The following is a 94,585-nucleotide window of genomic DNA, read 5'->3' on the forward strand; positions in this document are numbered from 1 at the left end:
GGCGCGCCCTGGCTCGACGCGGCGCGGGCGTACGTCGCCGGCACGATGGAGCGGGCGCGCGAGCGCCTGGCCGATGAGCTGCCGGAGGCCGGCTGGACGCCCCCGCAGGCCGGCTACCTGGCCTGGATCGACCTCAGGCCGCTAGGGATCGACGGCGAGCGGGAGGAGAACCGGCTCCAGGAGGAGCTGGTCGAGGTCGAGAAGGTCGCGGTCATGCCGGGCGGGGTGTACGGGACGCCGGGCTGCGTCCGCCTGAACCTGGGCTGCCCGCGGGCGAAGGCCGAGCGGGGTGTGAACGCGCTGATCAGGGCGGCGAACCGGCTGCGCGACAGGCCCCGGGGCCTGTCCGGCGGATCAGGGTCGGACACGCCCTAGGGGTGCGCACGGCCGCCGTCGCGAGGAGCATGGCAGGCATGGACATCCGGCTGAGCTCCGGGACCGGCCGCTGGATCGTGTTCACGACCGTCCTCGGCTCCGGGATGGCGCTGCTCGACTCCACCGTCGTCAACGTCGCCCTGCCGCACATCGGCGAGGACCTGGACGCCGACCTCGGCGCGCTCCAGTGGACCGTCAACGCCTACATGCTGACCCTCGCGGGGCTGATCCTGCTCGGCGGGGCGCTCGGCGACCGGTACGGGCGGCGGCGGGTGTACGTGGTCGGCGTCGTCTGGTTCGCCCTGGCCTCGCTGCTCTGCGGGCTCGCCCCGAACGCCGGGGTCCTCATCGCGGCCCGCGCCCTCCAGGGCGTCGGCGGGGCCCTGCTGACGCCCGGCTCGCTCGCGCTGATCCAGGCGAGCTTCCACCCCGACGACCGGGCCAGGGCGGTCGGCCTGTGGTCCGGCTTCGGCGGGGTGGGGGCCGCGATCGGGCCGTTCGTCGGCGGCTGGCTGGTGGACGGGCCCGGCTGGCGGTGGGTGTTCTTCCTGAACGTGCCGCTCGCCGCGATCTGCGTGCCGGTGGCGCTGCGGCACGTGCCCGAGTCGCGGGACGAGACCGCCCACGGCCGCTTCGACGTCCTCGGCGCGGTCCTGGGCGCGGCGGCGCTCGGCCTCGTGACGTACGCGCTGATCGGCGCGGCCTGGTGGGCCGGGGTCGCGGGGGTGGTCCTCGGGGCCGGGTTCGTGGTGGTGGAGCGGCGGCGCGGGGAGCGCGCGATGGCGCCGCCGTCGCTGTTCCGCTCGCGGACGTTCACGGCCGTCAACCTGGTGACCCTCTGCGTGTACGCGGCGTTCGGCGGGTTCTTCTTCCTGGCCGCGCTCCAGCTCCAGGTGGTCTCCGGCTACTCCGCGCTCGGCGCCGGCACGGCCCTGCTGCCGACGACCGTGCTCATGCTGCTGCTCTCGGCGAAGTCGGGCGAGCTGGGGGAGCGGATCGGCCCCCGGATCCCGCTCACGGTGGGTCCGCTGCTGTGCGCCGCCGGGATGCTCCTCATGATGCGGGTCGGTCCCGGCGCCTCGTACGCACGGGACGTGCTGCCCGCGCTCCTGGTGCTCGGGCTCGGCATGACGGCCCTGGTCGCGCCGCTGACGGCGACCGTCCTGTCCTCCGTGGACGTGACCAGGGCGGGGTTGGCGAGCGGCATCAACAACGCGGCGGCCCGGGCGGCCGGCCTCCTCGCGGTGGCGGCGCTGCCGCTGCTCGCCGGGATGGGCCCGGAGACGTACCGCTCGGCGGCGGAGTTCGACGCGGCCTTCGACCGGGCGATGCCGATGTGCGCGGGCATTCTCGCGGTGGGCGCGGCCCTGGCCTGGACGACGATGCGGGCCCCGGCGGCGGCGGACTGCCACCCGGAGTGCCGGGTGCACTGCGGGGTGACGTCGCCGCCGCTGGACCCGGGGGAGCGGGCGGCGCCGGGTGACGGGGGAGGCCAGGGGGAGCGGGCGGCGCCGGGTGACGGGGGAGGCCAGGGGGAGCGGGGAGGCCCGGGGGCGGCCCCCTGAGGCAGACTGGCCCCATGGCCATCCACGAGAACCTCCTGGGGGGACCGGCCCCCACCCACCTGCCCGACGACCCGGGTCCGCGCGAGCTCCTCGCGAACGGCACGGCCCCCGCGGACGTCGCCGCGAAGTACCCGACCTCCTCGCTCGCCTGGGCGCGTCTCGCCGACGACGCCTTCGAGGGCGGCCGGGTCGTCGAGTCGTACGCGTACGCCCGTACCGGCTACCACCGAGGCCTCGACGCCCTGCGCCGCAGCGGCTGGAAGGGCCACGGTCCGGTGCCGTGGGAGCACGAGCCGAACCGCGGCTTCCTGCGCGCGCTGCACGCCCTCGCCCGGGCCGCCGAGGCGATCGGCGAGAAGGAGGAGTACGAGCGCTGCTCGACCTTCCTGCGCGACTCCTCGGAGACCGCGGCCGAGACGCTGGGCTGAACCGCCCGCCCGCCTCGGAGTGCGCTCCGGACGCCCCTTCCCTCCGCACGGGGGGAAGGGGCGTCCGGCGTCGCCGGTACGATCCCCGGGACCGCAGGACGCGAGGGGGGAGTGCCGTGGGAAGGCGTGCCGCACCCGCAGGACGGCGGGGAAGCCGGAAGAAACGCAGCTCGGGAGCGCGCCTCGTGCTGCCCATGCTGGTCCTGACCGTGCTCTCGCTCGGCGGGGGCGCGGCGCTCGCGCATTTCAACGGGACGGCGGCGACGGAGGCGGGGGCGGCTCCCGCGGCCCCGCGGGTGACGCCCGACGTGACGGAGTCGGAGGCGCCGGCCGCCCCGAAGCCGACCCCGACGCCCAAGCCCACCAAGCCGAAGCCGAAGCCCACGCCGAAGAGGACCACGGCCGCTCCCAAGCCGAGGAAGACGACGGTCCCGCAGTCCGGCGCCGGCACCTTCACCACCGCGCGGGCCGCCGGCGACGTGGTCGGTGAGAGCGGCACCCTGCGCCGCTACCGGGTCGCGGTCGAGGACGGCGTCGACCTGTCGGCGCGCGAGACGGCCGCCGAGATCCAGGCGATCCTGGACCATCCGCGCGGCTGGGCCGCGCACGGCCGGGGCCGTTTCCAGCTGGTGTCGGAGAACGCCGACTTCGTGATCAGGATCGCGACCCCGGACACGGCGGACGCGCTCTGCCTCAAGCAGGGCCTCCGCACGCACGGCGAGCTGAACTGCGAGACCTCCGAGGGGGTCGTGGTGAACCTCAAGCGGTGGATGCTGGGCTCGCCGACCTTCGCGGGGGAGCCGGCGGAGTACCGGCACCTGATCATCAACCACGAGGTCGGGCACGAGATCGGCATCAGGACCCACATGGGCTGCCCGGGTCCGGGCAGGCTCGCCCCCGCGATGATGCAGCAGATCAAGGGCCTGAACGGCTGTCGTTCGAACGCTTTTCCGTATGGCGAAGACGGGAGCTACATCACGGGGCCGATCGTGTCATGATGCGGATGGGACGGCGCGCGACGGAGCACGCCTCCCGAGGGGACCGGAGCTCCCGTGACGCGAGAGAGCGCGTGCGCGGTGGAGCGGACCGCTACCCGGTAACCCGTATCGAGGAGACAGAAATGTCGACCTTCCAAGGTTCCCCCGATGCCTCCGGAACCGGATCGGCCGCCGACGCGCCGAACCTGGACTTCGCGGGCACCACGCCGTACGAGGACTACGTCCAGGCGGACGTCCTGACCCACCTCCAGCACCTCCGCTCGGACGACCCCGGCGAGATGGTCTTCCTGGTCACCACCCAGGTCATGGAGCTGTGGTTCACGGTGATCGTCCACGAGTGGGAGACCGCGGGCCGTGCCCTGCGCGAGGACCGCGTCCCCGTCGCGATGGACGCCCTCAAGCGCTCGGTCCGCGAGCTGGAGGCCCTGAACCACTCCTGGCGTCCGCTGGCCCAGCTCACCCCCGGCCAGTTCAACGCCTACCGCGCCGCGCTCGGCGAGGGCTCCGGCTTCCAGTCGGCCATGTACCGGCGGATGGAGTTCCTCCTCGGCGAGAAGGCCGCCTCCATGCTCGTCCCGCACCGGGGCGCGCCCCGCGTCCACGCGGAGCTGGAGAAGGCGCTCCACGAGCCGAGCCTCTACGACGAGGTCCTCGGCCTCCTCGCCCGGCGCGGCCTGCCCGTGCCGGCGTCCGTCCTCACCCGCGACCTCTCCCAGCGGTACGAGCCGTCGCCGGCCGTCGAGGCGGTCTGGGCCGGGATCTACGCGGACGCCGACCAGAACGGCGAGCTGGTCCGCCTCGGCGAGGCGCTCAGCGACGTCGCCGAACTGGTCTGGCGATGGCGCAACGACCACCTCGTGGCGACCCGGCGCGCGATGGGCTCGAAGACCGGCACCGGCGGCTCGGCGGGCGTGGCCTGGCTGGAGAAGCGGGCGCAGAAGAACGTGTTCCCCGAGCTGTGGACGGCGCGCAGCCATGTCTGACCTCGAACAGCGGGCACGTGACCTCGACGCCGCCGACGGACTCGCCGCGCACCGCGCGAAGTTCGCCCTGGAGGACGGCGCCGTCTACCTCGACGGCAACTCCCTCGGTGCGCTCCCCGCGCACGTCCCGGCCAGGATGGCCGACGTCATCACCCGTGAGTGGGGCGAGCTGCGCATCCGCTCCTGGGGCGAGTCCGGCTGGTGGACCGCGCCGGAGCGGATCGGCGACCGCATAGCCCCGATCGTCGGCGCCGCGCCCGGCCGGATCGTGGTCGGCGACTCGACGAGCGTGAACGTCTTCAAGGCGGTCGTCGCGGCGGCCCGCCTGGCCGGCGGGGGACGGGACGAGATCCTCGTCGACGCGACGACCTTTCCCACGGACGGGTACATCGCGGCGTCCGCCGCGCGCATGACGGGTCACACCCTCGTGCCCCTCGACCCGGCGGACATGGCGGACGCGGTGAGCGACCGCACGGCGCTCGCGCTCGTCAACCACGTCGACTACCGCACGGGTCGTCTCCAGGACCTGCCCGGCATCACCGCCGCGCTCCACGCGGCGGGCGCGCTCGCCGTCTGGGACCTGTGCCACAGCGCGGGCGCGCTGCCGGTCGGCCTGGACGCGCACGGCGTGGACCTCGCGGTCGGCTGCACGTACAAGTACCTGAACGGCGGCCCGGGTTCACCCGCGTACCTCTACGTGGCCGAGCGCCACCAGGGTGCCTTCGACTCGCCGCTGCCGGGCTGGAACTCGCACGCGGACCCGTTCGGCATGACCTCCGGGTACGAGGCGGCGGACGGCGCCCTGCGCGGCCGGGTCGGCACCCCCGACATCCTCTCCATGCTGGCCCTCGAATCGGCGCTCGACGTCTGGGACGGGGTCGCGATCGAGGACGTCCGGGCGAAGTCGCTGGCGCTCACGGACTTCTTCCTGGAGTGCGTGGCGGCGTACGTCCCCGAGGGCGCGGTCGCCTCGGTGACACCGGCGGAGCACGGGGAGCGCGGCAGCCAGGTCGCCCTGTCCTGCGCGAACGCCCCGGCGGTGATGGACGAGCTGATCCGGCGCGGGGTCGTGGGCGACCTCCGCCGCCCGGACATCCTGCGGTTCGGCTTCACACCGCTGTACGTCGGCTTCGCGGACGCGGAGCGGGCGGCCCGGACCCTGGCGGAGGTCCTGGCGGAGACCGCCCGGTAGGTCTGATGATCACCCGACCTGCGGGGGCGGCGGTCCTGGTACCGTCCGTCCCCGCAGGTCAGGTCTGGTCGGACCAATCCGGCCGCGTACCCGAGAGGTTGGAACAGCATGCCGGACCCCGCCGCGCGCGATGCCGCCGAAGAGGCGTCCGCCTTCTCGCACCCGGCCGTCGCCCCGGACGCCACCGCCGCGTACGGCGACCACCCGGACCAGGTGATCGACTTCTACGCGCCGCGTGACGACGGCGCGGCCAGGGTCCCGCTCGTCGTCGTCCTGCACGGGGGCGCCTGGCGGGCGCCGTACGACCGGCAGCACATCACCCCCTTCGCGGACTTCCTGGCCCGGCGCGGCTTCGCCGTGGCCAACGTCGAGTACCGGCGCGGCGGCGACATCCCCCATCAGGGCGGCACGGCCCCGGTGGCCGGCCGCTGGCCGGAGACCTTCGACGACGTGGCGGCGGCCCTCGACGCCGTACCGGAGCTCGCGGCCCGGCACCTGCCCCGGGCCGACACCGGCCGCATGGTCCTGACGGGCCACTCGGCCGGCGGCCACCTGGCCCTCTGGGCCGCCGCCCGGCACGTCCTCCCGGCCGGCTCCCCCTGGCGCCTGGACTCCCCGCCCCCGCTGCGCGGTGTCGTCGCCCTCGCCCCCATCGCCCACTTCGAACGGGCGGTGGAACTGGGCGTCTGCGGCGGCGCGGTCACCCAGCTCCTGGGCGCGGAGTACGAGGCCCGTGCCCCGCACGCCGACCCGGCCCTCCTCCTCCCCACCGGCATCGCGACGACGATCGTCCAGGGCCGCGAGGACGTCGTCGTCCCCCACGCGGTGGCGGAGGCGTACGCGGAGGCGTCGGCGAAGGCGGGCGAGGAGGCCGGCCTGACGCTCCTGGAGGAGGTCGGCCACTTCCCGCTGATCGACCCGTCGGCGGACGCGTGCGCGGTGGCGGCGGAGGAGCTCACCCAGCTCGCCTGGTAGCCCGCCCCGGGGCCCGTCCGTAGTCCTCAAGGAGGACGCCGCAGGATCCGCACGGAGCCGGACGACCCCCGGACCCCCCACCCGTACGGTGGGGGGCGTGACTCAGACACAGGCCGCCGCCACCCCCGATCCGAGCCGCAGCCCCGAGTTCCGCCTGGTGCAGGTGGCACTCGGCGGTCTGCGCCAGGAGCTGTTCCACGACGCGTTCGCGTACCGCCCGCTGGCACGGATGGACACGGAGAGCGGACTCGTCGCCCGCCTGCCGCAGCGGATACGGCAGTACGCGGGGCTGCTGCCGCACGCGATCGTGGCGGGCGCGGCGTTCATCGTCTTCTTCATCGGATACGAGCGGGCCCGGCACTACGGGCTCCCCGGGCTCTTCGCCGCCTGTGTGCCGCCCGCGATCGTCCTCATGACCCTGATCCGGCCGGTCCTCGCCTTCTGGGCCTCGCTCGTCTCGGTCCCCTTCATCTCGGCCAGCGGCGACTTCTGGGGCGGCTGGCCCTGGGCCGCGAACTCCTTCGCCACCCACCTCGTCGTCCTCACGGTCGTCGCAGCCCGCACCAACCCCCGTACGGCGGGCTGGATGTGGATCGGCACCGCCGGGTACGCCCTGTTCGCCGAGATGTTCCTCGGGGTGGGGCACGGCTCCGACTCCGCCCCCCTCCTCTTCGTCTCCGCCCTCTCCCTCCTCACCGTCACCCTGATCCAGACCCGCCGCCAGGCCGCCCGCGACGTCACCGCCCAGCAGACCGTCACGGCCCAGGAGATCTCCAAGCGGACCGTCCTGGAGGAGCGGACGACGATCGCGCGGGAGCTGCACGACGTCGTCGCCCACCACATGTCGGTGGTCGCGATCCAGGCCGAGGCCGCCCCGTACCGCGTCGAGAACCCGCCGCCGGAGCTGGAGCAGGCCTTCCTGACCATCCGGGAGAACGCCGTCGCCGCGCTCACCGAGCTCCGCCGCATCCTCGGCGTCGTCCGCGCCGAGGACTACGAGGCCCCCGACGCGCCGCAGCCGACCCTCGGCGACCTCGACACGCTCGTACGGAACGTCTCCGAGGCCGGCCTCGTCGTCGAGAAGACCGTCACCGGCTCGGTCCGCGAGCTGCCGCAGGGCGTCGAGCTCTCCGCGTACCGGATCGTCCAGGAGGCCCTGTCGAACGTCCTCCGGCACGCGCCCGGCGCGGCGGCCAAGGTCGAGGTCAGCTACGTCCTCGGCGGGCTCGGGCTCCGCGTCGCCAACGGCCCGGCCCGAGGCCTGGCGAAGCCGTCCCCCGGCGCCGGTCACGGCATCACCGGCATGCACGAGCGGGTCGCCATGCTCGGCGGCGAGATGACGGCCGAGGAGACCCCCGACGGCGGGTACGAGGTCGCGGTGTTCATCCCGGTGAGCCGTGAGGCGGCCGAGCAGTGATCCGCGTCCTGATCGTCGACGACCAGATGATGGTCCGCGAGGGCTTCTCCGTCCTCCTCGGCGCGATGCCGGACATCGAGGTCGTCGGCGAGGCCGTCAACGGCCGCGAGGCCGTCGCCCAGGTCGGCGCCCTCCACCCCGACGTCGTCCTCATGGACATCCGCATGCCCGAGATGAACGGCATCGACGCCACCCGCGAGATCGTCGCGGCCGACGCCGACGCGAAGGTCCTCGTCCTCACCACCTTCGACCTCGACGAGTACGTCTACCAGGCGCTGCGCGCGGGAGCCTCCGGGTTCCTCCTCAAGGACGCCTCGGCGCGCCAACTCGCCGAAGGCGTGCGGGTCGTCGCCGCCGGGGAGGCGCTCCTCGCGCCGACCGTCACGAAGCGGCTCATCACCGAGTTCGCGAAGGCCCCGGGCACCTCGCTGAAGCCGCCCGCCATGACCCAGCTGGGCGAGCTGACGGAGCGGGAGACGGAGGTCCTCGTCCTCATCGCGCAGGGCCTGTCCAACGTCGAGATCGCGGAGCACCTCGTCGTCGCCGAGTCGACCATCAAGACCCATGTCAGCCGCATCCTGGTGAAGTTGGGGCTCCGCGACCGCACGCAGGCGGCGGTGTTCGCGTACGAGACGGGGCTGGTACGCGTCGGGGGGTGAACGGGCGGGCGCGGCGGTAGCGTCCGGTCATGGAACCTGCCGACGTCTACGACCCCTGGTCCCCCTCCTTCGTCGCCGACCCCTATCCCGCCTACGCGCACCTCCGCGCCGCCGGCCGCGCCCACTGGCACGGGCCCACCCGCCAGTGGCTGGTCCCGCACTACGAGGACGTCTCCGCGCTCCTGCGGGACCGGCGCCTCGGTCGGACGTACACCCACCGGTTCACGCACGAGGAGTTCGGGCGCGAGGCGCCGCCCGCCGCGTACGAGCCGTTCCACACGCTCAACGACCACGGCCTCCTCGACCTGGAGGCGGGCGACCACACCCGCATCCGGCGGCTGGTCTCGAAGGCGTTCACGCCGAGGACGGTGGAGCGTCTCGCGCCGACGGTACGGAGTCTGGCGGCCGGCCTCGTCGGGGAGCTGGTCGCGGCGGGCGGCGGCGACCTCCAGGCGGTCGTCGCCGAGCCCCTGCCCGTCGCCGTCATCGCCGAGATGCTCGGCGTCCCCGCCGACGACGAGGAGCGGGGCCGGCTGCGGCCCTGGTCGGCGGCGATCTGCGGGATGTTCGAGCTGAACCCCTCGGAGGAGACGGCGCGGCTCGCGGTCCGGGCCTCGATCGAGTTCTCCGACTACCTGCGGGAGCTGATCGCCCGCCGGCGGAAGGAGCCGGGGGACGACCTGATCTCGGCGCTCGTCGGGGTGGGGGAGCTCACGGAGCAGGAGATGATCTCCACCTGCGTCCTGCTCCTCAACGCGGGCCACGAGGCCACCGTGAACACGACGGTCAACGGTATGTGGACGCTGCTCCGGCACTCCGTGCGTCCGGACGTCGGTGCCGGTCCCGAAAAGTTGTCCACAGCTGTGGAAGAACTTCTGCGCTACGACACCCCGCTCCAGATGTTCGAACGCTGGGTCCTCGACGACATCGAGGTCGGCGGCGTCAGGATCCCGCGCGGCTCCGAGGTGGCGCTCCTCTTCGGCTCCGCCAACCGCGACCCCGCCCGCTTCGGCCCGACCGCCGACACCCTCGACCTCACCCGCGCCGACAACCCCCACATCACCTTCGGCGCGGGCATCCACTACTGCCTCGGCGCCCCGCTCGCCCGCCTCGAACTGGAGGCGGTGTTCGGGGAGCTGCTGCGCCAAGCCCCCGGCCTGCGGCTCGTGGAGGAGCCGGTGCGCAGGCCGGGGTACGTGATCCGGGGCTTCGAGCGACTGCTCGTCGAGGTCTGAAGCCGACACACTGCCTAGAGCTGTACGTCCCTGCGGCGCACGGCCACCAGCCCGCCCGCGACCAGGGCCGCCGCCAGCGCGGTCAGGGTCAGGGCCGGGCCCCACACCATGTCCTGCCCCGGCAGCTTCGGCAGGTGCCCGAAGGGGGAGAGGTCCAGGACCGCCTGCGGCAGGTCGAGCGCCGGACCGATCCAGCCGAGCGCCAGGCAGACCCCGGCCACGCCCCACGCGGCGGGTGCGGCCTTCGGGACCGCGCCCCACAGCAGGACCGCGAGCCCGGCGAGCGTCCACACGGCCGGGAGCTGCGCGAGCGAGGCGCCGAGCAGCGGGCCGAGGCCGCTCCCGTGGGAGAGGGCGAGGCCGAGCCCGGCGAGGGCCAGGATCAGGGCCGAGCCGCCGAAGGCGACGAGGAGGTGGCCGGTGGCCCAGCGGATCCGGCCGAGGGACCCGGCGAGGAGCGGTTCGGCGCGGCCGGACGTCTCCTCGCCGTGGGCCCGCAGGACGGAACCGACCGCGAAGAGGGCGGCGATCATCCCGAAGAGGGAGACCATCGTGGCGAGGAAGGCGTTCGTCAGGCCGTGCGCGCCGCCCATCCGCTCGAAGATCTCGCGGGCCTGCGCGTTGTCGCCGACGATGTCCGCCGCGCCCGCCGCCATCCCGCCGAAGACGAGCCCGCCGAACAGGAAGCCGAGCGACCAGCCGAGCAGGGCGCCGCGCTGGAGCCGCCAGGCGAGCGCCCCCGCCGAGGCGAGCCGCCCCTCCGCCGGTCCCGGCCGGGTCGCGAGGAAGCTCGCGCCGACGTCGCGGCGCGCGGTCAGCCCGTACGCCACCGCCGTCTGGACCATGACGGCCCCGGCGATCAGGAGCAGCACCCACCAGCGCTCGCCCGCGAAGGCGCGGACGTTCTCGGCCCAGCCGAGGGGCGAGAGCCACGTGAGGACCGAGTCCCCGGAGGCCGTGCCGGCGTCCCCGGCGGCGCGCAGGACGAAGGCGAGGCCGAGGGCGGCGGCCGCGAGGCCACGGGCGAGCCGGGCGCTCTCGGTGAACTGGGCGGTGACGGCGGCGAGGGTCGCGAAGACCATGCCGGTGCCGCCGACGGCGAGGCCGAGGGCGAGCGCCCCGGCCGCGCCCTGGCCGGCGAGGCCCGCCGACACGATGAGGGCGATCGCGGTGTTGAGCGCGAGCGCCGCGAGGAGGGCGGCGGTGAGCGGGGCGCGGCGGCCGACGGCCCCGGCGGAGAGCAGCTCCTGACGGCCCGTCTCCTCCTCGTCCCGGGTGTGGCGGACGACGACGAGCAGGCTCGCGATGGCGGCGAGGACGGCGGCGAAGGTGGAGAAGCGCCAGGCGACGAGCCCGCCGAGGGAGTCGGAGAAGACGGGGCCGTAGAAGGAGCGCATGGAGCTGTTCGCGGTCATGGAGGCCGCGAGCTCGGCGCGCTCGGCGGCCGTTCCGTACAGCCCTTCGAGGGAGCCGGCGCCGCTGGCGACGAGTCCGCCGGTGACGAGCGCCCAGACGGGGATCATGACCCGGTCGCGGCGGAGGGCGAGCCGGGCGAGCGTGCCGGTGCCTGTGGTGGTGTTCATGACGAGGCCGCCTCGTCCGCGTAGTGGCGGAGGAAGAGCTCCTCCAGGGTGGGCGGGGTGGAGGTCAGGCTCCGGACGCCGGACCCGGTCAGGGACCGCAGGACGGCGTCGAGCTTGTCGGTGTCGACCTGGAGCCGTACCCGCCGGCCGGTGACGGCGAGGTCGTGGACGCCGGGGAGGCCGGCGAGCCCGTTCGGCGCGGAGGCGAGTTCGGCGGTGACGCTGGTACGGGTCAGGTGGCGGAGCTCCGCGAGGGAACCGGACTCCACGGTCCGCCCCTTGCGCACGATGCTCACCCGGTCGCAGAGCACCTCGACCTCGCCGAGGATGTGCGAGGACAGGAGCACGGTCGTGCCGCGCTCGCGCGCCTCGGTGACGCAGGACCGGAAGACCTCCTCCATCAGCGGGTCGAGGCCGCTGGTCGGCTCGTCGAGGACGAGCAGGTCGACGTCGGAGGCGAAGGCGGCGACGAGGGCGACCTTCTGGCGGTTGCCCTTGGAGTAGGTGCGGCCCTTCTTGGTGGGGTCGAGCTCGAAGCGCTCGATGAGCTCGGCGCGCCGGGCCCGGTCGAGGGGGCCGTTGCCGCGCAGCCGGCCGAAGAGGTCGATGACCTCGCCGCCGGAGAGGTTCCGCCAGAGGGTGACGTCACCGGGGACGTACGCGATCCGGCGGTGCAGCTCGACGGCGTCCCGCCAGGGGTCGCGGCCGAGGACGGCGGCGGAGCCGGAGTCGGGCCGCAGGAGGCCGAGGAGGACCCGGATGGCGGTGGACTTCCCGGCGCCGTTGGGGCCGAGGAAGCCGTGGACCTCGCCGGTCTCGACGGTGAGGTCGAGGCCGTCGAGCGCGTGGGTGCGGCCGAAGGACTTGTGGAGTCCGGCGACGCTGATTGCCTTCGTCATGATTCTGAACGTACGGTAGTTTCACAAATTTGTGAAGTTAAGGAACCGTATAAAGTCAGGTGTCATGAGCAGCAGCAGCGAGAACGGACACGACCGCTTCGTCGAGCGCTTCGCCGGCGAGATGACCGAAGCCGGCATGCAGCGCATGGCGGCCCGTGTCTTCGCCGCGCTCCTCGCCTCCGAGACGGCCTCGATGACCTCCGCCGAGCTCGCCGAACAGCTCCGCGTCAGCCCGGCGGCCGTCTCCGGCGCGATCCGCTACCTCACCCAGGTCTCGATGGTCAGCCGCGAGCGCGACCCGGGCACCCGCCGCGAGCGGTACGTGCTCCACAACGAGCTCTGGTACGAGACCTTCACCCGCCGCGACCAGATCCTGGTCCGCTGGGAGAAGGTCCTCCGGGACGGCGCGGAGACCCTGGGCCCGGACACGGCGGCGGGCGCGCGGACGGCCGAGACGGCGGACTTCTTCGCGTTCCTCCAGACGGAGATGGCGAGCATCATGGAACGCTGGCGGGCGCACAAGCAGGCCCAGCGCACTCAGGCGGAGGAGTCGTCCCCCACGGGCTGACCCCGGCGGGCGGGAGACCGAAGGCCAGGGCCTGCCCGGCGGATCATGGCCGGGGGTTCTGGAGCGCCCCCTCCTCCCGGGGAAGCGTCAGCCCCCACGCCCCCGCCCGGACCGTCCACGTCCGCCGTCGCACCGGCCCCGTGACGCGGCCGTCCGCGCGGTAGCGGAAGTCCGGGCCCGAGACCGTGAGGGTGTGGGCGGTGCCGTGGCGGGGCGGGGCGGCGGACGGGTGGACCGTGACCTCCGCCGTACCGGCGACCGAGCGGACCGAGACGGCCTCCACCGGGGCGTCGACGTCGGCGAGGAGCACCCCGTCGGCCTCCACCCGGAGCCGGTGGGCGCGGACCGCCAGGGCCGTCGGCGCCGGGCGGACCAGGGTGCGGACCAGGGAGCGGCAGGTCCCCCAGACGGACGAGGTCGGCGCGGCGAGGGAGCGGACCGCAGCCGGGACGACGAGGTCGCCGAGGACGACGCCGTCGCTGTCGTCGACGAGCAGGTCGAGCCGGCGCACGGCCCCGTCGAGGACCGTCCGTGCCGCCGCCGGGACGGCGTGCGGCACGCCGAGCGCGTGGGCGAGTTCCAGCGCGTCCGGCGCGCCGATCGGGACGAGGGCGAGGGCCCGCTCGGAGGGGTCGCGCTCGCGGTGGAGCTGCGCCACCGCGCGGAGCAGCGCGCGGTCGTCGCCGAGCACCACGGGGCGGCGCGCGCCCCGCCGGGCAAGGGCCCGGGAGAATTCCTCGGGGCCGTCCGGCAGGCAGATCTTCGTCTTCGCGCCCGCCGACAGCACATCCTTCGCGATCCGCACGGACTCGCCGTCGTTTCGGCGGGCGACCGGGTCGACGATGACCAGCAGCTGGTCGTGATCCGACACCTCGGTCCTTCCTCGGGTAGCATCTTTGTGCAAGAGCCCCTTGCGCTATTGCGCCAGGGGCTTCGTCTATTCCGGGGCACACCGGTGAGGCGGCGTACGCGCCCTGACCTTGGACATGCCCCACCCGGAAGGGGTGTACGCCTGTGCCCGCACTTGTGCTGCTCGGTGCTCAGTGGGGTGACGAGGGCAAGGGAAAGGCCACCGACCTGCTCGGTGGCTCCGTTGACTATGTAGTGCGTTACCAGGGCGGCAACAACGCCGGCCACACCGTCGTCGTCGGCGACCAGAAGTACGCGCTGCATCTTCTCCCTTCCGGAATCCTCTCACCGGGGTGCACCCCGGTGATCGGAAACGGTGTCGTCGTCGACCCGGCGGTCCTGCTCTCCGAGCTGAGCGGACTGAACGAGCGCGGCGTCGACACGTCGAAGCTCCTGATCAGCGGTAACGCTCACGTGATCACGCCGTACAACGTCACCCTCGACAAGGTGACGGAACGGTTCCTCGGCAAGCGCAAGATCGGCACCACGGGCCGCGGCATCGGCCCGACCTACGCCGACAAGATCAACCGCGTCGGCGTCCGGATCCAGGACCTGTACGACGAGTCGATCCTCACGCAGAAGGTCGAGGCGGCGCTGGAGGGCAAGAACCAGCTGCTCGCCAAGCTCTACAACCGCCGTGCGATCGAGGCGGAGCAGATCGTCGAGGAGCTGCTCCAGTACGCCGACCAGATCAAGCCGTACGTGGCCGACACGACGCTGATCCTCAACAACGCGCTCGACGAGGACAAGGTCGTGCTCTTCGAGGGCGGCCAGGGCACCCTGCTCGACGTCGACCACGGCACGTACCCCTTCGTCACCTCCTCGAACCCGACCGCGGGCGGCGCCTGCACCGGCACCGGCGTGGGCCCGACGAAGATCAGCCGGGTCATCGGCATCCTCAAGGCGTACACGACCCGTGTCGGTGCCGGCCCGTTCCCGACCGAGCTCTTCGACGCCGACGGCGAGGCGCTGCGCCGCATCGGCGGCGAGCGCGGTGTCACCACCGGCCGTGACCGTCGCTGCGGCTGGTTCGACGCGGTCATCGCCCGCTACGCGACCCGCGTGAACGGCCTGACGGACTTCTTCCTCACCAAGCTCGACGTGCTGACGGGCTGGGAGGAGATCCCGGTCTGCGTCGCGTACGAGATCGACGGCAAGCGCGTCGAGGAGCTGCCCTACTCGCAGAGCGACTTCCACCACGCGAAGCCGATCTACGAGACGCTGCCGGGCTGGTCCGAGGACATCACCAAGGCCAAGACCTTCTCCGACCTGCCGAAGAACGCGCAGGCGTACGTGAAGGCCCTGGAGGAGATGTCGGGCGCCCCGATCTCCGCGATCGGCGTCGGCCCCGGCCGCACCGAGACGATCGAGATCAACTCCTTCCTCTAAGAGGTACGGGCCAGGGGCCCGCGCCCGGCGAACGAGCCGGGCGCGGGCCCCTCGCCGTAGCCGCTCCCGTGCCCCCATAGGCTTGAACTCCCCTTGTGGGGCTGGTGGTTCGGGTGGGTAATGGCGGGCATGGCATCCCATGGAGCGACACCGCCCGTACCGCCGAGACCGCCCAAGCCGCCCGCCCAGCCGACCGCCACCCCGGCGCCCCCGCCGAGCGAAGGCCTCGTCATCAGCAAGCGGCTGCTGTGGGTGCACGGCGGCGCGTACCCGCTGGAGAACATCGTCCGGGTCCACACGTTCGTGCTCACCCCCCGGCGCGCCCAGGCGGTCGGCCGGTTCCTCAAGCGGGCCGGGATCACGGCCGCCGTCATCTGGCTCTGCCTGTTCATCGCGGACGGGCCGGCGACCGACTCGGACATGGAGAGCGTCACGGCGCTCGCCCTGCTGGTCGGGGTCGGCCTGCTGGTCTACTACTTCTCCGACATGGCCTCCGTGGCCTTCGCCGCGGATCACCACGTCCTCGCCGTCGAGACGAACGGCCGGTCCACGGCCCTGGTCACCGGCAAGCGCGAGTACCTGGAGGGACTCGTCCGCGAGATCGCCGAGGCGATCGACGAGCCGAACGCCCAGCTCACCGCCTGGGTGGGCGCGCTGAACATCACCAACTACGACAACTACTACTTCGGCGACTCCGTGAACATGTACGGCGGCACCGGAAACACCGGGGTGAGCAAGTGATGGCCGGAGACCACTTCCACGGCGACGTCGTGAACATGCACGGCGGTTCGGGCAACCAGGGCATCGTCCACCACCATCACGCCTCGCCCGACATCGAAGGGCAGCTGGAGCAGATCCGCGCCCTGGTCGAGACCCTGCGGGCCCAGGTGGACCCCGACTCCGCCGACGACCTCGGCAGCGCCTCGGCCGCCCTCGCCGTCCCGGAGGCCCGCCGCGGCGGCCTCGTGGCGCTCCGTACGCTCGCCGCGGACCTCGGCACCATCGGCCAGCCCCTCCTGGACGCGATCCGGATCGCCTTCGAGCTCCTCGGGCGGGCGGTCTGAATCAGTCGCGGACGAAGTCGACCGGTTCGCCGTCCGCCTGCATCCCGTACAGCTGGAGCAGCTCCTTGCCCTTGTACCGGGTGATGCGCAGGTTGCCGGAGCCGTTCGCGACGCACTCCGGGTCCCAGGTGTCGGGGTCGCGGGACTCCGGGCCGAGGACGACGAGGGTGCCCGCGCCCGCCACGATCGCCGTGGTGGCGCAGCGGACGTCCCCGGACAGGTAGTTCCCCTCGTCGTCCGTGCGCGGGTACGACTGCTCGAAGCGCGCGAGCGACGCGCCCGCGGGGCCCTGGGTGATCGTCAGGCGGTAGACGAAGCGGTCGGGGTCGGGCTGGAGGACGGCGTCCGGATTCTGCTTCCACCCGCCGACGAAGGCGGCGGGCACGATGTTCGCCCCCGCCTTCGCCCGCTGGAAGGTGCCCTTGGCGACGCCGGAGACCCACTCGACGACGTCGGTCGACCGCAGCCGGAGGGTCTGGCGCCCGGCCGGGGTGCAGCGCTCTGCGGGCACGCTCTCGGTGATCTCGGCCTCGCCGAGGACGAGCTCGCCGTCGGTGGCGGAGAGCAGCGGCGCCCGGCCGATGCACAGCTGGTCGCCGGTGACGTGGGTGTAGACGGCGGTCCTGGCGCCCGCGGGCCCCTGGGTGATCTCGATCCGCCGGGTCTCGTACGGGACGTCCGCAGTCCCCCTGAGGACGCCCTCCCAGGCGCCGACGAAGGAGGCCGGGACGATCCCGGCGGCCTTGCCGTCGGCCTTCGCGCCGGCGGTCGTCCGGCCGCTGTCGCCGCCGCCGCCCCTCGGCCAGTACACCCACCCGGCCGTGCCCGCCGCCGCGAGGACGAGCGCGGTGGCCGCGGCGACGAGGGCGGTACGGCCCCGGCGACGCGGCCGGGAGGGGGCAGCGGCGGCGGTGGTGCCGTGGGGCGGCGCTGACGGGGGAGGGGTGTCGGACGAGCCGGTCTCGTGCGTCTCCGACGACGCCTCGGCGTACCCCTCCGCCTCCAGCAGCCGTGCCGCGTGCCGGCCGAGCCGGGCGAGGACGTCCGCCGGGAGCCACGGGTCGGCGACCGGGAGGGTCTCCGCGATCTCCGCCGCCGTCGGCCGCGCCGCCGGGTCCTTCGCCAGGCAGGCCCGGATGAGCCCGGTGAGCTCCGGGGCGAGGTCCGTCAGGTCGGGCTCGTCGTGCGCGATGCGGAACATCTGGGCGTGGACGCCGCTGTCCGCCGTACCGAACGGGGAGCGCCCGGTCGCCGCGTACGCGAGAACCGAGCCGAGGCAGAAGACGTCCGACGCGGGCGTCACCCGTTCCCCGCGGACCTGCTCGGGCGACATGAAGCCGGGCGATCCGACGACCGCGCCGGTGGTGGTCAGGCCGCCGCCCTCGGCGACGGTGTCGACGGCGCGGGCGATGCCGAAGTCGATGAGCCGGGGCCCGTCGACGGTCAGCAGGACGTTGCCCGGCTTGAGGTCGCGGTGGACGAGCCCGGCCTCGTGGATGTGGACGAGGGCGCGCGCGAGCCCGGAGGCGAGGGTCTTCACGGTCGCGGGCGGCAGCGGCCCGTACTCGTCCTGGACGACGGACCGCAGCGAGGGCCCGGGGACGTAGCCGATGGCCACCCACGGCGCCTCGGCGGAGGTGTCCGAGCCGAGGACGGGCGCGGTGCCGGTCCCGCCGACGCGTTCCAGCGCGGCGACCTCGCGCGCGAAGCGGAGCCGGAACTCCTCCTGGGCGGCGAGCTCCGCGTGCACCACCTTCACGGCGACGGTCCGGCCCCCGGCCGAACGCGCGAGGAAGACCCGCCCCATCCCGCCCACCCCGAGACGGCCGATGAGTCGGAACGGGCCGATGCCGACCGGGTCTTCCGCGTTCAATGGCTCCACGGGGTGAGAGCATGCCAGACCGTCCGTGAACCGTCTCCGTCAGCCGCCTCCGCGGATCCTCCGTCCCTTCGGGGTGGAGCACGGGAGATGGCCGTGGGTGAGGACGACGTCCTGCCCGCCGCCGCGGAGCAGGTACGTCAGGAAGCTCGACGTGAGGGAGTCGTCCGGCGGCATGCCCCAGGTGTACGCGTACACGATGGCGCCCGGGGCCCTGGCGTGCCCTCGGTGAAGCCGCGCCAGGAGGCGGCCCCGGGCGGCTCATCCGGGGTTGCCCGGCCGTTTCGGGCGTGGGTGTAATGGCCGGGAGGGGGCCTTCATACGAGGAGTACTCCCATGCGCGTCGTCGAAGTGCCCGCTGTCGGCGGACCCGAGGTCCTCCGGATGTCCCGTCGCCCCGACCCGGAGATCGGGGACGTTCCCGGCAGGGTGCGGGTACGGCTCAAGGCGGCCGGCGTGAACCAGGCGGACCTGAGGATCCGCTCCGGCGGTTTCGCCCCCGGCGACGTCTCCCCGCCCTTCGTCCTCGGCATCGACTTCGCCGGTACGCTCCTCGACCCCGCGCCCGGCCTCCCCGAGGGCACCCGGGTGGCCGGGTTCATCCCCTGGGGCCGGGAGGGGACCGGCCAGGGCAGCTACGCCGAGATGATCCTCGCCGAACCCGACTGGCTCGCCCCGGTCCCCGACGACGTCGACTTCACGACGGCGGCCTCGGTGCCGGTCTCCTCGCTCGTCGCCGCGCAGGCCGTCGACCTCCTGGACCTGCCGCCCGGCTCCTCCGTCCTGATCACCGGGGCGGGCGGGGTCGTCGGCTGGTTCGCGGTCCAGCACGCGGTCGCCGCCGGGCACCGGGTCGTGGCCCTCGGCGGCGACGAGTCCGACCTGCGGCACATCGGTGCCGAGGCGGTCATCCCGCGCGGTGCGCCGGAGGACGTGATCACGGCGGTCCTCGGCTTCGCCCCCGAGCGCGTCGACGGCGTCATCGACACCGCCCTGATCGGCGACCCGCTGCTTCCCGCCGTGCGCGACGGCGGCGTCTTCGTCCCGGCGACGGTCGAGCGCATGCCGACGGCGGAGCGCGGCATCAGGGTCGTGGTGGTCGAGGCGGAGCCGGACAGCGCCCGCCTCAAGCGGATGCTGGAACAGGTGGCGGCCCGGGAGCTCGCCACGCGCATGGCTGACGTGCTCCCCCTGGAGGAGGCCGCCGAGGCCCACCGGAGGGCGGAGGCGGGCCACCGCCCCGGCCGGATCGTCCTGATGATCTGACCTTCCCCTGATCCGACCATCCTCCGATCCGATCCTCCCCTGATCCGGCCTTCCCCTGATCCGACCTTCGCGCTGATCTGACCTTTCCGCCGACCGGTACCTCGGATGGGGGGCCTCGTTACCCAGGCATGACCTCACCCCAGCGTGTTCTCACCGCTCTGGCCCTCGCGGCCACCGCCATCGGCCTCGGCGCGGGCGCCGCTGCCGCCGACCCCCTGGCGGGCGCCACCGGACTCCTCGGCCCGGTGACCGGCGCCGCCTCCCAGGCCGACTCGCCGCTGAGCGGCGCCACGGGCGACGCGCTGGGCGGCGTCACCTCGTCGCTCCCGCTGCCCCTGTAGATCCCCCCGCGGGGGGTGCGGCCATCGGTCGGCCGCGACCCCCTTCACCAACGGCGCGTCCTCTTCCGGTTTCACCCCTGTTCCCGGAGAGGGCGCGCTTTCCCGTGCCGTCTCCCTTGGTCTTCGCGCCCTCTTCGCCCTCTGTTTCCCTCGCCGAAACCCGTCGCGATCAGGTCGAACGCGTGTGGCAAGATGCCCGCTACCGGCGGCCCGTGTCGTGTGCCGCCGACGATTCCAGGGGGCCTTCATGAAGCTTTCCCGCGCGCTCAAGGGCGCCTTCGTCGCCACGGCCGTCGCGACCGCGACCGCGACCGTGGCCGGCACCGCCTCGGCCGCGGAGTCGGCGACCCAGCCGACCTTCCCGATGTACGGCGTCCACAAGACGTCGAACGACCTCCGCGTGTGGTTCCCCACCGCCACCGGCTATCTCCAGGGCGAGACGTTCGACTACGACTTCTCCACCGTCGCCGACGTCATCTCCGCCGACAACGACGGCGACGGTTACCCGGAGGCCGACTGGACCCTCTACAAGAGCGGCCGGCTGGAGTTCTACTCGACCAACGGGACCGCCGAGGACCCGACCGTCGTCGGCTCGGGCTGGAACACGTACAAGACGGTCCTGTCGCCCGGCAACATCGGAGGCGCCAAGGAGGCCGACCTCATCGGCTTCGACAAGTACGGCGTGCTGTACAGCTACCTCGGGTACCCGACCGGCAAGCTCACCCCCCGCGTGCGGGTCGGCGGCGGCTGGAACGTGTACGACCAGATCGCGGGCCAGGGCGACCTGACCGGTGACGGCAAGCCGGACATCGTCGCCAAGGAGAAGTCGACCGGCTTCCTCTACCTCTACAAGGGCACGGGCGACTACAAGGCCCCGTTCGCCCCCCGGCAGAAGGTCGGCGGCGGCTGGAACGCGTACGACCGCCTGATCTCCCTCGGTGACATCAACGAGGACGGGAAGCCGGACCTGCTCGCCCGGAAGCCCACGGGCGCCCTGATGCGCTACAACGGCACGGGCGTCGCCGGAGGCGCGTTCAAGCCGCCGGTCCAGATCGGCTCCGGGTACCAGTCGTACAACCTGCTGTAGTACCTCCGCACGGCACGGACGCCCGCTCCCGCGAGGGGGCGGGCGGCAACGTGTCGGGTCCGCCACGGTCTCGGTGGACAAGATGGTCATAGCCCGCCCCACCTGCGGTTCTCTACCCTGCCTCGCATGACCCCTCATGTCGCCGCACCCGATCCCCAGGCCGGCGCGGCCGTCAAGGCCGCCGACCGCGCGCACGTCTTCCACTCCTGGTCCGCCCAGGGTCTGATCGACCCGCTCGCCGTCGCCGGCGCCGAGGGCTCGTACTTCTGGGACTACGACGGAAACCGCTACCTCGACTTCACCAGCGGTCTCGTCTACACGAACATCGGCTACCAGCACCCGAAGGTCGTCGCCGCGATCCAGGAGCAGGCCGCGAAGCTCGCGACCTTCGCGCCCGCCTTCGCCGTGGAGCCCCGCTCCGAGGCCGCGCGGCTCATCGCCGAGCGCACCCCGGGCGACCTGGACAAGATCTTCTTCACCAACGGCGGCGCCGAGGCGAACGAGAACGCGGTCCGCATGGCCCGGCTGCACACCGGCCGCACGAAGGTGCTCTCTGCCTACCGCTCGTACCACGGTGCCACCTCCACCGCGATCAACCTGACCGGTGACCCGCGCCGCTGGCCCTCCGACACGGCCTCCGCCGGCGTCGTGCACTTCTGGGCGCCGTTCCTCTACCGCTCGCCCTTCTACTCCGCCACCGAGGCGGAGGAGAGCCAGCGCGCCCTCCAGCACCTCGAGGACACCATCGCCTTCGAGGGCCCGGCGACGATCGCCGCGATCATCCTGGAGACCGTGCCCGGCACCGCCGGCATCATGATCCCGCCGCCCGGCTACCTCAAGGGCGTCCGCGAGATCTGCGACAAGTACGGCATCGTCCTCATCCTCGACGAGGTCATGTCCGGCTTCGGCCGCACCGGCAAGTGGTTCGCCTCCGAGCACTTCGACGTCGTGCCCGACCTGCTGACCTTCGCGAAGGGCGTCAACTCCGGCTACGTGCCGCTCGGTGGCGTCGCCATCAGCGCCGAGATCGCCGCGACCTTCGACAAGCGCCCCTACCCCGGCGGCCTGACCTACTCCGGTCACCCGCTGGCCTGCGCCGCCGCCGTCGCCACCATCCACGTGATGGAGGACGAGAAGGTCGTCGAGAACGCCGCCCACATCGGCGAGAACGTCCTCGGCCCCGGCCTGCGCGAGCTCGCCGAGCGCCACCCGTCCGTCGGCGACGTCCGCGGCCTGGGCGTCTTCTGGGCGCTGGAGCTCGTGAAGGACCGCGAGACCCGCGAGCCGCTCGTGCCGTACAACGCGGCCGGCGAGGCCGCCGCGCCGATGGGCGCCCTGGGCGCCGCGGCGAAGAAGAACGGCCTGTGGCCCTTCATCAACATGAACCGCACGCACGCGGTCCCCGCCTGCAACGTCTCCGAGGCGGAGGCCAAGGAGGGCCTGGCGGCCCTGGACGCGGCGCTGTCGGTGGCGGACGAGTACACGACCGCGTAACCGCAGCGGTACGGCGCGGTGCTCCGCGGTACCGCGCGGCACTCCGCGTACCACAGGGAACCTCCCCGGTACGGCGATCCGATCGCCGTACCGGGGAGGTTCCCTCCGTTTCGACTAGGGTGTCCGTCACCCGGACGGAGGGGGCCTTTCATGCCCGCGAGCGGAGCTGTCACCCGCAACACCCTGCGGCGGCAGATCGCGGACGCGCTCCGTGACGAGGTGCTCGCGGGCCGTCTCAAGCCCGGCGAGGAGTTCACCGTCAAGCAGATCGCCGAGCAGTACGGCGTGTCCGCCACGCCCGTACGGGAAGCGCTCGTCGACCTCTGCGCGCAGGGGCTCCTCGACTCCGACCAGCACCGCGGCTTCCGCGTGCACGAGTTCTCCATCGACGACTACCGGCGCATGGTCGAGGCCCGGATGCTCGTCGTCGACGCCCTCTTCCGCCGCTGCGAGCCCCGGACCGTGCCGCCCGAGGCCGAGGCGGGGGCCGGGTTCGGCGTCGCCCTGGTCTCCGTACGCCGCAGGGGCGAGGCCGCGGCCCGCGCCGCCCGCGCGGGCGACCTGGACGTCCTCATCGGCTACGACATCCGGTACTGGGGCGAGCTCGGGCGGCTGATGGCCGCCAACGACTACCTCGCCGACTTCCTGCACCGGCTGCGCGTCCAGGCCTGGGTCTTCTCCGTGCCGTACCTGCGCTCCGAGCGGGACGTCCTCGGCTGGCTGTGGAGCGGCCACATCGACCTGCTCGACGCGGTCACCCGCGGCGACGCGGACGCGGCGGTGGACGTCGTACGGGCCTACAACGCGCACTCCCTGGAGTGGGCGGACCGGCTGGAGAGCCGGAAGCCGGGTTGAGAGGGGGACTCCGGGGGCAGTTCCTGAGCGGGTGGGCGTGGTCGGCGCCGCCGACTACCCTGGCCGTCCCTGCAACCGACGGAGAGCGAGCCTCCCTTGGCCTGTGACCTGTGGCTGGTCCCCCTCGTCGACGTGCTGTGCCACAGCCCCGACAACCCCTTCGCGGAGGAGATAGCGGCCTACGACGCCGTGCTCAGCGCGTCCGGCCTGCCCACCGTGCCCGTCTACGCGTACATGCCGGGGCTCTCCGGCGACGTCGCGCCGATCGCGGGCTTCGACTACGAGGCCCTGCACTTCCTGCGGCGCGCGTACCTCCTCCAGATGTGCGGGCTGCCGGTCGAGCCGGTGGGCGAGCTGGGCGGGGACTACGAGCAGCTCCTGGAGATGTTCGAGGCGACCGCCCAGCAGTCGCACCTCGTCTGGCACTACGACCACGCCGGGGCGTACGTGCCGGTCGACTTCCCGGTGCCGCTCTCCAGCGACCAGCTCCTGGAGGGCGGCGGTCCGCTCGGCTCCTCGTACGGGCTGCTGCGGGAGCTGGAGTTCGTGGCGCCCTCGATCGGCATCGACCACATGAACCCGCCCGCGGCCCCTGCGCCGCCGGAGCGCCCGACCTCCCTGGAGGAACCGGCGGCGACGGTGCCGTACGAGGACGGGCCCTTCGCGCGGGAGCGCCACGTGTGGCTGGGACTGCACGCGGCGGCGACCAGGAGCCTGGCGCAGGGCTCGATGATCATCCTGAGCTGAGCTGGTCGGATCTGAGCTGATCCGGTCAGATCTGAGCTGAGCAGAGCTGAGATGAGGGAAGGGGGCCCCACCCGGCGTAGAGGGGGATTGCCGGGTGGGGCCCCCTTTGCTCTCGTCCCGTCTCAGCGGGCCTCTGGCGGCCGCTGCCGCGGCATGTTCGGCCGGGTGCCCGGGGGAAGCGGGAAGCGGCCGGAGACGTGGGGGCTCTCCGTGCGCGTGGGCATCACCCCGACGGACTGGAGGGCCAGCGGCGCCGGCCCCGAGCGGAACTCGACCATCCAGTCCGCGGTCTCCGCCCGGACGAGCTCCGTGACGTCCTCCGAGAAGCGGCGGAGCACGCCGAGACATCGCTCGGCGGCCTCGCTCGCGGTCCCCTCGGTGGGGCCGAGGACCTCCCGGACGCTCTCGGAGGCCCAGTCGAACTGGAGGGCCTGGAGACGGCGCTGCACGGCCTGGGCCGTGGCCACGTCCCTTATCCAGCCCGAGGTGAGGCCGAAGTACCGGTCGCACGCCATGCAGGCGGCGCCGAGGAGCAGCGACAGGTAGCCCCAGCCGGCTGTGCCCTCGGCGGCCCCGGTCAGGTCCAGGAGCGGCAGCGCCGCGCCCGCGATCACGCCGACCGCGGTGCCGATCCGCAGGAGCCGGGCGGTGCGGCGCTTCCACACGCGGTCGGAGAGGTACCACTCGGCCGTGCGCAGGGCGTTGCCCTCGACCCAGCGGTAGAGCTCGTCGAGCCGTTCGGCGGGCTCGCCCCAGTCGCCCAGGGGGAAGGGCGTACCGGTCAGATCGCGTGGGACGGCCTCCCCGGGCTGCCCCGGCGGCTGCATCTCCGGCTGGCTCACCGGGGGACTCCTCTGTTCAGCTCAGCGCTCGTGTCCTTCTGTGACGTGCGGTGCACGTGGTGCCTGCCCTTCCTACCGCCGAATGGTGGGCGGCGGGCCCGGAATCCCGGGATTTCCGCCCGCAAGGGGGTGTTGATCAGGTAGAGGAGTCAGCAGTTTCTCACTCGAAAGAGTGATGGAGGCAGGGCGGGCGGCGAGCACGTAGGCTCGTGCGTACCCGATAAACGGACGTACCGAACCTCAGGAGTGACCGTGATTCCCGGTGGTGGCCAGCCCAACATGCAGCAGCTTCTCCAGCAGGCCCAGAAGATGCAGCAGGACCTCGCCCGCGCCCAGGAGGAGCTTGCCCGTACCGAGGTCGAGGGCCAGGCCGGCGGCGGCCTGGTCAAGGCGACCGTGACCGGCTCGGGCGAGCTGCGCGGCCTCGTCATCGACCCCAAGGCCGTGGACCCCGAGGACACCGAGACCCTCGCCGACCTGGTCGTCGCCGCCGTGCAGGCCGCCAACGAGAACGCGGCGCAGATCCAGCAGACGAAGCTCGGCCCGCTGACGCAGGGCCTCGGCGGCATGCCGGGCCTGGGCTTCTGACCCGTACGCCTTCAAAGGCGTACTTCCAGCCGATACCGTAAGAATCAAGCACTCCCGAGAAGGGCGTTCCGTTGTACGAAGGCGTGGTCCAGGACCTGATCGACGAGCTGGGCAGGCTGCCCGGCGTCGGTCCCAAGAGCGCGCAGCGGATCGCCTTCCACGTCCTCCAGGCCGAGCCCACCGACGTACGACGGCTGGCGCACGCGCTCCTGGAGGTCAAGGAGAAGGTCAGGTTCTGCGCGGTCTGCGGCAACGTGGCGCAGCAGGAGCAGTGCAACATCTGCCGCGACTCCCGGCGCGACCTCACCGTCATCTGCGTGGTCGAGGAGCCCAAGGACGTCGTGGCGATCGAGCGGACCCGCGAGTTCCGGGGCCGGTACCACGTCCTCGGCGGCGCGATCAGCCCGATCGAGGGCGTCGGCCCCGACGACCTGCGCATCCGCGAGCTCCTCGCGCGGCTCGCGGACGGCACGGTCACGGAGCTGATCCTCGCGACCGACCCCAACCTGGAGGGCGAGGCCACCGCGACGTACCTCGCGCGGATGCTCAAGCCCATGGGCCTCAAGGTCACCCGCCTCGCCAGCGGGCTCCCGGTCGGCGGCGACCTGGAGTACGCCGACGAGGTGACCCTCGGCCGTGCCTTCGAAGGCCGGAGGCTGCTAGATGTATGACGACCGTGACGACCGGGTCCGTGCGCACGACGGCGCACTCTCAGGGAGGCTCCTCGATGTCTGACGCCACGCTCCACTCCGTCACGCAGGATCCCGCCGACTTCGCGGTCCAGATCGCCGACTCGGTCGAGAGCTTCATCGTGGCGACCACCGAGGTCGCCAAGGGCGACGAGCCGGACAGCGCCGTGCCCTTCCTGCTCCTGGAGATCTCGCAGCTGCTGCTCGCGGGCGGGCGGCTCGGCGCGCACGAGGACATCGTCCCGGACGAGCGGTACGAGCCCGACACGGGCCCGGAGCCGGACGTCGACGAGCTGCGCGAGCGCTTCGCCGTGATGCTGGAGCCGGTGGACGTCTTCTCCGAGGTCTTCGACCCGTACGAGCCCCGCAAGGCGCCCGTCCCGGCCCGGATCTCCGACAACCTCGCCGACATCGTCGCCGACCTCCGCCACGGCCTCGCCCACTACCGCGCCGGCCGCACCAGCGAGGCGCTCTGGTGGTGGCAGTTCTCGTACTTCTCCAACTGGGGCCCCACGGCCTCGGCCACCCTCCGCGCCCTCCAGTCCCTGGTGGCCCACGTCCGCCTGGACCAGCCCCTCGCGGCCCTCGACGGCCTCGACACGGACGAGGACCTCACGGAGGACGACCTGGCGGAGGAGGCGGGCCGCGTGATGATCGAGGAGATCGCGGGACCGCTGGGGCTGCGAGAGCGGCTGTAGGCCGTAGGTGGGGGAGGGGTTAGCGGCTTCGGGCGACCGGTCGGTCGCGGCCGGCGGGAACATCGGGAGCGTCGTCACCGGCGACTTCTCGACGCTGGTCGAACAGGGTGTGGTGCTCCCGGCCGAGGCCCTGGCCGTCCCCGACGCCGGCCTGGTCCACCTCCCGGACCGCACGGCCCTCTTCGTGGGCCGCGAGAAGGAACTCGCCCTCCTGGACGACGGCCCCTGGCCGGGCGTGCGCGTGCTGTGCGGCCTCGGCGGCATCGGGAAGTCGACCCTGGCGGCCCACTGGGCGTCGGGCCGCCTCGACGGCCACCACCCGGTCTGGTGGATCACGGCGGAGACCCCGGCGGAGCTCGACGCGGGCCTGGCGGCCCTGGCACGTGCGATGCACCCCACGGTGGTGGGCGTGCTCCCGGACGACGCCCTGCGGGAACGGGCGCTCCAGTGGCTGGCGACCCACGACGACTGGCTCCTGATCCTGGACAACGTCTCCGACCCCGCCGATCTCAGGCCCCTGCTGGCAAGGGGCGTACGGGGACGGGTCCTCGTCACGTCCCGCCGCGCCACGGGGTGGCAGGACCTGGGGAGGACGGTGGCCCTTGAGGTCCTGGACCCGGAGGACGCGGCGGGTCTCTTCACCCAGGTCTGCGGGTCAGACGACGGCGTCGGCGAACTGTGCGCGGAGCTTGGCTGCCTGCCGCTGGCGCTGCGGCAGGCGGCGGCGTACTGCGCGGAGGCGGGGATCACGCCGCGCGCGTACGGGGAGCTGCTCGCCGCGTATCCCGCCGAGATGTTCGCTGCGGTGGCGGAGGGCGGGGAGGAGGCGCGGACGGTCGCGCGGGTGTGGCAGGTGACGCTGGGGCGGCTCGGCGACACCCCCCGGGCTGTCTTGGTGCTCCACGCCATCTCCTGGTGGGGACCGGAAGGGATCCCGCGTCGGCTCCTGGAGCCGCTGGGCACGCCGGTCGAGGTCACGGAGGCAGTGCGGCGCCTGGCCGCGCACAGCATGATCACGCTCCGGGGCGGCACGTTGTCGGTGCACCGCCTGGTGCAGGCGGTCGTACGGGAGCACGCTCCGGCCAAGGCGGAGGCACGCGAGCTCGCCGAGGCGCTGCTCCATCTGGGCATGGAGAAGGACCCGGATCTGAAGGTCGCCGCGCACGCCGAGGCGCTGGCGGGGTACACCGATCCGGCGGAGGACGCGGCCGAGGCGGCGTTCCTGTTCCAGAGGGCCGGGACGCTGTTCGGCATGCACGGGTCCTTCAGTCAGGCCCGCACCCTCCTGGAACGCTCGTGGAGCAGTCTGCGCCGGGTGTTCGGCCCGGACCACGAGGTGACGCTGGAGGCGGGAGACAGTCTCGCGGTGGCCTGTGACGTGCTCGGTGACCCGGCACGCTCCGTCGAGCTGCTGGAGCAGAAACTCGCCCACCAGGTCAGGGCCTTGGGGGCCGACGATTCCAGGACCCTGCGGACCCGCGGGCGTCTCACCGAGGTACGGGTGAAATGCGAGCCCGAGCAGGCGGAGACGTTGCTGCGTGAGTACGCGGCGTACTGCGACGGCACGCTGGGCCCCTTTGATCCCCGGACGATCGACGCACGGCGTGTGCTGTTGAGGAGCTGTTCCCCCCAGGATGTGGCGGCGCTGGAAGCACTTTTCTCGGATGCCGCCCGTGCCGTACCGGAGAGTCCTGATCTGCACGACCGGATCACGGACGACCTGGTGGTGGCGCTGCTCAGGACAGGGAGGCCGGAACGAGCCCTCGTCCTCGCCGAGGCAGCCGTGGAAAGCCACGTCGGGCGCTTCGGGGCGGATTCCCCGCGCACTCTGGTGGCGCGGGGGTTGGCCATCGAACTCCTGATGCGCGCGGGGCAGCCGGAGCGGGGACGTGACGCGGCGGCCGTCCTGCTGGAGGACTGCCTGCGGGTGCTCGGCGAGGGAGAGGTGACGCAGCTGGTGCGGAGGCAGCTGCTGCTGGCCTCCGGGCCGCCCCCTCCCCTGCCATCATGAAGGCATGACAACCCATCCCCCCGCGCGCTCAAAGGTGCTCCTGTGGAGCGGAGTTGGCCTCGGAGTCGCCGGGATCGCCGCCCTCGTCGCCGTCGCCCTCACCGACCTCGGCAAGGCCGACCAGATGGCCAGCGTCGCGGGCGCCGTCCTGGCGGCCGTCGGGGTCGGCATCTCGCTGTGGTCGCTGCGGGGCGGGCGCCCGGGCGGCGTCGAGGCCTCCGGCGAGCGGTCCGTCGCCGCCGGCGGGAGCATCGGGGCCGTCGCCACCGGCAACGGGGCGCAGGCCCCGGCCGCCCCGGCCGCCCCGGCCGCCCCGGCGGCCATGCCGGGCTCCGCCCCGGCGAACCCCGGTCCCGTCACCGCCTCCGGTGACCGTTCCGTCGCCGCCGGTGGGGACATCGGGAGCGTGTCGACGGGCGACGCGTGAGCGCGGAGGCCTCCGGTGAGCGTTCCGTCGCCGCCGGGCGGGACATCGGGTGGGTGCACACCGGCGACCGGGTGACCGTGCTGTCGGCGGAGGCCGCGGGGCCCGTGCGGTGCCCGGACGGGATCGTCAACGTGCCCCGCAAGTCCGCCCACTTCGTCGGGCGCGCGGACGAACTCGACGCCCTGGAGGGTGCCGACGAGCCGCTCGTCGTCGCCGGGCTCGGCGGCGTCGGGAAGTCCTCGCTCGTCGCCCGGTGGGCGCTGCGGCAGGCGGGAGCCCGCAACCCGGTGTGGTGGGTCGCCGCCGAGAGCCGTGCCGACGTCGACGCCGGGCTCGCGGCCCTCGCCGCCGCGATGCAGCCGGAGTTGATCGACGTACTCCCCCAAGAGGCCCTGAGGGAAAGGGCCTTGCAGTGGCTGTCCACGCACGACGGCTGGCTGCTCGTCCTCGACAACGTCACCGATCCGGGTGATGTGGAGGGCCTGTTGGCACGGGTCGGGCGGCGCGGGCGGGTCGTCTTCACGAGCCGGTCCACGGACGGCTGGTACGGGATCGGGCGGGTGCTCGCGCTGCCCGTCCTGGCGGCGCCGGAGGCAGTCGACCTGTTCACGCGGGTCGCGACGCACGCCGGGCCCCGGGACACGTACGGCGCCGACGTCCTGTGCACCGCCCTCGGGCAGCTGCCGCTGGCCGTCGAGATCGCCGCCGCGTACTGCGGACGGACTGCCACACCGCCCGTCGCGTACCTGGCGGAGCTGGACGCGGGCGGCTGGCCGGGGAACGCCGAGGACGCCGTCGCCCGGACCCTGCGCGTCTCGCTCGACCGGCTCGCCGCGTCCGACCCGTACGCGGGGGAGCTGCTCCGGCTGCTGGCCTGGTTCGGCCCGGACCGGATCCCGCCGCTGCTGCTCCCGCCGGGGCCGGCCGCGCGCCGGGCGCTCGGGGAGCTCGCCGCGCACAGCATGGTCACGCTCCACGAGGACGGGTCGGTGTCGGTGCACCGGCTGGTGCAGGCGGCGGCGCGGCGGCCGGATCCGCAGGATCCGCACCGGGCGCCGGGGTCGGTCGCGGCGGCGCGGGCGGCGGCGGAGGAGGCGATCGTGGCGGCCGTGCCGGGGGACCCCGAGGTGCCGGCCCGCTGGGAGACGTTCCGTCTGCTGGTGCCGCACGTCGAGGCGTATCTGCGGCATGCCGCCCCGGAGAGCGACGGCGCGGGTCTGCTCGCGAAGCTGGTCAAGGTCCGCACGTACCTGGTGCTCTCCGGGGCGCGGGGCGCGGCGGTCGGCCTGCTTGAGCGGGCGCTCGCCGCCGCCGAGCGGCTGTACGGGACACGGCATCCGGCCACCTTCACGATGCGGGCCGGGTTCCTCAGCGAGTCCGGAAGCCCGGAAGAGGCGGCCGCCCTGGTGCGGGACATGGCCGAGGAGGTCGGGGCCGACGACGAAGGCACGCTCCTGGCGCGCAGGATCCTCGTGCAGGTCCTGAAGCAGGCCGGACGGGGTGGCGAGGCGATTGCGCAGTACGAGGAGCTGGTGGCCGACCTGACGCGGGTCATGGGGCCGGACGACCGGCGCACCCTGGGGGTGCTGGCCGACCTCGCCCGGGCGTACATGGTCGAGGGCCGGGTCCCGGAGGCCGTCGACGCGGGTTCGCGCGCGACGGCCGGACTGTGGTCCGTCCTGGGAGCGGAGCGCCTGGAGACCCTGGAGGCCCGGTTCTTCTTGGCCGGCATCCGGATGGTCGCCGGGGACATGGACGGGGCTGTCGCCGACCTCCGCGAGCTGCTGCCGGTCTTCGTACGTGTGCTCGGTGAGGACCACCCGTACACCGCGGCCGTGGTGACCGGCCTGGCGGAACTCACCCGGTGATCACCCACTGAGCGTCACATCTCAGGATGTGATATCACCCCGGCGTTTTTCGGGCGCTCGTTAGACTGAGCCGATCGCAGCGAGACGGCTGCGGCACACACGGATTGTTGAGCGAGGAGCGCACGTGGGCCTTGTCGTGCAGAAGTACGGCGGCTCCTCCGTTGCCGATGCCGAGGGCATCAAGCGCGTCGCCAAGCGGATCGTCGACACCAAGAAGCACGGCCACCAGGTGGTCGTCGTGGTGTCGGCGATGGGCGACACGACGGACGAGCTGATCGATCTCGCCGAGCAGGTATCCCCGATCCCTGCCGGTCGTGAGTTCGACATGCTGCTGACCGCCGGAGAGCGGATCTCCATGGCCCTGCTGGCCATGGCGATCAAAAACCTGGGCCACGAGGCCCAGTCGTTCACGGGCAGCCAGGCAGGTGTCATCACCGACTCGGTCCACAACAAAGCGCGCATCATCGATGTCACGCCGGGCCGGATCCGTACCGCCCTCGACGAGGGCAACATCGCCATCGTCGCCGGCTTCCAGGGCGTCTCCCAGGACAAGAAGGACATCACCACGCTCGGTCGCGGTGGTTCCGACACGACGGCCGTGGCGCTCGCCGCCGCGCTCGACGCCGAGGTCTGCGAGATCTACACCGACGTCGACGGTGTGTTCACGGCCGACCCCCGTGTCGTGAAGAAGGCGAAGAAGATCGACTGGATCTCCTTCGAGGACATGCTGGAGCTCGCCGCCTCCGGCTCCAAGGTGCTGCTGCACCGGTGCGTCGAGTACGCGCGTCGCTACAACATCCCGATCCACGTCCGTTCCTCGTTCTCGGGGCTTCAGGGGACGTGGGTCAGCAACGAGCCGCAAGGGGACCGCAAGGTGGAGCAGGCCATCATCTCGGGCGTCGCCCACGACACCTCCGAGGCGAAGATCACCGTCGTCGGCGTCCCGGACAAGCCGGGCGAGGCCGCGGCCATCTTCCGCGCCGTCGCGGACGCCGAGATCAACATCGACATGATCGTGCAGAACGTGTCCGCGGCCTCCACGGGCCTCACGGACATCTCCTTCACCCTGCCCAAGGCCGAGGGCCGCAAGGCGATCGAGGAGCTGGAGAAGGCGAAGCCGGCGATCGGCTTCGACTCGCTGCGCTACGACGACCAGATCGGCAAGATCTCGCTGGTCGGCGCCGGCATGAAGACGAACCCCGGCGTCACCGCCGACTTCTTCAAGGCGCTCTCCGACGCCCACGTGAACATCGAGCTGATCTCGACCTCCGAGATCCGCATCTCGGTCGTCACCCGCGCCGACGACGTGAACGAGGCCGTGCGCGCCGTCCACACCGCCTTCGGTCTGGACAGCGACTCGGACGAGGCCGTCGTCTATGGAGGCACCGGCCGATGACGCCGAAGCCGACGCTCGCGGTCGTCGGTGCGACCGGAGCCGTCGGCTCGGTGATGCTCCAGATGCTCACGCACCACGCGGACGTCTGGGGCGAGATACGCCTCCTCGCCTCCCCGCGCTCGGCCGGCCCCAAGGCCTCCGTGCGCGGGGAGGAGTGCGAGATCCTCGCGCTCGGCGAGGAGTACGAGCACCACCTCGACGGCGTCGACGTGGCGCTGTTCCTCGTGCCCGAGGCGGTCGCCGCGCGCTGGGCGCCGGTCGCCGCCGCGAAGGGCGCGGTCGTCGTCGACGCCTCCGGGGCCTTCCGCCACGACGCCGACGTGCCGCTCGTGGTCCCCGAGGTCAACGCCCACGCGGCGCTCGTACGCCCCCGGGGCATCGTCGCGAGCCCCGGCTGCACCACCCTCGCGCTGATCGCGGCGGTGGGCGCGCTGCACGCCGAGTTCGGCGTCGCCGAGCTGGTCGTCACCGCCCAGCAGGCGGCGAGCGGCGCCGGTGCCGGGCAGGCCGGCGTGGACGCCCTTCGCGCGCAGCTCGGTCTGGTGGCCGGCGGCGGGGACCTCGGCACCCACCCCGGTGACGTGCGCCGCGCCGTCGGCGAGAACACCGGCCCCTTCCCCGGACCCCTCGCGCTGAACGTCCTGCCCTGGTCGGGCACGGCCGGCGAGGACGGGGCCGCGGGGGTCCACTCCTCCGAGGAGGAGCGCGTACGGGACGAGACGCGGCGGATCCTCGGGAATCCCGGGCTCCGGATCGCCGCCACCTGCGTACGGGTGCCGGTCGTCACCGGTCACTCCGTCTCCGTGCACGCCCGCTTCGAGCACCCCGTCACCGTCGGGCGCGCCCACGAGGTCCTGGCGACCTCGCCGGGGGTCGTCCTCGTCGACGACCCGGCCGCGGGCGACTTCCCCACCCCGGCCGACGTCGTCGGGACCGATCCCGCGTGGGTCGGACGGGTCCGGCGGTCGATGGACGACGAGCGCGCGCTCGACTTCTTCGTCTGCGCGGACAACCTCCGCAAGGGCGCCGCCCTCAACGCCCTCCAGGTCGCCGAACAGATCGCCGCCTCGTTTGTCGGGGATATGTGAGTTCTGTGAACGAGTTGTGATCAATAATGCGTCAGAACGCTCTTGAACTGCGGTGATGCCGTGGCTGACGATGCACTTCCCCCTCGCTGCAACCAGTAGTTGGGCGGGTCGCGTCTCTGCGTTCACCCACGAATGTGTGGCGCGGACACGCGGTGAAAGCAGGGCATCGGGGGAGAACGGTTACGCATGAGGACAATCGGGTCACCGGCGAATTCGGTGACGTGCGCGTACAACCCCGGCCGGGTCAGACGAGTCCAACAGGCGTGGCAGAGGTACTCGACATCGCGACCATCGCCCCGCTGCGCGGCGGCCGGGCGTTGCTCCCCCCGCGGAGCGGCACTCCCGTGCCCGTGCGGGGTGGCGTCGTCGTTCCCGTACGGAGCGCGCCGGACGCGCAGGCCAGAGGCGCCGTGCTCCTCCCGTTCGGCCGGACACGCGGACTCGGTGGCCTGCCGGTGATCGCGCCCGTCCCCGCAGGACCCCGTACGAGCGCGACGGTGGACGGCATCCCCGCCCCCCGCGCGAGCGCCGAAGGCGCGGACTCGCCCGGCACCACCGTCGACCACCTCACCGAGACGTACCGTGCCCACTACCGGTCGCTGCTCGGTCTCGCGGCGCTCCTCCTCGACGACACGGCCTCCTGCGAGGACGTCGTGCAGGAGGCGTTCATCCGCGTCCACTCCGCCCGCAAGCGCGTCCGCGAGCCCGAGAAGACGCTCGCGTACCTGCGCCAGACCGTCGTGAACCTCTCCCGCTCGGCGCTGCGGCGCCGGATCCTCGGCCTCAAGCTGCTCTCCAAGCCCATGCCGGACATGGCGAGCGCGGAGGAGGGGGCGTACGACCAGCTGGAGCGGGACGACCTGATCAAGGCGATGAAGGGGCTCCAGCGCAGGCAGCGCGAGGTGCTCGTGCTGCGGTACTTCGCGGACATGACGGAGGCCCAGGTCGCCGAGACGCTCGGGATATCGCTGGGTTCGGTGAAGGCGTACGGCTCGCGGGGCATCGCCGCGCTGCGCGTCGCGATGGAGGCGACGACGGCATGAGCCACGACGAGTACGGCGGACGTGACGTCCCCGAAGAACACGACGAGCTGAGCGGACGACGGATGCTGAACATCGGGGCCGGCGGCGAGCACGACGGCGGACCCGGTGACTCCGGTGACGCGGGTGGCACGGGGGACTTCGGTGCCGCCGGGGGTTCCACGGGCTCCGGGGGCACGGGGGGCTTCGGAGCCTCCCGGGGCTCCGGGGGCTCCAGGGGTTCCACGGGCTCCGGTGACCTCGGCGGTCTCGTCGGCGCCATCGCTGGCGGTACCGCCGGTGGCGGTACCGGCGGTACCGGCGGTACCGGCGGTGGTGCCGGTCGCGGTCCCGGCGCCGGTCCCGGTGGTGAGGACGACACCGAGCTCGCGCTCCGGCGGCTGCTGCACGGCGCCGTCGCCGGGCTCGAACCCTCCGGCGGCTCGCTGGAGCACCTGCGCCGGGCCGTGCCCGCGCGGCGCGCCCGCAAGCGGCAGGCCGTCGTCGGCGCCGCCGCCGCGGCCGTCCTCGTCGGTACGGCCGTCCCGGCGTTCGTGCACGTCGCGAACTCCGGCGGCACCGTCACCGCCCACTCCGTCAACGCCGGGCACGGCGAGGAGGCCCAGGGCGGCACCGGCGCCGACACCGGCATCGAGGGCGGCAAGGCCACCACGCCCCCGGCCGCCACGGTCTCCCCGGTCCAGGGCTCCGCGCCCGACGGCGCCGAGGACACGACCGGGCCCCGGCCGACGACCACCGCGCCCTCCACCAGGGTCTCCACCTCGAAGCTCCCGGCCTTCGGCGACGCCGTGCCCTGCACGCCGGCCCAGCTCGCCGTCGCCTCGGCCTCGGCCGGTGGCGCCGACGCCACCGGGACGGTGTACGGAGCGTTCCGCATCGCCAACGTCTCCGAGGAGAGCTGCGTCGTCAACGGCTCCGGGCTCGTCGGCTTCGAGGCCAGGGGCGCCGCCGACCCGGGCCGGATCGGCATCGTCGCCCACACCGCCGGGGACGGCACCGCCCTGCCCGACCCCACGCGCGAGTCGTACGCGACGGTCCTCAAGCCGGGCGGCTCCTACGCGCTGAAGTTCGCCTGGGTGCCGAGCAGCACCTGCCCGACGACCGTCACGGCCTCGCCGACCCCGCCGCCCACGACGGCACCGCCGACGACCCCGCCGACGACTCCGCCGCCCACGACGGCACCGTCCACGACCCCGCCGAGCACCGCGCCGACCACGGAACCCCCGGGCACCACCGAGCCCTCGGCGAGCACCGACGCGGGCACGGGCACGGAGACCTCCACGGGCGAGGGCGGCGGCCTCGCGCCGCAGCTGCTCCCGGGCGCCGACGACCGCGCGCCGTCGGACGGCAGCGTGGTGGTCAGCCACACCGCCGAGCCCGGCGGCCCGGTCGCCTTGGTGACCGTCCCCCACGCCTGCGCCGGAACGATCTTCCGTACGGGGCTCATCGCCGGTTCCTGAGCCGGCGGGGGTGCTGGGCCGGGAAGCCTCTAGAGGCCCAGCGCCTCGTCCCGGGACGCCTCCGCCTCGCGGCGCACGAGGCGGAACCACATGAAGAGCACGAAGCCGGCGAAGACGAACCACTCCGCCGTGTAGCCGAGGTTCTGGAAGGCCTTCGCGTCCAGGCCGGTTCCCTCCGCCGCGGCCGCGGGGACCGGGGTGAGGCCTGCGGGGGAGTCGGCGAGGGTGATCCAGGCGTCGTACACGTCCTCCGGGACCACGTTCACCAGCGAGGCCGCGCTGATCATGCCGAGCTGGCCCTCGGGCAGCCCGCCCGCCGTGCGCACGCCCTTGGTGCCGAGCGTCTCCGAGGCCTGGAGCGCGCCCACCGCCGTGACCTCGCCGGTCGGCGGGGCCGGGGCCTTCGCGCCCTCGGGCAGCCAGCCGCGGACCACCGGGAGCGACCGGCCGCCGTCCGTCCTGAGGAGCGTCAGCACGTAGCTCCCGGTGCGGCCGTCGAGCGCGCGGTCGGGGACGAGGAACTGCTCCCCGTACCGTCCGCGGGCCTCGGCGGGCCGCCCGGAGGTCTCCTTGTCGACCGGCAGCAGCGTGTCCAGCGGCGCCGCCGCCACCGAGCTCGCGGCGGGCCGCTCCTCCGCCTCCCGGTGGGAGTCGACGCGGTCCTCGAACTTGCCCAGCTGCCAGGTGCCCATGAACACGCAGAACGGGATCGCCAGGAGGACGAAGACGTTGATCCCCCACCAGCGGGGCGTTTTCAGGAACCGGTACACACCCCCACGGTACGGGGGCCGGATCAGCCGGCCGTCGGCCGGGTCCCCAGGTGCTTCGCGGCGAAGGCCAGGTCCAGGGCGACCTGCTTGATCCGCTCCTCCACGACGAGCGAGCCGTGGCCAGCGTCGTACCGGTACACCTCGTGGACCGCTCCCCGGGCGGCGAGTCTCTCCACGTAGTTGTCGATCTGCCGGATCGGGCAGCGCGGGTCGTTGACGCCGGCCGAGATGTGCACCGGCGCCTTCACCGCGTCCACGTACGTCAGCGGCGACGAGGCGGCGTACCGCTCGGGGACCTCCTCGGGCGAGCCGCCGAGCAGGGTGCGGTCCAGCGCCTTGAGGGCCTCCATCTCGTCCTCGTACGCCGTGACGTAGTCCGCGACCGGGACGGCGGCGAGGCCGACCGCCCAGGCGTCGGGCTGGGTGCCCAGGCCGAGCAGGGTCAGATAGCCGCCCCAGGACCCGCCGGAGAGGACCAGCCGCGCCGGGTCGGCGAGGCCGCTCCCCACCGCCCACACGCGGACCGCGTCGACGTCCTCCAGCTCGATCAGGCCGACCCGGTGCTTGAGCGCGTCGGTCCACTCCCGGCCGTATCCGGTCGAGCCCCGGTAGTTGACCCGCACCACCGCGTACCCGTGGTCGAGCCAGGCCGCCGGGCCCGAGGCGAAGGCGTCGCTGTCGTGCCAGGCGGGGCCGCCGTGCACCTCGAAGATCGTGGGGAACGGTCCCTCGCCCGCGGCGGGCCGCTGCACGAGCGCGTGGATCCTGCCGCCGGGCCCGTCCACCCACACGTCCTCCACGGGCAGCGACGGCGGTGCCTTCGGGCCGGGCGGGTCGAGGACGATCCCGCCGTCCGTGGACCGCACCACCGGCGGCTCGGCGGCCGAGGACCAGAGGTACTCCACGCTGCCGTCGGGCCGCGCGGTCGCGCTCGACACCGAACCCGCCGGGGTCTCCACCCGGACGAGCGCGCGCGTGGCGATCTCGTACCGGAAGAGCTCGCTGCGGGCCTCGAAGCCGTGGACGACCAGCAGCCCGGACCCGTCCGGGTACCACTCCGCCGACACGTCGCCCGGCAGGTCGATCCCGAGGTCGGTCTCCCTGCCCGTCGCCACGTCCCACAGCATCGGCTCCCAGCGGCCGCGCCGCTGGTGCGCCACGAGCAGCCGCGTGTCGCCCGCCACCGGGGCGAAGCCGAGGACGGCGAGGCCCAGCTCCTCCGTGCCGCCCTTGGTGTCGTCCAGCTCCGCGACCACGCTCGCGTCCGCCGCCCGCAGCACCCGCAGTGCCGAGTGCATGGCGTCCCCGTGCTCGGTGTGCTCGATCGCGACCAGCGAGCCGTCGTGCGCGAGGTCGCCGACGCCGGCGGACTCCCGGTGCCGGTAGATCTCGACGGGGGCCGCGGCCCCCGGCCGGAGCAGATGGACCGTCGAGCCGTCCTCGTCGGTGGAGCGGCCGACCACGATCGTGCCCTCCCGGCCGATCGCGAGACCGCCCGGATAGGAGGCGTCGAGGCCGGGCACGGCCGGCTCGTCGGGGCCGCCGTCGAAGGGCTGGCGCATCCACACGCCGAACTCGTCGCCGTCGGTGTCCGCGAACCACCAGATCCACGCGCCGTCGGGGGACAGCGTGCCCTCCGTCGTCCCGTTCGGCCGGTCCGTCACCTGCCGCTGCCCGCCGGTCGCCCGGTCCCAGGCGTACAGCTCGTACGTCCCCGTCGCGTTGGAGACGAACAGCGAACGGTCGGGGGCCTCCTCGGCCCATTCGGGCAGCGAGACGCGCGGCGCGCGGAACCGCTGCTCCCACGCGGGGGTCTCCTCGAAATCCTTGCTCTCGGTCATGGACCCCATCATGCTCCGCGCGACGGACAATCCGGTCGCGTTGTCCGCAACCTGTGGATAACCTCGCCGGCATGTACTCTGCGACCCCCGACGACTGGTACGAGGCCAACCGCGCCCGCTGGGACGAGCGCGTCCCGATCCACGCCGCCAGCGAGTTCTACGACCTCGACTCCTTCCGCGCCGGCAAGGACGCCCTGCGTGACTTCGAGCTCGCGGAGGTCGGCGACGTCACCGGCCGCTCCCTGCTGCACCTCCAGTGCCACATAGGCCTCGACACGCTGTCCTGGGCCCGGCACGGCGCCTCCCGCGTCGTCGGCCTCGACTTCTCCGAGCCGGCCGTCGAGACCGCCCGCTCGCTCGCCGCCGACCTCGGGCTCTCGCAGGACCGGGCCGCCTTCGTCGCCGCCGACGCGTACGACGCGGCCGAGGCCGTCCCGGACAGTTCGTACGACATCGTCTACACCGGCCTCGGAGCCCTGTGCTGGCTGCCCGACGTCGACCGCTGGGCGGAGACCGCCGCCTCGCTGGTCGCCCCCGGCGGATTCCTGTACGTCGCCGAGTTCCACCCGATCGTCGACTCGCTCGACGACGAGACCGGCAGCCGGGTCGTCCACGACTACTTCGTCCGCGAGCCGTGGGTGGACACCACGCCGGGCACGTACGCCGAGCTCGACGCCGAGACCGTCCACAACCGCAGCGTGGAGTGGGTGCACCCGGTCGGCGAGGTCGTCACGGCCCTCGCGAAGGCGGGCCTGCGGATCGAGTTCCTCCACGAGCACGACGCCACGCTGTTCCCGCGCTACGGCGCGCTCCAGCGGCACGAGGACGGCTACTACCGCTTCCCGGCCGACCGGCCCAGGATCCCGATGATGTACTCGATCAAGGCGTCGCGCCCGGCGTGATCCTGATGACGGCGCGCCCGCCCTTCAGATCCACCGTGGAGTGGTGGGGCGGCGCGCCGTCCTCCTCGTCGTCGCGCATGACGAGGGAGCTCTGCCGCTCCTTGAGCTCGTTCTGCTTGCCCGGCGAGAAGGTGGCGTGCAGCTGCTCGAAGCCGGTGGAGGAGACCTGGCCGCTCCGCTTGCCGCGCCCGGTCGCCCGCAGCAGCTGATCGGCGAAGGCGATCACGGTGAGCAGGATGACGAGGCCGGGCAGCGTCACGAACACGGCGAACTCCATGCGCCCATCAGAACACGCGCCCCCGCGCGGGGGACAGCCTCCGTCACGGCCCCGCGTCGGGCCGTACGTGGTGCATCCGCCGTCCGTCGGGGCCGAGCACCTGCGCCCCGATCTTGTGGGTGCGCAGCGCGACCAGGGTGCCCGTGATCCGCAGCGCGGGGGCGGCCCGTACGAGCGTCGCCGTCACCTCGTGCAGCTCCTCGACCGTACGGAGCCACATCGCGATGGCCATGTTGTGCGGTCCGGTGACGGAGGTGATCACCCGGCTGTGCCGCATCCGGGTCAGCGCCGCGACGGTCTCCGGCACTTCGAGGGGCGGTATGTCGCCCGTGACCAGCGCCCACACGGGCCGGCCGGAGAACCTCGGCGCCGGCAGGCAGTGGTGGTGCAGCGCCCCGCCCGCCATGAGGGAGTCCAGCCTGCGCCGCACCGTCGACTCGCTGGTCCCGCACTGCCGGGCCAGCTCGGCGGCGCTGCGGCGGGCGTCCCCGGCCAGCTCCGCGACGAGCCGCCGGTCGAGGTCGGAGAGGATCGGCTGGGGGCGGCCGGGGACGTGGGACCTCCGGTCGCCGCTCGTGGTCTCGGCGAGGAGCCGTATCTGCCCAGGGGGCAGCTGCTCGATCCGCGACCGGTACGGCCGGTTGTGCATGCGGGTGACCACCTGCGTACGGGAGCGGAGCACGCCGCCGAGGCGCCGCACCCGGCCCGCGAGGTAGCTGTCGAGGGCGGGGAGGCTCGGGCAGACGACGAGCAGCACCAGGTCGGCTTCGCCGGTCACCTGGTGGACGCCGAGGGTGTACGCGTCGCCGGAGAGCTCGATCGCCGTGGCCTCGGTGGCTCCGGCGACGCACTCGATCTCGACCCAGGCGTAGAGCATCGCGTCGTCGTGGGCGACGAGCAGGGAACTCCACGCCCAGCCGCCCGCCGTGAGGTGCTCCCAGCGGCGGGCCAGGGTGTCGGGGCTGGGTCCCAGGACGGCCGAAAGCTGGGTCCAGCTCGCGCGGGGAGCGATCTGCAATGCGTGGATCAGTGACAGATCCGCTTCTCCCAGGACGGATTCCCCGGTATGCATGTGCCTCCTTGGCCGATCCCTGGGAAACCTTGGGTATGGGCTCCAGGCCGCCCCAGGATGTGGACTGGGGCATATGCATTCAAGCCTCAGTGGCGATTGTTCGCCATTAAGGCAGGCATAAGTCACAGAAATGGACAGGAACAGAACAGAACAGAACGGGACAGGGTGGTACGGGGGATGGAATCCATGGGGCACATGGGGAATCCAGGGAACCCGAGCAGCGGGGGGAATCAGACGACGAGGGGGCACAGCCGTATCGCGGAGATCGTGGAGATCGCGGGGGTCGTGCGGATTCCCGAGCGCGTGGATCCGCCGGACACCGAACTCCTGTGGGGCGAACCCGTCAGCCCGGAGCAGCTGAACGCCGCCGAACGCGGCTACGCGCGGTGCGGTCCGGCCGAGAGACTCCTCTGGGAGCGGCTCTCCGTGTTCGAGGGCGCCTTCGGACGGGACGCCGTCCGCGAGGTCTGCGCCTCGGGCACGCTCCCCGCCGAGTCGGTCCAGGAGGTCCTCGACCGCCTCGCACCCCTCGCCCTGCTCCCCGTCGACGACCTCTTCGACGGCGAGGACGGCGCCCCCCGCTACTGGATGCCGCAGCCCATGCGGGCGGTCGGCGCGCGACGGCTGACCGCACGCGGCGACCGCTGGGCCGTCGTCCTGCACCACCGCAGGTGGTGCGTGAAGCTCGCCCGCCGGGCCGCCGACTGGTGGCACAGCGGCCGGCAGACCGACGCCAGGGACCTCGCCCTGCGGGAACTCCCCGACCTGGTCGCCGCCATGGACCCGACGACCGCGCCGATCTCCCCGCGCGCCGAGGCCGAGTCGGCCGTCGAGATCGCCGTCTCCCTGTGGTTCCTGTGGGTCGCCTGCGGCCGGATCGCCGAGGGCAGGACCCGGCTGCGGCACGCCCTCTCCCTGCACCCCGGCCCGCTGCCCGCGCGCGCCCTGTGGCTCGCCGCCTACCTGGAGCTGGAGTCCGGCCGCCCGGACGACGCCGACCCCCTCCTCGTCCAGGCCTGGTCGGCCGCGGTACGGGAAGGGGACGACCGCTGCCTGGCCCTCCTGGCCCATCTGCGGGGCTCCACCGCCCTCTTCAGGGGCCGTACGCGCGAGGCGGCGGCCGAGTTCCGCGAGGCGCTCTCCCAGATGGACGACCGCGCCGAGTTCGGGCCGAGCCGGGAGCTGTGCTGGGTCGCCCTCTCGCTCTGCCTCAGCAGGACCGACCCGGAGGCCGCGCAGGAGGCCCTGGACCGGGCCGCCCTCGACCCCGGCCCCCGGCGCGCCTGGGCCGGACGCGACCTGTGGGCCGACGCCTGGGCGCACCACGCGCGTGCCGAACTCCTCGCCTGGGACGGCGAACGGGAGCGCGCCGCCGAACACGCCCGGCGCGCGCTGCGCGCGCACCTCTCCATGGGCACGGTCGTCGGCGCCTCCTGCGCGGCCGAACTCCTCGCCCAGATGCGGGTCATGGTCGGCCGCACGACCTCCGCAGCCCATCTCCTCGGCGCGGCCGACCTTTTGCGGGCCTCCGTCTTCGACGAGGCATACCGCCCGGCGGCGTACTGCTCGTCGACCAGGGTCCGCAGCGAGGCCATCCTGCGCGACCGGCTCGGCGCCAAGGAACTGCTCAAGGCGTACGAAGAAGGCGCTCGCGTCGGACTGTTCGACCTGGCGAGCGAGATGTAGTCCCGGGCGGGCAGCGACGCGCACCGGTCCCGGAACAGCCGCGACGCCGGTCACGATGCCTACCATGTCGGCATGTTCGCCTTCGTCGTGGCCGCCGTGTTCCTGCTGCTCTTCGGGGTCGGTGTGCTGCGCGACCGGCGCCGCTTCGGCAACGCCGTGCATCTCGGCCTCGCCGTGACCTTCCTCGGGATCGGCCTCCTCCTGGAGATCGACGCGGGCCCGCCCGGTCTCTCCGAGACCGTGATGATCCTGCTGCTGCTCGTGATCGGCCTCGGCCCGGTCGTCCTCGCCGGACTCCTCTGCGCGAACGGCGTGAAGATGGTCCGCAAGGAGGGCAGACGCCCGGCGAACCTGCTCTCGCTCCTCGCAGGGCTCGGCATGTTCGGTGTCATGGGCCTGACGGTCGCCGCGTTCGTCACGAGCTCGCGCGCGCTCGGCCTGATCGCCGGAACGACCCTCCTGGTCGTCGGCTACGTGTCGTTCCTGTTCCTCTGCTTCGTCGGGTACGCCTTCCTGTACGGCCGCATGCGGATCCGCCGCGACGCCGACTACGTGATCGTCCTCGGCTCCGGCCTGATCGGCGGCCGCCGCGTGCCACCGCTCCTCGCGAGCCGTCTGGACCGGGGCCGGCAGGTGTACGAGATGCTCGCCGCGCGCGGCGGCACGCGCAGGCTCGTCACCTCGGGCGGTCAGGGGCCCGACGAGGAGCTGCCCGAGTCGCACGCGATGGCGGACTACCTCGTGGAGCGCGGCTTCCCGGCGGAGGCGGTCGTGCGCGAGGACCGCTCGCGCACGACCGAGGAGAACATGCTGTTCAGCAAGGAGCTGATGGAGGCCGAGCGGCCCGGCTCCTCCTGCGTGATCGTCACCAACAACTTCCACGCCTTCCGGGCGGCCCTGATGGCCCGCAAGGTGGGGGTGGACGGCCAGGTCGTCGGCTCGCCCACCGCCGCCTACTTCTGGCCGTCGGCCACCATCCGCGAGTTCGTCGCGGTCTTCCTCCAGTACAAGGTGGTCAACCTCGGCATCTGCCTGATACTGGTCCTGCTCGGTTTCCTGGCCTGGGCCACCACGTGACCGGCCGGGCGCGTCACGGCGTCACCACCGGGAAGAGGGCGTCGGGCTTCGTCACGTACGAGAAGAGCCGCCCGAGCAGCGCCTGATCGCCCTCCACGCCGACCCCGAGCTCCGACGGGCTCCTCCCCGCCAGCAGGCCGAGGAGCTGTGCCTTGCCGAGGGTCAGCGTCAGCCCCGCGGGCGTACGGGGCGAGGCGAGCGCCCGGTGGGTCAGGGCGCCGTTGCGCAGGGTCAGCCGCCGCCGCTCGCCGGCACCGGCGGTCCCGTCCGCCCCGGCGGTCCCCGCCGCCCCGGCGGTCCCGTCCCCGTCGGTCGTCCCGTCCCCGCGGCCGTCGGTCAGGACGAGGTCGATGGCGAGATCGTCGTCCCACGCGCGCGGCCCGTCGATCGCGATGGCGAGCGAGTCGATCAGCATGGGGACGGTCAGGGCCATCGCCATCTCGGGGTTGGTCATGTCGACCGTCTCGCCCACGACGCCCTCGCGGAGCTCCTGTGCGCCGCGCAGGTAGAAGTTGCGCCAGGTCGCGTTCTCGGCGCCGTACCCGAGCCGCTCGTACACCCCGGCGAGGAGCCGTTTCGCCTCCTCGTTGCCCGGGTCGGCGAAGACGACGTGGTTGAGGAGGGTCGCGGCGAAACGCGGGTCGTCGTCCTCGACGTACGCGCGGGCCTTCGAGACCGCCTCGACGGCACCGCCCGCGACCTCGACGTACCGCCGCGCGAGCTCGACCGGCGGATGCTCCCACAGGTGCGCCGGGTTGCCGTCGTACCAGCCCAGGTACCGCTGGTAGACCGCCTTGGTGTTGTGGCTGAGCGAGCCGTAGTACCCGCGCGCGTGCCAGGACTTCTCCAGGGCCGGCGGCAGCTCGATCAGCTCGGCGATCTCGGCGCCCGTGTGGCCCGCGTTGAGCAGCCGGAGCGTCTGGTCGTGCATGTACGCGTACAGGTCGCGCTGCTCGGACAGGAACGCCACCACGTTGTCGTGGCCCCAGGTGGGCCAGTGGTGGGAGGCGAAGCCGACGTCGTACCGCCCGTGGAAGTACTCGACGGCCTCGTCCAGGTAGTGAGCCCAGATCCGGGAGTCGCGGACGACCGCGCCGCGCAGGGTGAGCACGTTGTGCATGTTGTGCGTGGCGTTCTCCGCCAGGCACAGGGCGCGGTGGTCGGGGAAGAGGAAGTTCATCTCCGCCGGGGCCTCCGTGCCCGGCGTCAGCTGGAAGACGATCCGCACGCCGTCGACCGTCTCCTCCTGGCCGGTCTCCGTGATGTCCACGGTCGGCGGGACCAGGCCGATGGTGCCGGTGGAGGTGGCCTGGCCGAGGCCCACGCCGATCTGCCCGTCCGGGGCCGTCGGCAGGCCGACGCCGTACATGTAGCCCGCCCGGCGGGTCATCGCGTTGCCCGCGTACACGTTCTCGCTGACCGCGTGCTCCAGGAAGCCGGAGGGGGCCAGGACCGGCACGCCCTCCTCCGTGCCGTGCGGGAGGACGCCCCGGACGCCTCCGAAGTGGTCGCCGTGCGAGTGGGTGTAGATCACCCCGGTGACGGGCCGGTCGCCGCGGTGCTCCCGGTAGAGAGCGAGGGCGGCGGCGGCCGTCTCGGCGGAGATCAGCGGGTCGATGACGATCACCCCGCGGGTGCCCTCGACGATCGTCATGTTCGAGATGTCCAGCCCGCGCACCTGGTAGATGCCCGCGGTGACCTCGTACAGGCCCTGCCGGGAGCAGAGCCGGCCCTGCCGCCACAGGCTCGGGTGGGCGGTGTCCGGGCACTCCTCCTCGAGGAAGCCGTAGGCGTCGTTGTCCCAGACCACGCGGCCGTCCGCCGCCCTCACGACGCCGGGGACGAGAGCGCCGAGGAAACCCCGGTCGGCGTTGTCGAAGTCGGTGGTGTCGTCGAAGGAGGGCAGGGTCCCGCTCATGTACCGGATGCTCCGTTTCCGCGCGTGCGCAAGATCGCCGTACCCGTCCATCTGAACACCGGGGTACTACGACCGCACTTCGGAGAGAGCGGGGCGGCCTCCGCGTACCTACCCTGGGAGGAGGGACGGAGGTGGCCCATGAGCCGACGCCACCATTTCCACATCGACTACCTGGGGCACTCGATCTCCGCGACGGTCCAGACCGGCCACGCGCCCGTGCTGGAGGTCCTCGTCGACGGCAAGGAGACCGGGTACGCCACGACGAAGGGCGACCGGCCCCTCACCGTCGCGGTCGAGCTGCCGAACGATCCGCCGACCACCGTCTCCGTACGGGCGACGCCGGGCCCCGGCGTGCCGCGCTGCCTGCTGCTGGCGACGGCGGACGGGGAGCCGCAGGTGATGGCGCCGCGACTGTACTGACGACCGCCCTCCGCTCCCTCGGAGCCGGTTCAGATCAGGGACATGCCGATGATCAGGAAGACGACGAAGGCGATGGCCCCGGCGACGGCCGCGGTCTTGCGGGGCCGCCGACGGGAGAGCGCGGCGAGCCCGCCGGTGACGTTCCCGACGGCGGGCGCGGGCCGCTCGCGACGACGGGCGACGGGAGCGGGCCGGGCGGCGGCCGGCGGAGGAGCCTGAACCGGAGCGGCGACCGGGTGCGGCGGCTGATGCGCGGGCTGCCGCTGGACCGGCGCCTGGTGCGGTGCCTGGTGCGGCGGCTGATGAGGTGCCTGATGCGGTGCCTGATGCGGCGCCGGTGCCGGATACCCCCGCCACGCCCCCGACGAGAACCAGTCCGCGATCGCCTGCGCCGAGGGCCGCTGCTCCGGCTGCTTGGCGAGCAGGCCGAGCAGGTACGCCTCGAAGGCGGGCGGCAGCGGGACCCCCACCCGGCTGGGCGGCATCGGCGGCGTGTCGATGTGCTGGTAGAGCAGGGCGGTGGCCGTGTCGGCGCGGAACGGCGGCTGACCGGTCAGGAGTTGGTAGAGCACGCACCCCAGCGAGTACACGTCGGAGGCCGAGGAGGCGGGCTGCCCGAGGGCCCGCTCGGGAGCGAGGTAGAGCCCCGTGCCGACGATCTGACCGGTCGTCGTGAGCGCGCCCGACGGGTCGTCGACGAAACGGGCGATGCCGAAGTCGGCGAGCTTGACGGTCCCCTGGGCGTCGACGAGGAGGTTCCCCGGCTTGATGTCCCGGTGCACGACGCCCTGCCGGTGCGCGGCGGCGAGCCCGGCGGCGGCGTGCGCGGCGACGACGGCGACGCGCTCGGCGGACAGGGCGACCGGCTGGGAGGGGTCGCCGGCGAGGCTGTCGCCGTCGACCAACTCCATGACGAGGAACAGCTTCCCGTCCCAGGTGCCGAAGTCGAAGACGCCGACGACGTGCGGGTGGCTGAGCCGCGCGGCGGTCTGCGCCTCCAGGCGGAAGCGGTCGGCGGCGGACGGGTCCGTGCCGTGACCGAGCATCAGCTTCACGGCGACGGGCCGGCCGAGGACCTCGTCGGTGGCCTGCCACACCTCGCCCATGCCGCCCCGGCCGATACACACATGAAGCCGATATCGGTCCGCGACCAGCACCGGGAGACCACCCTTTCGACGATCGATCAACCAGAAGCAAGGTGACCAGCGTAGAGCCGCCGACCCACCCCGCTCGCCGCCCTCCCCCTCCAAGGTGTGAGGGGCGTGAACGGAAGGTGTCGCCGAGGGTTAGCATCACGCCGCGGGGCTCACGCCCCGGAGTGTCGGTGAGCGATCGCGGCGATCGCGGGACGGAGTGGGTCGTGGCGCGACCGCGTATGGGCGTGGCGGTACTGACGATGGGCACGCGCTCCCCCGAGCTGCGGGCCCTGCTCGACGCGGTGGCGCGCCAGGACGAGCCCGCCGCCCGGGTCGTCGTCATCGGCAACGGCGTCGGCACCCTCCCCGAGCTCCCCGACGGCGTCCACGGCGTCGAACTCCCGGAGAACCGCGGCGTGTCCGGCGGCCGGAACGTCGCCATCGAGACCCTGCGCGGCTTCGGCGACGTCGACGTGGTCGTGGACCTCGACGACGACGGACTCCTCGTCGACACGGACGTCTTCCGCCGCCTCGGCGACCTGTACGAGGCGGACCCGGAGCTCGGCGTGGTCTCCTTCCGGATCGCCGACGAGACGGGCGAGACGCAGCGCCGCCACGTCCCGCGCCTCGGCGCGAAGGACCCGATGCGCGGCGGCGAGGTCACGACCTTCCTCGGCGGCGGCCACGGCCTGTCGATGCGGATGCTCGACGAGATCGGCGGCTGGCCGGAGGACTTCTTCTTCACCCACGAGGAGACCGACCTCGCCTGGCGGGCGCTCGACGGTGGCTGGAAGGTCGTGTACGCCCCCGAGCTCCTCCTCCAGCACCCGAAGACCTCGCCGGCCCGGCACTCGGTCTACTACCGGATGACCGCCCGCAACCGCGTCTGGCTGGCCAAGCGGAACCTGCCGGTCCTCCTGGTCCCGGTCTACCTCGCCGTCTGGACGCTCCTGACCCTGGCCCGTACGCGCTCCGCCTCCGGCCTGGCGTCCTGGTTCGCGGGCTTCGCCGAGGGCGTCCGCCGCCCCTGCGGCGCGCGGCGCCCCATGCGCTGGTCCACGGTGGTCCGCATGACGCGCCTCGGCCGCCCGCCGATCATCTGACGCCGATCACGTGACGCCGGTCATCTGACGCCGATCGTCCGTCGCCGGCCGCCCGTCGCCGCTCAGGTCCACTGCTCGGACGGCTTGACCCCCGGCAGGGGCTTCCCGACCAGGGCGAGCGGAATGAAGAAGTTGACCTGCCCGATGGCGAGGACGAGGGTCGTGAGCGCCGTCTCGTCGTAGTGCGCGGCGACCCGGGCGTACAGCTCGTCGGGGACCCGCTCGCCGTGCGCGGCCGGCTGGAGGACCGCCTCGACGAGCTCCAGGGCGACGGCCTCGGCCTCGGAGAAGTAGGGGGCGTCCCGCCAGGAGGCGACGGCGGTGATCCGCTCCTCCGGCTCCCCGGCCTTGCGCAGGCTCGCCGTGTGCATGACGGTCAGGTACGTGTTCCCGACGAGCTGCCCGGCGCGCAGCTGGAGCAGGTCGATCGTGGCCTGCGGTACGGAGCCGTTGCCGACGGCCTTGTAGAGGGCGCCGGCCACGGGGCCCAGCTCGGGGACGAGTCGGAGGGGGTTGGACAGACGGGAGGCGGCGGGCCGCGTGCTCATGAGGATGTCCTCTCGGTCTTCGGTCTTCGGTCTTCGGTCTTCGTCGGGCGTTCTCGGTTGCCTTCACCGCACTGACGGAGCGCGCGGCCCGAACGTGACAGCGGCCGGGACGTTTCTTCCGCCGGAAAGTGGCCCGGGGGAACACCACGGAATTGGCCCACGAAGTTCCAAGATCGAGAACTACCGTGGGGTCCATGACACGGGGACACCTCTCAACCGACCGAGCCACATCCGTTCTCACCGAGGCAGAGGCAGAGGCAGAGGCAGAGGCAGAGGCAGAGGCCGAGGCGCCGCGTCGCCAGGCCCGCAACTCCGCCGCCTTCTGGACGGCCACCGGCCGGAGCCGGGGGCACGAGGTCATCCACGAACGCGGATTCGTCGCGGTCGACGGCGGGGCGCGCGCCGGCCTGCGCGTCCTGGTCCAGGAGCCCGACCTCGACCCGGGCGAGCGCGCCGCCCTGGGCGAGCTGGTGCGCCGGGCCGCGGGCCCGGTGAACGTGGAGGACCCGTACGACGCGACCGACCTGAGCCACCTGCCCCTGCGGAGCTGGCAGATGCCGGTGATGGTGCGCCCGCCCGCCCCCGTCGCCGAACCGTCCCTCGACGTCGTCCGGGCGCGCCGCGCCGAGGACCTCCGGGCGGCGGAACGCCTCGTGATCGAGGGCTTCGGCCTGACCGCCTTCGAGCCGTACCGACCCGGCGAGTTCTTCCCGGAGGCGTTCACCGAGCAGCCGGGCGTGGACGTGTTCGTCGTCTCCCTCGACGGCGCATCCGCGGGAGCCGCCGTCACGGTCGAGGCCGACGGCGTCGCCAGCCACTACTGGGTCGCCACGTCACCGGCCTTCCGCTCGCGCGGCGTGGCCAGGGCCGCCATGCTCGGCTCCCTGGCCCCCCTCGCCCACCTCCCGGCCACCCTGACCGCCTCGAAACTGGGCCGCCCGCTCTACGAGTCCCTGGGCTACACCGCCGCCGCCCCCTCGACCTGGTGGGCGTCGCCCACCCCGTAACCGCGCGAGCTTCCCCGGGAAAACCCCGGAAAACCACTCAGGGGCCTGATCCGATCTCTCGGATCAGGCCCCTGAGTGGTTTTGCTGGCTGTCGGGGTGGCGGGATTGGCAAGCTGGAGGCCGGATGGGCGGGAGACGCGCCCTTCACCGCTGCGTCAGGAGACCCACCTGATACGGCGGAGTGGCACGGGCGTGTTGGGCGCGGTCTTCTCTCTTCGCGCGGTGAACCGCTCGGCCTGGGTCCGCATGTTGTCCATGAGGTCGGGGCCGTCGACCCCGGTGGGGAAGCCGGGGAAGTTCTCCACCTCGGTCGTGGTGGTGAGGGAGCCGCCGACGAAGATCGAGCTGCCGAACAGCGGCGGCTTCAACTGGGCGCGGGCGGTGTAGAGGGCGGCGGTCTAGCCGGCGGGGTCGGAGCCGATGATGACGACCTCGCGGACATCGTCCGCGGCGGTGGCAGGGGTCTGGTCGGTCACGTCGTTCTCGCCTCGTTCTTCGCGTCGATCTCGGCGATCAGGTCCTCGATGAGCACCTTGATCTCGTCGCGGATCGGGCGGACGGCCTCGACGCCCTGGCCGGCCGGGTCCTCCAGGACCCAGTCGAGGTAGGTCTTGCCGGGGAAGTACGGGCAGGCGTCGCCGCAGCCCATGGTGATGATGTAGTCCGACGCCTGCGCAGCCTCGGTGGTCAGGACCTTCGGCTTCTGGTCGGAGATGTCGATGCCGAGCTCCGCCATCGCCGCGACGGCGGAGGGGTTGATCTGCTCGCCGGGCAGGGATCCGGCGGAGCGGACCTCGATACGGTCGCCCGCGAGGTGGCGCAGGAACCCGGCGGCCATCTGGGAGCGGCCGGCGTTGTGGACGCAGACGAAGAGCACGGAGGCGAGCGGAGCGGTGGTCATCGGTTCTTCCTCGGTGGGCGAGGCGGGGCCCGTACAGCGCTCCCGCACATGTCAGCCCCAGCTGGTGTCAGCGTCGGCTGATGTGACACTATCAGTCCATGATGACGTCAGTCGACACTGATCTGATCCGAGTTCTGGGTGACCCCCTGCGCATGCGGATCGTGACCCTGCTCGCCCGCGAGACCCTCTGCACCAGCCACCTGGTGGAGGAGACCGGCGCCAAGCAGACCAACCTCTCCAACCACCTGAGAGTCCTGCGCGAGGCAGGGGTCGTCGACACGGAGCCCTGCGGCCGGTTCACGTACTACCGGCTCAACCCCGGGGTCATCGAAATGCTCGCCGGTCAGTTCGCCGAACTGGCCGCCTCCGCCCGCGCCAACGCCGACTCCAAGAGGTCCTGCCCGTGACCCTCGCCGCCCCCGCGACCACCACCGAGGACTCCTCGGTCGTCGCGAAGCTGTCGACGCTCGACCGCTTCCTCGCCGTCTGGATCCTCCTCGCCATGGCCCTCGGCCTCGGTCTGGGGCGGCTGATCCCCGGCATGAACGACGCCCTCGCCAAGGTCGAGACCGGCGGCATCTCGCTGCCGATCGCCATCGGCCTGCTGGTGATGATGTACCCGGTGCTGGCGAAGGTCCGGTACGACAAGCTGGACGCCGTCACCGGCGACAAGAAGCTCATGGTCTCGTCGCTCGTCATCAACTGGATCATCGGGCCGGCCGTCATGTTCGCGCTGGCCTGGATCTTCCTGCCCGACCTGCCCGAGTACCGCACCGGCCTGATCATCGTCGGACTCGCCCGCTGCATCGCCATGGTCATCATCTGGAACGACCTCGCCTGCGGCGACCGCGAGGCCGCGGCCGTCCTGGTGGCGCTGAACTCGGTCTTCCAGGTGATCGCGTTCGGCCTCCTCGGCTGGTTCTACCTCGACATCCTCCCCGGCTGGCTCGGCCTCGGGGACGGCGAGACCCTCGACATCTCCATGGGGAGGATCGCGCTCAACGTCGTCATCTTCCTCGGCGTCCCGCTCCTCGCCGGCTTCCTCACCCGCCGCATCGGCGAGAAGAAGATGGGCCGCGAGAACTACGAGTCGAAGTTCCTGCCGAAGATCGGCCCCTGGGCCCTCTACGGTCTCCTCTTCACGATCGTCATCCTCTTCGCCCTCCAGGGGAAGACGATCACCTCGCAGCCGCTGGACGTCGCCCGCATCGCGCTCCCGCTGCTCGTCTACTTCGCGGTGATGTGGTTCGGCACCTTCGCGCTCGGCAAGGCGATCGGGCTCGGCTACGACCGCACCGCGACCCTCGCCTTCACGGCCGCCGGCAACAACTTCGAGCTCGCCATCGCCGTCGCCATCGCCACCTTCGGCGTCACCTCCGGCCAGGCGCTCTCCGGCGTCGTCGGGCCCCTCATCGAGGTCCCCGTCCTGGTCGCGCTCGTGTACGTGTCCCTGGCCTGGCGCAAGAGGTTCGCTCCCGCCCAGCAGTAGGAACGCGCTCCGCGTCGTCATCGAGGTGCCCCCGCCCCGCACTGCGGGCCGGGGCGCCGTCGTCGAGAAGGGAAGTCCGGGCATGACCCAGCACCAGGCCGTGGACGTGGTCGTCATCGGCGGCGGACAGGCGGGCCTCGCCGCCGGCTACCACCTGCGCCGCGCGGGCCTGGACTTCGTCGTCCTCGACGCCGAGCGCGCACCGGGCGGGGCGTGGCAGCACACCTGGGACTCCCTCCACCTCTTCTCCCCGGCCGCGTACTCCTCCCTGCCCGGCCGGCTCATGCCCCCGCAGCCCGGCGAGACCTACCCCGACGCCGATCACGTCGTCGCCTACCTCGCCGACTACGAACAGCGCTACGACCTCCCGGTTCTGCGCCCCGTACGCGCCTCGGGCGTCCACCGCGACGGCGAACGCCTCCGCGTCGAGACCGACTCCGGCACCTGGCTCGCCCGCGCCGTCATCAGCGCCACCGGAACCTGGTCGCGCCCCTTCCTCCCCGCCGTAACCGGCCGTACGGAGTTCACCGGCGCCCAGCTCCACACCGTCGAATACCGCAGCCCCTCCGACTTCGCCGGACAGAAGGTGGTCGTGGTCGGCGGCGGGAACTCCGGCGCCCAGATCGCCGCCGACCTCGCCTACGGATCCGACCTCACCTGGGTCACCCAGCGCGAACCCCGCTACCTTGCCGACGACATCGACGGCCGCGCCCTCTTCGACGTCGCCACCGCCCGCCGCAAGGCGCTCGACGAAGGCCGTACCGACACCGGCGGCGTCGCCTCGCTCGGCGACGTCGTCGCCGTCCCGCCGGTCCGCGCGGCCCGCGACGCCGGGCTCCTCAAGGCCCAGCCCATGTTCGACCGCCTCACGCCCACAGGGGTCGCGTGGGCGGACGGCACCACGGCCGAGGCCGACGCCGTCATCTGGTGCACCGGCTTCCGGCCCGCGCTGTCCCACCTCGCACCTCTCGGCCTGCGAGGCCCGCGCGGGCAGATCCCCACGGCCGGCACCCAGGCCCTCGGCGAACCCCGCCTGCACCTGCTCGGCTACGGCGACTGGACCGGCCCCGCCTCCGCCACCCTCATCGGCGTCGGCCGCCCGGCACGTGAGGCAGCGCAGCAGATCGCGGAGCTGCTGCGCTGAGCTGTTGGGATTGCGGATCCCCGCATGGCAGCCCTCCGCGAAGGCCATGGCGCCGCGATGGACGCTGCGGAAGTGTCACCGCCGTCGTCCTCCATCAGACTGAGGCGGTGCTCGCCGTCCTTCGGCGGAGCCAGCGAGAAGACATTCTGGAAGAGCTTCGTCTCACTCAGGCCCGCCGCCCCACGTTGTTCTGCGTCTCGGCGTTGACCTTCCTCGCCGCAGCCGTGACCGCCTCACGGAAGTGACCGCTCTGCCACAGCGCCCGCGCGCCCTGCCAGACCCACTGACACGGAAACCCGCTCGGCACGGCGGGCTTCAGGAGACGCCAGGGCTGCGCCGCTCGACCAGCACGACGTCACGCCACACGCCGTGATGGCGGCCGATCCGCTCCCTCGTGCCGATCACCCGGAACCCGGCCCGCGCGTGGACGGCGAGGCTCGCGGTGTTCTCGGGGAAGATCCCGGACTGGATCGTCCAGATCCCCGCCGCCTCCGTCGAGGCGACCAGTGCGTCGAGGAGCAGGGAGGCCACGCCCCGGCCGCGGGCCTCGGGGTGCACGTAGACGGAGTGCTCGACCACGCCCGCGTACGCGCACCGGTCGGACACCTTCGACGCGGCGACCCAGCCCAGCACGCGGCCGGTCTCGGCGACGGCGGCGAAACGGTGCTCGGGCAGCTTCGCCGCGTCGAAGACCTCCCAGGACGGCGCGGCGGTCTCGAAGGTCGCGTTGCCCTCGTCGATCCCGGCCTGGTAGATCGCGATCACCTCACCGGCGTGCGCGTCCGCCAGCGGCACCACGGTCACCGGCACCGGCGCGGACACGGGCGTGGTCACGCGGCCGCCGCCTTGGTCAACAGCGCGCCCATCGCCGCGAGAACGGCGGGCTCGACCCGGTAGTACACCCAGGTCCCGCGCCGCTCGGACGACAGCAGGCCGGCCTCCTTCAGCTTCTTCAGGTGGTGGGACACGGTCGGCTGCGACACCCCGACATCGGAGATGTCGCACACGCACGCCTCCCCGCCCTCGTGCGACGCCACGGCGGAGAACAGCCTCAGTCGCACCGGATCGCCGAGCGCCTTGAACATGACCGCGGTCCGCTCGGCCTCCTCGGCAGTCAACGGGCGCTCCGTGAGCGGCGGGCAGCACGGCTCGACGGCGGGCTCCAGCAGCGGCAACGCCTTCACATTCGACATGCATCTATGTTGACAGATGTCGAACCAAGGGCCAAGGGGCTGGGGTCGCGAGCCGAGTCCCAGGGTGGTGCCGGTGTGGCGTGCCGCATGGGTCGCACGGGAGGGGGCGCCGTGGACGGGCGCCGCAGGCTTGTTGAATAGATATCTGTCTATGTTGACGTTCGTCTATGCCTAGTGCCATGCTTGCAACCGCAAGAGATCGACGGATGTCGAAACACAAGGGGAGTCGTCATGAACGCCACCGCCGCCGTCACCACCACCGCCGGTACCGAGCAGCTGCCCGTCGTGGTCATCGGAGCCGGTCCCGCCGGTCTGGCCGCCGCCGCCCACCTCGTCGGCCGGGGCATCGAGCCGCTGGTCCTGGAGGCCGGCACGCAGGCGGGTGCGGCGGTGCGTGAGTGGTCGCACGTGCGTCTCTTCTCCACCTGGAGCGAGGTCACCGACCCGGCCGCCGAGAAGCTCCTCGCTCCCACCGGCTGGGTGAAGCCCGACGCGAAGACCTACCCCACCGGCGGCGACTGGGCGGCTGACTACCTCCAGCCGCTCGCCGACGTCCTCGGCGACAAGCTCCGCCTCGGTGCCCGTGTCACCGGCGTCTCCCGCTCCGGCCGGGACCGGGTCGTCGACGCCGACCGCGAGGCCCAGCCGTTCGTCGTCCACGTCACCCACGCCGACGGACGCGAGGAGCGACTTTTCGCCCGCGCGGTGATCGACGCCTCAGGCACCTGGTCCACCCCGAGCCCCGCCGGCGCCTCCGGCCTCCCCGCCCTCGGCGAGAAGGCCGCCGCCGACCGGATCTCGTACCGCGTCCCCGACCTCAAGGACCCCGCCGTACGGGCCCGTTACGCCGGGAAGCGGACCGCCGTGATCGGCTCGGGCGCCTCGGCCTTCACCGCCCTCGCGTACCTCGCCGACCTGGCCAAGGCCGAGGACGGCGCAGGGACGAAGGCGCTCTGGATCCTTCGCCGGGGCATCTCCGGTTCCACCTTCGGCGGCGGCGCCTCCGACCAGCTCCCCGCCCGGGGCGCCCTCGGCCTGGCCGCGAAGGCGGCCGTCGACCAGGGTCACGCCGACGCGGTCACCGGCTTCCGCACGGAGGCGATCGAGCGCGACGGCGACGGCCGCCCGGTCCTGGTCGGCGAGGACGGCCGGCGCCTCGACCCCGTCGACGAGGTCGTCGTCCTCACCGGCTTCCGCCCCGACCTCACCTTCCTCGACGAACTCCGCCTCGGCCTCGACGAGCGCCTCCAGGCCCCCGTCGCCCTCGCGCCGCTCATCGACCCCAACCAGCACTCCTGCGGGACCGTCTACCCCCACGGCGTCAAGGAGCTGTCCCACCCGGAGGAAGGCATCTACCTTGTCGGGATGAAGTCCTACGGCCGCGCGCCGACCTTCCTCGCCCTCACCGGCTACGAGCAGGTCCGCTCCGTCGTCGCCTCGATCGCGGGCGACCACGCCTCGGCCGAGAGCGTCGAACTCGTCCTCCCGGAGACCGGCGTCTGCGGCGGCGCGGGCCTCTTCGACCAGCCCCAGGCCGACGAGAGCGCGACGGACGGCAGCGGCTGCTGCGCTCCCGCACCCGGCCTCATCCAGCTCGGCACCGCGGCCCCCGCGCCGTCCTGCGGCTGATGATCCAACCGACCACCCGCCCGCGCGGGGCCGTGACCGAAACGGGGGTTCGGTCACGGCCCCGCGCCGTGCTGCCCGCCCTCTGCGCCACGCAGATCACGAGCTGGGGCATCGTCTACTACGCCTTCCCCGTCCTGAACCCCGAGATCACCGCCGACACCGGCTGGTCAAGCACCGCGACGATGGCCGCGTTCTCCCTCGCCCTGGTCGTCTCCGGCATCGCCGGCATACGCGTCGGCCGGATCATCGACCACCACGGCCCACGCACCGTCATGACCACCGGCTCGATCGCGGGCACGGCGAGCCTCGTGGTCATAGCACTGGCCCCGAACCTGCCGGTGTTCTTCGCCGGTTGGCTCCTGGCCGGGTTCGCCATGGCGACCACCTTCTACCAGCCCACCTTCGCCGCCCTCACCCGCTGGTACGCCCCCGACCATGTTCGCGCCCTCACGATCGTCACCCTCGCCGGCGGCCTGGCCTCCACCGTCTTCGCCCCGCTCACCGCCTACCTCGCCGGCCACCTCACCTGGCGCGCCACCTTCCTCGTACTCGCCGCGATCCTCGCCGCCACCACGATCCCGGCCCACGCCCTCGCCCTGCGCGCCCCCTGGCCACCGGCCCCACCGGCGCCCACCGACACCGCCTCCGCGCCGCGCGAGGTGATGCGCAGCCGCCCGTTCCTCCTCCTCGGACTCGCCTTCCTGCTCTCGGCGTTCGCGATGTACGCGGTCGTCGTCACCCTCGTACCGCTCATGCTCGAACGCGGCTACACCACCGGCCAGGGCGCCTGGGTCCTCGGCCTCGGCGGCGCCGGCCAGACCCTCGGCCGCACCCTCTACGCGACCCTCGCCCGTCACACCGGCACCACCACCCGCACCGTCACCCTCATCGCCCTCGGCGCCCTCACCACCGCCGCGTTCGCGATCGTCCCGGGCCCGTACGGGCTCCTCGTCGCCGTCTCCGTCCTCGCCGGCGTCGTCCGGGGCAACCTCACCCTCCTCCAGGCCACCGCCATCACCGACCGCTGGGGCATCACCCACTACGGCCGCCTCTCCGGCATCCTCGGCGCCCCCGCCATGACCGCCTCCGCCCTCGCCCCCTTCGCCGCCGCCCTCCTCGCCCCACCCCTCGGCGGCACCCCCCACCTCTTCGCCCTCCTCGCCGCACTCGGAGCCACTGCCGCCCTGATCGCCCTCGGCACCACCGTCCGCATCTCCCCGAGGGGTGACAAGGCGTTGGAGCCGCAAGCGGCCGGCGAGGCTTCCGCCGCCTCCGCAGGCGGCACTTCCCGCCCCAGCTGATACCCGACCGTGTGGAGCGATCACCACCGGGCAGCGCAAGCGGGATCGGCCGGGTAGCAGGTCCATCTGATCCGCGCTCGCTTGGGCTTTGAGGCGAGCCGGCTCGGCGGGGGCGGGGACGAGGAAGAAGTGCGCGCGGTGCAGGTACACCGGCCCGGAGCTGCCCGTGCGGAGGCGGTAGTACGGCGGCTGATTCGGCTTGCGGATCCGGCTGCACTCGTGAACGACCATGGGGGTTCCCCCGGGCCCAGCGGCCAGCCGTTTTCCGCACCGACGGTGAGGAACCTCCGACGACCCGGTACGAGAGGCTCATCGCACAGCACGCATGTGGTGCGAAGTGGCCCCCGGGCGTCTGGAGCTGGCCGGCTCTTCTGGCCAGGTAGTGGGCCTCTCGACAGGAATGTGGCGGGGAAGCCGGGCACGGTTCCTCCCCCAGGTTGGTGGCTGCCTCAGCACGCACCACCGGTCTGACAGCCTCGGGCGGAGAACTGTCCCGGTGCCTCCCCGGATGTGCCGGACGGGGTATCGATGATCGGGGGCGGGAGCCAGGTTTTTGAGCCGGCTCCCAAACGGCTCCCAGAACGACCCCGGAAACCACGCAGGGGCCTGATCCGATGTCTCGGATCAGGCCCCTGACCTGGTCTTACTGGCTGTCGGGGTGGCGGGATTTGAACCCACGACCTCTTCGTCCCGAAGCAACTCGGGTGAGGGCCGCGCCTTTGACTGCTGCGTCTCTCACCTGCGCTGATGGTCCGCAGCCGTTCGCGGTCGTCCGCCGCTGGCCGTCTGCGTTGTCACGCAGTTAGACACGCATCGTTCAACGGCCTCGTTGGAACCGGTTGCTGTGATTGCGGTATGCGGCTGCTGTACCTCCACCGACCAGAGTAGTCGCGACCGCCATGGCGTTGACGTAGGCGCCGACCACCTCGGCTGCAACTGGCCAGAGGATCAACACGATGACGATCACCGTGATCAACCCGCCAGCACGCCAGGGATTTGACTCCTGACCGCACAGGGCCACACTCGACATGGAACCTCCATGGTTTCGGCCCACCCTCGCCATCACGGTTGCAGCCCAGGCGGCGGGGGTGGGCGACCGAGCTCCCATGATGAGCCCATCACGCATCCTCCAGCGCTCTGCTTAGATTCAATAGGCATTCGTGAGTTTGCAACTGTGTTCATTCTTGAGATATGCAAAGACCCGACTCGTGGGTTAAGTTAAAAGAGTCAAGTTCCCTGGTTGTAGTCCAATTTCGCAGCTCAGGGCGTCACTTTCGCGTAATAACTATCCCTCGCTTGTATCACGTTTGCAACGTGCCGCTGTATGGCTTGCGAGCCTCTCCGCCTCCAGGCGTAGCGACCGCGTAGCGCAGCTGCGCGCCTGAGGGTCAATCTGTGTGGTCAACGTCACACGGTGCGGCGGGTCTTGGTTGCCTAGCTCGCCCCGAACTCCCATCCCGTCTGCCGTCGGCCCACACGTATGTGGAGCGGGCGCGGTGTCGGGCGTCCAGGTGGAGCGCGCCACTGTACGAACGACCTGGACGCCCGGCGCCGTGTCTGCTCGGCTTGTCCTGGGTCGATGGCAGACGGGATGGGAGTTCCCCCACCGCTACATCCCACCGGCCGGCACCCGCGTTCGGAGCCCCCGCCATCCCGGAGCCTGAGCGCCCCCGCCGGAGGCATTGGCTTGTGTCGCAGTTGCGTACCGCCTCGGCCCGCATCGTGGTTCGCCACCCATCAACCCAAGCTGTCAGGCGTGCGGCCGGCGCCCGGGCTGGAGCGGGGCGGCAGACAGGAGCGCAGGCCCGGGCGACGGGCCGCGCGCGCCGCGCTGTGCGCGGCGGGTGCCTTGATGAGGTAGAGAAACCTGTAACAGCTCCCCTGGCAGCCGCTCGGATGTACAGCGGGATGTTGCGCATAGTAAGCATGCCCGATTTGGATCCCCGAAATGGAGCATCGAATCGGACCCGAAACTGGGAGCGTACTGGTGAGTGCGCTACCGTGTGGGTACTGCGATGACTTAAGTCAGAGACTCATCGGAGTGTCGTACGACGAAGGGCCCGAGCCGGTTGCAGCCAGTCTCGGACCCTCGCGCCGTGCGGTGATGACTACCGAGCCCGGCCGTCTACCAGTCGGCCGGGCTCAGTCATGTCTGAGCTCTGCCGTACGTCCGGTGTCACGGTTCCCGCCAAGCTGAGGCTAGGCGTTCTCCACCAACCACTTGATGATCGCGGCGATCACGGGCGACCAGTCCATCAACGCCTGACTCCAAGTTAGGCGTCTCCGGTCTCGCTGCTCCTGCTGCTCGGCCTCGTTCATCCGTGCTCCTCTCGATCCATCTCAAGTGGCCCTGAGATTCAGGGCATCCGCCAGGCGGCGGAGCACGTTGAGAGATGGATCGTGTGGAGCAGCACCAGCATAGAAGATGCGGGCGCCCCCGGCAGACCGGGACCACTACTCCTTCGCGGCAGACGCAATCCAACCACTAGATCTTGGGTTTGGATGCTTTCCGGCGCCTCCGCGTGTCGCGCGACGGCGCGCCTGCGGGATTTGCGGAGTCATGCCGTGTACAAGCGGACGTCTGAGTGACCATGTAGGAGTGTTTCCAGGGCAACCACAATGCTGCGTGCCCCAGTTGTCGGTGGCTCGATGAGGTCAGGTGCCAGTGCCAGTGATGAGGCGATCTGCAATGGCCTGCATGTCTTCGGTGATGGCATCGGCATGCTCGTCCGTGAACCAACCGAGCTTGTGCGGCTTGTTGGCGTAGCCAATAACCGATGCCCCAGCTGCATGGGCGGCCTGGATGTCTGTAACTGAGTCGCCGATCAGGGTGCAGCTCGTGACGTCGACGTGCATCTTTTCGGCTGCCGTGATGAGCGGGAACGGGTTCGGCTTCATCAGGTGAGGCTGTCCGGTCGGCCGGCCGATGACCCTGGCGACGTACTTCTCCAACTCGTGGGCCTTCAAGAAGCTCTGGACGCACTCGGCGGAGTTGTTGCTGACCACCGCGACCGCCCTCCCGGAGGCGTTCACGGCTCGGAGCGCGTCCACGGCCCCTGAGGTCGGCGGACCTGCCACGGCAACGGCTTCGACCTCCGCTGCTGTAAGGGCGTCCTCGACGTCTCGGCCCACCTCGGGGCCTGCTTCATGGGCGATGCGCAAGACCTCGATCGGGTCGTCGGTCTCGACTGCCCTTGCGCCCGCGGCTTCGTCCTTGGCCGCGAGGATCGCGACGAGCTGCTCGGCGACTTGGGGGGCAGGGAGCCCCGCGAACACGTCGCACACGGGGCCGTCGAAGTCGAAGAAGACGACGCGGGCGTTGTGCAGGACCTCGTGGAGTCGGTCATCGTGCGTCAAGGTCGAAGTCCCTTCCGATGGTCTCCCAGACGCTGTCGAACCACATGCGCGCCTGCTGTACCTGCTGTGCTCCGCTGGAGGACTCGCCGTCGTTGACCGAGTAGTGGAAGAGGGTCGTGTCCTTGCCCACCAAGTCGTAGATCTCGATCGTCTCGCCTTGGGCGACGACCTTGTTGGGGCGGATCGGGTAGTACCCGAAGAACGCGTCCTCGTCGTTGATCACGTACAGCTTGAAGAACTGCGTGCCGCTGTGGACGCGCACGCTGATGTGGGTCTCGGCGACCAGGCCAAGGTGTCCCAGCTCGGTGATCGCGTCCCGGATGCTGCGCGTGTAGCCGACCATAATGTCGTGCATGCGGTCGCGGAGCCGCTTGTCGTCCGCACCGTCGGACATCCGCACCGGCGCCGCCTGAGGCACCGCCATGTCGGGGACGAGTATCCGCATGGTGATGCTCGACGGGGTCAGCCTGCCGACGCGGATCTTGTCGAGTGGCTCTTGCAGGGCACCGTGCAGCGTCTCGCTGGAGAAGCCCGCGAAGTCGATCGTGACGTGGTCCTTCGCGAACGCCTGCTCTACGTAAGGGCGTAGTCCGGCCGGTCGTTCCGTGCGGTTGCGGACGTAGACACCGCTGCCCTTGCGGGAGACCACGAGCCCTTCGTCCTCAAGGTCCCGTAGCGCGCGCTGGATCGTCGCCCGCGCGAAGCCGTAAAGCTCCGTCAGCTCCTTGTGTGACGGCAGCTTCTCGCCCGGTCCGAGTCTCCGCGTACGAATCGCTGCGCTCAGGCTGCTCGCGACCTGCTCGTACGGGGCTCGGTCGTCGTCGGGGTCGAGGGGCTCGGGGACAAAGGTCATGAAGCCGATGGTAGGCGAGTTCCTCGAAGCGGGACAGTCATGCCAGTCATGTTGTTGACATGGCTAGCCATCTCTTCTAACTTCGAGATGTGGCCAACAAGGATAGCCAAGTTGGTCATCTAGGCCCTTCCTGCCATCTCGAAGGAGAAACCCATGCCGTCGTTCAAGGTGGACACGTCGACCGCCGTGGTGTTCGTCGCCACGGCGCCCACGCCGAAGCTCGTCAGCAAGCAGACCGGTGAGCGCGCGATGGACCGGGAGACCGGTGCCGGGCTGTCCACGGTGGGTCTGCTGATCTCGGACGAGGGGGAGGGCAACCTCTACCAGGTGACGGTCCCGGAGACGGGTCTCCCCGCCGGGCTCGCGCCGGGCATGCCGGTGTCGGTGATCGGACTCAAGGCCCGGGACTGGGAGAACACGTTCAACGGGCAGACCCGTCACGGCATCTCGTTCCGCGCCGTCGCGGTCACCCCGATGGGTGGCTGACCATGACCGACGTCTCGGCCTTATGGGAGGTCGGTCTCCCGCTCGCCGGAACCGCCGGCGGTCTGGGGTACGCGAGGGCTCGTGCGCCTCGGGTGTTCTGGTCACTGGTGGGTCTGCCGGTCACGAGGGTGCGGTTCGCGATGACGTACCACGCCACGATGGACGTGTGCGGGCTGACGGTGCAGCCGTCCCGCCTGCGGGCGTTCGTGGTCCGCAACGTCGTCCGCCGCTCCGACGTTCAGCCCGTTCCGCCGAGGGTCCGCCGCGTCCGGGGCACCTCGACCGGCCTGCGCGTCACCCTCCGCCTTCCCGCCGGTCTGGAGCCCGCCGACGTGATGGCGGCCTCCGAGCGGTTGCGGCATGCCTGGGGCGTCCACTCCGTCAACGTCGTTGAGACGAAGCCGGGGTTCGTGGAACTGCGGATGACCGGGTATGACGTCCTTAAGCGTGTACGGATGCCTCGTCGGCGCCCGTCCGGGCTGATGGTGGTGCCGGTCGCGCTCCGGGAGGACGGTTCGGCGTTTGTCCGGGACTACTTGAAGGTCCCGCACGCGCTGACCCTCGGCGCGAACCAGTCCGGCAAGTCGATGTATCAGCGGAACCTGATCGCCGGACTCGCCCGGCTCCCGGTGGCGCTGGTCGGGATTGACTGCAAGCGCGGTGTTGAGCACCGCAGTTACGCGGCTCGCCTCTCTGCACTCGCGATCACGCCGGAGGAAGCAGATGGTCTCCTCGACGGGCTGGTTGGGGAGATGGAAGAGCGCTTCGACCTGCTCAGCCGCTACGGCGTCGCCGACATCTGGGACTTGCCCGAGCACGTACGACCGGCGCCGGTCGTGGTCCTGGTGGATGAGGTCGCGGAGCTGTTCCTCGTCGTGACGAGGAAGGACGAGGAACGCCGGGACCGGATGGTCACCCAGCTCATCCGCCTGGGGCAGATGGCCCGCGCCGCCGGCATCTTCCTGGAGGTGTGCGGGCAGCGGTTCGGCTCCGACCTCGGCAAGGGTGCCACCGCACTCCGTGCCCAGCTCACCGGCCGGACCGTTCACCGAGTCAACGACAAGCAGACCGCCGAGATGGGCGTCGGTGACATCGCACCGGACGCGGTCGCCACCGTGTTGGCCATCCCGCCGGACCGGCCCGGTGTCGCGGTGGCCGGTGACACCTCCGGCGGCTGGTCCCGCATCCGTACTCCCGAACTCACCGCGCGCGAAGCCGCCGCGATCTGCGCCAAGTACGCCCATCTCGCCCCGGACCTGCCCGCCGTCGAGGCCTACCGCCCGGGAGGCCTGGACGCCCTCGACGGCATCCCCGTTGACCCGGAGCCGGTCCCGCTGGTGAAGCCCACCCCCACCACGGCGTAGCGAACCTGTCCCACATCGGTCGGCGTGACCATCTCACGCCAGGTCCCTACCCGACCCATGCCCGAATGGAGGTGCCTGAATGTTCCGCACCCTCCGCCTTGACCCCGTGCTGATCCAGGCCGTCATCGCCGGTGCCCTGTCCTTCGCCCACCTGCACGACCTGGCGGCTGCGGCCGGTCAGGACGGGTGGAAGGCGTGGGCCTACCCGGTCAGCGTCGACCTGCTCCTGGTCGCCGCCTGGCGCCGGATGCGCTCTGACACCGGCAACCGCGACGCCTGGCTGTGGTTCGGGATCGCCCTCATCGCATCCCTCGGCGCCAACGTCGCCACCGCCGGACTCCTCGACATGAGCGACGTCCCCGACTGGCTGCGCATCCTCGTCGCCGGATGGCCCGCGCTCGCCTTCCTCGGCGGCACCCTCCTCGCCCACACCCCGAACACGAAGCCGGACCCTGCCCCCACGCCGGAGCCCGAGCCCGTGGTCGACCTTGTCGTCGAGCGGGCTTCGGAACCGGCCCCGGAGTTGCCGCCGACCGAACCCACGTCCGTCGACGCGGAGCCCGAATCCGCTCCGCAGGAAGAGGTGCCGGAGCTCGTCTCCTCCGTGCCGGCCGTCTCGGTTCCGCCGGCGCTCCTGGCTCACGCCCAGAAGATCGCGGACACCCACCGGTCTCAGACCGGCAGCCCAATCGATGCGGAGACCCTCCGTACCCGTCTCGGTCTGCCTGCCACCCTCGCGGACTCGATCGCCCTCCAGATCACCTGACCCTCTGAGAAAGAGGCTGCCATGCGTCCGTCTACCCGCTCCGCCCTCGAACGCTCGGCGGAGCTGACCCGCAGCAACCAGCTCGTCGAAGCTGTCGCCATCGCGGAGGCAGCGATGAACCGGGCCACCGATGACGAACTCCCCGAGATCCGGCAGTGGCTCAACGACCACACGGACGACTTCGTCGGAGAGGTCTGACCGCCAATGCGACCGAATCGCTTCCACAACGTGATCCGCATCGGCCCGGTGCAGGTCGGCACCCACCGCGACGGCCGGGGCCGGACCAAGCACACCGCCGTGTGCACCGCCCCCCGCTGCGACTTCTCCGCCGACTACAACACCCGCGCCGCCGCCGAACTCGCCGCCCGAACCCACCGCTGCAACCCCCGCTGACCTCGAAGGAGATCCGCGTCATGGACGTCCCGCTCTGGCTCGCCCTGATCGTCGTCGGCGGTCTCGGCATCAAGCTCATGCGCCCGCCCTGGTGGCTGGTCGCCGTGATCCTCCTCGGCGGCTACCTCCTCGCCGACAGCTTCCTCGCCCCAGTCATTGACACCACGATCAACAAGTAGGGAGACCCGTCATGCTCCAGCCGCGCATCCCGGCCAACCCGCTCCCCACCGGCCACGTCACCCCGCTCGTCCAGCCCACCGCCGACACCGAGGCGGAGGTCGACAAGCACGACCACACCCCCGCTCCGGCGCCGGTCGCCCCGGCCCGTACCGCGATCCAGCTCACCCCCGGCAGCGCGATCGCCCTCGCCGCCGGCGGTGGCGCGGTCGTCCTGGTCGTCGGCGCCGTTCTCGTCTCGATGCTCCTCGCGGTCGCCATCACCGGCGTCTCGATCGCGGTCGTGGCCGTCGTCCTGCGGCTGCTCGTCCGCGACATGCAGAAGGGCCGGTGATTGTCATGGATATGCCGACTTTCGCCGCTGCGGGCTTACCCGCCCTCGGCTGGGCTCTGCACGGCGGCCTCCTCCTGCGCCGTCTGGCCACCGCCCGCCGCGACCCCCTGACCGGCCTGCACACCCGCGCCGGTTGGACCGCCCGCGCCGATCACCTCATGAGCAAGCACCCGAACGCGCTCGTGCTCCTGGTCGACCTGGACGACTTCAAGACCATCAACGACACCCACGGCCACGCCGCCGGCGACACCGTCCTCATGGCGACCGCTTTCCGGCTCGCCTCGTGGTGCGGCCGGAACGGGATCGCCGCACGCCTTGGCGGAGACGAGTTCGCCGCCATCGTCACCGACCCCGGCCACACCACCGGCCTCGCGGCCCTCCGCACGGCCCTGGACTACCCGGTCCCGCACAACGGTCACGTCCTGCAGGTCTCGGCCTCGGTCGGCCACTGCCATCGCGCCGACCTGCCGGTCCCGGTCCTCACCGACGCCCTGTCCTCCGCAGACATGTCGATGTACGCGGCCAAGGGCCACGGCAGGCGCAACACGCGCTAACAGCCCCCGGGGCGGCCTCGGTCGCCAAACTTCCGCCGCCCCGGGCGCCTTCAACCCCATTCCAGATCCACCGGACCCGAAAGGGAGCACTCATCATGCCCGAGAACAGTCTCGCCCGGCGCGTCTGCCGCGACTGCGACGGCTTCGCCACCGCCACGATCACCACCGGCCTGCGGACCGACGACGGCGCCCGCGACACCATCCCTGTCCACTGCACCACCTGCCGGGGCACCGGCACCCGCACCGCCCCGACCACCCTCGCCCGGGCCGGGAGGTAGCGGCGATGGGCCTCCTGAACTGGAACTCCAGCCAGCACTACGACCACAGCGGCGACTGCGCCTGCACCCAGTGCGGCAAGCCCACCCCGCTACGCGCCCACTCCGGCGAACCCGTCCACAAGGTGTGCGCCGAGACCTGGAACGACAACAACCCCCAGGCCCCCCGCGTCACGCACAAGAAGCACGACCTGGGCACCACCCGCTTCCACTCCGACACCCCGCGCGAGAGCCGCAAGAAGCGCGACTGACGACCGCAGCACGCATTCCGCACCGTTCCCGCGACTGCTCGACAGGAGATCCCCGCGTGACGTACTCCGCCCTCCAGGCGGGCCTGGACCCGGCCACCCTGAGCGACTTGCTCCGGATGGCCGGGTCTCCCGGCTTCGACCGCCTCACCGAACAGATCCGCCGCACTGGCGGCTGTACCGCTCCCATCCGCCTCACCGGCGGAACCAAGCTCCTCGACCCCGCCACGAAGACCGTCCTGCACGCCTACAACACCGACGCCGAACCTGGCGGCGTCCTCCGCGTCGCCTGCGGCAACCGGCGGGCCTCCCGCTGCCCCTCCTGCGCCTGGACCTATGCCGGAGACACGTACCACCTGATCCGCGCCGGGCTCGTGGGCGCCCCCGACAAGGGCACCCCGGAGACCATCCGAGACCACCCCCGCGTCTTCGCCACCCTCACCGCCCCGTCCTTCGGCCCCGTCCACAATCGGCCCGGCCCCCGTCCCTGCCGCTGCGGCACCCACCACGCCGAAGACGCCCTCGAACTCGGCACCGCGCTCGACCCGGCCACGTACGACTACGCCGGGGCGGTCCTGTGGAACAACCATGCCTCCGAGCTGTGGCGCTACTTCACGATCTACCTCCGCCGCGAGATCGCCGCCCGCGCCGGCCTCACCCAGAAAGCCGCCCGCGAACAGTCCCGCGTCTCCTTCGGCAAGGTCGCCGAGTACCAGAAGCGCGGAGCCGTCCACTTCCACGCCGTCATCCGCTTCGACGGCCCCGACGGACCGGCCACCCCGCCCCCGCACTGGGCCACCCTCGACCTCCTCACCGACGCCATCCGGGCCGCCGCCGCCCGCGTCCGCGTGATCGTGCCCGCCGCCCCGGCCCACGGCATCGACCAGGACCTCACCCTCACCTGGGGCACCCAGCTCGACGTCCAGCCCATCGGCGCCTTCGGTAACGGCGAAGACCTCACCGAACAGGCCGTCGCCTCCTACGTCGCCAAGTACGCCACCAAGGCCGCCGAGACCACCGGCACCGTCGACCACCCCGTCGGCAACAAGGAAGCCCTGCTCCTCCTCGGCGTCCCCGAACACCCCCGGCGCCTGATGGAAGCCTGCATGGACCTCGACGCCGCCTACCCGGACCGCCGCCTCCGCGCCTGGGCTCACATGCTCGGCTTCCGCGGCCACTTCTCCACCAAATCCCGCGCCTACTCCACCACCCTCGGTGCCTTACGCCAGGTCCGCGCCGACTACCGCGCCCACCAACAGCGCACCGCCCTCGGCCTGCCCAACCCCGACGAGAACCCGGAGTCCACGGTCCTCGTCGTCGCCCACTGGGCTTACGCCGGCCACGGCCACACCCCCGGTGAGTCCTGGCTCGCCGCCAACATCGCCCGCGACATCCGCATCAACCGAGACACGGCACGGGAGGCCCTGCGAGACCTTCCCGACCACGACGAAATGGGGGACTGAGATGGCTGAGGAACTGCTGACCGTTCCGGAGGTCATGACCCGGCTCAAGCTCGGACGCACCAAGGTCTACGACCTGATTCGCACCCGGCGCCTGGTCTCCATCAAGGTCGATGGCTGCCGGCGCATCCCCTCCTCCGCCCTGGGCGACTTCATCGCGGGCCAGATGGGACGTGCGGCCTGATGACCAAGCGACGGAGCCGTGGTGACGGCGGCCTGCATTGGGACGAGAAGCGGCAGCGCTGGATCGCCACGGCGAACCTCGGCTTCGACCCGAGCGGCAAGCGGATCGTGAAGCGGGGGAGCGGCAAGACCAAGACGGAGGCGAAGAACAAGCTCAAGGAGGTGCTGCGGGACCACGAGGACGGTCTCGCGATCGCGCCCACCAACTACACGGTCAAGGACGCGGTGACGGACTGGCTCACGTACGGCCTGGTGGGGGTCGACCAGGGAACGTCCGACACCTGCGGGACTCTGAGCCGGACGCACGTCATCCCGTCCCTCGGCGCTCGCAAGCTCCGAGACCTGAGCGCGGAGGACGTCGACCGCTGGCTTGCCACCAAAGCGAAGACGCTCAGCACCCGCACCCTCCAGGCGATCCACTCCTGCCTCAACCGCTCGGTCAAGCGCGCCATGGCCCGCGACAAGGTGAAGCGCAACGTCGTCGAGCTGTGCGCGGTGCCCCAGGGGCAAGCCGGACGCCCCTCCAAGGCGCTCACCTTCGCCCAGGCCGAAGCCGTGCTGAAGGGAGCCGAGGGGACCTCGATGTACTCCTACATCGTCGTCGCCCTCCTGACCGGCGCCCGTACGGAGGAGCTGCGGGCTCTCACCTGGGACCACGTCTTCCTGAAGGGCATCCCGGACGCCGATCCGCCGCAACCCCCGCACATCGCGGTGTGGCGTTCGGTTCGGCGTGGCGGGGACACCAAGACCCGGAAGTCCCGGCGGACGCTCGCCCTGCCGGCGCGCTGCGTGGAAGCCCTCTGGCAGCAATTCGAAGATCAGGGATGGGATCGACTTGCCGCCGACGAGAAGTGGGAGGAGAACGGCCTCGTCTTCTCCTCGGCCGTTGGAAAGGCCCTCGACGCGGCTAACGTCCGCCGCGCCTTCCGCCAGGCGCTCAAGGGCATCGACGGGATCGCTCCCGACGAGTGGACGCCCCGGGAGCTCCGGCACAGCTTCGTGTCCCTGCTCTCCGACCGTGGTGTCCCGCTGGAGGTGATCTCCCGGCTCGTCGGGCACTCCGGGACGGCCGTTACCGAGGAGGTCTACCGGAAGCAGATCCGGCCCGTGATCCAGACCGGGGCCGTGGTCATGGACGGGATCTTCGGAGAGGCCGATCCGGCGGGCACGTAGACACACGGAGAGCGGTAGTCACGCAGATAGACACGCACGCAGAAACAGGTGAGGCCGGTACTGAATCCAGTACCGGCCTCACCTGCTGTTACGGCTGTCGGGGTGGCGGGATTTGAACCCACGACCTCTTCGTCCCGAACGAAGCGCGCTGCCAAGCTGCGCTACACCCCGATGTCGCTGCTCTGTTCTTCACGTCGCGGCGACATCGATTACTTTAGCCCACGCGCGCGCTGAGGCGAAATCCGGTTTCCCGGGAGCCGCGTCGCAGGTCGGATGCGGTCGAGGCCGACGATGGCGAGCCCCAGGACGTAGAAGGCCGCGCCGAGGACCACCGCGTTGAGGAGGACCTCCCCGTAGCCGAGCTCGGCGACGTCGATGAAGGGGTACGTGTACCGGGTCGGCGCCCCGGGGGAGAGCAGGGCGCCGCGGACCAGGGCGAAGGCGAAGTAGAGGAACGGGGCCGCGAGCCACTGGGCGGCGTGTCGCCACCGGAGGGCGCCGGGGCGGGTGAGGAGGAGGAAGTCGAGCGCCACGCCGATCGGGGTGACGGTGTGCAGCAGCTGGTTGGCGACGGCCTTCCCGCCGGTGAGGGCGTCGATCGCGACGGCCTGGTTGAACTCGCTCGACGGGTTGGCGAGGACCAGGTGGAAGACGAGGCCGACGACCGAGATGCAGAGCAGTGCCCCGCCGGTCCACACCGCGGGCAGCGGCGGCCGCCGGGTCCAGGCGCGCGCGGCGCTCCGGCCGAGGACCACGGCGACCAGGATGTTCGACCAGATCGTGAAGAAGCTCAGGACGACGAACGGGTTCCCGAGGACGCACTCGATGGCGACGCCCGTCACCGCGCTCAGGGCGATCAGCGCCCGGAACGCCGCCGCGTAGGGGCGCCGGGCGGTGGGGATGACGGCGGAGGCCGGCACGGCCGCGGACCGGGGCTGTGGCTGGGGCGTGATCATCCCCCCACCGTAGGACGTCAGGCGCGCGCCGTCAGCGTGAGGAGGGTGACCTCGGGCGGGCAGGCGAAGCGGACCGGGGTGAACCGGTTGGTGCCGCAGCCGGCCGAGACGTGGAGGTACGAGGTCCGGCCCCCGGCCGTGTGGGTCGACAGGCCCTTCACGCGGTCGGTGTCCAGGTCGCAGTTGGTGACGAGCGCCCCGTAGAAGGGGACGCACAGCTGCCCGCCGTGGGTGTGCCCGGCGAGGAGCAGCTCGTACCCGTCCGCCGTGAACGCGTCGAGCGCGCGCAGGTACGGGGCGTGGACGACGCCCACCGTGAAGTCGGCGGACGCGTCGGGGCCGCCGGCGACCCGCTCGTACCGGTCGCGTTTGATGTGCGGGTCGTCGAGGCCGGTGAAGGCGATCTCCGCCTCGGGCAGCTTGAGCCGGCCGCGGGTGTTGGTGAGGTTCACCCAGCCGGCCGCGTCGAAGGCGTCCCGCATGCCCTCCCACGGGTTGTGGACGGCGCCGACGACCGGCTTGTTGCCGTTGAGCCCGTGCCGGCCCTGGACCTTCTCCAGGAGGTAGCGGGCGGGGTTGCGGAGCCGCGGCCCGTAGTAGTCGTTGGAGCCGAAGACGTACACGCCCGGGAACTCCATCAGCGGGCCGAGCGCGTCCAGGACCTCCGGGACCGCCTCCGTGTCGGAGAGGTTGTCGCCGGTGTTGACGACGAAGTCCGGGCGCAGGCCCGCGAGGGACTGGAGCCAGGCCCGCTTCTTGCCCTGGCCGCTGACCATGTGGATGTCGGAGACCTGGAGGACCCGCAGGTCGCGCATGCCGCGCGGGAGGACGGGCACGGTCACCCGGCGCAGCCGGAAGGAGCGGGCCTCGAAGCCGGCCGCGTAGACGATTCCGGCGGCTGCCGTGGCCGTGAGGCCTGCCGTGACCTTCAGGGGGATCCCGTACCGTGCGCGCATCCCCCCATCGTCGCAGACCCGCGGGGCGTAAATGCGCGGGCGGGTGGGCGGGGGCACCTGCCACACTTGTCCTCATGACCACGCTCAAGGAGAAGCTCCAGGCCGACCTGAACGCCGCGATCAGGGAGCGCGACGAACTCCGCTCCTCGACCCTGCGGCTCACCATCACCGCGATCCAGAAGGAGGAGGTCGCGGGCAAGACCAAGCGCGAACTCTCCGACGACGAGGTGCAGAAGGTGATCGCCAAGGAGGCGAAGAAGCGCCGCGAGGCCGCGGAGGCCTTCGCCCAGGGCGGTCGGCACGAGTCGGCGGAGCGCGAGAAGGCGGAGGGCGTCCTCCTCGACGCCTACCTGCCGAAGCAGCTCGGCGACGAGGAGCTGGACGGGATCGTGGCCGCGGCCGTCGAGGAGGCGAAGGCGGCGGGCGCCGAGGGGCCGCGGGCCATGGGCGCCGTCATGAAGATCGTGAACCCGAAGGTGGCCGGCCAGGCCGACGGCGGGCGCGTCGCCGCCGCCGTGAAGAAGCTGCTCGCGGGCTGACCCCGGCAGCAGGACGACGAAAGGGCGCCCCACCGTTTCCGGTGGGGCGCCCTTCCTCATGCCGTCGCTCGCCGCGTCAGCGGTTTCCGCCGCGGGGCCTGCCGTTCCCGCCGCCGATCAGGTCCGGCGGGAGGGTGATCCCGCCGATCGTGTCGGCCGGGGGCTTGGTGTCGCCCGGCTTGGCGTCGTCGGCCGGCTTGCGCGGCTTGTCGTCGCCCTTGTCCTTCGGCTTCTCCTTGGGCTTCGCCCGCGGTACGGAGACCTGGTTGAAGCCCGGCGTCTCGGAGGCGTCGAGGGCGCCGGTCATCGCGATCCGCCAGATCGGGCCGGGGAGGCAGCCACCGCAGACCTTGTCGTAGTACTCGCCACCGATGGTGAGGTCGTACATCGACTTCTTCTCGCCGACGTCGTCACCGACCCAGACGGCGGTGGACAGGTTCGGGGTGTAGCCGACGAACCAGGCGTCCTTGCGGTCGTTGGTGGTACCGGTCTTGCCCGCGTTGTCGCGGTCCTGGAGACCGGCCTTCGTGCCGGTGCCGTCCTCGACGACGCCCTTCAGCATCTGGTTGATGATGTCGGCCGTGCGGTCGTTCATCGCCCGCGAGCACTTGGTCTGCGGCACGTTCAGCTTGTCGCCGTTGGCCGCCTTGATCGACTCGATGGCGACCGGCGTGCAGTACACGCCCCGGTTGGCGAAGGTCGCGTAGACCGACGCCATGTCGAGCGGGGTGCTCTCGACACTGCCGAGGGTGGCGGAGGGGCTCTGCTTGATCGGCTTGCCGAGCTCGCGCTCGTACCCGACCTTCTTCGCCATCGTCAGCGTCTCGCACAGGCCGGCCATCTGCTCCAGCTTGGCGAAGTACGTGTTGATCGACTTCCCGAGGGCGCTGGTCATGTCGTACATGCCCTTTTCCGACTCGAGCTCGTTCCCGATCTCCCAGTCGGCGTACCCGGAGGGCTTCCCGTCGCAGCGGGTGTAGTCCTCCTCGGGGATGGTGATCTTCCACGGCGTGTCGAAGCTCTGCGCCGGGCTGATCCCCTTCTCCAGCGCCGCCGCGGCCGTGATCGGCTTGAAGGTCGAGCCGACCTGGAAGCCGTACGTCGTGCCGCCCATCTTGCTGCCGACGGCGAGGTTGAGCGTGGTCTGGTGCTGCTTCTGGTCCAGGCCGTACGGGCGGGACTGGCCCATCGACAGGATGCGGCCGGTCTTCGGCTGGACCTGCACGACGGAGGCGGCGACCGGGTCGTCCTTGTTGATCTTCGCGACGGCTGCCTCGTTGGCGGCGGCCTGGGCGCGCGGGTCGAGCGTGGTCCTGACGGTGAGGCCACCCAGGTTCCACAGCTTCTGGCGCTCCTCGGCCGTCTTGCCGAAGACCGGGTCGCTGAGGATCGTCTTGCGGACGTAGTCGCAGAAGAAGCCGGCGCCGTCGACGGCGGTGATGCAGCCGTTCTTCGGCGTCTTGACCTTCAGCTTCAGCGGCGCGGCCTTCGCCTTGTCGGCCTCCGCCTGGCTGATGTCCTTCACGTCGGCCATCCGCTGGAGGACCACGTTGCGGCGCTTGGTGGCTTCCTGGATGTCGTTGATGGGGTCGTAGCGGCTCGGCGACTGCACGAGCCCGGCCATCATCGCGGCCTCGCCGAGGCTCAGGTCGGCGGCCGGCTTGGAGAAGTACCGCTGCGACGCGGCCTCGATGCCGTACGCCTGCTGTCCGAAGAACGTGATGTTGAGGTAGTTCTCCAGGATCTTCTTCTTGCCCAGCTCCTCCTCGACCTGGATCGCGAACTTCAGCTCGCGGACCTTGCGGCCGATGGTCTGCTGGGTGGCCTGCGCGACCTTCTCCGGGTCGTCGCCCGCCTCCTCGACGAAGACGTTCTTCACGTACTGCTGGGTCAGCGTGGACGCGCCCTCGGAAACCCCGCCGGACTGCGCGTTCTTGTTGATCGCGCGCAGCACGCCCTTGAGGTCGATCGCCCCGTGCTCGTAGAAGCGGCCGTCCTCGATCGCGACGATCGCCTTCTGCATGTACGGGGAGATCTTCTCCAGCGGGACGACCTTCCGGTCCCGCGAGTACACCGTGGCGATCAGCCCGCCCTTGGAGTCGAGAATCGTGGTGCGCTGACTCAGCGGCGGAGTCTTCAGATTGGAGGGGATCTCGTCGAACCCTTCCACCGTGCCCTTGGCGGCCAGTCCGAGCGCACCGGCCGCGGGCAGGGCGATGCCTGCCAGCACGGCTCCGGAGAGCACACTGACACCGAGGAACTTGGCGGCCTGCTGGGTCCCGGTCAGACCACCGCCCGAGCGCTTCTTTGCCATGGGGGCAGCCTACGTTCTCATTCGCCGGACACGCGTATATGCCTTGGCCTAAGCTGCTCACAACTGTCACAGCAGTGTGGTCTCGCATCAAGACCCGCGCGTGACATCGGCATGAATTCCCGTGACCCCGAAACACGGGAGGCTCGTGTCCGTTTCCGAATCATGCGTCACCCGATGCCCGGAGTGGGGCCTGCGAGGAAGGGCATATCCGCGCGCTATGTCCTTTATCACGCACATGTCCTTCGATCACTCCCCTGGGTGATCTGACGCGTACGCATAGTCCGTTCGGGCCATTCAAGATTGGGCCCGAAGGGGGTGTTGCGCTGTGCCCACCTTCCGTAACGTCCCAACTGGCAGCGGTGAATATGCCGCTACCGCCGTGGGGGAGCCTCGATTCGGGAGAGGACGGCGCCGGTATGGGCTGGGTAGCTGACTGGAGTGCGCAGGCGGCCTGCCGCACTACCGATCCGGATGAACTTTTCGTGCAGGGAGCGGCGCAGAACAGGGCCAAGGCGGTGTGCACCGGATGCCCGGTGCGGACCGAGTGCCTGGCCGACGCCCTCGACAACCGCGTGGAGTTCGGCGTGTGGGGTGGCATGACGGAGCGCGAGCGCCGCGCCCTGCTGCGCCGACGGCCGACCGTCACCTCGTGGCGCCGCCTCCTGGAGACCGCGCGCACCGAGTACGAGCGCGGCGCGGGCCTGCTGCCCGTGGCGATCGACGACGACGCGACCTACGAGGCGTACGCCGCGGTCGGCTAGCCGACGGGTCGGCCGTCGACCAAGCCGCTTGTCGACCAGTCCGCTGGTCGGTCGGACCGCAGGTCGGTCGGTGTCCGCTGGTCGGTCGGACCGCTGGACTGTCAGTCGCGACGCGCGCGACCGGCCGTGAGTCGGTCGCCTATGGCCCGCAGCCCGGCGAGGTCGTGCACATCGCCGGGCAGGGCGGCCACCTCGACGACCGCCACCTCCGGGTGGCGCGCGGTGAAGCCGTCCCGCGTGCGCTGCTCACGCGCCAACACCCGCATGCGCTCGGCATGCAGGCGAAGGAGTCCTGCGGTGAGATGACGTACGTCTGGTGCTGCTGCTTGCTCTTCGGCTGTGGGGGCAGCCTCGGACACGGAAGAACCGGAATGTGCGGCGGCGGTGGCGAGGTCGGAGTCCCGACCTGAGTCGCGGACATTCTTCCCGCCCCCCGGATCCGTCATGCGCTCCCCCTCAAGATTTTCCGCGGCGGCCCGCGCCCGCTCGGCCGACAGGCCGGCCGCGTCGCTGCCGTGGACGCGGTTGAGCACGAGACCCGCGAGCGGCATCTCCTCGGCGGCGAGCCGCTCCACGAAGTACGCGGCCTCGCGCAGCGCGTCGGGCTCCGGCGTGGCGACGACGAGGAAGGCCGTGCCCGGAGCCTGGAGCAGCCGGTACGTGGCGTCCGCGCGGGTGCGGAAGCCGCCGAACATCGTGTCCATCGCCGCGACGAAGGTCTGGACGTCCTTGAGGAACTGACCGCCCAGCAGCTTTCCGAGCGTCCCCGTCATCATCGACATGCCGACGTTCAGGAACTTCATCCCGGCCCGGCCGCCGGCCTTCGCCGGGGCCATGAGCAGCTTGATGAGCTTCCCGTCGAGGAACGAACCGAGTCGCTTCGGCGCGTCGAGGAAATCCAGGGCGGAGCGGGACGGGGGAGTGTCGACCACGATCAGGTCCCACTCGTCGCGTGCCCTGAGCTGGCCCAGCTTCTCCATCGCCATGTACTCCTGCGTACCGGCGAAACCGGCCGACAGGGACTGGTAGAAGGGGTTCTCCAGGATCGCCCGGGCCCGCTCGGCGTCCGCGTGCGCCTCGACGATCTCGTCGAAGGTCCGCTTCATGTCGAGCATCATGGCGTGCAGTTCGCCGCCGTCGGATCCCTTGATCCCGTCGACCTCGCGAGGCGTGTTGTCGAGCGAGTCGATGCCCATCGACTGGGCGAGCCGGCGCGCCGGGTCGATGGTCAGCACGACCACCCGCCGCCCGCGCTCCGCCGCGCGCACGCCGAGCGCCGCCGCCGTGGTCGTCTTGCCGACGCCCCCGGAGCCGCAGCAGACGATGATGCGGGTGCCCCGGTCGTCGAGAAGCGCGTCGAGATCGAGATCGGGCGTGGCCCGGGAGGCCGGACCGGGGCCGGCCGAGGGGGCGGGGCCGGGCGTGCGGCCCGGTGCCCCCGCGTCGGTGGCGTCGTCCGTCACTTGCTGCGTCACGCCTCGCCCACCCCTTGCTTCCGCAGTTCCTTCGCCAGCCGGTAGATCCCCGCGATGTCCCCGCCGTCCCCCAGGTAGGGCAGTTCGTACGTGGGGACGCCGATGTCCGCCAGGACCGCCCGCTGCTCCCGCTCCAGCTCCACGCGCCGCGCGTGCTCGGCCGCCTGCGCGAGGAGCGGGTCGACGAGCAGGGCCGCGTCCGCGAGGCCGACGGAGGCCAGGCTCCGCGCGACCGCGTCCCGGTGGTCGCCGGAGGCGGCCCGTACCGCCTCGTCGTCGAGGACGTGCGGTCGGACCATGTTCACCACGACCCGCCCCACCGGCAGTTCGGCGGCGCGGAGCTCCGCGATGCCGTCCGCCGTCTCCTGGACGGGCATCTCCTCCAGGAGCGTCACCAGGTGGACCGCCGTCTCCGGGGACTTGAGGACCCGCATGACGGCCTGTGCCTGGTGGTGTATCGGGCCGATCCTGGCCAGGCCCGCCACCTCGTCGTTGACGTTGAGGAAGCGGGTGATGCGGCCCGTGGGCGGCGCGTCCATGACCACGTGGTCGTAGGTGTGGCCGCCGTGCTTCTCCCGGCGCCGCACCGCCTCGCACGCCTTGCCGGTCAGCAGGACGTCACGGACCCCCGGGGCTATCGTCGTCGCGAAGTCGATCGCGCCGAGTTTCTTCAGGGCCCGTCCCGCGCCGCCCAGTTTGTAGAACATCTGGAGGTAGTCGAGGAGCGCGCGCTCGGCGTCGATCGCCAGCGCGTACACCTCGCCGCCGCCCGGTGCGACGGCGATCTTGCGTTCCTCGTACGGCAACGCCTCCGTATCGAAGAGCTGTGCGATGCCCTGTCTGCCTTCGACCTCGACGAGGAGCGTCCGCTTCCCCTCCGTCGCGAGGGCGAGGGCGAGGGCGGCGGCGACCGTCGTCTTACCGGTACCGCCCTTGCCACTGACGACCTGGAGCCTGCTCACGTTGTCGAGCCTAACCACTGGCGGCGCCCGGCAATCAGCAGGCCGCCCCGGAGAAGCTCCCTAGGGGATCCGTCGGGGACGGCCTCGGGAAGCGACCCCGGCCACAGCGGATACAGTCGGTCCCATGACCAAGTGGGAGTACGTCACGGTGCCGCTTCTGGTGCACGCGACGAAGCAGATTCTGGACACCTGGGGCGAGGACGGCTGGGAGCTCGTCCAGGTCGTGCCCGGGCCGAACCCCGAGCAGCTCGTGGCCTACCTGAAGCGGGCCAAGTCGTGAGCGGGGCCGTGGAGGCGAAGCTCGCCGAACTCGGACTGACCCTGCCCGACGTCGTGCCGCCGCTGGCCTCGTACCAGCCGGCCGTGCGGTCCGGCGTGTACGTATACACCTCGGGCCAGCTCCCGATGGTGGACGGCCAGCTTCCGACGACCGGCAAGGTCGGCGCCGAGGTCACCGCGGAGGAGGCCAAGGAGCTCGCCGCCCGCTGTGCGCTGAACGCGCTCGCGGCCGTGAAGTCCGTCGCCGGTGACCTGGACCGAATCAAGCGCGTCGTGAAGGTCGTGGGCTTCGTCGCCTCCGCCGCCGACTTCACCGGCCAGCCCGGCGTCATCAACGGTGCCAGCGAGCTGCTCGGCGCCGTCCTCGGCGACAAGGGCGTGCACGCGCGCAGCGCCGTCGGCGTGGCCGTGCTGCCGCTCGACGCGCCGGTCGAGGTCGAGGTCCAGGTCGAGCTCGAGGCCTGAGCCGACGACCGCGACAGTCCGTACGCGCACGCGTGGAGCCGGTTTTCCCGTCCCGGGAGGACCGGCTCTCGTGCATTCCGGTGCTTGCGCATAGCATCCGCCCATGTCGAATGGTGAGACGCAGACGAACGGCCCGTCACAGCCGAACGGCCGGTCGAGGCAGACCAACGGCCAGTGGTACCCGCCGGAGTGGCCCGACCGGATCCGCGCCCTCGCCGCCGGTGAGCTCGTTCCCGTGAGCCCCCGGCGCGCCGCCACCGTCCTCCTCCTGCGGGACGGGGCCGCCGGGCCCGACGTCCACATGCTGCGCCGCCGCGCCTCCATGGCCTTCGCGGGCGGTGCCTACGCGTACCCCGGCGGCGGCGTCGACCCGCGCGACGAGCAGCCGGTGCGCTGGACCGGACCGTCCCTGGAGAGCTGGGCGGAGCGGCTCGGCCTCGACGACCCCGCCCAGGCCCAGGCCGTGGTCTGCGCCGCCGTGCGCGAGACCTTCGAGGAGGCGGGCGTCCTGCTCGCCGGGGAGACCCCGGACACCGTGGTCGGCGACACCACCGGCGAGGACTGGGAGCGGGACCGCGAGGCGCTCGTCGCCCGCGAGCTGTCCTTCGCCGACTTCCTCGACCGCCGCGGGCTCGTCCTGCGCTCCGACCTGCTCGGCGCGTGGGCCCGCTGGATCACGCCGGAGTTCGAGCAGCGGCGCTACGACACCTGGTTCTTCGTGGCCGCCCTCCCGGCGGGCCAGCGCACCCGGGACGTGTCGGGCGAGGCGGACCGCACGGTCTGGATCCGACCGGCCGAGGCCGCCGCGGGCTACGACCGGGGCGAGCTGACGATGATGCCGCCGACGATCTCGACGCTGCGGACCCTGGAGCCGTACGGCACGGCCGCCGAGGCGCTCGCGGCGGCGCGGGACCAGGACATGGCCCCCGTCCTCGCGCAGGCGCGTCTGGAAGGCGACGAGCTGGTGCTCAGCTGGCCCGGGCACGAGGAATTCACCAAGATCATCTCGATCGGTACGGGACTCGGGACGGGACTCGGTACGGAGCCTGGTACGGGACCCGGTACGGGAGCCGGGGGCGAACGATGAGCGACGCCGCCGCCCTTCCCGGCCAGCCGCGCGGAATCGTCTCCTCCGGCCCCGCGACCGCCCGCGCCGTGAACGTCCTGGCGCCGAACCCCTCCGCGATGACGCTCGACGGCACCAACACCTGGCTCCTCGCCGAGCCCGGCTCCGAGCTCGCCGTCGTCGTCGACCCCGGCCCGCTCGACGAGGGCCACCTGCGGCACGTGGTCGACACCGCCGAGCGGCTGGGGAAGCGGGTCGCGCTGACCCTGCTGACCCACGGCCACCCGGACCACGCCGAGGGCGCCGGCCGCTTCGCCGAGCTGACGGGGACGGCCGTACGGGCCCTCGACCCGGCGCTCCGCCTCGGCGACGAGGGGCTCGGCGCGGGGGACGTGGTGGCGGTCGGCGGCCTGGAACTGCGGGTCGTCCCGACGCCCGGCCACACCTCCGACTCGCTCTCCTTCCACCTTCCCGCGGACCGGGCGGTGCTGACCGGCGACACGATCCTGGGGCGCGGGACGACGATGGTCGCGCACCCCGACGGGCGGCTCGGCGAGTACCTGGACTCCCTGCGGCGGCTGCGCTCGCTCACGGTCGACGACGGCGTGCACACGGTCCTGCCGGGGCACGGGCCGGTCCTGGAGGACGCCCAGGGGGCCGTGGAGTTCTACCTCGCCCACCGCGCGAGCCGCCTGGCGCAGGTCGAGACGGCGGTCGCGGCCGGGTACCGGACGGCGTCCGACGTCGTCGCGCACGTGTACGCGGACGTGGACCGCTCGCTGTGGCCGGCGGCCGAGCTGTCCGTACGGGCGCAGTTGGAGTACCTGCGGGAGCGCGGCCTGCTCTGAGGGCGGGGCAGCCGTTCCGTCCCGCCCCGACGGGCTGTCAGAACGTCCACCCCGGGAACCTTCCGGCCTTCCCCCGTGTCTTACGCTCCGCCTACATCCGGCCGTAGCTCTCCATCGGGGGAATCCGTGTTCTTCATAGCCATCCTGTTGGTGATCGCCGCAGTGGTGCTCTTCTTCGTGGGCCGTGCCAACGACTCCAAAGGCCTGAGGTTCGGCGCCCTCGGCGCGGCTCTCGCAGGTCTGTTCTCGCTGGTCGCGAGCATGACGTACGTGATCAGCGCGTACGAGGTCGGCGTGCCGGTCGCCTTCGGCAAGGTGGGTTCGCCGATGACCTCCGGCATGCACGTGAAGTCGCCGTTCACCGACGTCACGACCTTCTCGACCCGCCCGGTCGACCTCAACCTCTCCGACAAGGACGTGGTCGAGGTCCGCTCCTCGCAGGGCGGTGTCATGTACGCCGAGGTGACGGTGAAGTGGGCCGTCGTCCCCTCGAAGTCCGTCGAGCTCTACAAGCTCGCGGGCAGCGAGGACGCCATCCAGCAGCGGCTCGTCTACCCCGACAGCCGGGAGATCGTCCGGAACGTCTTCGCCCGCTACTCCAGCGAGCAGGGGTACGCCTCCGACCGCGAGAAGATCAACGCCGAGATCGGCACCCTGATCAAGGAGCGCCTGGCCCCGCGCGGCATCGACGTCACCACGGTCAACCTGCGGAACGTGAAGCCTTCTGACGCCCTGCAGGGGCAGATCGACCGCAAGATCCAGCAGCAGCAGGCCACCGAGCGGGCCACCGAGGCCTCCCGTACGGCCAAGGCGGAGGCCGACCGGCGCCGGATCGAGGCGGAGGGCATCGCCCGCGCCAACAAGATCCTCAACGACTCGCTGACCGACAAGGTCCTCATGAACCAGTGCATCGACGCGTTCAAGGAGGCCGCCGCCAAGAACCCGGTCTACGCGGTCCCCTGCGGCACCTCCGGCTCCGCCCCGGTGATCGTGGACGGCACGAAGCGCTGACCCCCGAGGCGTAGGCGTACGCACACAGGAAAGGCCGCCCCGGTCGACGGACCGGGGCGGCCTTCCTCGTACGCCTGAACGGGTACCGAGGGGGTACTAGCGCGAGCGCTTCGCGAGACGCTCCACGTCGAGGAGGATCACCGCGCGGGCCTCCAGCCGCAGCCAGCCGCGCTGGGCGAAGTCGGCGAGCGCCTTGTTGACCGTCTCGCGGGAGGCGCCGACCAGCTGGGCCAGTTCCTCCTGGGTGAGGTCGTGGACGACGTGGATGCCCTCCTCCGACTGCACGCCGAAGCGGCGCGACAGGTCGAGGAGCGCGCGGGCGACACGGCCCGGCACGTCGGAGAAGACCAGGTCGGACATCTGGTCGTTGGTCTTGCGGAGGCGGCGGGCGACGGCGCGGAGCAGCGCGGTGGCCACCTCGGGGCGGGCGTTCAGCCAGGGCTGGAGGTCGCCGTGGCCGAGACCGAGCAGCTTGACCTCGGTCAGCGCGGTCGCGGTCGCGGTGCGCGGGCCCGGGTCGAAGAGGGACAGCTCGCCGATGAGCTCGCCGGGGCCGAGGACCGCCAGCATGTTCTCGCGGCCGTCGGGGGAGGTGCGGTGCAGCTTCACCTTGCCCTCGGTGACCACGTACAGGCGGTCACCGGGGTCGCCCTCGTGGAACAGCGCGTCGCCACGGGCGAGCGTCGCCTCACTCATCGAGGCGCGCAGCTCGGCGGCCTGCTCGTCATCGAGCGCCGCGAAGAGCGGGGCGCGCCGCAGAACGTCGTCCACGAGTTCTCTCCTACTGTCGACCTGCTCAAAGGACCTGAGTCCCATGATGCCGGACGCACAAAACAGTGCGATCAATCACAACAAGTTTGACGCACTTGGCTACCGGTGCGTACGGCAGGGGCCCGATTGGGGTCCCCTCGGCCATGCCTGAGGCGGATGTCAGCAGTGGCCCCTAGGCTGACCGGGTGTCCAACTCGCCGGTGAGAGCACAGGCCAAGGGGGTCGGAAGAGTGCCGGAAGAAGCTGATTCCGCTGTGGGCGAACACGGCGTGTCGAAACGGGCGAAAGCCGCGAATCGGAAGCCGAAGGCGGTTTCGAAGGTGTCGATGAAGGCCCCCGTGAAGGCTCCTGCGAAGGCTCCCGTGAAGGCCGGTTCGAAGGCTCCCGTGACGGCTCCCGCCAAGACGGCGTCGAAGCCGCCGAAGCCCACGAAGCCGGCGAGGTCGCCGAAGCCCGAGTCGCGGCTCGCGATGGTCCGGCGGGCGCGGAAGATCAACCGTGAGCTCGCCGAGGTCTACCCGTACGCCCATCCGGAGCTCGACTTCCGGAACCCCTTCGAGCTGCTCGTGGCGACCGTCCTCTCCGCGCAGACCACCGACCTGCGGGTGAACCAGACGACCCCGGCCCTCTTCGCGAAGTACCCGACCCCCGAGGACCTCGCCGCCGCCGTCCCCGAGGAGGTCGAGGAGCTCATCCGCCCGACCGGGTTCTTCCGGGCCAAGACCAAGTCGATCATGGGCCTCGCCGCCGCCCTCAGGGACGACTTCGGCGGAGAGGTCCCCGGCCGCCTCGACGACCTGGTCAAGCTGCCCGGCGTGGGCCGCAAGACCGCGTTCGTCGTCCTCGGGAACGCCTTCGGGGTCCCCGGCATCACCGTCGACACCCACTTCATGCGCCTGGCCAGGCGCTGGAAGTGGACCGAGCAGGAGGACCCGGTCAAGATCGAGGCCGAGATCGCGGAGATCTTCCCGAAGAGCGAGTGGACGATGCTCTCGCACCGGGTGATCTTCCACGGCCGCCGGATCTGCCACGCCCGCAAGCCCGCCTGCGGCGCCTGCCCGATCACCCACCTCTGCCCGTCGTACGGCGAGGGCGAGACGGACCCGGAGAAGGCGGGGAAGCTCCTCAAGTACGAGAAGGGCGGCTTCCCCGGCCAGCGTCTCAACCCGCCTCCGGGCTACCCGGGCCGCCCGGCCCCGCCGCTCGGGGCGAGCGACTGAGCCCTCCGGCCTCCTGGCCCTCCGGCAGCCGAGCCCTCGACCGGGTCCAGGGAACGAACCGGTCCACCGATCGCGTTGGGAAACACGGGGTGTCTATGACGCGCACTGACGAAGACCTTGACCACGGGAACGGCGGCGGTCTCCTCGACCGCTCCGGGCTGCCCGACTGGCTCGCGCCCGTCGACCGGGCCGCCCGCACGGTCGCGCCCGAGCAGCTGAGCCGCTTCCTGCCGCCCGCGAGCGGCGCGGGCCGCCAGTCCGCCGTCCTCGTCCTCTTCGGCGCGGGGGAGCGCGGTCCCGAGCTCCTCCTCATGGAGCGCGCCGGCAGCCTCCGTTCGCACGCGGGACAGCCCTCCTTCCCCGGTGGCGCCCTCGACCCCGAGGACGGCGACCCGGCGGACGGCGGGCTGCTGCGCGCCGCCCTGCGCGAGGCCGAGGAGGAGACCGGCCTCGACCCGGCCGGCGTCCAGATCTTCGGCGTCCTGCCCCGGCTCTACATCCCGGTCAGCGGCTTCGTCGTCACCCCCGTCCTCGGTTGGTGGCGCGCGCCGAGCCCGGTCGGGGTCGTCGACCCCGCCGAGACCGCCCGCGTCTTCACGGTTCCCGTGGCGGATCTCACGGACCCGGAGAACCGCGCGATGGCGGTCCATCCGAGCGGTCACGCGGGTCCCGCGTTCCTCGTCGCGTCCGCTCTGGTCTGGGGTTTCACGGCCGGCGTGATTGACAGACTTCTGCACTTCGCGGGCTGGGAGCGCCCGTGGGACCGGGCCAAGCAGGTCCCACTCGACTGGCGGTCATGACAGGCTGACCCTCCGGGCGACCGAAACGAATCTGCGAGGCTAACCACGGTGAACGTGCTGGACATCCTGCTGCTGCTCGCCGCCGTGTGGTTCGCCGTCATCGGATATCGCCAGGGATTCGTGGTCGGCATCCTGTCGGTGATCGGCTTCCTCGGCGGCGGTCTCGCGGCCGTGCTGCTGCTCCCGATCCTCTGGGACCAGCTGACCGACCACAGCGAGGTCTCGACCACGGCGACGATCATCTTCGTGATGATCGTCATCGTCGCCGCGTCCGTCGGACAGGCCTGCACCACGCACCTCGGCAACAAGCTCCGCCGGCACATCACACGCTCGCCCGCCCGGGCCCTCGACGCCACCGGCGGAGCCCTGGTGAACGTCGTCGCGATGCTGCTCGTCGCCTGGCTCATCGGCTCCGCCCTCGCCCGTACGTCCCTGCCCACGCTGGGCAAGGAGGTGCGGAGCTCCAAGGTGCTCCTCGGCGTGGAACAGGTGATGCCGGATCAGGCGTCACGCTGGTTCGGCGACTTCAGCTCCACCCTGGCCCGCAGCGGCTTCCCGCCGGTCTTCAGCCCCTTCGCCAACGAGCCGATCACGCAGGTCCTGCCGCCCGACCCGAAGCTCGCCGACAGCCCGGTCGCCGACCTCGCGCAGCGTTCCATCGTGAAGGTCGTCGGCACGGCGCAGAGCTGCGGCAAGGTCCTCGAAGGCACCGGCTTCGTCTTCTCGGACCGCCGGGTCATGACCAACGCCCACGTCGTCGGCGGGGTCGACGAGCCGACCGTCCAGATAGGCGGCGAGGGCAGGCTCTACGACGCCAAGGTCGTCCTCTACGACTGGCAGCGCGACATCGCCGTCCTGGACGTCCCGGCGCTGGAGGCCACCCCGCTCGCCTTCACCGAGGACGACGCCCACAGCGGCGACGGCGCCATCGTGGCCGGTTTCCCGGAGAACGGCTCGTACGACGTGCGCTCGGCGCGCGTGCGGGGCCGTATCAGCGCGAAGGGCCCCGACATCTACGGCCGCGACGAGGTGCGCAGGGACGTCTACTCGCTGTACGCGACGGTCCGCCAGGGCAACTCCGGCGGACCGCTCCTCACCGAGGACGGAAAGGTGTACGGCGTGATCTTCGCCCGCTCCCTCGACGACGCCAACACCGGTTACGCCCTGACGGTCGACGAGATCCGCTCCGACATCGAGCGCGGTCTGACCGCCGACCAGCAGGCCGACACCCAGGGCTGCGCCCTGTAGCGCGGTGGGAGGCGGGCACTCAGTCCCGGGGATGGCGGAGGCGGGCCGAGACCCAGCGGGCCCGGCGGCGCAGGATGCGCGAGATCCCCACCCCCTGCGCGGGGATGCCCACCTCCTGCACGGCGTGCGTCCGGCCCTGCTCCTGCGGGCCGCCCCTCTCGCGGGAGCCCGGCCCAGCGGCCGAGCGGCGGTTGCGTGCGGTCGTCTCGTAGTCGTGCGTCCAGCCCATACTCCGACGTCTGCCCGTGCCCCAAGGTCGGTAACCGCCCGGGGGCCCGCCAATTGGAGTATGCGCGGGGCACATGGCCGTTCGAGGGACGCCTGTACGCCCTCCGGGTGGTGACCGGCCGTCAGCGGTCGGGCTCGGGGTCCTTCAGCCAGTTGACGAGCTCGGTCGTGAAGGCCACCGGGTCCTCCTCGTGGGGGAAGTGCCCGAGGCCGTCGAAGAGCCGCCAGCGGTACGGAGCCTCCACGTACTCGCCCGATCCGGCCGCGCTGCGCGTCCGCATCACCGGGTCGAGGGAGCCGTGCAGATGCAGCGTGGGAACCCGTACGGGCCGCTTCATGCGGCGGTTGAACTGGATGCCGTCCGGGCGGGCCAGCGAACGCACCATCCAGCGGTACGGCTCGATCGAGCAGTGCGCGGTCGACGGGACGAGCATCGCCCGCCGGTACGCCTCGATCGCCTCCTCGTCGACGGGGCGCGGCCCCGACCAGTCCTGGATCAGCTCGCCGACGAGCGCCGCGTCGTCGGCGACGAGCTGACGCTCCGGCAGCCACGGCCGCTGGAAACCCCAGACGTGCGAGCCGGCCCGCGACTGGGCGAAGTCGGCGAGCATCGCCGAGCGCCAGCGGCGCGGGTGCGGCATCGAGGAGACGACCAGGCGACGGACCAGCTTGGGACGCATGACGGCCGCCGTCCAGGCGAGGTATCCGCCCAGGTCGTGCCCGACGAGCGCCGCGTCCGGCTCGCCGAGCGAGCGGATGACACCGGTGATGTCGAGGGCCAGGTTGGCGGGGTCGTAGCCCCGGGGCGTGCGGTCGCTGCCGCCGACCCCGCGAAGGTCCATCGCGACGGCGCGGAACCCGGCCTCCGCGAGGACGGGCAGCTGGTGGCGCCAGGTCCACCAGAACTGCGGGAAGCCGTGCAGGAGCAGCACCAGCGGGCCGTCGCCCATCTCGGCGATGTGGAAACGGGCGCCGTTGGCGGCCACGTCGCGGTGGGTCCACGGCCCGTCGAGCCGTACGGGCCCGCCGTTGCCGCTGCTGCTCTCGGGGAGGGTCATACGGACGAGCGTGCCACAGTGGCGGCCTTGTCCAGCGTCGTGGTCGGCTCGGGACGCGGGTGCGGCTTCACGGTGGAGAGCACGGCGGCCGTCTGCTTCGCGGACGCGATGGACTTCTCCGGCGGCTTCACCTTGCGGAACTTGGCGTACGCGACGAGGCCGAGGAGGACCGCGAGCAGCACGTTCGCCGCGAAGGAGAGCAGGAAGCACCAGGCCAGGTTCCAGCCGCCCTCGCCGTTGTGCCCGCCGGTCCAGCTGTTGATGCCGTAGGCCAGCGCGAAGCTCAGCATCGGCAGCGAGAACAACAGCACGACGGCTGCCGTGATGCCCGCCGCGCTGCCGATCGCCCCGCGCTTGACGTCCTGCCGGATCTCGGCCTTGGCCAGGGCGATCTCGTCGTGCACCAGCGCGGACATCTCGGCGGTCGCCGAGGCGACCAGCTGGCCGAGGCTGCGCTCGGTTCCGTCGAACGGGTCGCTCATCGCTGCTCCCTCTTCTCTTCTGCGGTCGAGTCAGATCATGCCGGACGGTCGGCCTCGTCGCGCGATGCCCCCGCCAGTTGGGCGCGCTCCCGGTGTTCGGCGGCCTTCCGTTCGTGGATCTCGGCCATCCGGAGGTGGTACTCGGGGGTGTGCTCCTCGTAGACGTCGGGGATGCCGTCCTGGTCGTCGTCGCGCTCCTCCTCGGCGATGAGCGCCCGGTAGCGGCGGACCCGCAGTTTGAGCAGGACGGAGGCGAGGAGGGCCGCGACGAGCGAGCCGATGAGGACGGCGGCCTTCACCTCGTCCATGAGCCGGGGATCGTCGGCGAAGGCGAGTTCGCCGATGAGGAGCGAGACGGTGAAGCCGATGCCGGCGAGGGTCGCGACGGCGAAGACGTCGGGCCAGCGCAGCTCGGGGTTGAGCTCGGCCCGGGTGAACCGGGCGGCGAGCCAGGTGCCGCCGAAGATGCCGACGGCCTTGCCGACGACGAGGCCGAGGACGACGCCGAGGGTGACCGGCTGGGTGAAGACGTCGCGGATCGCGCCGCCGGTGACGGTGACGCCGGCCGAGAAGAGGGCGAAGAAGGGGACGGCGAGGCCGGCCGAGACCGGTCGGACCAGGTGCTCGATGTGCTCGCCGGGGGAGTGCTCCTCGCCCTCGCGGGTGGTGCAGCGGAGCATCAGGCCCATGGCGACGCCGGCGATGGTGGCGTGGACGCCGCTGTTGTACATGAGGGCCCAGATGACGAGGGCCAGCGGCACGTACACGTACCAGCCGTGGACCTCCTTGCGGAGCAGGAACCAGAAGAGGACGAGGCCGGCGACGGCGCCGCCGAGGGCCGCGAAGTTCAGGTCGCTGGTGAAGAAGATCGCGATGATCAGGATCGCGAAGAGGTCGTCGACGACGGCGAGGGTGAGCAGGAAGGCCCGGAGTGCCGACGGCAGCGAGGTGCCGATGACGGCGAGGACGGCCAGCGCGAAGGCGATGTCGGTCGCGGTGGGGACGGCCCAGCCGTCCATGGAGCCGTTGCCGACCGTGTTGACCAGGACGTAGACGAGGGCGGGCGCGGCCATGCCGCAGAGGGCGGCGATGACGGGGAGGGCGGCGGCCTTGGGGTCGCGGAGCTCGCCCGCGACGAGCTCGCGCTTGAGCTCGATGCCGGCGACGAAGAAGAAGATCGCGAGGAGGCCGTCGGCGGCCCAGTGCTGGATGGAGAGGTCGAGTCCGAGGGAGCTCGGGCCTATGTGGTAGCCGCTGACGGAGTCGTAACTCGCCCCGAAGGTGTTCGCCCAGACGAGTGCGGCGACGGCGGCGACGAGGAGCAGGACACCGCCGACGGTCTCGGTGCGCAGGGCGTCGGCGACGTAGCGGTGCTCGGGGAGCGGGAGGCGTCCGAGCAGCTTGCGGTCGTTCGGGGATGGCGCGGACACGTGGGGAACCTCCGTCGGGTGGGCAGGGCGAAGCACATGCCGACCAGACTTCCCGGCGCACCTAGGTTTTCCTGTCGCGTCCTTGACGCGATCCTTACTTTACCTAACGAGCGACGGGTTGTGTCCGGCGAGATTCACTTTATGGAGGTATGACTGTTTCGTCCCGCCGACGCGGTCGGCGGGACGAAACAGGGGAGGGGCCGTCAGTCCTCGCTGGACGCGGCCGGGAGCTGCGTCTGGATGAGCGACATGACCGAGGAGTCGGTCAGCGTGGTGACGTCGCCCAGCTCGCGGTTCTCCGCCACGTCGCGCAGCAGGCGGCGCATGATCTTGCCCGAGCGGGTCTTCGGCAGCTCGGCCACCGGCAGGATCCGCTTCGGCTTGGCGATCGGGCCGAGGGTCGCGCCGACGTGGTTGCGGAGTTCGGCGACGAGGCTGTCGTCCTGGCTCGCCGTACCGCGCAGGATCACGAAGGCGACGATGGCCTGGCCGGTCGTCTCGTCGGCGGCGCCGACGACGGCCGCCTCGGCGACGGCCGGGTGCGAGACGAGCGCCGACTCGACCTCGGTGGTCGAGATGTTGTGGCCCGAGACGAGCATGACGTCGTCGACGCGGCCGAGCAGCCAGATGTCGCCGTCCTCGTCCTTCTTGGCACCGTCACCGGCGAAGTACTTGCCCTCGAAGCGGGACCAGTACGTGTCGATGTACCGCTGGTCGTCGCCCCAGATGGTGCGGAGCATCGACGGCCACGGCTCGGTGAGCACCAGGTAACCGCCGCCGCCGTTCGGGACCTCGTTGGCCTCGTCGTCGACGACGGTCGCGGAGACGCCCGGCAGGGCGCGCTGGGCGGAACCCGGCTTGGTCTCGGTGACGCCCGGCAGCGGCGAGAGCATCATCGCGCCGGTCTCGGTCTGCCACCAGGTGTCCACGATCGGGCACGTGTCGGCACCGATGTGCTTCCGGTACCAGATCCACGCCTCGGGGTTGATCGGCTCGCCGACCGAGCCCAGCACGCGGAGGCTGGTGAGGTCGAACTTCGCGGGGATGTCGTCGCCCCACTTCATGAACGTGCGGATCAGCGTCGGCGCCGTGTAGAGGATGGTGACGCCGTACTTCTGCACGATCTCGAAGACCCGGCCCTGGTGCGGGGTGTCGGGGGTGCCCTCGTACATGACCTGGGTCGCGCCGTTGGCCAGCGGGCCGTAGACGATGTACGAGTGGCCGGTGACCCAGCCGATGTCGGCGGTGCACCAGTAGACGTCGGTCTCCGGCTTGAGGTCGAAGACGGCGTGGTGCGTGTACGCGGCCTGGGTGAGGTAGCCGCCGGAGGTGTGCAGGATGCCCTTCGGCTTACCCGTCGTCCCCGAGGTGTAGAGGATGAAGAGCGGGTGCTCGGCCGGGAAGGCCTCCGGGGTGTGCTCGGCGGACTGGCGGGTGACGATGTCGTCCCACCACACGTCGCGGCCCTCGGTGAAGGCGGTCTCCTGGCCCGTACGGCGGACCACGAGGACGTGCTCGACCTGCGGGCACTTGGCGACGGCCTCGTCGATGGCCGGCTTCAGGGCGCTCGGCTTGCCGCGGCGGTAGCCGCCGTCGGCGGTGACGACCACCTTGGCGTCGGCGTCCTGGATGCGGGAGGCCACGGCGTCGGCCGAGAAGCCGCCGAAGACCACCGAGTGGGCGGCGCCGATGCGGGCGCAGGCCAGCATGGTGACGGCCGCCTCGGGGATCATCGGCAGGTAGACGGCGACGCGGTCGCCCGCGCGGACGCCCAGCTCGGTCAGGGCGTTGGCGGCCTTGGAGACCTCGTCCTTGAGCTCGGCGTAGGTGATCGCGCGGCTGTCGCCCGGCTCGCCCTCGAAGTGGATGGCGACCCGGTCGCCGTTGCCCGCCTCGACGTGCCGGTCGACGCAGTTGTACGCCACGTTCAGCTCGCCGTCCGCGAACCACTTGGCGAACGGCGGGTTCGACCAGTCGAGCGTCTCGGTCGGCTCGGTGGCCCAGCTCAGCCGCCTGGCCTGCTCGGCCCAGAAGCCCAGCCGGTCAGCCTTGGCCTGCTCGTACGCCTCCGCCGTCACATTGGCGTCCGCGGCCAGCTCGGCGGGCGGCGCGAATCGCCGCTCTTCCTTGAGCAGGTTGGCCAAGGATTCGTTGCTCACGACATCTCCCTTTCCCAGGGCGTCCTCTGTGCGTATGTGTCCCGCGTCATAGCTCACCAGTCGAAGGCCCGGGTGACAAGAGCAACCGGGCAATTGGTTTAGACCTGTGAGTCGTCCGACATGCGGTGGCCCCTCCTTCCCGGGAGGCGGGAGAAGGGGCCACACAGTCTCACGGGCGGGACGAGCCGAAGGTTCAGCACACGCGGTGCCGCGCGACCGGGTCAGGGGCACGCGGTGCCGTGCGGCTCAGGACGCGCGGGCTTTGCGACCGGGTCAGGGCACGCGGTGCCGTGCGACCGGGTCACGTGCACGCGGTGCCGTGCGACCGGGTCCCCTGCACGCCGTGCCGCGCCGCCGGCTCAGGACGCGCGGGCCGTCTCCCGGTGCTCTGAGGGCAGGACCTGCGTGAAGACGTCGTCGTAGCTGTGCACCTCGTCCGTGCCCGAGAGCAGGTACGCCTGCGCCTCGCCCACGTGGAAGTACATGCCGTGCAGGGTGAGACTGCCGTCGGCGAGACGGCGCGCCACCGACTCGTACGCCCGCAGGTGCTCCAGCTGCTGGACCACGTTGGTCAGACAGAGCTGCTCGACGGCGTCCGCCGGAAGCCGTCCCGAGATCCGGGCCCAGGCGTGTCTCCTGCTCGCCATCCGCTCCAGGCTGGGCCGACCGTGGCGCAGCCAGCGACGCAGTGGGGTCCGGGGCGCCGACGGGTCGTCGGGGCCGCTGCCCAGCAGGGCCTGCATCGCGCCGCAGCCGGAGTGGCCGCAGACCGTGATGGACTCGACCCGCAGGACGTCCACCGCGTACTCGATCGCGGCCGCGACCGAGTCGTCGCCGCTCTCCTCGCCGGGGAGGGGGACGAGGTTGCCGACGTTGCGCACGGTGAAGAGGTCGCCCGGGCCGCTCGACGTGATCATGCTGGTGACCAGGCGGGAGTCGGCGCAGGTCAGGAAGAGCTGCGAGGGGGTCTGGCCCTCCCGGGCGAGCCGGGCCAGCTCGTCCCTGACGAGCGGGGCCGTGTTCCGCTGGAACTTGCCGATGCCGGTGGCCAGTCGGAGCCCCGCGGCCTGCGCGGGCGCGTCGCTCTCGGGCCGCTGATCGGCGACCGGCTCCCCGCACTGGTGGTTGTGCCAGGGCGTCCAGGGGCGGCAGCAGGCGTGCGAGGCGGCGGCCGCGGCCGTGTCGGCCGAGGTGGCGGGCTCGGCGATGCGGACGCCGGAGGGATTGGTCGTCTCGACCGTGCCGCCGTGGGCGATGTGGCCGGTGGTCCAGTCGCTCAGCGTCTCGTAGGCCGCGTGGTCCATGAAGGAGCCGTCCAGCTCGACCACCACGTGCGAACCCTGCGGGAGTTGGTGCAGCGCCCTGCTGAGCCGGGGAACGGCGAGGAAGGTCAGTTGGCCGCGGACGCGCAGGAGTTGGTGCCCGTCGCGCTCCTCGCGGGTGATCCGGGTCCGGGCGAGCCGGTGCAGGGCGACCGCGATGGCCACGGCGATGCCGAGGGCGACCCCCTCCAGGATGCCGACCAGGGTGACGCCCGCCAGTGTCACCGCGTACACGACGACCTCGCGGTGGCGGGTGACGCTGCGGATGTGGGTGATGCTGACCATCTGGACGCCGACGACCATGACGAGTGCGGCGAGCGCGGGCAGCGGGATCAGGTCGAGGGCCGGCGTGAGCAGCAGGGCCGCGAGCACGATCCACAGGCCGTGCAGCATCGTGGACGTACGGCTCACGGCACCGGCCGAGACGTTGGCGACGCTGCGGACCGCGACACCGGCGACCGGGAGGCCGCCGAGCGCGCCGGAGACCACGTTCGCCGCGCCCTGACCGGCGAGTTCGCGGTCGAGGTCGGCACGCGGGACCCCGGCGCCGCGGTCCTCGCGGGCGGCGACGAGCTTGTCGACGGCGACGGCGGAGAGCAGCGACTGCACGCTCGTGACCAGCGTGATCGTGAGTACCCCGGCCGCGATCCCGAGCACCGGGCCCTCGGGCAGCCCCGGCAGGGCGTGGCTGCTCCAGGACGGCAGGTCGACGCGGGGCACGGCGAGCCCGGCGAACACCGCCACCGCCGTGGCCCCGACCACCGCGACGAGCGCGGCCGGCAGCTTCCGGGCGAGCTGTCCGGCTCGGCCGGGCAGTCTCGGCCAGCCGAGCAGGACGGCCACCGTGAGGGCGCTGATGGCGAGCGCGGCCGGCTGGGCGTGTGCCAACTGGGCCGGCAGGCCGAGGACGTTGGCCACGGCCGAGCTCTGCGGGGTGCCGCCGAGCACGATGTGGAGCTGGGCGAGGGCGATGGTGACGCCGATGCCGGCCAGCATCCCGTGCACGATCGCGGGGGAGACCGCGAGGGCGGAGCGGGCCACGCGCAGCACGGACAGGGCGAGTTGGGCGAGTCCGGCGAGGACGGTGATGGCGCAGGTGGTGCGCCAGCCGTAGCGCTGGATGAGCTCGGCGGTCACGACGGTGAGGCCGGCGGCGGGTCCGCTCACCTGGAGCGGGGCGCCGCCGAACCGGCCGGCGACGATGCCGCCGACGGCCGCGGCGACCAGGCCGGCCTGGAGCGGGGCTCCGGTGGCGAGCGCGATGCCGAGGGAGAGCGGCAGGGCGATCAGGAAGACGGCGACCGAGGCGGACAGGTCCGCGCCGGCGATGCGGAACCGGCGCCGGTCCGGCGGTCCGTGGGGCCGCTGGGATCGGGGCCGGGTGGTCGTGCGGGCAGGGGTGCAGAGGGTCATTCCCGTCTCCTCCGGGGCAGCGCGGTCGCGGCTCGTGCGGGGTGCAGCGGCGGGATCCGGCGGGATCCGCCACAGGGGGAAGGATCAACGCTCGGTAAATGGATCGTAATGGAGAGTAAAGTCTCCGGCATTATTTTCGGGGCAAACAGGGCAACGATTCACCGGTTCCGGTGACAGAACGTGTCCGTGCCGCTTGTCGTTGACGCCCGCGGCCCGACCGGGTGCGACGTTGGCGCCGCTTGGACGCCGCTTGTACGGAAATCCCGCTTGTACGGAAATCCGGGGATCACGAGGAGAGGTTCGGGATGTCAGCCGCCGGGAGAACGACCACCACTGTCCAGAGGAGGGCGCTCGCGGTCGGAGCCCTCGCCCTCGCCCTCGTCACCGGCCTCGCCGGCTGCTCGGGCTCCGACGGTGCCGAGGAGGGCACGAAGGGCGCGCCGGGCGACGCGGGCGGCAAGAAGGGCCCGGCCGCCGCGCCGCAGGTCGCGCCCCGGCTGATCGGCGACGGCTCCACCGCCTTCACGGGCGCGCAGCCGCACCAGCCGGTCTGGCAGCGGCTCAAGCCGGGGGAGACACCGCCGCAGTTCGTGGTCTTCTCGTGGGACGGCGCGGGCGAGGACAGCCAGAAGCTCTTCTCGCACTTCCGTTCCGTGGGGAAGAAGTACGACGCGAAGATGACGTACTTCCTCAGCGGCGTGTACCTGCTGCCCGAGGACAAGCGGAAGCTCTACGACCCGCCGCAGCACAGCGCGGGCCGGTCCGACATCGGCTTCAACGACGTCGAGGGCATCCGTGACACCGTCCGCGAACTCCGCGGCGCGTGGCTGGAGGGCAACGAGGTGGGCACCCACTTCAACGGCCACTTCTGCGGGGCGGACGGCGGCGTCGGGACCTGGTCCGTCGAGGAGTGGAAGAGCGAGATCTCCCAGGCGAAGTCCTTCGTCAAGAACTGGAAGTCCAACGCCGGCCTGCGCGCGGAACAGCCGCTGCCCTTCGACTACGACAAGGAACTCGTCGGCGCCCGCACCCCCTGCCTCGAAGGGCGGAAGAACTTCGTCCGGGCGGCGGCTGAGCTGGGCTTCCGCTACGACACGAGCGGCGTGAACGACCAGATCTGGCCCAAGAAGGACTCGGGTCTCTGGGACCTGTCGATGCAGCTCGTCCCCGTCCCGGGCCGCGCCTTCCAGACGCTCTCGATGGACTACAACTTCCTCGTCAACCAGTCCCCCGGTACGACGCAGGGCGACCCCTCGCAGCACCAGTACTGGGGCGACCAGATGCGGGACGGCCTGGTGCAGGCCTTCGAGCGCTCCTACCGGGGCAACCGTGCGCCGCTCATCATCGGCAACCACTTCGAGTCCTGGAACGGCGGCACGTACATGCGCGCCATCGAGGAGACCATCGCGACCGTCTGCGTGCAGAAGGACGTCGAGTGCGTCTCCTTCCGGCAGCTCGCCGACTGGCTCGACGCGCAGGACCCCGAGGTGATCGCCAAGATGCGCACCCTGAAGGTCGGCGAGGCCCCGCAGGGCGGATGGAGCACCTTCCTGGCCGCTCAGCCGCCCGCGGCTCAGCCGGGCGCCGCTCAGCCGGGCCGGCCGGCGGGTGCCCCGGCCGCTCCGGTCGCCAAGGGCTGACCGGGCCGCACGGCCGGGACCCTCTCACTCCCCCCCCCACGAGCCCGGGGCCGGCCGGCCAGCGGCGGGCGGGCCCGGGCGCTCCGTGGGCCGGCGGCGGGAGCCGAGCGGCGGCGCGGCCCGCCGGTGG

At 71.9% G+C, this 94,585-nt stretch carries 95 protein-coding genes, 1 tRNA gene and 2 pseudogenes (1 of these 98 only partly in view); 65 read left to right on the forward strand and 33 right to left on the reverse strand.

What is annotated here, in order from left to right; all coding sequences use genetic code 11:
- The 10 genes from AB0G79_RS02480 to AB0G79_RS02525 form a co-directional block, all read left to right on the forward strand.
- On the forward strand, nt 1-375 hold the 3' end of the coding sequence (locus AB0G79_RS02480) for a MalY/PatB family protein (RefSeq protein ID WP_360798846.1). 852 nt of this gene lie to the left of the window's left edge; the window shows 375 of its 1,227 coding nt (coding positions 853-1,227); its start codon lies beyond the left edge, outside the window; the stop codon is at nt 373-375.
- A 38-nt stretch (nt 376-413) separates the two neighbouring features.
- Complete coding sequence (locus AB0G79_RS02485) at nt 414-1,940, forward strand: DHA2 family efflux MFS transporter permease subunit (protein WP_360798849.1); 1,527 nt, start codon at nt 414-416, stop codon at nt 1,938-1,940.
- 14 nt (nt 1,941-1,954) lie between these two features.
- Nucleotides 1,955-2,368 carry a DUF3151 domain-containing protein gene (locus AB0G79_RS02490; RefSeq protein ID WP_360798852.1) on the forward strand — a complete coding sequence of 138 codons (414 nt, stop codon included), beginning with the start codon at nt 1,955-1,957 and terminating at the stop codon, nt 2,366-2,368.
- A gap of 194 nt (nt 2,369-2,562) precedes the next feature.
- Nucleotides 2,563-3,366, forward strand: a complete 804-nt coding sequence (locus AB0G79_RS02495; RefSeq protein WP_360799176.1) for a DUF3152 domain-containing protein — start codon at nt 2,563-2,565, stop codon at nt 3,364-3,366.
- A 122-nt stretch (nt 3,367-3,488) separates the two neighbouring features.
- Nucleotides 3,489-4,349: a tryptophan 2,3-dioxygenase family protein gene (locus AB0G79_RS02500; protein ID WP_360798855.1), complete on the forward strand. Its 861-nt coding sequence runs from the start codon at nt 3,489-3,491 to the stop codon at nt 4,347-4,349.
- Nucleotides 4,342-5,541 carry a kynureninase gene (gene kynU / locus AB0G79_RS02505; RefSeq protein ID WP_360798858.1) on the forward strand — a complete coding sequence of 400 codons (1,200 nt, stop codon included), beginning with the start codon at nt 4,342-4,344 and terminating at the stop codon, nt 5,539-5,541. The genes AB0G79_RS02500 and kynU overlap by 8 nt, the downstream gene beginning before the upstream one ends.
- A 108-nt stretch (nt 5,542-5,649) precedes the next feature.
- Nucleotides 5,650-6,516 (forward strand): alpha/beta hydrolase, encoded by an 867-nt coding sequence (locus tag AB0G79_RS02510; RefSeq protein WP_360798861.1) that lies wholly within the window; start codon nt 5,650-5,652, stop codon nt 6,514-6,516.
- 88 nt (nt 6,517-6,604) lie between these two features.
- Entirely contained in the window at nt 6,605-7,933 is a 1,329-nt protein-coding gene (locus tag AB0G79_RS02515; protein ID WP_360798864.1) for a histidine kinase, read from the forward strand.
- Entirely contained in the window at nt 7,930-8,592 is a 663-nt protein-coding gene (locus AB0G79_RS02520) for a response regulator transcription factor (protein WP_360798867.1), read from the forward strand. The genes AB0G79_RS02515 and AB0G79_RS02520 overlap by 4 nt, the downstream gene beginning before the upstream one ends.
- A 29-nt stretch (nt 8,593-8,621) precedes the next feature.
- Nucleotides 8,622-9,827: a cytochrome P450 gene (locus AB0G79_RS02525; RefSeq protein ID WP_360798870.1), complete on the forward strand. Its 1,206-nt coding sequence runs from the start codon at nt 8,622-8,624 to the stop codon at nt 9,825-9,827.
- A 14-nt stretch (nt 9,828-9,841) separates the two neighbouring features.
- Here AB0G79_RS02525 and AB0G79_RS02530 read toward each other — a convergent pair whose 3' ends face one another.
- Together AB0G79_RS02530 and AB0G79_RS02535 are read right to left on the reverse strand one after the other, a co-directional pair.
- Nucleotides 9,842-11,410, reverse strand: a complete 1,569-nt coding sequence (locus AB0G79_RS02530; protein ID WP_360798873.1) for an ABC transporter permease — start codon at nt 11,408-11,410, stop codon at nt 9,842-9,844.
- Nucleotides 11,407-12,309: an ABC transporter ATP-binding protein gene (locus AB0G79_RS02535; protein ID WP_360798876.1), complete on the reverse strand. Its 903-nt coding sequence runs from the start codon at nt 12,307-12,309 to the stop codon at nt 11,407-11,409. Before AB0G79_RS02535 ends, AB0G79_RS02530 begins: the two co-directional genes overlap by 4 nt.
- Nucleotides 12,310-12,373: 64 nt before the next feature.
- Here AB0G79_RS02535 and AB0G79_RS02540 point away from each other — a divergent pair, with 64 nt between their 5' ends.
- Nucleotides 12,374-12,877 (forward strand): MarR family transcriptional regulator, encoded by a 504-nt coding sequence (locus AB0G79_RS02540; RefSeq protein ID WP_360798879.1) that lies wholly within the window; start codon nt 12,374-12,376, stop codon nt 12,875-12,877.
- A gap of 43 nt (nt 12,878-12,920) precedes the next feature.
- Here the strand turns inward: AB0G79_RS02540 and AB0G79_RS02545 are convergent, their stop codons facing one another.
- The gene (locus AB0G79_RS02545) at nt 12,921-13,748 is read right to left on the reverse strand and encodes a diacylglycerol kinase (protein ID WP_360798882.1); all 828 of its coding nucleotides are present in this window, start codon (nt 13,746-13,748) and stop codon (nt 12,921-12,923) included.
- A 143-nt stretch (nt 13,749-13,891) separates the two neighbouring features.
- Here AB0G79_RS02545 and AB0G79_RS02550 point away from each other — a divergent pair, with 143 nt between their 5' ends.
- The 3 genes from AB0G79_RS02550 to AB0G79_RS02560 all read left to right on the forward strand — a co-directional run bounded on the left by AB0G79_RS02550 (nt 13,892) and on the right by AB0G79_RS02560 (nt 16,239).
- Nucleotides 13,892-15,175 carry an adenylosuccinate synthase gene (locus AB0G79_RS02550; protein WP_360798885.1) on the forward strand — a complete coding sequence of 428 codons (1,284 nt, stop codon included), beginning with the start codon at nt 13,892-13,894 and terminating at the stop codon, nt 15,173-15,175.
- Between the two features lie 129 nt (nt 15,176-15,304).
- Nucleotides 15,305-15,916: a DUF6232 family protein gene (locus AB0G79_RS02555; RefSeq protein WP_360798888.1), complete on the forward strand. Its 612-nt coding sequence runs from the start codon at nt 15,305-15,307 to the stop codon at nt 15,914-15,916.
- The gene (locus tag AB0G79_RS02560) at nt 15,916-16,239 is read left to right on the forward strand and encodes a hypothetical protein (protein WP_360798891.1); all 324 of its coding nucleotides are present in this window, start codon (nt 15,916-15,918) and stop codon (nt 16,237-16,239) included. The genes AB0G79_RS02555 and AB0G79_RS02560 overlap by 1 nt, the downstream gene beginning before the upstream one ends.
- A 1-nt stretch (nt 16,240) precedes the next feature.
- Here AB0G79_RS02560 and AB0G79_RS02565 read toward each other — a convergent pair whose 3' ends face one another.
- Both AB0G79_RS02565 and AB0G79_RS02570 read right to left on the reverse strand, forming a co-directional pair.
- A complete protein-coding gene (locus AB0G79_RS02565; protein ID WP_360798894.1) occupies nt 16,241-18,121 on the reverse strand; it encodes a serine/threonine-protein kinase in 1,881 nt (626 codons plus the stop codon).
- A gap of 39 nt (nt 18,122-18,160) precedes the next feature.
- A pseudogene (locus AB0G79_RS02570) lies at nt 18,161-18,319 on the reverse strand (phosphate ABC transporter substrate-binding protein); the annotation flags it as partial.
- Between the two features lie 135 nt (nt 18,320-18,454).
- Between AB0G79_RS02570 and AB0G79_RS02575 the strand changes: the two are divergent.
- From AB0G79_RS02575 to AB0G79_RS02600, 6 genes are all read left to right on the forward strand, one after another.
- Complete coding sequence (locus AB0G79_RS02575) at nt 18,455-19,384, forward strand: NADP-dependent oxidoreductase (protein ID WP_360798897.1); 930 nt, start codon at nt 18,455-18,457, stop codon at nt 19,382-19,384.
- 128 nt (nt 19,385-19,512) lie between these two features.
- Nucleotides 19,513-19,725, forward strand: coding sequence for a hypothetical protein (locus AB0G79_RS02580; RefSeq protein ID WP_360798900.1), 213 nt, complete (start codon nt 19,513-19,515; stop codon nt 19,723-19,725).
- 247 nt (nt 19,726-19,972) lie between these two features.
- Nucleotides 19,973-20,812, forward strand: a complete 840-nt coding sequence (locus AB0G79_RS02585; protein WP_360798903.1) for a VCBS repeat-containing protein — start codon at nt 19,973-19,975, stop codon at nt 20,810-20,812.
- Nucleotides 20,813-20,938: 126 nt separating this feature from the next.
- Complete coding sequence (locus tag AB0G79_RS02590) at nt 20,939-22,306, forward strand: aspartate aminotransferase family protein (protein ID WP_360798906.1); 1,368 nt, start codon at nt 20,939-20,941, stop codon at nt 22,304-22,306.
- A gap of 150 nt (nt 22,307-22,456) precedes the next feature.
- The gene (locus AB0G79_RS02595) at nt 22,457-23,161 is read left to right on the forward strand and encodes a GntR family transcriptional regulator (protein WP_360798909.1); all 705 of its coding nucleotides are present in this window, start codon (nt 22,457-22,459) and stop codon (nt 23,159-23,161) included.
- A 96-nt stretch (nt 23,162-23,257) separates the two neighbouring features.
- Nucleotides 23,258-23,908 (forward strand): hypothetical protein, encoded by a 651-nt coding sequence (locus tag AB0G79_RS02600; protein ID WP_360798912.1) that lies wholly within the window; start codon nt 23,258-23,260, stop codon nt 23,906-23,908.
- A 122-nt stretch (nt 23,909-24,030) separates the two neighbouring features.
- On the opposite strand, the gene AB0G79_RS02605 is transcribed toward AB0G79_RS02600, so the two are convergent.
- Complete coding sequence (locus AB0G79_RS02605) at nt 24,031-24,735, reverse strand: SLATT domain-containing protein (protein ID WP_360799179.1); 705 nt, start codon at nt 24,733-24,735, stop codon at nt 24,031-24,033.
- 267 nt (nt 24,736-25,002) lie between these two features.
- Between AB0G79_RS02605 and AB0G79_RS02610 the strand changes: the two genes are divergently transcribed.
- From AB0G79_RS02610 to AB0G79_RS02655, 10 genes are all read left to right on the forward strand, one after another.
- Entirely contained in the window at nt 25,003-25,338 is a 336-nt protein-coding gene (locus tag AB0G79_RS02610; protein WP_360798915.1) for a YbaB/EbfC family nucleoid-associated protein, read from the forward strand.
- 71 nt (nt 25,339-25,409) lie between these two features.
- Nucleotides 25,410-26,009, forward strand: coding sequence for a recombination mediator RecR (gene recR, locus AB0G79_RS02615; protein ID WP_360798918.1), 600 nt, complete (start codon nt 25,410-25,412; stop codon nt 26,007-26,009).
- A 56-nt stretch (nt 26,010-26,065) separates the two neighbouring features.
- Complete coding sequence (locus tag AB0G79_RS02620; RefSeq protein ID WP_360798921.1) at nt 26,066-26,725, forward strand: DUF5063 domain-containing protein; 660 nt, start codon at nt 26,066-26,068, stop codon at nt 26,723-26,725.
- 7 nt (nt 26,726-26,732) lie between these two features.
- Nucleotides 26,733-28,736 (forward strand): tetratricopeptide repeat protein, encoded by a 2,004-nt coding sequence (locus AB0G79_RS02625; RefSeq protein ID WP_360798923.1) that lies wholly within the window; start codon nt 26,733-26,735, stop codon nt 28,734-28,736.
- A 4-nt stretch (nt 28,737-28,740) separates the two neighbouring features.
- Nucleotides 28,741-29,163, forward strand: a complete 423-nt coding sequence (locus AB0G79_RS02630; protein ID WP_360798926.1) for a hypothetical protein — start codon at nt 28,741-28,743, stop codon at nt 29,161-29,163.
- Nucleotides 29,160-31,031: a tetratricopeptide repeat protein gene (locus AB0G79_RS02635; RefSeq protein WP_360798929.1), complete on the forward strand. Its 1,872-nt coding sequence runs from the start codon at nt 29,160-29,162 to the stop codon at nt 31,029-31,031. Before AB0G79_RS02630 ends, AB0G79_RS02635 begins: the two co-directional genes overlap by 4 nt.
- Before the next feature lie 124 nt (nt 31,032-31,155).
- Nucleotides 31,156-32,427, forward strand: coding sequence for an aspartate kinase (locus AB0G79_RS02640; protein WP_360798932.1), 1,272 nt, complete (start codon nt 31,156-31,158; stop codon nt 32,425-32,427).
- A complete protein-coding gene (locus AB0G79_RS02645; protein WP_360798935.1) occupies nt 32,424-33,515 on the forward strand; it encodes an aspartate-semialdehyde dehydrogenase in 1,092 nt (363 codons plus the stop codon). Before AB0G79_RS02640 ends, AB0G79_RS02645 begins: the two co-directional genes overlap by 4 nt.
- A 263-nt stretch (nt 33,516-33,778) precedes the next feature.
- A complete protein-coding gene (locus AB0G79_RS02650; protein WP_360798938.1) occupies nt 33,779-34,558 on the forward strand; it encodes a SigE family RNA polymerase sigma factor in 780 nt (259 codons plus the stop codon).
- Nucleotides 34,555-36,015: a hypothetical protein gene (locus AB0G79_RS02655; protein ID WP_360798941.1), complete on the forward strand. Its 1,461-nt coding sequence runs from the start codon at nt 34,555-34,557 to the stop codon at nt 36,013-36,015. The genes AB0G79_RS02650 and AB0G79_RS02655 overlap by 4 nt, the downstream gene beginning before the upstream one ends.
- Before the next feature lie 29 nt (nt 36,016-36,044).
- Here AB0G79_RS02655 and AB0G79_RS02660 read toward each other — a convergent pair whose 3' ends face one another.
- Entirely contained in the window at nt 36,045-36,785 is a 741-nt protein-coding gene (locus AB0G79_RS02660; RefSeq protein ID WP_360798944.1) for an SURF1 family protein, read from the reverse strand.
- A gap of 23 nt (nt 36,786-36,808) precedes the next feature.
- Nucleotides 36,809-38,626 carry a prolyl oligopeptidase family serine peptidase gene (locus AB0G79_RS02665; RefSeq protein ID WP_360798947.1) on the reverse strand — a complete coding sequence of 606 codons (1,818 nt, stop codon included), beginning with the start codon at nt 38,624-38,626 and terminating at the stop codon, nt 36,809-36,811.
- Nucleotides 38,627-38,697: 71 nt separating this feature from the next.
- Between AB0G79_RS02665 and AB0G79_RS02670 the strand changes: the two genes are divergently transcribed.
- A complete protein-coding gene (locus tag AB0G79_RS02670; RefSeq protein WP_360798950.1) occupies nt 38,698-39,528 on the forward strand; it encodes a class I SAM-dependent methyltransferase in 831 nt (276 codons plus the stop codon).
- On the opposite strand, the gene AB0G79_RS02675 is transcribed toward AB0G79_RS02670, so the two are convergent.
- Nucleotides 39,506-39,805 carry a DUF6191 domain-containing protein gene (locus AB0G79_RS02675; protein WP_360798953.1) on the reverse strand — a complete coding sequence of 100 codons (300 nt, stop codon included), beginning with the start codon at nt 39,803-39,805 and terminating at the stop codon, nt 39,506-39,508. The two genes, AB0G79_RS02670 and AB0G79_RS02675, sit on opposite strands and share 23 nt — an antisense overlap.
- Nucleotides 39,806-39,848: 43 nt before the next feature.
- Complete coding sequence (locus tag AB0G79_RS02680) at nt 39,849-40,877, reverse strand: Lrp/AsnC family transcriptional regulator (protein WP_360798956.1); 1,029 nt, start codon at nt 40,875-40,877, stop codon at nt 39,849-39,851.
- A 267-nt stretch (nt 40,878-41,144) separates the two neighbouring features.
- On the opposite strand from AB0G79_RS02680, the gene AB0G79_RS02685 reads away from it, so the two are divergent.
- Together AB0G79_RS02685 and AB0G79_RS02690 are read left to right on the forward strand one after the other, a co-directional pair.
- Nucleotides 41,145-42,563, forward strand: coding sequence for a tetratricopeptide repeat protein (locus tag AB0G79_RS02685; protein WP_360798959.1), 1,419 nt, complete (start codon nt 41,145-41,147; stop codon nt 42,561-42,563).
- Nucleotides 42,564-42,635: 72 nt separating this feature from the next.
- Entirely contained in the window at nt 42,636-43,640 is a 1,005-nt protein-coding gene (locus tag AB0G79_RS02690; RefSeq protein WP_360798962.1) for a YdcF family protein, read from the forward strand.
- Nucleotides 43,641-43,653: 13 nt separating this feature from the next.
- Here AB0G79_RS02690 and AB0G79_RS02695 read toward each other — a convergent pair whose 3' ends face one another.
- On the reverse strand, nt 43,654-45,558 hold the full coding sequence (locus tag AB0G79_RS02695; RefSeq protein WP_360798965.1) for an alkyl sulfatase dimerization domain-containing protein: 1,905 nt from the start codon (nt 45,556-45,558) through the stop codon (nt 43,654-43,656).
- Nucleotides 45,559-45,696: 138 nt separating this feature from the next.
- Between AB0G79_RS02695 and AB0G79_RS02700 the strand changes: the two genes are divergently transcribed.
- Nucleotides 45,697-45,978 carry a hypothetical protein gene (locus AB0G79_RS02700; protein ID WP_360798968.1) on the forward strand — a complete coding sequence of 94 codons (282 nt, stop codon included), beginning with the start codon at nt 45,697-45,699 and terminating at the stop codon, nt 45,976-45,978.
- 29 nt (nt 45,979-46,007) lie between these two features.
- Here AB0G79_RS02700 and AB0G79_RS02705 read toward each other — a convergent pair whose 3' ends face one another.
- Nucleotides 46,008-47,135 carry a protein kinase gene (locus tag AB0G79_RS02705; RefSeq protein WP_360798971.1) on the reverse strand — a complete coding sequence of 376 codons (1,128 nt, stop codon included), beginning with the start codon at nt 47,133-47,135 and terminating at the stop codon, nt 46,008-46,010.
- Nucleotides 47,136-47,338: 203 nt separating this feature from the next.
- Between AB0G79_RS02705 and AB0G79_RS02710 the strand changes: the two genes are divergently transcribed.
- Nucleotides 47,339-48,217, forward strand: coding sequence for a glycosyltransferase family 2 protein (locus tag AB0G79_RS02710; RefSeq protein WP_360798973.1), 879 nt, complete (start codon nt 47,339-47,341; stop codon nt 48,215-48,217).
- A 62-nt stretch (nt 48,218-48,279) separates the two neighbouring features.
- Here AB0G79_RS02710 and AB0G79_RS02715 read toward each other — a convergent pair whose 3' ends face one another.
- A complete protein-coding gene (locus AB0G79_RS02715; RefSeq protein ID WP_360798976.1) occupies nt 48,280-48,765 on the reverse strand; it encodes a carboxymuconolactone decarboxylase family protein in 486 nt (161 codons plus the stop codon).
- A gap of 194 nt (nt 48,766-48,959) precedes the next feature.
- Here AB0G79_RS02715 and AB0G79_RS02720 point away from each other — a divergent pair, with 194 nt between their 5' ends.
- Entirely contained in the window at nt 48,960-49,772 is an 813-nt protein-coding gene (locus tag AB0G79_RS02720) for a GNAT family N-acetyltransferase (protein ID WP_360798979.1), read from the forward strand.
- 224 nt (nt 49,773-49,996) lie between these two features.
- Here AB0G79_RS02720 and AB0G79_RS02725 read toward each other — a convergent pair.
- Nucleotides 49,997-50,248 (reverse strand): annotated as a pseudogene (locus AB0G79_RS02725) (thioredoxin-disulfide reductase); the annotation flags it as partial.
- Nucleotides 50,245-50,673, reverse strand: coding sequence for an arsenate reductase ArsC (locus tag AB0G79_RS02730; protein ID WP_360798982.1), 429 nt, complete (start codon nt 50,671-50,673; stop codon nt 50,245-50,247). The gene AB0G79_RS02730 and the pseudogene AB0G79_RS02725, both read right to left, overlap by 4 nt.
- Before the next feature lie 98 nt (nt 50,674-50,771).
- On the opposite strand from AB0G79_RS02730, the gene AB0G79_RS02735 reads away from it, so the two are divergent.
- The 3 genes from AB0G79_RS02735 to AB0G79_RS02745 are packed head-to-tail and all read left to right on the forward strand — an operon-like array spanning nt 50,772 to nt 53,306.
- Nucleotides 50,772-51,080: a metalloregulator ArsR/SmtB family transcription factor gene (locus tag AB0G79_RS02735; protein WP_360798985.1), complete on the forward strand. Its 309-nt coding sequence runs from the start codon at nt 50,772-50,774 to the stop codon at nt 51,078-51,080.
- Entirely contained in the window at nt 51,077-52,162 is a 1,086-nt protein-coding gene (gene arsB, locus AB0G79_RS02740; protein WP_360798988.1) for an ACR3 family arsenite efflux transporter, read from the forward strand. Before AB0G79_RS02735 ends, arsB begins: the two co-directional genes overlap by 4 nt.
- Nucleotides 52,163-52,187: 25 nt before the next feature.
- Nucleotides 52,188-53,306 (forward strand): ArsO family NAD(P)H-dependent flavin-containing monooxygenase, encoded by a 1,119-nt coding sequence (locus AB0G79_RS02745; protein ID WP_360798991.1) that lies wholly within the window; start codon nt 52,188-52,190, stop codon nt 53,304-53,306.
- Between the two features lie 166 nt (nt 53,307-53,472).
- Here the strand turns inward: AB0G79_RS02745 and AB0G79_RS02750 are convergent, their stop codons facing one another.
- The 3 genes from AB0G79_RS02750 to AB0G79_RS02760 are packed head-to-tail and all read right to left on the reverse strand — an operon-like array spanning nt 53,473 to nt 54,499.
- A complete protein-coding gene (locus tag AB0G79_RS02750; RefSeq protein WP_360798994.1) occupies nt 53,473-53,613 on the reverse strand; it encodes a TIGR02391 family protein in 141 nt (46 codons plus the stop codon).
- Nucleotides 53,614-53,621: 8 nt separating this feature from the next.
- Nucleotides 53,622-54,140 (reverse strand): N-acetyltransferase family protein, encoded by a 519-nt coding sequence (locus AB0G79_RS02755; protein ID WP_360798997.1) that lies wholly within the window; start codon nt 54,138-54,140, stop codon nt 53,622-53,624.
- Nucleotides 54,137-54,499, reverse strand: a complete 363-nt coding sequence (locus tag AB0G79_RS02760; protein ID WP_351581855.1) for a metalloregulator ArsR/SmtB family transcription factor — start codon at nt 54,497-54,499, stop codon at nt 54,137-54,139. Before AB0G79_RS02760 ends, AB0G79_RS02755 begins: the two co-directional genes overlap by 4 nt.
- A gap of 231 nt (nt 54,500-54,730) precedes the next feature.
- Here AB0G79_RS02760 and AB0G79_RS02765 point away from each other — a divergent pair, with 231 nt between their 5' ends.
- Nucleotides 54,731-56,128: an NAD(P)-binding domain-containing protein gene (locus AB0G79_RS02765; RefSeq protein WP_360799001.1), complete on the forward strand. Its 1,398-nt coding sequence runs from the start codon at nt 54,731-54,733 to the stop codon at nt 56,126-56,128.
- Nucleotides 56,128-57,429: an MFS transporter gene (locus tag AB0G79_RS02770; protein WP_360799004.1), complete on the forward strand. Its 1,302-nt coding sequence runs from the start codon at nt 56,128-56,130 to the stop codon at nt 57,427-57,429. The genes AB0G79_RS02765 and AB0G79_RS02770 overlap by 1 nt, the downstream gene beginning before the upstream one ends.
- Nucleotides 57,430-60,084: 2,655 nt before the next feature.
- Here the strand turns inward: AB0G79_RS02770 and AB0G79_RS02775 are convergent.
- Both AB0G79_RS02775 and AB0G79_RS02780 read right to left on the reverse strand, forming a co-directional pair.
- Complete coding sequence (locus tag AB0G79_RS02775; RefSeq protein WP_360799007.1) at nt 60,085-60,786, reverse strand: HAD hydrolase-like protein; 702 nt, start codon at nt 60,784-60,786, stop codon at nt 60,085-60,087.
- The gene (locus AB0G79_RS02780; protein WP_360799010.1) at nt 60,773-61,639 is read right to left on the reverse strand and encodes a winged helix-turn-helix domain-containing protein; all 867 of its coding nucleotides are present in this window, start codon (nt 61,637-61,639) and stop codon (nt 60,773-60,775) included. The genes AB0G79_RS02775 and AB0G79_RS02780 overlap by 14 nt, the downstream gene beginning before the upstream one ends.
- 153 nt (nt 61,640-61,792) lie before the next feature.
- Between AB0G79_RS02780 and AB0G79_RS02785 the strand changes: the two genes are divergently transcribed.
- The 13 genes from AB0G79_RS02785 (at nt 61,793) to AB0G79_RS02845 (ending at nt 69,052) form a co-directional block, all read left to right on the forward strand.
- A complete protein-coding gene (locus AB0G79_RS02785) occupies nt 61,793-62,125 on the forward strand; it encodes a hypothetical protein (protein WP_360799013.1) in 333 nt (110 codons plus the stop codon).
- A 2-nt stretch (nt 62,126-62,127) separates the two neighbouring features.
- A complete protein-coding gene (locus tag AB0G79_RS02790; protein ID WP_360799016.1) occupies nt 62,128-63,489 on the forward strand; it encodes an FtsK/SpoIIIE domain-containing protein in 1,362 nt (453 codons plus the stop codon).
- Between the two features lie 79 nt (nt 63,490-63,568).
- Entirely contained in the window at nt 63,569-64,255 is a 687-nt protein-coding gene (locus AB0G79_RS02795; RefSeq protein ID WP_360799019.1) for a DUF2637 domain-containing protein, read from the forward strand.
- A gap of 21 nt (nt 64,256-64,276) precedes the next feature.
- A complete protein-coding gene (locus AB0G79_RS02800; protein WP_360799022.1) occupies nt 64,277-64,453 on the forward strand; it encodes a hypothetical protein in 177 nt (58 codons plus the stop codon).
- A 6-nt stretch (nt 64,454-64,459) separates the two neighbouring features.
- Complete coding sequence (locus AB0G79_RS02805; RefSeq protein WP_360799025.1) at nt 64,460-64,648, forward strand: mobile element transfer protein; 189 nt, start codon at nt 64,460-64,462, stop codon at nt 64,646-64,648.
- A 20-nt stretch (nt 64,649-64,668) separates the two neighbouring features.
- A complete protein-coding gene (locus tag AB0G79_RS02810; RefSeq protein ID WP_360799028.1) occupies nt 64,669-64,827 on the forward strand; it encodes a hypothetical protein in 159 nt (52 codons plus the stop codon).
- A gap of 11 nt (nt 64,828-64,838) precedes the next feature.
- Nucleotides 64,839-65,159 (forward strand): SpdD-like protein, encoded by a 321-nt coding sequence (locus AB0G79_RS02815; protein WP_360799031.1) that lies wholly within the window; start codon nt 64,839-64,841, stop codon nt 65,157-65,159.
- Between the two features lie 5 nt (nt 65,160-65,164).
- Nucleotides 65,165-65,713: a GGDEF domain-containing protein gene (locus tag AB0G79_RS02820; protein WP_360799033.1), complete on the forward strand. Its 549-nt coding sequence runs from the start codon at nt 65,165-65,167 to the stop codon at nt 65,711-65,713.
- Between the two features lie 95 nt (nt 65,714-65,808).
- The gene (locus tag AB0G79_RS02825; protein ID WP_360799036.1) at nt 65,809-65,991 is read left to right on the forward strand and encodes a hypothetical protein; all 183 of its coding nucleotides are present in this window, start codon (nt 65,809-65,811) and stop codon (nt 65,989-65,991) included.
- A 5-nt stretch (nt 65,992-65,996) separates the two neighbouring features.
- On the forward strand, nt 65,997-66,239 hold the full coding sequence (locus AB0G79_RS02830; RefSeq protein ID WP_360799039.1) for a hypothetical protein: 243 nt from the start codon (nt 65,997-65,999) through the stop codon (nt 66,237-66,239).
- Nucleotides 66,240-66,295: 56 nt separating this feature from the next.
- Nucleotides 66,296-67,699: a replication initiator protein RepSA gene (repSA, locus tag AB0G79_RS02835; RefSeq protein WP_360799041.1), complete on the forward strand. Its 1,404-nt coding sequence runs from the start codon at nt 66,296-66,298 to the stop codon at nt 67,697-67,699.
- A gap of 1 nt (nt 67,700) precedes the next feature.
- Nucleotides 67,701-67,880 carry a helix-turn-helix domain-containing protein gene (locus AB0G79_RS02840; RefSeq protein WP_360799044.1) on the forward strand — a complete coding sequence of 60 codons (180 nt, stop codon included), beginning with the start codon at nt 67,701-67,703 and terminating at the stop codon, nt 67,878-67,880.
- On the forward strand, nt 67,880-69,052 hold the full coding sequence (locus tag AB0G79_RS02845; protein ID WP_360799047.1) for a site-specific integrase: 1,173 nt from the start codon (nt 67,880-67,882) through the stop codon (nt 69,050-69,052). The genes AB0G79_RS02840 and AB0G79_RS02845 overlap by 1 nt, the downstream gene beginning before the upstream one ends.
- Before the next feature lie 97 nt (nt 69,053-69,149).
- Here AB0G79_RS02845 and AB0G79_RS02850 read toward each other — a convergent pair.
- The 3 genes from AB0G79_RS02850 to AB0G79_RS02860 all read right to left on the reverse strand — a co-directional run bounded on the left by AB0G79_RS02850 (nt 69,150) and on the right by AB0G79_RS02860 (nt 70,964).
- A tRNA-Pro gene (locus tag AB0G79_RS02850) sits at nt 69,150-69,223 on the reverse strand.
- Nucleotides 69,224-69,261: 38 nt separating this feature from the next.
- Nucleotides 69,262-70,008 carry a Pr6Pr family membrane protein gene (locus AB0G79_RS02855; protein WP_360799050.1) on the reverse strand — a complete coding sequence of 249 codons (747 nt, stop codon included), beginning with the start codon at nt 70,006-70,008 and terminating at the stop codon, nt 69,262-69,264.
- 17 nt (nt 70,009-70,025) lie between these two features.
- Complete coding sequence (locus AB0G79_RS02860; protein ID WP_360799054.1) at nt 70,026-70,964, reverse strand: metallophosphoesterase; 939 nt, start codon at nt 70,962-70,964, stop codon at nt 70,026-70,028.
- A 74-nt stretch (nt 70,965-71,038) separates the two neighbouring features.
- Between AB0G79_RS02860 and AB0G79_RS02865 the strand changes: the two genes are divergently transcribed.
- On the forward strand, nt 71,039-71,503 hold the full coding sequence (locus AB0G79_RS02865) for a GatB/YqeY domain-containing protein (RefSeq protein ID WP_360799057.1): 465 nt from the start codon (nt 71,039-71,041) through the stop codon (nt 71,501-71,503).
- A 76-nt stretch (nt 71,504-71,579) separates the two neighbouring features.
- Here the strand turns inward: AB0G79_RS02865 and AB0G79_RS02870 are convergent, their stop codons facing one another.
- Complete coding sequence (locus AB0G79_RS02870; protein WP_360799060.1) at nt 71,580-73,817, reverse strand: transglycosylase domain-containing protein; 2,238 nt, start codon at nt 73,815-73,817, stop codon at nt 71,580-71,582.
- A 416-nt stretch (nt 73,818-74,233) separates the two neighbouring features.
- Between AB0G79_RS02870 and AB0G79_RS02875 the strand changes: the two genes are divergently transcribed.
- Entirely contained in the window at nt 74,234-74,578 is a 345-nt protein-coding gene (locus AB0G79_RS02875; protein WP_181924596.1) for a WhiB family transcriptional regulator, read from the forward strand.
- A gap of 101 nt (nt 74,579-74,679) precedes the next feature.
- On the opposite strand, the gene AB0G79_RS02880 is transcribed toward AB0G79_RS02875, so the two are convergent.
- Complete coding sequence (locus tag AB0G79_RS02880; RefSeq protein WP_360799182.1) at nt 74,680-75,906, reverse strand: ArsA family ATPase; 1,227 nt, start codon at nt 75,904-75,906, stop codon at nt 74,680-74,682.
- Nucleotides 75,907-76,049: 143 nt separating this feature from the next.
- On the reverse strand, nt 76,050-77,015 hold the full coding sequence (locus tag AB0G79_RS02885; RefSeq protein ID WP_360799063.1) for an ArsA-related P-loop ATPase: 966 nt from the start codon (nt 77,013-77,015) through the stop codon (nt 76,050-76,052).
- Nucleotides 77,016-77,139: 124 nt separating this feature from the next.
- Here AB0G79_RS02885 and AB0G79_RS02890 point away from each other — a divergent pair, with 124 nt between their 5' ends.
- The 5 genes from AB0G79_RS02890 (at nt 77,140) to AB0G79_RS02910 (ending at nt 80,684) form a co-directional block, all read left to right on the forward strand.
- On the forward strand, nt 77,140-77,295 hold the full coding sequence (locus tag AB0G79_RS02890) for a hypothetical protein (RefSeq protein ID WP_351785977.1): 156 nt from the start codon (nt 77,140-77,142) through the stop codon (nt 77,293-77,295).
- The gene (locus tag AB0G79_RS02895) at nt 77,292-77,759 is read left to right on the forward strand and encodes a RidA family protein (RefSeq protein ID WP_360799067.1); all 468 of its coding nucleotides are present in this window, start codon (nt 77,292-77,294) and stop codon (nt 77,757-77,759) included. Before AB0G79_RS02890 ends, AB0G79_RS02895 begins: the two co-directional genes overlap by 4 nt.
- Nucleotides 77,760-77,862: 103 nt before the next feature.
- The gene (locus AB0G79_RS02900) at nt 77,863-78,846 is read left to right on the forward strand and encodes an NUDIX hydrolase (protein WP_360799070.1); all 984 of its coding nucleotides are present in this window, start codon (nt 77,863-77,865) and stop codon (nt 78,844-78,846) included.
- Complete coding sequence (locus tag AB0G79_RS02905) at nt 78,843-79,673, forward strand: MBL fold metallo-hydrolase (protein ID WP_360799073.1); 831 nt, start codon at nt 78,843-78,845, stop codon at nt 79,671-79,673. Before AB0G79_RS02900 ends, AB0G79_RS02905 begins: the two co-directional genes overlap by 4 nt.
- 126 nt (nt 79,674-79,799) lie before the next feature.
- Nucleotides 79,800-80,684 carry a prohibitin family protein gene (locus AB0G79_RS02910; protein ID WP_360799076.1) on the forward strand — a complete coding sequence of 295 codons (885 nt, stop codon included), beginning with the start codon at nt 79,800-79,802 and terminating at the stop codon, nt 80,682-80,684.
- Between the two features lie 96 nt (nt 80,685-80,780).
- Here the strand turns inward: AB0G79_RS02910 and AB0G79_RS02915 are convergent, their stop codons facing one another.
- Nucleotides 80,781-81,455 (reverse strand): Crp/Fnr family transcriptional regulator, encoded by a 675-nt coding sequence (locus AB0G79_RS02915; RefSeq protein WP_015034542.1) that lies wholly within the window; start codon nt 81,453-81,455, stop codon nt 80,781-80,783.
- 326 nt (nt 81,456-81,781) lie between these two features.
- Between AB0G79_RS02915 and nth the strand changes: the two genes are divergently transcribed.
- From nth to AB0G79_RS02930, 3 genes are all read left to right on the forward strand, one after another.
- A complete protein-coding gene (nth, locus tag AB0G79_RS02920; protein ID WP_360799079.1) occupies nt 81,782-82,675 on the forward strand; it encodes an endonuclease III in 894 nt (297 codons plus the stop codon).
- A gap of 95 nt (nt 82,676-82,770) precedes the next feature.
- Nucleotides 82,771-83,475, forward strand: a complete 705-nt coding sequence (locus tag AB0G79_RS02925; RefSeq protein ID WP_360799081.1) for a CoA pyrophosphatase — start codon at nt 82,771-82,773, stop codon at nt 83,473-83,475.
- Nucleotides 83,476-83,523: 48 nt separating this feature from the next.
- On the forward strand, nt 83,524-84,723 hold the full coding sequence (locus tag AB0G79_RS02930) for a MarP family serine protease (protein ID WP_360799084.1): 1,200 nt from the start codon (nt 83,524-83,526) through the stop codon (nt 84,721-84,723).
- A gap of 19 nt (nt 84,724-84,742) precedes the next feature.
- On the opposite strand, the gene AB0G79_RS02935 is transcribed toward AB0G79_RS02930, so the two are convergent.
- The 6 genes from AB0G79_RS02935 to AB0G79_RS02960 all read right to left on the reverse strand — a co-directional run bounded on the left by AB0G79_RS02935 (nt 84,743) and on the right by AB0G79_RS02960 (nt 92,815).
- Entirely contained in the window at nt 84,743-84,952 is a 210-nt protein-coding gene (locus AB0G79_RS02935; RefSeq protein WP_360799087.1) for a hypothetical protein, read from the reverse strand.
- 121 nt (nt 84,953-85,073) lie between these two features.
- Nucleotides 85,074-86,009, reverse strand: coding sequence for an alpha/beta hydrolase (locus AB0G79_RS02940; protein ID WP_360799089.1), 936 nt, complete (start codon nt 86,007-86,009; stop codon nt 85,074-85,076).
- The gene (locus AB0G79_RS02945) at nt 86,006-86,491 is read right to left on the reverse strand and encodes a phage holin family protein (RefSeq protein ID WP_360799092.1); all 486 of its coding nucleotides are present in this window, start codon (nt 86,489-86,491) and stop codon (nt 86,006-86,008) included. Before AB0G79_RS02945 ends, AB0G79_RS02940 begins: the two co-directional genes overlap by 4 nt.
- Before the next feature lie 35 nt (nt 86,492-86,526).
- The gene (gene nhaA, locus AB0G79_RS02950) at nt 86,527-87,921 is read right to left on the reverse strand and encodes a Na+/H+ antiporter NhaA (RefSeq protein ID WP_360799095.1); all 1,395 of its coding nucleotides are present in this window, start codon (nt 87,919-87,921) and stop codon (nt 86,527-86,529) included.
- 203 nt (nt 87,922-88,124) lie between these two features.
- Nucleotides 88,125-90,080, reverse strand: a complete 1,956-nt coding sequence (gene acs / locus AB0G79_RS02955) for an acetate--CoA ligase (protein WP_360799098.1) — start codon at nt 90,078-90,080, stop codon at nt 88,125-88,127.
- Between the two features lie 359 nt (nt 90,081-90,439).
- The gene (locus tag AB0G79_RS02960) at nt 90,440-92,815 is read right to left on the reverse strand and encodes a SulP family inorganic anion transporter (protein ID WP_360799101.1); all 2,376 of its coding nucleotides are present in this window, start codon (nt 92,813-92,815) and stop codon (nt 90,440-90,442) included.
- 305 nt (nt 92,816-93,120) lie between these two features.
- Here AB0G79_RS02960 and AB0G79_RS02965 point away from each other — a divergent pair, with 305 nt between their 5' ends.
- Entirely contained in the window at nt 93,121-94,455 is a 1,335-nt protein-coding gene (locus AB0G79_RS02965) for a hypothetical protein (RefSeq protein WP_360799104.1), read from the forward strand.
- The last annotated feature ends 130 nt before the right edge of the window (nt 94,456-94,585 follow it).

The sequence above is a fragment of the Streptomyces sp. NPDC020807 genome, assembly GCF_040641575.1.
In the GTDB taxonomy this organism is placed as follows: domain Bacteria; phylum Actinomycetota; class Actinomycetes; order Streptomycetales; family Streptomycetaceae; genus Streptomyces.

Excerpts from the sequence above, each read along its gene's own strand:
- AB0G79_RS02765 (WP_360799001.1), top strand. The coding sequence starts at position 54,731 with ATGAACGCCACCGCCGCCGTCACCACCACCGCCGGTACCGAGCAGCTG.
- AB0G79_RS02645 (WP_360798935.1), top strand. The coding sequence starts at position 32,424 with ATGACGCCGAAGCCGACGCTCGCGGTCGTCGGTGCGACCGGAGCCGTC.
- AB0G79_RS02790 (WP_360799016.1), top strand. The coding sequence starts at position 62,128 with ATGACCGACGTCTCGGCCTTATGGGAGGTCGGTCTCCCGCTCGCCGGA.
- AB0G79_RS02830 (WP_360799039.1), top strand. The coding sequence starts at position 65,997 with ATGGGCCTCCTGAACTGGAACTCCAGCCAGCACTACGACCACAGCGGC.
- AB0G79_RS02680 (WP_360798956.1), bottom strand. The coding sequence starts at position 40,877 with ATGCATACCGGGGAATCCGTCCTGGGAGAAGCGGATCTGTCACTGATC.
- AB0G79_RS02945 (WP_360799092.1), bottom strand. The coding sequence starts at position 86,491 with ATGAGCGACCCGTTCGACGGAACCGAGCGCAGCCTCGGCCAGCTGGTC.
- AB0G79_RS02495 (WP_360799176.1), top strand. The coding sequence starts at position 2,563 with ATGCTGGTCCTGACCGTGCTCTCGCTCGGCGGGGGCGCGGCGCTCGCG.
- AB0G79_RS02900 (WP_360799070.1), top strand. The coding sequence starts at position 77,863 with ATGTCGAATGGTGAGACGCAGACGAACGGCCCGTCACAGCCGAACGGC.
- AB0G79_RS02935 (WP_360799087.1), bottom strand. The coding sequence starts at position 84,952 with ATGGGCTGGACGCACGACTACGAGACGACCGCACGCAACCGCCGCTCG.
- AB0G79_RS02655 (WP_360798941.1), top strand. The coding sequence starts at position 34,555 with ATGAGCCACGACGAGTACGGCGGACGTGACGTCCCCGAAGAACACGAC.
- AB0G79_RS02905 (WP_360799073.1), top strand. The coding sequence starts at position 78,843 with ATGAGCGACGCCGCCGCCCTTCCCGGCCAGCCGCGCGGAATCGTCTCC.
- AB0G79_RS02770 (WP_360799004.1), top strand. The coding sequence starts at position 56,128 with ATGATCCAACCGACCACCCGCCCGCGCGGGGCCGTGACCGAAACGGGG.
- AB0G79_RS02890 (WP_351785977.1), top strand. The coding sequence starts at position 77,140 with ATGACCAAGTGGGAGTACGTCACGGTGCCGCTTCTGGTGCACGCGACG.
- AB0G79_RS02720 (WP_360798979.1), top strand. The coding sequence starts at position 48,960 with ATGACACGGGGACACCTCTCAACCGACCGAGCCACATCCGTTCTCACC.
- AB0G79_RS02785 (WP_360799013.1), top strand. The coding sequence starts at position 61,793 with ATGCCGTCGTTCAAGGTGGACACGTCGACCGCCGTGGTGTTCGTCGCC.
- AB0G79_RS02780 (WP_360799010.1), bottom strand. The coding sequence starts at position 61,639 with ATGACCTTTGTCCCCGAGCCCCTCGACCCCGACGACGACCGAGCCCCG.
- AB0G79_RS02500 (WP_360798855.1), top strand. The coding sequence starts at position 3,489 with ATGTCGACCTTCCAAGGTTCCCCCGATGCCTCCGGAACCGGATCGGCC.
- AB0G79_RS02730 (WP_360798982.1), bottom strand. The coding sequence starts at position 50,673 with ATGACCACCGCTCCGCTCGCCTCCGTGCTCTTCGTCTGCGTCCACAAC.
- AB0G79_RS02690 (WP_360798962.1), top strand. The coding sequence starts at position 42,636 with ATGTTCGCCTTCGTCGTGGCCGCCGTGTTCCTGCTGCTCTTCGGGGTC.
- AB0G79_RS02925 (WP_360799081.1), top strand. The coding sequence starts at position 82,771 with ATGACGCGCACTGACGAAGACCTTGACCACGGGAACGGCGGCGGTCTC.
- AB0G79_RS02620 (WP_360798921.1), top strand. The coding sequence starts at position 26,066 with ATGTCTGACGCCACGCTCCACTCCGTCACGCAGGATCCCGCCGACTTC.
- AB0G79_RS02875 (WP_181924596.1), top strand. The coding sequence starts at position 74,234 with ATGGGCTGGGTAGCTGACTGGAGTGCGCAGGCGGCCTGCCGCACTACC.
- AB0G79_RS02695 (WP_360798965.1), bottom strand. The coding sequence starts at position 45,558 with ATGAGCGGGACCCTGCCCTCCTTCGACGACACCACCGACTTCGACAAC.
- AB0G79_RS02735 (WP_360798985.1), top strand. The coding sequence starts at position 50,772 with ATGATGACGTCAGTCGACACTGATCTGATCCGAGTTCTGGGTGACCCC.
- AB0G79_RS02810 (WP_360799028.1), top strand. The coding sequence starts at position 64,669 with ATGGACGTCCCGCTCTGGCTCGCCCTGATCGTCGTCGGCGGTCTCGGC.
- AB0G79_RS02540 (WP_360798879.1), top strand. The coding sequence starts at position 12,374 with ATGAGCAGCAGCAGCGAGAACGGACACGACCGCTTCGTCGAGCGCTTC.
- AB0G79_RS02965 (WP_360799104.1), top strand. The coding sequence starts at position 93,121 with ATGTCAGCCGCCGGGAGAACGACCACCACTGTCCAGAGGAGGGCGCTC.
- AB0G79_RS02840 (WP_360799044.1), top strand. The coding sequence starts at position 67,701 with ATGGCTGAGGAACTGCTGACCGTTCCGGAGGTCATGACCCGGCTCAAG.
- AB0G79_RS02575 (WP_360798897.1), top strand. The coding sequence starts at position 18,455 with ATGCGCGTCGTCGAAGTGCCCGCTGTCGGCGGACCCGAGGTCCTCCGG.
- AB0G79_RS02815 (WP_360799031.1), top strand. The coding sequence starts at position 64,839 with ATGCTCCAGCCGCGCATCCCGGCCAACCCGCTCCCCACCGGCCACGTC.
- AB0G79_RS02795 (WP_360799019.1), top strand. The coding sequence starts at position 63,569 with ATGTTCCGCACCCTCCGCCTTGACCCCGTGCTGATCCAGGCCGTCATC.
- AB0G79_RS02800 (WP_360799022.1), top strand. The coding sequence starts at position 64,277 with ATGCGTCCGTCTACCCGCTCCGCCCTCGAACGCTCGGCGGAGCTGACC.
- AB0G79_RS02940 (WP_360799089.1), bottom strand. The coding sequence starts at position 86,009 with ATGACCCTCCCCGAGAGCAGCAGCGGCAACGGCGGGCCCGTACGGCTC.
- AB0G79_RS02510 (WP_360798861.1), top strand. The coding sequence starts at position 5,650 with ATGCCGGACCCCGCCGCGCGCGATGCCGCCGAAGAGGCGTCCGCCTTC.
- AB0G79_RS02820 (WP_360799033.1), top strand. The coding sequence starts at position 65,165 with ATGGATATGCCGACTTTCGCCGCTGCGGGCTTACCCGCCCTCGGCTGG.
- kynU (WP_360798858.1), top strand. The coding sequence starts at position 4,342 with ATGTCTGACCTCGAACAGCGGGCACGTGACCTCGACGCCGCCGACGGA.
- AB0G79_RS02675 (WP_360798953.1), bottom strand. The coding sequence starts at position 39,805 with ATGGAGTTCGCCGTGTTCGTGACGCTGCCCGGCCTCGTCATCCTGCTC.
- AB0G79_RS02580 (WP_360798900.1), top strand. The coding sequence starts at position 19,513 with ATGACCTCACCCCAGCGTGTTCTCACCGCTCTGGCCCTCGCGGCCACC.
- AB0G79_RS02485 (WP_360798849.1), top strand. The coding sequence starts at position 414 with ATGGACATCCGGCTGAGCTCCGGGACCGGCCGCTGGATCGTGTTCACG.
- AB0G79_RS02670 (WP_360798950.1), top strand. The coding sequence starts at position 38,698 with ATGTACTCTGCGACCCCCGACGACTGGTACGAGGCCAACCGCGCCCGC.
- AB0G79_RS02490 (WP_360798852.1), top strand. The coding sequence starts at position 1,955 with ATGGCCATCCACGAGAACCTCCTGGGGGGACCGGCCCCCACCCACCTG.
- AB0G79_RS02665 (WP_360798947.1), bottom strand. The coding sequence starts at position 38,626 with ATGACCGAGAGCAAGGATTTCGAGGAGACCCCCGCGTGGGAGCAGCGG.
- AB0G79_RS02535 (WP_360798876.1), bottom strand. The coding sequence starts at position 12,309 with ATGACGAAGGCAATCAGCGTCGCCGGACTCCACAAGTCCTTCGGCCGC.
- AB0G79_RS02805 (WP_360799025.1), top strand. The coding sequence starts at position 64,460 with ATGCGACCGAATCGCTTCCACAACGTGATCCGCATCGGCCCGGTGCAG.
- AB0G79_RS02590 (WP_360798906.1), top strand. The coding sequence starts at position 20,939 with ATGACCCCTCATGTCGCCGCACCCGATCCCCAGGCCGGCGCGGCCGTC.
- AB0G79_RS02845 (WP_360799047.1), top strand. The coding sequence starts at position 67,880 with ATGACCAAGCGACGGAGCCGTGGTGACGGCGGCCTGCATTGGGACGAG.
- AB0G79_RS02715 (WP_360798976.1), bottom strand. The coding sequence starts at position 48,765 with ATGAGCACGCGGCCCGCCGCCTCCCGTCTGTCCAACCCCCTCCGACTC.
- AB0G79_RS02530 (WP_360798873.1), bottom strand. The coding sequence starts at position 11,410 with ATGAACACCACCACAGGCACCGGCACGCTCGCCCGGCTCGCCCTCCGC.
- AB0G79_RS02525 (WP_360798870.1), top strand. The coding sequence starts at position 8,622 with ATGGAACCTGCCGACGTCTACGACCCCTGGTCCCCCTCCTTCGTCGCC.
- AB0G79_RS02560 (WP_360798891.1), top strand. The coding sequence starts at position 15,916 with ATGGCCGGAGACCACTTCCACGGCGACGTCGTGAACATGCACGGCGGT.
- AB0G79_RS02630 (WP_360798926.1), top strand. The coding sequence starts at position 28,741 with ATGACAACCCATCCCCCCGCGCGCTCAAAGGTGCTCCTGTGGAGCGGA.
- AB0G79_RS02585 (WP_360798903.1), top strand. The coding sequence starts at position 19,973 with ATGAAGCTTTCCCGCGCGCTCAAGGGCGCCTTCGTCGCCACGGCCGTC.
- AB0G79_RS02860 (WP_360799054.1), bottom strand. The coding sequence starts at position 70,964 with ATGCGCGCACGGTACGGGATCCCCCTGAAGGTCACGGCAGGCCTCACG.
- nth (WP_360799079.1), top strand. The coding sequence starts at position 81,782 with ATGAAGGCCCCCGTGAAGGCTCCTGCGAAGGCTCCCGTGAAGGCCGGT.
- AB0G79_RS02700 (WP_360798968.1), top strand. The coding sequence starts at position 45,697 with ATGAGCCGACGCCACCATTTCCACATCGACTACCTGGGGCACTCGATC.
- AB0G79_RS02605 (WP_360799179.1), bottom strand. The coding sequence starts at position 24,735 with ATGCAGCCGCCGGGGCAGCCCGGGGAGGCCGTCCCACGCGATCTGACC.
- AB0G79_RS02870 (WP_360799060.1), bottom strand. The coding sequence starts at position 73,817 with ATGGCAAAGAAGCGCTCGGGCGGTGGTCTGACCGGGACCCAGCAGGCC.
- AB0G79_RS02825 (WP_360799036.1), top strand. The coding sequence starts at position 65,809 with ATGCCCGAGAACAGTCTCGCCCGGCGCGTCTGCCGCGACTGCGACGGC.
- AB0G79_RS02855 (WP_360799050.1), bottom strand. The coding sequence starts at position 70,008 with ATGATCACGCCCCAGCCACAGCCCCGGTCCGCGGCCGTGCCGGCCTCC.
- AB0G79_RS02760 (WP_351581855.1), bottom strand. The coding sequence starts at position 54,499 with ATGTCGAATGTGAAGGCGTTGCCGCTGCTGGAGCCCGCCGTCGAGCCG.
- AB0G79_RS02960 (WP_360799101.1), bottom strand. The coding sequence starts at position 92,815 with ATGACCCTCTGCACCCCTGCCCGCACGACCACCCGGCCCCGATCCCAG.
- AB0G79_RS02555 (WP_360798888.1), top strand. The coding sequence starts at position 15,305 with ATGGCATCCCATGGAGCGACACCGCCCGTACCGCCGAGACCGCCCAAG.
- AB0G79_RS02595 (WP_360798909.1), top strand. The coding sequence starts at position 22,457 with ATGCCCGCGAGCGGAGCTGTCACCCGCAACACCCTGCGGCGGCAGATC.
- AB0G79_RS02865 (WP_360799057.1), top strand. The coding sequence starts at position 71,039 with ATGACCACGCTCAAGGAGAAGCTCCAGGCCGACCTGAACGCCGCGATC.